This is a genomic window from Mesorhizobium shangrilense (assembly GCF_028826155.1).
Lineage (GTDB): Bacteria > Pseudomonadota > Alphaproteobacteria > Rhizobiales > Rhizobiaceae > Arvimicrobium > Arvimicrobium flavum.
Genome location: NZ_JAQGPN010000001.1, coordinates 1385165 through 1498599 on the forward strand (window position 1 = coordinate 1385165; position 113435 = coordinate 1498599).

Consider the following 113435-nt stretch of genomic DNA (forward strand, 5'->3'; position numbering starts at 1 on the left):
GTACGGCGCGGGGCGCGCATCCTCGGCATGCCGCTTGGCGACGACGGCGCCACCGAGATCGCGCGCCGGGCGCGCGGCACGCCGCGCATTGCCGGGCGCCTGCTCAGACGGGTACGCGACTTCGCGACGGTGGCCGGCGCCGACAGCGTGTCGCGGAAGGTGGCCGACGAGGCGCTGTCCAGGCTGGAGGTGGATTCGCTCGGGCTCGATCAACTCGACCGCCGCTATCTCTCGATGATCGCGCAGAATTTCGGCGGTGGTCCGGTGGGTGTCGAAACCATCTCGGCGGCGCTGTCGGAGCCGCGCGACGCCATTGAGGACATCATCGAGCCCTATCTCATCCAGCAGGGCTTTATCCAGCGCACGCCGCGCGGGCGGGTGCTGACCGCGAACGCCTGGCGGCATCTCGGGCTGGAGGCGCCGCGCGACCTGGCGCAGCAGCAGTTCGGGCTGTTCCAGGAGGAGTGAGTTTTAGAGCCAGCGGCGGGTCCGGCTCGCATAGGCGTCGTAGGCGGCGCCGAATTTCTGGCGCATCGCATTCTCCTCGAAGCGCACGTACCAGCGGTCGGCGATGACCGCGAAGGCGGCGGCGAGGAGGAGCGGAAGCAGCGTGCCGACCAGGATCGCCAGGCCCAGGAGCAGGACGCACATGCCGAGATACATCGGGTTGCGCGTCCAACGGAACATGCCATCGGTGACCATCACGGTCGGCTCGTTGAATGTCTTGATGTTGGTCCTGACCCGTTCGAAATGCCGGGCGGCAGGGATGCCGATGCCCAGACCGGCGATCATCAGGACGATGCCGAGAAGGTTGTAGGGCGGCGGCGCGAAGGTCGGTCCCCCGGCCACCGCGTCGACGATCACCATCGCCACGATGAAGATGAGCAGAAGTATCGGAGGCAGGATTCTCATATTGGATCTCCGTTCCAGACCCTCCACCTTCAATGCCGGCCGTTCGATGGCGGCGACCGGCGCCCCGCGCCTGTTGCGAGCATAGCCCGGATACCGGCCCGAACGAAAAGAAAGCAACGGGCGGCGGGACGGGTCGGCTCAGGGGGCTATCGCGAACTGCCCGCGAGTTCCCGCACCATCTCGATGACGTCCGGCTCGGCGGGGCGCTGGTCGAACTCCTCGACGACGCCGAACGCACCGCCGTAGCTCCAGATCGACCAGGCGAAGCCATGCTGCTCGGCGATTTCGATCATGTCCTTCACATACAAGGCGCGCCATTTCGGATTCATGAGGAAGGGGCTTCCGTAGTCCTGCCGGATCATGCCGAATTCGCCGAGGAAGATTTTTTCGGGCGCAATGCCGTGCTGCTTCGCCCAGGCATCGACCGTCTTGAAGGGTGCTGCCATCGCCGTGCGCAGCTTATCGGGCGTGTCTATCTCGGCGAACTGCTCGCCGAGATAGGCGACCATGCCTTCGCGCCTCAGCATCGGCGCCTCGTCGCGCATCCTCTCTCGGATCGATTGCAGGATACGCTCCATCTCTTCCGCAGACACGCTGTCGGGCGGATAGGGGATGCCGGCGACGTAGGGGATGAAATCACCGGCCCAGCTCGCGCCCTGATGCGTCAACAGGAAAGGCGAATAGGAGTGGAAGGTCCAGACCAGATTGTCGTCGGGGAATTCGGACGGGTTGATTGCGGCGAGGCCTTCGGCGGAGCCCCAGCAGGCGCCCGGCAGCACGAGCGTGAGCCGCGTCGCGGAGGCGCGGGCGGCGGCAAAAAGGCGCTTCAGCCGGTCGGGCCAGATGGGGTCGCCTCCTTCGCAGCCGGCGGTCGGCTCGTTCATCACCTCGAGCGCGACGCGCGACGGATCTTCGTCGGCGAGCAATCGCGCCACGCTGCGCACCATCTCGACATAGTCCTCGAAGAGGGCGTCGTCCTCCATCAGCTTGCCGGTGCTGACCGAACGGCCGTCGCCCCAGGGGATCGCATGAAGGTCGACGACCGCCTTGAGGCCGGCGGCGTTGACCAACCTGACCGATTCCAGAACGTTCTCGAAAAGCTCCTCACGCAGGCCGGCTGCGGCCGGCGACAGCAGCGGGGCGGGATCGACCGGCATGCGGACGAAGTCGAAGCCAGCCTCGCGCAGCGTCTTCAGTTCGCGCTCGCCGACGGTGCGGCGCCATTCCGGAAAGGGCAGCAGAACAGAGGGATCGCTCCAGCGGTCTTCGCCGGGCCAGGTGGACCACGCGTCGAGGTTGATGCCGCGCTTCATATCGAAGCTGGTCGCCGACGCGGGCAACGTGCAGGCGGCGAGGAGCGCCAGCAAAAGGAGCGCGCGCTTGATCGCGGCGGTCAATAGTGCCATGCCGTCGGCCCTCCGAACATCCCGGTTCCAAGTGTCAGGCAACCCGATAAAAGGAAAGCGCAATGGCGGATCATGGTGAATCTGCGCGGCTGCTCACGGGCATCGCCGGAGAACTCACGCCGTTCGGCCATCGCATCATGGCGCGGGTCTACTATGCCGACACGGATTTTTCCGGCGTCGTCTACCACGCGCGCTATCTCGAATTCTTCGAGCGCGGACGTTCGGATTTCCTGCGGCTGGCCGGCGTGCACCACACCGAACTGGCCGACGGCAAGCATGGCGAGAAGCTTGTCTGGGTGGTGCGGCGCATGGAGATCGACTTTCGCGGCCCGGCAAGGATCGACGACATCCTGACCGTCGACACGCATGCAGAGGATATCTCCGGAGCCCGCATCGTCATGGCGCAGCAGCTCAAGCGCGGCCACGAGGTGCTGGTGGAGGCGCGAGTCGAGGCGGCGATCATCGGCGCAAACGGCCGCCCCCGGCGGTTTCCGAAGGAATGGATCGCGGCGTTCATGCCCAAAGGATGAAGGCCGCCAGCCGAGCCTGGTTGCGCTACGCGTCAGTCGCGGCCTGCCGGCACCGACCTGATGCACCTGTACACGCGGCAAGATCTGGTGTCGGAGGTCGGAATGCTCCTTGACTGCATCGCCTCGCCCAGGTCGCAGTACGACTGGTTGCGCACGGCCTTGCCGTAGATCGGCACGCCTGCCGATCCGGTGAAGCGCACGATCGCCGCGCCGTCGCGCTTGATGACGGCCTGCAGCCTGGCGCAGGTCATGCTGGTCGAGGTGTAGCGCTCGATGGCCGATGCTTCAGATGAAACAACGACCAGAACGAGCGTCGTGAAAGCGGCCTTGGTGAGCATGTCTCCCTCCGCAAGCCGAACTGCGCCATGATAGACCCTTCAGCGCAACAACGACTAGTGCCGCGGCGCTATTCCCGTTCGACGTCCGGGAACGCATACTTGTCCTTGAGGATCGCCTCGCTCGGCACGTAGGCCCTGATGATCAGCGCGAATTGCCCTTCCGGGGCCGGTAGCCAGTTCGCCCGGGCGTCGGCCTCGGTGGGTTCGGCATGCGACATGACCAGCATCAGCGTCCCATCCGGGCCGAATTTCAGCTCGTCCGCATCGAGGCTGACCGTGCCGATGTTCGTCCGCCCGTTGGGCGAATTCGGCAGCATGAAGTATTCCTTGTCGTAGATGGTGAGCGACCAGAACCCACCCTTCGAACGGTCGACCGGCGGCAGGGCATCCTTGGCGAAGGTCATGGTGTAGGCGTGCTTGCCGTCGAGCAGCCCGCCCTTGGCGTCCGTCCCCCGGATCAGGTAGACGGCCTCGTGATAGTCGTTGACGAGAATGTAGGCGACCGCGGCCTGCGCCCGGCCGAACCAGTCGGCCCCCCACAGGCCGCCATTCAGCTGGCGCTGCCATCCATTGCCCACGTCGACGCCGATCTGCTCGTACCGGGCCGACGCGTGCAGGTCCGCGTCGGCCTTGGCCACGGCCTTGTCGAGCAGGGTCTTCCATGCGGGATCTGATTTGCCGAGGGCGACCAGAACCTTCGCCTGCTTGGCCATCGCCTCGTCGTCCGGCCCGACCATCGGGTTTGCCGCCAGCACATGCTCGAGGTCCTGCCAGAAGCGGGACGGGACCACCCATTGGGTGCGCGCGACGTCGGGGTCGGCCGCGATCAGCTCGGCGGTGACGCCGCCGACGAAGATGTGGTTCCTGCTGTAGGCCTCGCAGTCGAACTGCTTGCGGCCGCTCTCGTTCTTGCTGAGCGGATAGACGCCCATCTGGTTCTGCACGGCGATGGCGCGGGCCGTCGCCTCGGGCGTGCGGGCGGCGAAACTGCGCGGGAAGACGCCGCCGACATTCGTGCTGAGCCGGATGACGTCGATGAAGCCGTCCGGCTTTTCGCCCAGCCAGTCGGGTCCGACCAGCAGGAACTTCCCGCCGGGCGTGCCCCAGGCCGAGCCCAGCGTGCGCACGACGTTGGTGAAGACGTCGGTGACCTGCATCACCCAGTAGTGTCCCTCCGGCACGTCCGTCGGCGTCTGGATCACCACCGGCTCGCGGCCGAGATCGAGGAAGGCTTCGCCGTAGAAGGTGTCGTTGTTGGGCGTAACGACGATGCGCTGCGACGGCGGCAGATATCCGGCGATGCAGCCGCTCTCGTTGACCGGCGAACCGGGCCCCACCCCGAACATCAGGCCAGGTCCGTCCTTCATGAGCTCCCACATGCTGGTTCGCGAGGTGACGTCGATGGCCGGATAGGCCCAGTAGTAGACGAGGCGCGCGAGCGCCTCGACATACTGCTCGTTGGCGAGCTGCGCCGGCATGCCGGCCGACCTTGCCAGGTCGGCATGGGCCGCGTTGAAGGCGCGGGAGAGATAGTCCGCGTCCTCGGCCGAGGCAGGCATCGCGAAGGCACTCACGAAGGCGAGAGCGGCAAGAGCGCGTTTCATGATCTTCTCCCTTCGGATCACCCGGCACGCTCGACGTCGGGCAGGGTCCAGGTCTTTTCGAAGAGGGCCTTGGTCGGGGCGTAGAGGCGGAACATCAGCTCGAACCGACGGTCCGGGTCGGTCGGGACCCAGTTGCCCTCCTTGCCTTCGGGCGCCTTCGGCCCGAACCAGATGTCGACTGAGCCGTCGCCGTTCTTCTGCAGGTCGGCGGCGTTGGAGGCGCGACTGGCGCGGTCGACGCCCTTGATCAGGGCGTGCGTCTCGCGGTCGTAGGCGGTGACGGACCAGTACTGCTCCACCGGCACGTCGGGGGGCACGCGCAGATGATAGGTGCTGGCGCCGTCGTAGCCGGCGCCGTTCCTGTCCTTGATGTTGATCAGGTAGAACTGGCCGACGCCGAGGCGCTTGATGGAGATGTAGGCGTAGCTGTAGGCGATGCCGCGCGCATCGACGGCATATGTCTCCGGGTCGGCGTAGGTGGTCGACTGGCCTTCCACCGCATCGGGCAAGGAAGGCATGGTCCAGTGCGTCCCCTCGAAGAAGACGGGAAAGCCGGCGTCGTAGCGGGCCTCGAGCCACGCCCGCGCGTCGGCGATGCCGGCCTCGAGGGATTGCTTCGTCGCGTCGTCGGGCTCGAAGGGCTTGCCCCTCTCGATGCCGATCGACCGCAGCTGGTCGATCATCGCCCGGTCGCGGGCAAGCCACGGCTCGGCTTGCACGACGCGGTCGAGAAGCGTGAAGAAGCTGAGGTCGTACCTGATCGTGGAGTCGAACTCGCTGTCCTTGACGTCCTTGAAAACGGTTTCCGGCGGGCTGTCGATCTTCGCCAGCGGATAGAATTTCACCCGCTTGCCGTAGGCGAGCGACGCCTGGACGTCGGCATCGCCGTGGCTCTTGAGGTTCGAGCGGACCAGGAAATAGCCGGTGAAGGTGTCGGGCTGGAGCTGCTCGAACCCGTCGGGCACCTTGCCGTCGAAGCCGGGCGGCGTGATGACGAACTTGACGCCGGCGCCCTTGTCGACACCGTGCAGCCCGGCATCCTCGAGCGAGGTCTGCCAGAGCGTCACGAAATTGCCGTTGAGCGAGCCATCGTCCCCGGCCGGCGGGATCTCCACCACCATCGCCCCGTCGGCCTTGGTGTCGTAGAAACCCATGAAGTAGAGCGTGTCGGGGTTGGGGGTCAGCGTCTGGTTGCGCCAGTCGAGCGGCTTGCCCCAGTAGATGATCTCGCCGGGCTTGCCGCCAGCCTTCAGCATCTGGTCGTACATCAGGAGCATGTTGACCGCCGGCATGCCCCAGATCACCGCCTCGGCGGCCCGGCTGTGGACGAACCGCTGGCTGAGCTCGTCGGCGCTGCGGGCGTCCTGGGCGAGAGCTGTCCCCGCCGACATCAGGGCTACCGCAAACGCAAGCGCCATCCGGATCATCTCGCCCTCCAAGGTGCGGGCCAAGTTGCGCCTATTGTCGCGACAGGGAGAGGCGATGGAAGTACGTTACGGTAAACAGGGCATCTGGCGGTCACCCTTTGCCGATCCAAAGGGCGCATGGTTCCAGCGAGCCGGCGACGGCCCCCCGCCATGGCTCAGGGCGTCCGGACCGGTCGAAAGATCCACATGACCATTCAATTCGCCTGCGGCGAACCGGACCCCCGCCCCTTCACCCATCCTTAACCATAACGGTCCATGAACGAACTGATGAAAGACTGCATGGAATCCGGGTGCCTTCGTTTCACCAAATTTCGCCCCGACAAGGCCGGCAAACATGCGTTTCGGGGACGGATCGGGTGCCGCTGAGGAACCTGGTTACGACGGGATAGACGCGCGAGGGCTAGCCGCAAGCCATGCCCGTTGATCTTTAAGGACCGCAAGAATGGAAAGTACCGCACTCGCCGAACCGGGCGTGCAACTGTCAATCTGGCACCTGTTCATGCAGGCAGGCTGGGTGGTGAAACTGGTGATGATCGGCTTGCTCGTGGCGTCGATCTGGACCTGGGCCATCATCATCGACAAGCTCATCGCTTTTCAGCGCATGCGCGCTTCGCTCAGCAGGTTTGAACAGATCTTCTGGTCTGGTCAGTCGCTGGAGGAACTCTACCGGACGCTCGCCGACCGTGCGACGACCGGCATGGGTTCGATCTTCGTCGCCGCCATGCGCGAGTGGAAGAAGAGTTTCGAGAAGGGCGCAAAATCGCCGCTCGGCCTCCAGACCCGCATCGACAAGGCGATGGACTTGGCGCTGACGCGCGAGATGGAACGTCTCGAGGGCCGTCTGGGCTTCCTGGCCACCATCGGCTCGGCCGGTCCGTTCATCGGCCTGTTCGGCACGGTGGTGGGCATCATGACGTCGTTCCAGGCGATCGCCGGATCGAAGTCGACCAGCCTCGCCGTCGTCGCGCCAGGCATCGCCGAAGCGCTGCTGGCTACCGCAATCGGCCTGCTCGCCGCCATTCCCGCGGTCGTGGCCTACAACAAGCTGTCATCGGACGCCGGCAAGCTGGCGGTGCGCATGGAAGGGTTCGCGGACGAGTTCTCCGCCATACTGTCGCGCCAAATCGATGAAAAGGTCGCCCAGAAGGGCTGAGGTCAAGAGATGGGGATGTCGGTTAGTTCAGGCGGCCGCGGCGGGCGCGGCCACAGGCGGCGCGGGCGGCATCACGGCCTGATGTCGGAAATCAACGTGACGCCGTTCGTCGACGTCATGCTGGTGCTGCTCATCATCTTCATGGTGGCGGCGCCGCTGTTGACGGTCGGCGTGCCGATCGAGCTCCCGGAGACGCGGGCCAAGGAAATGAACGCGGAAACGCAGCCCATCACGGTGTCGATCAATCGCGACGGTCAGATCCATCTGCAGGAGACCGAGATCCCGATCGACGAGGTGGTGCCGAAGCTGCAGGCGATTTCGAAGACCGGCTATGAAGAGCGCATTTTCGTACGCGGCGACAAGGACGCCGACTACGGTACCGTCATGCAGGTGATGGCGCGCGTCTCGGCGGCGGGATTCAAGAATCTCGGCCTCGTCACCCTCCAGGAACAGAACACCCAGTAGTCCCGCCCGATGAAAGCTGGCCTGACGACATCGGTGATATTGCACGTGGCGGTGCTGGGCTTCGGCCTGGTGTCGCTGTCGGCGCCGCGCCCGTTCGAACTGCAGCAGGAATCGCTGCCGGTCGACATCATCCCGGTCGAGGAATTCAGCCAGGCGACGCAGGGTGACGAGAAGGCGCCGATGGCCGAACGCTCGGCTCCGCTGCCGACGCGACGTCCCGACATCGTGGCCGACGCACAGAAGGTCGGCGAGAATTCGGTCGATACCGAAGCGCCGGTGACGCCGGATGCCAAGCCGCGGCCGGTCGAAACGGCGGCCGCGCCTGCGCCGCAGCCCAAGCCGGTCGAGAAGCCGAAGGACGAAGAGACGCCGAAGCCCGCCGAGGAGCCGACGCCGGTGCCAGCCACCGAGGCGGCGCCGACGCCAGCGCCCAAGCAGGAGGTCAAGCCCGATCCGGTGAAAGAAACGCCGAAGCCCGAACCGGTCAAGCAGCCTGAGCCCGCGCCCGCGCCTGAACCGGAGCAGACGGCAGCCATCGAGCCGACCCCGGAGGATTCCATCGCCGAGGCGATCGAGGCCGAGCAGCCGCCGAAGGAAGAGGCCGCGCAGCTTCCCGACTCCGCGCCGACGCCGGAATCGCGGCCGCGCCCGGCCGAAGCGCAGACCGCCAAGGCGCCTGACCGCAAGGCGGCAGAGAAGCCGGTGAAGGAAGCTGCGTCGAAGCCGAAGTCGGACGAGCAGGAATTCAGCGAGGACAAGGTCGCCGCGCTGCTCAACAAGCAGAAAGCCTCGGGCGGCGGCGCCAAGCGTTCGACCGAGACGGCCGCACTCGGCGGCAAGAAGAAGACGGGCGAAAAGCTGTCCAACAGCGAGATGGGCGCCTTGTCCGACCAGTTGAGCAATTGCTGGGCGATTCCGGCCGGCGCAGAAGGCGGCGACGGCCTGCGTGTGTCCGTGAAGTTCCGCGTCGATTCGTCCGGCAAGCTCGACGGCCGGCCAGAGATCGCGTCGTCAAGCGGCAATCGTCCGTTCGACGAAAGCGCGGTGCGCGCGGTGCAGAAATGCGACCGCGACGGCCTGATCCTGCCCGCGGGCAAAGAAGAAATCTGGGCTGAGGTGGTCGTGAATTTCGATCCCACCGAGATGGGGATGTGACGCCGCCCGGCCACAGCACACAAGGAATAGCGATGAAGAACCTTCTCAAGGCCATTCTGCTCGTTGGCACGGTTGTCGTTGGCGGTACGCTTGGCATGATGCCCTCCGCCCACGCGCTGGTGGAGATCGACGTCAACCGCGGCAACATCGAACCGCTTCCGATCGCGATCACGGACTTTTTGTCCTCCGGCGGCATCGGCACCGAGATCTCGGACATTGTTTCGGCAGACCTGAAGCGGTCGGGCCTGTTCGCGCCGATCGACAAGGGAGCCTTCATCGAGAAGATCTCCAACACCGACCAGGCGCCGCGCTTCGAGGACTGGAAGGTGATCAACGCCCAGGCGCTGGTGACCGGTCGCGTCAGCCAGGAGGCGGATGGCCGGCTGCGCGCTGAGTTTCGCCTGTGGGACACGTTCGGCGGCCAGCAGATGATCGGCGAGCAGTTTTTCGCGAACCCGCAGAATTCGCGCCGTATTGCGCACCTGATCGCCGATGCGATCTACGAACGGCTGACCGGCGAGAAGGGGTATTTCGACACCCGCGTCGTCTACATCGACGAATCCGGACCCAGGAACGATCGGAAGAAGCGGTTGGCGATCATGGACCAGGACGGCGCCAACACGCGCTACCTGTCCGATGGCCGCGCCATCGTGCTGACGCCGCGCTTCTCGCCGACCCGGCAGGAAATCACCTACATGTCCTACGAGAGCGGTGAGCCGCAGGTCTACCTGCTGCAGATCGAGACTGGACAGCGCGAACTGGTCGGCAAGTTTCCTGGCATGACCTTTGCGCCGCGCTTCTCGCCCGATGGCCAGAAGGTGATCATGAGCCTGATGCGGGACGACGGTAACTCCAACATCTTCGCCATGGACCTGCGTAGCCGCAACACGAGTCGGCTGACAAATTCCAACGCGATCGACACCTCCCCCTCTTATTCGCCCGACGGCAGCCAGGTGGTGTTCACATCGGACCGCGGCGGACAGCCTCAAATCTACGTGATGGGCGCCGACGGCTCGGGCCAGACCCGCATCTCCTTCGGCGGTGGTTCCTACTCGACGCCGGTGTGGTCGCCGCGCGGCGATCTGATCGCCTTCACCAAGCAGTCGGGCGGCCAGTTCTCCATCGGCGTCATGAAGACGGACGGGTCGGGCGAACGCATCCTGTCGACCGGCTTTTCCCAGGAAGGACCGACCTGGGCCCCGAACGGCCGCGTGCTGATGTTCTTCAACCAGGAGGCCGGTACGGGCGGACCGCGGCTGAAGACAATCGACCTGACGGGCCGCAACGAACAGTCGATCCCGAGCAAGAATTTTGCGTCGGATCCCGCCTGGTCGCCGTTGCTCGAATAGCGGCAAAGCGACTCGGTCCGGCAGAAATTGGCGCAAACGCCGTGTTTGCGCCGCATTTCGGCCTAGGCATCCATACTTCGAATCGACCGTGGACGGCGGTCAGAAACCAAACCTTAACCATGTTCCTTGAAAGCCAGTTAACCGAAACGTGGTTACTGGTTGCTCAACGAAACCTTTAAAATGCGAAGGAGAGGCGGGATGCGCCGCATCGCGAAACTGGCAACTAACCCTGTGGCAATCGCGCTGATGGCCGGCCTGGCCCTGGCGGGCTGCGCCTCGAAGAAGACCCCGAACAGCGCTGCCGACCTTGGCCTCAATGGCGCCGGCGCGGCGACGCCCGGCTCGGCGCAGGACTTCACGGTCAATGTCGGCGACCGCATCTTCTTCGACCTCGACTCCTCCGCGATCCGGGCAGATGCCCAGGCGACGCTGGCCAAGCAGGCCCGCTGGCTGAACCAGTATCGCAACTACGCCATCACCATCGAAGGCCACGCCGACGAGCGCGGCACGCGCGAATACAACATCGCGCTCGGCGCCCGCCGCGCCGCCGCCACCCGCGACTTCCTGGTCGGCCAGGGCGTGGCGAGCAACCGTCTGCGCACGATCTCCTACGGCAAGGAGCGCCCGGTGGCCGTCTGCGACGACATCTCGTGCTGGTCGCAGAACCGCCGCGCCGTCACCGTGCTCGGCGGCGCCGGCAGCTAAGCCGGCCTTCAATGACGCAGGTTTTGCAACGGCGGCCCTCGGGCCGCCGTTTTGCTTTGCGGAGGATGCCGCCCCTGGCGGATTGTGTTGCTCCCGCGCACTGTGGTAACAATGCAACATGAACGACGAGCCCGAGAGCCTGATCCTGCGCATGCTGCGCGAGATGCGCGCCGAGATGGGCGACATCCGTACCGAGATGGCGACGAAGACGGATCTCTCCGGGTTGCGGGCAGATCTCGCATCCGAGATACGTTCGCTGCGGGCAGATGTAGCGTCGGACATCGCCAGGTTGCAGGTCGAGGACAAGAAGACCCGCAAGGAACTGGGCGAGCAAATCGTGGGCCTCCGTCGCGCAGTGATGGAATACCACACCTCGGTGGTCGGGCACGGCATAATCCTCAGCGACCTCGAGGCGCGGGTGCGGCGGGTCGAGCAGCACCTGAACCTGCCTTCGGTGGACCCGAACTGAAGCTGCAGCCTTCGGACCGCTGAAACCGTCACGTCTCCGGAACGATGTGTTGCAGATGCGGCGCACCGCCACGCGTTTTGCATGTCCAGCGACGGTGAAACAAAATTTGGCCGAAGTCTCGGGCCCTGCTATCTGGGAAATGCGTCGCTCCGCTCGCGGTCCGGCGTCGTACATGGGATTCACGCAATTGGCGGTGAGACACGAATGCACTTTCGATCAATCCTGAGCGGCACGCTTGCGCTGCTGCTCGTTTCCGGCGCAGCGGTCGCTGCGCAGCACGACGGCGGCCTGCTTGAGCGGATGCCTGGCGCCGGTCTGCCCGGCGTCTTCGAGACTCGGACAGACGAAATCCGGGTCGCGCAAGTCAGCGATCCGCGCGTTATGCAGCTCGAGGAACAGATCCGCTCGCTCAACGGCAAGCTGGAGGAATTGAACTTCCAGATCCTGCAGATGCAGGAGCAGATGCGCAAGATGCAGGAAGACAACGAGTTCCGACTGCAGGAACTGGAGAAGAAGGCCGGCAACGCAGGCGGTTCCAAGAACCGCAATGTGGCGGAGTCGCCTTCGGCGAAGCCGGCCGACAGGGCAGGCGCAACAGCCGGCGGCGCGCCGGCGACGACAACCAACGACACCTCGCTGGCGGAACTTCCGCCAGCCGATGCCGGCGGAAGTTCGGCTTCCGGCGGTGCCAGCGGAACCGTGAAGACCGGCGAAGCCCCGCGCAACTTCGGCACCATCACGGTGGACAAGGACGGCAACGTCACCTCCAGCACCACCGATCCGGTCGATCTGCTGCCGCAGGCCAACGGCAACAATCCGTCCGCGGGCGTCGATGTCGCCGCGCTGCCCAAGACGGACGATCCGGAGGAGCTTTACCGCAACTCCTACCAGTTCGTGCTGTCGGGTGACTATGCGAATGCCGAAGCGGGTTTCCGCGATCACATCGCGCACTTCCCGTCAGATGCCAAGGCTGCTGATTCCAACTACTGGCTCGGCGAGTCCCTGCTTGGGCAGCAAAAGTACAGCCAGGCGGCTGAGGTCTTCCTGGCCGCAGGCAAGAACTACCCGAAGGCCAAGAAGGCCCCGGACATGCTGCTCAAGCTCGGCGTGTCGCTGGCAGGCATGAACCAGAAGGACGTCGCCTGCGCCACCTTCGCCGAGGTCGGCAAGCGCTTTCCCAACGCTCCCGATGCACTGAAGCAGCGCGTCAAGCAGGAACAGGCGCTCGCCGCGTGCTGAGCCACCGGTCGGACTTCGATCCGGACCAGATTTTTTCCCCCTTCGACCTGACGCGCCGCCCGGCGCTGATCGCCGCCGTATCAGGCGGCAGCGACTCGCTCGCCATGCTGCTGCTCCTGCAACGATGGCTGGAGCGTCGCGAAGCTACCCCGCGGCTTATCGCCGTCACCATCGATCACCAACTGCGTCCGGAATCCCGCCTCGAAGCCGAGACGGTCGGCCGGATCTGCGCGGCGCGCGGCATTGCCCACAGGACGCTGAACTGGACCGGCGACAAGCCGTCCCGGGGCGTCTCTGCAGCGGCACGGCTGGCGCGCTACGGTCTGCTGTCGGACGCAGCGCGTAGCGAGAACTCGGATATCGTCGTCACCGGGCATACGGCCGACGACCAGGCGGAAACGGTCGCCATGCGCCAGGCGCGAGGCGACGGCCGCGGACTGGCGGGGATGGCTCCCGCGACGCTGTTCGACGGCCAGACCTGGCTCGTGCGGCCGCTGCTGGCTACGCGGCGCGATGCGCTGCGGCGATTTCTGACCCAGAATGAGGTGGCCTGGATCGACGATCCGACCAACCTCGACACGACCTATGAACGGGCGCGGATGCGGCGCGACCTGCTATGCGACCCCGCCGGGCACCGGGTGGGCGCCCTGCTCGAGGCCGCGACGCGCGCCGGAGTCGCGCGAGAGGCGCTCGGCGGCCGTGCCGCGGCATTGATCGAGGCCCATGCCGATCGCCCGATGCAAGGCCTGGTACGCCTTGCATCCGATTTTGCCGGGGGAGGGGATGAAGAGGGGGCGCTGCTTGCCCTTCGTGCTCTGATGGCGGTCGTCGGCGGCGTCGAGCATCTGCCCGACGCCGGGAGGGTGGCGGACATGCTGCGCCGGCTGCGCGAGGGTGCGTTCCGGGCAACGCTTTCCCGGACGGTGATCGACGCTCGAAAGACGGGCGTGTTCCTCTACCGGGAGCGTAGAGGGGCGCCGGCGGGACCTGCGCTGCCCGGGACGATCTGGGACGGGCGTTATGCCGTCCTCGAGGAAGACAGTGCGCCGAACGCGCGGGTACATGGAGCGCCGGCCGATCAGGAGGTCGCCGGGCCATCGCCAACGCTCCCCCCCAGCATCGTCAAGGCCGCGCGCGCCACCATGCCGCAGAGCGAGGGGCCGAATGTGCGGGCGCTCCCGGTGCTCGCACCCTGGCGAAGGTTCCTGCCCTCGTTTGATGTGGAACTCGCGCAGACATTGGCCCGGCTAATCGATGCGGCGAATTTTCCGAACCCGCCATTTGCGGGCCACAATGGGGAAGAAGCTTAACCGCTACCGTGGTCTAGTTCTTGGCAAGGGGGCGACCCCCACCTATGTTAGACCCATCCAAACTCATGCAGCAGGGGCGCACATCCGGCGCCCGCGGGACACCTGATGAATCCGAACTATCGCAACCTGGCGCTGTGGGCGATCATAGCCGTTCTCTTGATCGCTCTGTTCAATCTGTTCCAGACGCCGCAGCAGCGGGGCGCCTCGCGCGAGATCGCCTATTCGGAGTTCCTCACCGAGCTTGACGCCGGACGCATCAAGTCCGTGACGATCGCAGGCGACCGCATCTCGGGCACCTACGCCGACAACGCCAGCGGCTTCCAGACCTATTCGCCGGGCGACAACACGCTGGTTTCGCGCCTCGAGGAGAAGAACGTCACCATCAACGCCCGGCCGGAGACCGACGGCTCCAACACGCTGTTCGGCTACCTGATCTCGTGGCTGCCGATGATCCTGATCCTCGGCGTCTGGATATTCTTCATGCGCCAGATGCAGTCCGGGTCGGGCCGCGCGATGGGCTTCGGCAAGTCCAAGGCCAAGCTGCTCACGGAAGCGCATGGCCGTGTCACCTTCCAGGACGTCGCCGGCGTCGATGAGGCCAAGGAAGACCTGGAGGAGATCGTCGAGTTCCTGCGCGATCCTCAAAAATTCCAGCGGCTGGGCGGCAAGATTCCGCGCGGTGTCCTTCTCGTAGGCCCTCCCGGCACCGGTAAGACGCTGATCGCGCGCGCCGTCGCAGGCGAAGCCAACGTGCCGTTCTTCACGATTTCCGGTTCCGACTTCGTCGAGATGTTCGTCGGCGTGGGCGCGAGCCGCGTCCGCGACATGTTCGAGCAGGCCAAGAAGAACGCGCCCTGCATCATCTTCATCGACGAGATCGACGCGGTCGGCCGCCATCGCGGCGCCGGCCTCGGCGGCGGCAACGACGAGCGCGAGCAGACGCTGAACCAGTTGCTGGTCGAGATGGACGGTTTCGAGCCGAACGAATCCATCATCCTGATCGCCGCGACCAACCGTCCGGACGTTCTCGACCCGGCTCTGCTGCGTCCCGGCCGCTTCGACCGTCAGGTCGTGGTGCCCAATCCGGACATCATCGGCCGCGAGAAGATACTCAAGGTGCACGTCCGCAACGTGCCGCTGGCGCCGAACGTCGACCTCAAGGTCATCGCGCGTGGGACGCCGGGCTTCTCGGGCGCCGACCTGATGAACCTCGTCAACGAGGCCGCGCTGATGGCGGCGCGCCGCAACAAGCGGCTGGTCACCATGGCAGAGTTCGAGGACGCCAAGGACAAGATCATGATGGGCGCGGAGCGCCGCTCCTCTGCCATGACCCAGGCGGAGAAGGAACTGACCGCCTATCACGAGGCCGGTCATGCCATCCTGGCGCTGAACGTGCCGTCGGCCGATCCGCTCCACAAGGCGACCATCATCCCGCGCGGCCGTGCGCTGGGCATGGTCATGCAGCTCCCCGAGGGCGACCGCTACTCGATGAGCTACAAGTACATGATCTCGCGCCTGGCGATCATGATGGGCGGCCGCGTCGCCGAGGAGATCAAGTTCGGCAAGGAGAACATCACCTCCGGCGCCTCCTCCGACATCGAGCAGGCCACCAAGCTGGCGCGCGCCATGGTCACGCGCTGGGGCTTCTCCGACAAGCTCGGCCAGGTGGCCTATGGCGAGAACCAGGAAGAGGTGTTCCTCGGCCACTCGGTGGCTCGCACTCAGAATGTCTCGGAAGAAACCGCGCAGATCATCGACGCCGAGGTGCGCCGCCTGATCGACGAGGCCTACAACACCGCCAAGTCCGTTCTGACCAAGAAGAAGAAGGAATGGATCGCGCTCGCCGAAGGGCTGCTCGAATACGAGACGCTCTCGGGCGAGGAGATCAAGCAGCTGATCGCCGGCAACAAGCCGGCGCGCGACATGGGCGACGACACGCCGCCGAGCCGCGGCTCGGCCGTGCCGAAGGCCGGCGCCTCCGGCGGCCGCCGCAAGAAGGGCGGCGAAGAGCCGGAAGGCGGCATGGAGCCCCAGCCGCAAGGCTGAGGACCAGGCCGGTCCAGGCGAGCGGGCTCGCCACAGGTAAATGTTTGTGCGCCGCGCGGGAGACCGCGCGGCGTTTTCCTTTCGCGCGGCGCTGTCGGGGCTGTTTCGCGAGCTGGTCCACTCGATCGAGACGAGCGATGCCGGTCCGGCAGCTGGCCGGGAAGAGAGGAAGAGGCCTGCCCGCGGTGAGATAGCGGCCCGGCGTTCTGCGGGCTTCATTGACATGCCGAACACGTGGTGTTCATCCTCGCCGCAGGGGGAGGAACTAAAATGCACTTCAAGCGGGATGGGAAGGGTTTCGTCCGGCAGGCAGCGGACCGGCTGGCGCGCATCGGCGCGATCGGCCTGTCCGTTATGACGATCTATGGCGCGCTGTCGGGCGCAGCCCAGGCCGCCGAGCGCCTCGTCGAAGCCGGCGAAGGGGCGGCCGAGCGTCTGGTCGAGACGTTGATCATGGCCGAGCCGGGAGACATTGTGCGCATCGGGGAGGGTCGCATCGAGCTCACCGAGGGGCTGTCGCTGGACGTCGACGACGTGACCGTGAAGGGGGTGGGGAACGACAAGACGATCCTGTCCTTCAAGGGCCAGAGCGGATCGGGGGAGGGGCTGCTGGTGACCTCCGACCGGGTCGTGCTGGAGGATTTCGCGGTCGAGGACACCAGGGGCGACGGCGTCAAGGCGAAGGGGTCGGACCAGATCACCTTCCGCAATCTCCGCGTCGAGTGGACAAACGGTCCCGACGCGAACAACGGCGCTTACGGCGTCTATCCGGTGTCGTCGAGGAACGTGCTGGTCGAAGGCGTAATCGTGAAGGGCGCGGCAGACGCCGGCATCTATGTCGGCCAGAGCGAGGACATCGTCGTGCGCAACAGCCGCGCCGAGTTCAACGTCGCCGGCATCGAGATCGAGAATTCCATGCGCGCCGACGTCTATGGCAATGTCGCGACGCGCAACACAGGCGGCATCCTGGTGTTCGACCTGCCGAACCTTCCGGTGCAGGGCGGCCGCGACGTACGTGTGTTCGACAATGACGTCCACGACAACGACACGCCGAATTTCGCGCCGAGGGGCAATACGGTGGCGATGGTGCCGAAGGGCATGGGCATCATGGTGATGGCCAACCGCAACGTGCACGTGTTCGGCAACCGGCTCGCCGGCAACGGTACGACGCATGTGCTCATCGCGGCCTACCCGAACGAGTATGACGACGACAGTTACATGTTCGTGCCGCGCGGGGTCTACGTGCACGACAACGTCTACGGCGAGGGCGGCGGCGCACCCGACGGCGAGGTCGGCAGCATCATCAGCGAAATCTCCGGGACACCGGTTCCGGACATCGTGTGGGATGGTGCGACGAAGCTGACCGAGTATGCATCCTGGGTCGCGGCGGAGGACCGCATCTATGTCGCGGAGCCGGAAGGCACGACTTTCGCCAACCTGAAGATCATCTCGAACATGCTCCTGCCCTGGGGCTGGTGGCCCGACAAGGATATCTCGGCCTATGCGGGCAGTCTGCCGGAGCCCGCGCCGGTCAAGCTTCCGCAGGACGGCGGGGCGTAGGCGCACGATGCGCTGGTTGGCGGAAGGCTTCGCGGCCGGCGCAGCGGCCGCCCTCTTGTGCATCGCCGCGGCCATGAGCGCGGATGCGGCACCGGCTGACGATCTCATTCTCGCCAAATCGCCGCCAAAGTCGCTGTCGGAGTTCGGCTTCTTCGGCGACCTGCGGGGCCAGGCGCCCGCCGCCGGCGTCGTCCCCTTCGATCTCAACACGCCGCTCTTTTCCGACGGCGCGATGAAAACTCGATTTGTCTATGTGCCAGCCGGCAAGCAGGCCATCTACGACGAGGTCGAGGCGTTCGCGTTTCCGGTCGGGTCGGCGTTGATCAAGACCTTTGCCTTCCCTGCGGACTACCGGCAGCCCGACCAGAACCTGCGGCTGGTGGAGACGAGGGTGCTGCTGCGTCAGCAAACGGGGTGGCAGGCCTGGGCCTATCTCTGGAACGACGCGCAGACGGACGCGGTGCTGAAGATCGCCGGGGCGAAGGTGGACATTGCGACAACGACCGCCGACGGAACGCCGCTTCAGTTCAGCTATTCGGTGCCGAACAAGAACCAGTGCAAGGGGTGCCACGCCTTGGGCGGGGAGATCGTGCCGCTGGGGCCGAAGGCGCGCAACCTGAACCGGAACCATTCATATGCCGGCGTGGAAGAGAACCAGCTCGGGCACTGGGCGGCCGCGGGCGTTCTCGTGGGCGCGCCGGAGCCTGCCGCCGCGCCGGCCGTGCCGGACTGGCGCGATGCGGCCGCATCGCTCGATCTGCGGGCGCGGGCCTGGCTCGACGTCAATTGCGCGCATTGCCATCGCCGCGAGGGCCCGGCCAGCAATTCGGGTCTTTTCCTGACATGGGGCGAACAGGACCCTGTGGCCTACGGCATCCGCAAACGGCCGGTGGCGGCAGGCAAGGGCTCGGGCGGCCGCGACTTCGACATCGCGCCGGGCGAGCCGGAGAGGTCGATCCTACTCTATCGCGTGGAGAGCACGGAAGCCGGCGTCATGATGCCGGAGCTCGGCCGCCATCTCGCCGATCCCGATGCCGTGGCGCTGCTGAGCGCGTGGATTTCATCCCTCAAGTAGGGATTAACCCTGTTGCAAATGCACGCTTTTCTAAGGTTTCGTAATAAATAATCACACAAAGTGATGCCTGACGGCGCGGCCGATATGGCATATGCGCTGACTGAGATTCGGTGGGACGCCCATAGATGTCAAAGCGCTATTTCGGAACCGACGGCATTCGCGGACAAGCGAACAAGTTTCCGATGACCGCGGAAGTTGCGATGAAGGTCGGCATGGCCGCGGGGATGTCGTTCCATCGCGGCAAGCATCGCCATCGCGTCGTGCTGGGCAAGGACACGCGCCTTTCGGGCTACATGATCGAGAACGCGATGGTCGCGGGCTTCTGTGCGGCGGGCATGGACGTGTTCCTGCTCGGCCCGGTGCCGACGCCAGCCGTCGCTATGCTCGCGCGCTCGCTGCGCGCCGACATCGGCGTGATGATCTCGGCCTCGCACAACCCCTACCACGACAACGGCATCAAGCTCTTCGGCCCCGACGGCTACAAGCTCTCCGACGAGATCGAGGGGCGCATCGAGGCGATGCTAGACGAGGAGATCGAGATCAAGCTCGCCGACACGGATTCGCTCGGCCGCGCCAAGCGCGTCGACGGCGTGCATGACCGCTACATCGAGTTCGCCAAGCGCACCCTGCCGCGCTCCATGTCGCTGTCGGGTCTTCGCATCGTGATCGATTGTGCCAACGGCGCCGGCTACAAGGTGGCGCCGGCGGCGCTGTGGGAACTCGGCGCGGACGTCGTGACGATCAACGACGAGCCGAACGGCTTCAACATCAACCAGGAATGCGGATCGACCCATCCGGAAAGCCTGCAGAAGAAGGTCCACGAGGTGCGCGCCGACGTCGGCATCGCGCTCGACGGCGACGCCGACCGCATGCTGATCGTCGATGAGAACGGCAGCGTGGTCGACGGCGACCAGATCATGGCGATGATCGCCGAATCCTGGAACCAGAGCGGTCGCCTCGCCGGGGGCGGCATCGTCGCGACGGTGATGTCCAACCTCGGCCTCGAGCGCTTCCTCGGCGACATCGGCCTGTCGCTCCAGCGCACCAAGGTCGGCGACCGCTACGTGGTCGAGCACATGCGCGCGCACGGCTTCAACGTCGGTGGCGAGCAGTCCGGCCACATCGTGCTGTCCGATTTCTCGACCACCGGCGACGGCCTGGTGTCGGCCCTGCAGGTGCTGGCCTGCGTGAAGCGCGCAGGCAAGCCGGTGAGCGAGGTCGCCAAGAAGTTCGAGCCGGTGCCGCAGGTGCTCAAGAACGTACGGTTCTCGGGTGACAAGCCGCTCGAGAATGCCTTGGTGAAGTCGGCGATCGAGGATGCGCGCTCGCGCCTCGGCTCCAGCGGCCGCCTCGTCATCCGCCCTTCCGGCACCGAGCCGGTGATCCGCGTCATGGCCGAGGCGGACGACCCTACGCTGGTCGAGACCGTGGTGGATGACATCGTCGGCGTGATCGCGGAACTCAAGTCGGCTGCCTGACCAGCGTTCCTCCGGGAACTCCAAGCCCTGATCGCGACGCCGGCGGCAGCGCCGCGCGGTTGCGCGGCGCGTCCACAGCAGTGTCGCGCAAGAATCAGGTGCGCGGGACCGCCTGCCTTTTGCCGCTGATGTGGAACAGCGCCATCAGTGTGAGCGCCGACATGGTTGCGACATTGGCGATCAGCGGCCACACGGTATCGCCGCCAAGGGCGACGACGAACGCCGTCCCCACCACACCGACAATGATGCTCTGGATGCAGAAGTGCAGGCCGACCGCCGAGCCCGCGATGTCGCCGAACTCGGCCAGCGCTCCGTTCGCGGTGACGGACGTCGTCACGACGATGCCGACGGCAACCAGCCACATGGGGGCGACGAACGTCCAGAGCGAAGGCCCGCCCGCCAGCGCGCCAGCAAGCAGCAGGCCAGCGCCGGCGAGCAGCAGCGCGGCGCCCCGCATGGCGCTGCCGGCCGTTCCCCAGCGATCGATCATGCGCCTCGCGAAGCGCGTGGTCGCTATCATGGCGACCGCTACCGTCGCAAAGCCAAGGCTGAAGGTGATTTCCGACCAGCCGGCCTTCTCGATCAAGACGCGCGGCGCGGTGGAAAAGAACACGAAGAACGAGCCCATGGCTGTACCGAACGTGAAGGTATAGGCCCAGAAGGACGCGCTGCGCAGAACCTTGCCGAATGCCATCCTGCGTGGCCCTGCGCTCACCGCCCGTGTCTCATGCCAGGCGGGAAGCACCAGCACGAGCATCGCCAGCGCAGGAATGCCGAGCGCGACGAAGACGCCGCGCCAGCCGAACCATTCGGCGATCAGCGCGCCGGCTATCGGTCCGAGCGCCGGTACGAAGGCCAGCATGGCGTTCATCAGGCTGTAGATGGTGGCGCCTTCCGGCTGTTCCGCGTAGACGTCCCGGATTGTGGCGAAGAGCGCCACAAGCATCGCCGAAGCGCCGATTGCCTGGAAGAGCCGAAGGCCGAGGAACAGGCCTGCGGAGGATGTCGCCGCGAGGCCGAGCGAGGCTGCCGCAAAGACAAGTGCGCCGCCGATCAGCACGGGCCGGCGGCCCAGCCGGTCCGAGATCGGCCCGAACAGAAGCTGCCCTACGCCGAGCAAGACCATGTAGAGGGTCAGGGTCATCTGGATCATCGCCGGCGTGGCGCCGAGAATTCCCGGCATCGCCGGCACGACCGGCAGGTAGATGTCCATGCCTAGAGAGGCGAGAAGGTTGAAGGGGGCCAGAAGCGCCAGCGCGCAGGGAAGCGTGTAGGTCCAAGGACGGACCGGAAAAGTGGGCATGACGAAGCATCCGCTCAAATGAATGACATTCGACGGCGGTCTACTCCGCTCTCCCGGGACGGAACCGGACAGACTGCCGCAACAACGTGGAAGGTTGCTGCGGCCTAGCGATCTGCTTTCTTGGAACCCATGGCGCGTGTCCGATTTCATTGCCGGCCGGGCCGGCGAGACGGTTCCGATACCAGCCGCCCCAGCAACGCACAACCCTCGGGCACAGCAACCGGCAGTCGATGTCCGAACGTCGGCGTTTGCGGCGGTAAACAAGTGTGGTTAAGCGTTAGGGTTAAGTGCGATTTAACTTTTCCCCTCAATACTCGCCCGCGAGTACAACTATCCCGGGGGGGCTCCTGCCGGGTCGGCAGAGGGTGACGTTCATGCAGAAATTTGCGAAGCGGCTCGCATATGCCGCATTGATGGCGGGCATCGCCGCGCCGGCATACGCTGCCGACGCTTTCGAACCCGCTCCGTACGAGCCGGCCCCCGTGGTCGTCGAGCAGCCGGCCTACAACGGCTGGTACATCCGCGGCGACATCGGATACGCATGGTCCGACCTGCGCGGCGTCGACTACATCACCTACGGTGGCGGCATTCCGGGGGAGAAGTCGTTCGACTCTTACGACCTGAAGGGCGCGATGACGCTCGGCGCGGGCGTGGGCTACCAGGTCACCAACTACTTCCGCACCGACCTTACCGCAGACTACTTCTTCGATTCCGACTTCGACGGGCAGACGTCGGATCCGTTCTCGGTGTCGGTGGACACGTCGTCCTACTCGGCGTTCCTGCTGCTCGCCAACGCTTATGTGGATCTCGGCACCTATGCCGGCTTCACGCCCTATGTGGGCGCCGGCATCGGCGGCGCCTACGTGAAGTGGGACGACCTGCGCAACACGATCGATCCCGGCATCGACAACCTGCACAAGGGCGCGGCGGGCTGGCGCTTTGCCTGGTCGCTGATGGCCGGCGCTTCCTACTGCCTGACGGATCGTCTCGCGCTGGACGGCGGCTATCGCTACACCAATGTCGAGGGTGGCCGCATGTTCGAGGAATACTCGTCGTCGGGCGTCTCGCTCGGCGCGGGTCCGGGTTTCGACGACGGCTTCAACATCCACGAAGTGCGCGCCGGCCTGCGCTACAGCTTCGGCGGCAACAGCAACTGCTACGTGCCGCAGACGGTCGCCTACGAACCGCCGCCGGAGCCGGTGGTCTACAAATAGACCTGCCTCACACCGAGATTGCGGACCGCCCGGCCTGTGCCGGGCGGTTTTCGTTTGGGCGACGCTCCCTTTCGCACTTCCCTAGACAACCCTTGGTTATCCTTAACCCGGGCTTAACTACTATGGTTAACAATGCTCAGGACAAGCGATCCCGCAACAGGATCGCCGCTTCCGGGGAGCTGGGCGAAATGAATTTCGGAAAGCGCATTGCTGTTTCGCTGCTGGGCGCAGCATTGATGCCCTTTGGCGTCGCGATGGCGGCCGACTACGAGCCGCCGATCATCATCGACGAGGCTCCCGAAGTGGTGCCGGTCGAGGTGGGCTCGGGATGGTATCTGCGCGGCGACATCGGCTATGTCTTCTCGCAAAAGACGGACAGCTATACGTACCGGACCTTTGATGCAGGCACCGGCACCTATGGCTCGGCGCGTTTCGACGAGGTCGACCTGAAGGAGCCGTTCACCTTCGGCGCGGGTTTCGGCTACCATTTCAACGACCTCCTGCGGGCCGACTTCACCGTCGACGGCATGCGGACGCGCATGAACGGCCAGACCTTCAGCGCGCTGCCGTGCACGCCGATGCTGGCCGGGACCGGCTGCCGCTCGGAGGACCGGGCGGACGTTTCGGCCATCAGCTTCATGGCGAACGGCTATGTCGATCTCGGTACGGTTGCGGGCTTCACGCCCTATGTCGGCGCCGGCGCTGGCTACACCTATGTCAGCTGGAGCGAGCTCGACAGCAAGTTCTACTGCGTCGGCGGCAACTGCCCCGGAAGCTATCTCGGCCTGTCGGAAAACGGCGGGGCCAAGGAGTGGCGGTTCACGTGGCAGGCGATGGCCGGCGTCGCCTACGCAATCAACAAGAACCTGAAGGTCGACCTGGGCTACCGTTACCGCCAGATCGAGAAGGGCGACATGTTCGACTGGGATGCGGGCTCGGCGGCTGTCGGGGCCACCGGCATCCAGGGGCGCGACGGCGACCTGGAGCAGCATGAGGTGCGGATCGGCTTGCGTTACGACCTCTGGTAGGCTGGATAGACATTCTGTTATCGAAAGGGCGGGCTTCGGTCCGCCCTTTTCCGTTGTGGCCCTGCCGCCACGCGACGCTTTTGTCCCAGTGGCAGCCGCATAATTTTCTTGACGTGAGCGGGCTGCCCGCATATCGCCGTCCGTGGGACACCCCTCCCCAACGAGGGGCTTTCTATCTGGAAGGATAGCCACGATGACGAGTACTACGAAGCCCGGACTCCGTCCGGCAAACCCCAATTTCTCTTCTGGACCTTGCGCGAAGCGACCCGGCTGGTCGCTCGAGGGGCTCGCTGATGCCCCGCTCGGCCGTTCGCACCGCGCCAAGATCGGCAAGGACAAGCTCGCGCTTGCGATCGACCTGACCCGCGAGGTTCTTCAAGTTCCCGCTGACTACCGGATCGGCATCGTGCCGGCCTCGGACACCGGCGCGGTCGAGATGGCGCTTTGGTCGCTGCTCGGCGAGCACGGCGTCGACATGGTCGCCTGGGAAAGCTTTGGCGCCGGCTGGGTGACCGATGTGGTCAAGCAGCTGAAGCTGGCCGACGTGCGCACGTTCGAAGCGCCCTATGGCGAGCTGCCGGACCTCTCCAAGATCGACTTCGACCGCGATGTCGTGTTCACCTGGAATGGAACCACCTCCGGCGTGCGCGTCGCCGATGCCGATTTCATCCCGGCCGACCGCAAGGGCCTCACCATCTGCGACGCCACCTCCGCGGCGTTCGCCCAGCGGCTCGATTTCGCCAAGCTCGACGTGGTGACCTACTCCTGGCAGAAGGCGCTGGGCGGCGAGGGGGCGCATGGCGTGCTGATCCTCAGCCCGCGTGCCGTCGAGCGGCTGCTGACCTACAAGCCGGCCTGGCCGCTGCCCAAAATCTTCCGGCTGACCTCGGGCGGCAAGCTGATCGAGGGCATCTTCAAGGGCGAGACCATCAACACGCCTTCGATGCTTTGCGTCGAGGACTATATCGATGCGCTCAACTGGGCGAAATCCATCGGCGGCCTGGACACGCTGATCGCACGGGCTGACGCGAATGCGGCCGTTGTCGAGAAGCATGTCGCGCAGAGCGACTGGCTGGGCAACCTCGCCATCGATCCGGCGACCCGGTCGAATACCTCGGTGTGCCTGTCCATCGTCGATCCTGCGGTGACGTCGCTTGGCGCGGAAGCGTTGGCGGCCTTCGCCAAGGCCATGGTCTCGGCGCTGGACAAGGAAGGGGTTGCCTATGACATTGGCGCCTATCGCGATGCGCCTCCCGGCCTGCGCATCTGGTGCGGAGCGACCGTCGAGACGTCCGATCTCGAAGCGCTGATGCCCTGGCTCGACTGGGCCTTCGAGACCCAGAAAGCCGCGCTGAAGGCAGCGGCCTGATTTTATCGTGGGTGTTCCATGGAACACCCCCCATCCGACCTCGCTTCGCTCGGCCACCTTCTCCCGTAGGGGAGAGGGGACGGCGCCCTCCCTTCTCCCCTTGTGGCAGAAGGTGTCGCCGACGGCGACGGGTGAGGGGTCTGCAAACTTGATAGGATTGAAGAAATGCCTCGCGTTCTCGTTTCCGACAAACTCTCCCCCACCGCCGTTCAGATCTTCAAGGATCGCGGCGTCGACGTCGACTACCTGCCGGATCTGGGCAAGGACAAGGACAAGCTGCTCGAGGTGATCGGCCAGTACGACGGCCTGGCCATCCGCTCGGCCACCAAGGTCACCGAGAAGCTGATCAACGCAGCGACGAACCTCAAGGTGATCGGACGCGCCGGCATCGGCGTCGACAATGTCGACATCCCGGCAGCCAGCCGCAAGGGCATCATCGTGATGAACACGCCCTTCGGCAACTCGATCACGACGGCGGAGCACGCCGTCGCCATGATCTTCGCGCTCGCCCGCCAGATCCCCGAGGCGAACGCCTCGACCCATGCCGGCAAATGGGAGAAGAACCGCTTCATGGGCGTCGAGATCACCAGCAAGACGCTCGGCGTGATCGGCTGCGGCAACATCGGCTCGATCGTGGCCACCCGGGCCGTCGGCCTGAAGATGCACGTCGTCGCCTTCGACCCCTTCCTCTCGGAGGACAGAGCCGAGGAACTGGGCGTGCAGAAGGTGGAGCTGGACGAGCTCCTCGCCCGGGCCGATTTCATCACGCTTCACACGCCGCTGACCGACAAGACCCGCAACATCATCAACGCCGATTCCATCGCCAAGATGAAGGACGGCGTGCGCATCATCAACTGCGCGCGCGGCGGACTGATCGTCGAAGCCGACCTGCTGGCCGCCCTGAAGAGCGGAAAGGTGGCGGGAGCCGGCATCGACGTCTTCGAGACGGAGCCGGCGACGGAAAGCCCGTTCTTTGGCCTGGAGAATGTCGTGGCGACGCCGCATCTCGGCGCCTCCACCACGGAGGCGCAGGAGAATGTCGCGTTGCAGGTCGCCGAGCAGATGTCGGACTACCTGATCAAGGGCGCGGTCACCAACGCCATCAACATGCCCTCGATCACTGCCGAGGAAGCGCCGCGCCTGAAGCCGTTCGTCAAGCTGGCCGAGGTGCTGGGCGCGTTCGTCGGACAGGTGACGGAGGACCCGATCAAGGAGGTCGAGATCCTGTTCGACGGCTCGACCGCCCAAATGAACACGCGGGCGCTGATCAGCGCGGCGCTCGCCGGACTGATCCGTCCCCAGGTTTCCGACGTCAACATGGTGTCGGCGCCGATCATGGTGAAGGAGCGCGGTATCATCGTCGCCGAGATCAAGCGCGACAAGTCGGGCGTGTTCGACGGCTACATCAAGCTGACGGTCAAGACCGAGCACATGACGCGCTCGATCGCCGGCACGTGTTTCTCCGACCACAAGCCGCGCTTCATCCAGATCAAGGGCATCAACCTCGATGCCGAGGTCGGCGAGCACATGCTCTACACGACGAACCCCGACGCGCCGGGCATCATCGGCCTGCTTGGCTCGATCTGCGGCACCCACGGCGTCAACATCGCCAACTTCCAGCTTGGACGTGACCGGCCTGGCGGCGACGCGATCGCGCTGCTCTATCTCGACGCACCGTTCCCCGAGAACGTGCTGGCCGAACTCCAGGCGCATGCCAAGATCGACTCAGCAAAGCGGCTGCGCTTCGACGTGGCGACTGCTTGACGCGCCGATGGGGTCGTCGCAGCGAGCGGCGGCCCGGATGTTGGACGGTTTTTCCTTGAAGGAGGCGCGGTTGCGGGAACGGAGCCGCGCTTTCCTGTTAACGAACAACTGGTATTTACAGCGCACGGCCAGATGTAGGGCTCCATCGCTCCGCCAAAGTGCTAATGGCGAGGCGTAGTGCATTGCTTTGGAAGACGCTCGAATGGATGATCGAATTGCGTCGCCCTCGCTCCCGCAGGAGCCGGCGAAGCCCAATCCGCACGCGAATCGCGACAGCCTCGAATTCGGCTTCCGTTCCAAGCGCTTCGTCGCCGTGCAGCGCCTGATCCAGAAGGTGCTGGACGAACGCGGGTCGTGCGACATCGTCGACCTGGGCGGCACCGAACTCTACTGGCTGATCGGCGACGAGTTCCTGCAGCGCAATCGCGGCCGGATCAACATAACGCTCGTGAACCTGGAACTGGAGGCGGTGGACGATCAAGCCATGTTCGCCTCGATGGTTGGGAACGCCACCGATCTCAGCCTCATGGCCGGCAGGACCTTCGACCTCGTTCATTCGAACTCGACGATCGAGCATGTCGGCAACCTCGACGACATGGCGCGCTTCGCGTCCAATGTCAGGCGGCTTGCGCCGCGCTATTACGTGCAGACGCCCAACTTCTGGTTCCCCTACGAACCGCATTTCCGCTTTCCCGGCTTCCAATACCTGCCCGAGTTCGTGCGCGTGGCGTTGTTGCGCCGCTTCTCGCTGGGCTTCTTCCACAAGGTGCCCGATCGCGCGGAAGCGACGGATATCATCCAGCACCATCGGCTGATCGGCGCCGGCCAGATGCGCTCGCTTTTCCCCGACGCAACTGTGACGTTCGAGAAGGTGATGACGCTCAACAAGTCGATCATCGCCATCCGCGGATAGTGACTGGCCAGCCCGAACCGGCGTTGCCGCGGACCCGACGCGGCAAGGTCGAGCGTGGTTGGAGGAGGAGCGTCGAAAGACGCATCCCGGTTCAATGTTTCGTCGTGGACGCCTCGAAGATCTGGTCGATCGAGCGCGCCAGCGCCGCCTGGAACTCGGCATCGGACATGCTTGCCCGCAGATCCTCCACGAGCGCGCGGGAGAAACTGGCGATCATGCCGCGGTTCCGGGCGAGCAGGCGGGACGCCTCGTCGCGGGAATAGCCGCCGGAAAGCGCCACGACGCGGGCGACACGGTCGTGATCGACGAGCGGCCCATAGAAGTTCGCCTCGCTGGGAATCGTCAGCTTCAGCATCACCTTGCGGTCGCCTGGGACCTTTTCAAGCCGGCGCAGGATCTCGTCGCGCATGATGGCTTCGGCAGCCGCCTTGTCGGGGCTCTTGATCGATACCTCGGGCTCGATGATCGGAACGAGGCCATGGTCCCCGATCTGCCCGGCTACGTCGAACTGCTGGTCGACGACGGCCGCGATGCCCTTCCTGTCGGCCAGGTTGATGACCGAGCGCATCTTGGTGCCGACCACACCGAGTGAAGAGGCCCGCCTCAGCAGGCTGTCCAGATCCGGCATCGGCTTCATCAGGCTGACGCCGTCCGCTTCGGGCAGCAGCCCCTTGTCAACCTTGAGGATGGGAAGAACGCCGCGATCTTCCCGGAGATAGGTCGGGACCGGCTTGCCGTTGGCCAGGCCGTCCATGGTGCGCTCGAACAGGATCGCGGCGAGGATCTTGTCTCCGGTGAAGGAGGGCGCGCCCATGATGCGCAGGCGCATCTCGTGAACAAGGCGGAACATCTCGTCCTCGCCGCTGTAGGCGTCTTCCTTGACGCCGTACTGGCGCAGAGCGCCGGGCGTCGAGCCGCCGCTCTGGTCGAGTGCGGCGATGAACCCCGGCTTCGAGGACAATTGCGTGATCACGGCGGCGTCGACCATCTGTCTTCCTCCTTGTCAGCGTGTGACGGGAATAGTGTCACGGGGGTCCGCCCTCGCACAACTGCCCTGCAGTCGCAGGCCTGCTCAGGCTCGCGGGCGGCCGTGCTCTGCCAGCCATATGCCGCCAAGAACCATGACGAGGGCGGCCGCATGATAGAGATGGAACTCCTCTCCGAGGATCACGATGGACAGCAGGGTCCCGAAGATCGGCACGAGATTCACGAAGACGCCGGCGCGATTGCTGCCGATGAGCTCGACGCCGCGGATGTAGAACACCTGCGCGAGAATCGACGGAAAGATGACCGTGTAGGCGACGATGAGCCAGCCGGATGCATCGGGGAGCTTCGCAGTTCCATAGGTTGCTTCGGCGATCACGAAGGGCAGCGAGGTCACGAAGGCCGCGAAGGTGAGCGAGATCATCAGACTTTTCCAATGGATTTCGGGCCTGAATCGCAGCGCCACCGTGTAGGCGCCATAGACGAGAACCGCGACCAGCATCAGTGCGTCACCGAAATTGAGGTCGAGTTCGAGCAGGCGGGCCGGGTTGCCGTGACTCGCTGTGAGCGCAACGCCGACGATCGAGATAAGGAAACCGAGCACCTGCGCGCCGGTCACGCGCATGCCGAATAGCAGGAAGTTGGCGACGAAGATCACCAGCGGCATGCCGGCCTGCTCGATGCTGGTGTTGATGGCCGTCGTGAAGAGCAGTGCGGTATAGAGCGCAACGTTGAATATGGTGAAGCCGAGCGCGCCCAGAATGGCGAGCAGCAGCCATTGCGACCGGATCTTCGGCCAATCCTGGCGCAGCTTGGGCCAGCCGATCGCCAGCAGGACGAGGAAGGCAAACCCCCAGCGGGCTGCAGTGAGCACCATCGGCGATATGTGGCCGATGGCGAGCTTGCCGGCGACGGCATTGCCGCCCCAGAAGAGCGCGGTGAGCAGCAGGAGGATGTAGGCGTTTCGGCTGGGCAATAGATCGGTCCGGTATGTAATGGATCATGCCTAGGACGACGACGCTCGGCTGTAAATGCACGCAGGCGGCAATCCCGTGTCGCTCGGGGCGACCGGCTTGTCTCCTGCACCAGGATGGCGGGGTTTCGACGAGCCTTCAGGGCGGCGGCAAGATGGCCGCCGATGGGGCGCAGCGCGACGGCAGCCGACAGGGAATTGCGCGATCCGCTCAATCCGCCTGCGCTTCCAGCCAGCCACCGCGAAAACCGGCAGCCGCGAGGCCGCGTTTGACGATCGGCGAAGCGCGCATCAGACGCCAGCAGAGGCCGCTGCGGAAGTTCTCGATCGACATCACGAGCAGGCCCTGGTCGATGCCGGTGCAGCGGCGCGCAACCCAGCCTTCGGGGCCGTCGCCGCGTATGCTCGGATTGAAGCTGTCGGGAAAGCGGTCGTCGCTCAACACAGCCGGATAGGCGGCGAGGAGGTGGCGAAGCGCTCGCGCCGCCTCCGCGGGCGCGAAGGGCAGGCAGGACAGTGTCGCCCACGGCGCCAGCGTCCCGTCGTCGGGGCCGAAGGGAGCGCCGCGCGCCGCGTATCCCGCTATCGAGACACGACGGCCGTTCCTCAAAGTGAGCCGCGCCTTGGCGCCGTTGCAGGCGGTCAGCCCCCAGAGGTCGTCGCAGTAGCCGCTGAAGCGATGGGGGTTGTCGGCCGCATAGACCCGATGCGTGCGGATCGCTGTCCGGGTGTTCTCGCAATAGTCGGTCGCGTGGCGTCTGGTCAGGCGATCAGCAATGCCGCGGAAGTCGATCCACGCGTGTGGGAAGAGATGAATGAACAAAGGGCCGGCATAGACATAGCCGCCTGCGGGGCCTTCGTACCAGTCGCATGTGTCGAGCCACGTCTCGTAGCTCGCCGGCGACAGCGGAGAGGTCTCGGAGCCCAGCCCGAGCACGAACATGAGCAAGGATTCGCTGAAGCCGGTCCACCTGTCGGGCAGGAAACCGCGGCGCGGCTTCCAGCCCATGTGGACCGCGTGTCCGCGTGTCTCGGTCCAGCGCCAGTCCACGCGGCCGAAGATGCGGGCTGCCCTCTCTCGGATCTCGGCTTCGACGGCATCCGGGCCGTCAAGAAAGGCGGAGGCCGAGAGAACGCCGGCCATCAGGATCGCGGTGTCCATGAACGACAGCTCGGAGTTCCAGACGCGCAGGCCGGTCGCCATATCCAGGAAATGGTAGAAGAAGCCGCGGTGGCTGGTCTCGCCAGCGGCGTCGGTCTGGGCGTCGTCGAGGAAACGCAGAGTCGCCGCCACGATGCAGCCCGCCTCCGCCCGATCAATCCAGCCGCGCGTCACCGCGACGGGATAGCAGGACAGGGCGAAACCGACTGCGGCGATGCTGCAGGGCCAGTCCGGCAGCGAGGTGTCGGCTACAAGTCCGTTCGCCTCGTTGGTGAACAGGCGGAAATAGCCGAAGGCGGCGCGCTGCAAGCGGTCGATCAGGCCTGCATCGATCGTTTCGTGTTCCGTGGCCCGTGCGTCCATCACAATTCGGCTTGGTCATCATGCGGTGTCATTGTAGTCAGAAAAAGCATCGCACCCTCCTCATAGTGCGGTGCGACCGCTCTGCAAGCCATTCGTCTCGAGGATCCTCCCAGATGTCAGCGTCCTTTGCCATCCAACGGACGCCGCGCGTCGCCGTGTCGGCATTCTTCCTGGCGGCGGGCGCAGGCATCGGCGCGTGGGCCGCCAGCCTGCCCGCGCTGAGCGCCAGGGCCGACCTCGACAAGGGCGAACTCGGCATCGTCCTGCTGTGCTTCGCGCTTGGCGCCATCGCGACGATGACGAGCGTCGGCCGGATCCTGCCCAGATATGGCACTGCGGCGATCTGTTTGCTGAGCGCGGTCGTCTTCGGCGGCGTGCTGATCGCGGTTCCCCACTCGGGCAACATGGCGCTGCTCGCCGTTCTCGTGTTCGTCGGGGGCGGCGGCTTCGGCGCGCTCGACGTGGCGATGAACACCGAGGCTTCGTTCCTCGAGAGGCAAAGCGGACGACACATCATGTCGTCCTTCCATGCGGTGTTCAGCGTCGGCAGCCTCGCCGGGGCCGGCATCTGCGGTCAGTTGCTGCGCATGGGGGGCGACCTCGCGCTGTGCCTTGGCGTGGCGGGCGCGGCGGCGATCGCGCTGGCGCTGATTGCGCGATTCTGGTCGGACCTGCCCGAGGAACCGGACGACGCGCAGGTTTCCGCGACGTCAGATCCGAGGCTCGGGGGGGCGCAGAAGCGGCATCTGTGGCTGCTGGGCGGGGTCGCGTTCCTCGCCCTGTTCACCGAGGGCGCGCTGATGGACTGGAGCGCCATCTATCTCGTCGGCACGGTCGGCGCATCCGAGAGCACCGGCGCTTTCGGCTTCGCCGTCTTTGCAGCCACGATGGCGATCGGGCGGGCGGTCGGCGACATGATCATGCGCGTGCTCGGACCAGCGCTGGCGCTGCGCCTTGGAGCCGGTCTCGTCGCCGGTTCCCTGGCGTTCGCGCTGACCTTCAGCAATGTTCCCGTGGTCTTCGCCGCGCTGGCGCTCTGCGGGATCGGCATCGCCAACGTGGTGCCAGCGATCTTCTCGGCGGCGGGGCGCATCGGCGGAGACGCGGCGGGCGCGGCGATGTCGCGCGTCACGACCATGGGATACGCCGGCCTGCTGGTCGGCCCGCCCTTCATCGGCTTCCTCGCGGAAGGGACGACGCTGGCCGCCAGCCTGTTCGCCGTCGTGGTCGCAGCCGTCATCGTCGCTGCGGGCGCGAGCCTGGTCAGCGTGCGGGGCAAATAGCCGTTCCGGTGGCCGGGCATGAAGTCGGCCACTATAGTATCTCCCGGGAGTATCGCCGGCCGCGCGCAAGCGGAGCATCAGCTCGCTGCGCGGCAAGGGCGGTACAAGGAGAAAGGCGACATGAGCAGCGTCGAACCCTTCGTGTTTGCCGGGCTGCGGGCGCGCGTGATCTTCGGTCATGGGACGATTTCCCAGACGGCAGCCGAGATCGAAAAACTGGGGCGCAAGCGGGCGCTGGTGCTCTGCACGCCGAACCAGGCAAAGGCGGGCGAGAGGCTGGCGGCCGAGCTGGGAGCGCTGTCGGCCGGCGTTTTTGCCGAAGCAGCCATGCACACGCCAGTCGAGGTGACGGAAAGGGCGCTGAGGGTGTTCGAGGCCAGCGGCGCCGATTGCGTCGTCTCGCGGGGCGGTGGCTCCACGATCGGGCTGGGCAAGGCGATCGCAACCCGCACGGGAGCCGATCAGGTGGCGATTCCCACCACCTATGCCGGCTCCGAGATGACCGACGTGCTGGGAGAGACCTTTGGGGGCGAGAAGACGACCCGGCGCGACGCCTCGATCCTGCCGGAGACGGTCATCTACGACGTCGACCTGACGCGTCGTCTGCCCGTCGCGCTGACGGTCGCCTCCGGCCTCAACGCGATGGCGCATGCGGCCGAAGCACTCTATGCGCGCGACCGGAACCCCGTCATCTCGCTGCTGGCGAGCGAGGCGCTGCGGGCGCTTTGCGAAGCCCTGCCGGCGCTCGTCAGCAACCCGGACGATCGCGAAGCGCGTGCGGCTGCGCTCTACGGGGCCTGGTTGTGCGGAGCGTCGCTCGGCGGCGCATCCATGGCGCTGCACCACAAACTCTGCCACACGCTGGGCGGCAGCTTTGGCACGCCGCATGCGCATACCCACGCGATCCTGCTGCCGCATACGATAGGCTTCAACGCCGCGGCGGTCCCTGAACTGCTCGCCCCGGTCTCGCGCGTGCTGAATGGCGCGCCGGGGGGCGCATTGTTCGACTTCGCCTCTTCGCTCGGCGCGCCGACGAGGCTCAAGGAGCTCGACTTGAGCGAAGCGGATCTCGACAGGGCCGCGGGCATCGCCGTGACGAAACCCTACTGGAATCCGCGGCCCTTCGACCGCGACGCAATCCGCGCGCTGCTCCAGGATGCCTGGGAAGGGCGTCGCCCGCAGCAATGATGGCGATGCTGGCTGCGGAGAGCCGGCGAAACACGCGCTGCATCCCGCTGCGCCTTCGCAAAAGCGGGGCACGAGCCTTTTTCGTCGGCCGCGCTATTATTTGGAGCGAGAGGATGAGCAAGCAAGGTCTCGCGACGTCTGGAGGTCCGATGCCCCGCGTTTTTCTCGCGCTGTTTATGCTGGCGGCTTCCCTGTGCTGGGCTGCCGGGGATGAGGGTGTTCTTGACCGGGGACGCGAGCAGTCCGAATCATTTCTTCGCGGGAGCATGACCGGGATCTGGGAAAACATGACGCCGGAAATGCAGGAAAGTCTTGGCGATGAGGACGCTCTTGCCCGGCTACGCAACGACCTTCGCCGCAGCGCTGGTTCCGAGACGGAAATCCTTGAGGAGACGACCGAAAGCCGGGGTGGGCAGACGCTTTATCTCCGGACGTCGCGTTGGACCGGGATCGACGCGCCTATACTGATGCGGTGGGCCTTCAACGAGGATGGGCAGATCTCAGGCTTCTTCGTCCAGCCTAAGCCTGCGCTCGCCGAATCCCGCTTCCTCGACTACCAGACGAAGGCCACGCTGCGGCTGCCCTTCGACGGCGAGTGGCTGGTTTTCTGGGGCGGCCGGACGCTCGAGCAGAACTACCACGCGGCCGACAGGGCGCAGCGCTTCGCGACCGATTTCGTGGTGCGCGAGAACGGCGTCACCTTCCGGGGCGACGGCACGATCCTCGGAAACTACTATTGCTGGGACCGGCCAATTCTTGCGCCGGCGGCCGGCAAGGTGGTCTCCGCGGTGAGGGACCTGCCCGACCAGCCGATCGGTCAAGCCGACCGCGACAACCCGGCGGGCAACCACGTCGTGCTCGACCTCGGCAACAACGAGTTCGCCTTCCTCGCCCATTTCAGGCAGGGCAGCGTGCCCGTTTCGGCGGGCGACACGGTGACGGCCGGACAGATGCTCGGTCGTTGCGGCAACAGCGGAAACTCCTCCGAGCCCCACTTGCATTTCCATCTGCAGAACACGCCGGACCTGAAGGACGGCGAGGGGCTGCCCGCCTTCTTCGAGGATTTTCTCGCCGACGGCGTCGCCATCGGGCGCGGCGAGCCGGTCAAGGGCCAGGTGGTGGCGCCGGACGGCGCCGGTTGAGGCCGGGCGCCAGTGGCGACAGTCCTGCCCGTGACTGGGGTCAGCGGTCCTCGACGATGCGCAGGTAGGCCGCGGTGACCAGAAGCACGATCGCGCCGAACAGCATACGCCGCGCGCCTTCGGGCATCTGCAGGATGGTCAGCAGCGTGGTCAGCACGGTGAGGATGAGGGCGCCGATGATGGTGCCGGTGTAGCCGCCGCGGCCGCCGAAGATCGATGTGCCACCGATGACGGCCGCCGCCACCGAGGGCAGTACCAGCGGCTCGACCAGGGACAGCGACGGCGCCTTGATCAGGCCGACATAGAGCAGCCCGGTGATGCCCGCGAGCAGGCCGGAAAGCCCATAGAGCGCGACGATGACCTGCCAGTAGGACACGCCGGAGAGCCGCGCCGCGTGCTCGTTGTCGCCGACGGCGTAGAGCAGCCGCCCGAAGCCGGTCCGCCGCAGGGTGAAGATGATGAGCGCGGCAAGCGGCACGAAGAGCAGCAGCGCGTTGGGAACGCCGTAGGTGAGCCCTGTGCCGAGCCACGCCAAAAACTCCGGAACCTTGGTGCCCGACGCGATCACCGTGCGCTGGTAGACCTGCAGGCAGCCGATGCCGATGAGGCTGGTGCCGAGCGTCATGATGAGCGGATGCACGCGAAAGACACCGACGCCGATGCCGTTGGCGAGGCCGATGAGCAGCGGCGGCGCCATGGCGATCAGGAAGGCCACCGCCGGGTCCTGGTTGACCCACTGCGTCGAGATGATGAAGGCGCTCATGGTGGCGGCGGTGCCGACAGAGAGGTCGATGCCGCCGGTCAGCATCGTCATCGTCTGGCAGCCCGCCAGAATCGCCAACGGAATCGCGAACTTGATGGTGTTGGCGATCCAGCGCTCGTTGACGATGCCGGGCCGCAGGATCTGCAGGGCCACGACCAGCGCGATCAGCAGGATGATCAGCGGCACGAGCGGATAGTCGCTCATGAAGCGCCTGATGCGGCGGCCGAGGGGGACCGGCTGAGGGATGGTCGCAGTGCTGCTCATGACTTGCGCCCCCGCATGACGATGAAGGCTCCGAGCATCACGACGGCGACCATGATGACGCCCTCGATGATGGTGGTGACGTTGGGATCGACGGCCAGAAGCGTCAGATCCGTGCGCACGAGGCGCAGCACAAAGACGGCGATGATCGGGCCGAGCAGTCCGCCGCGGCCGCCGCCGAGCGCGACGCCGCCGAGCACGACCGCCGCCACGCTGGCCAGAAGGTAGGGACCAGGAATGGGCGCGCCGATGCCGGTGCTCATGGTGAGCGCGAGCCCGCCCATCGCGCCGAACAGGCCGGCGATGGCGTAGGCGAGGATCTTGGTGCGCGCCACCGGAACGCCGCTGCGGAACGCCGCCAGCTCGCTGCTGCCGATCGCATAGATGGACAGTCCGAGCCGCGAGCGCTTCAGCGGTATCCAAACGATGCAGAGGCAGACGACCAGCACGACGAGCGCCTTCGGGATCCAGGAGGTCACGGCCTCCGGCAGGCCGGGAATGGGCACGGTTCCCACCAGCAGCCCCTTCAGCCACTCGGCGGCAGCGCCGCCGGGCGCGCCCAGCACGAGCAGGGCCGCGCCCTGGAAGACGAACAGCATGGCCAGCGTGACCACGATGTCGGGCACGCGGGTGACCACGATGAGGATGCCGTTCAGCGCGCCGAGCGCCATGCCCATGGCAAGCACGAAGGGCACGACGAACAGCGCATACTGCTCGGTCGCACCGTTCATCATGGCCGCTGCTGTCACGCTGGTGAGGGCCATCATGGAGGCGACCGACAGGTCGATGCCGCCGGCGATGACCACCACAGTCTGTGCGGCGACGGCGAAGGCGTAAGGCAACACCGCCCGGACCAGCGAGCCGAAGTCGCCGGCGCCGTAGCTCGGCTGAATGATCTTGGTGGCGACCAGCAGGACAGCGAAGAGCGCCACGAGGCCGAGGGTCCAGCCATTCTGTCGGACGAGGCGCATCATGAAGTACTCGCCGGTTGGCTGGGCAGTTCTGCGAGCACGCCCGCATTCTCGGCGTCGCGCGGGAGCCCGTAGGCGGCGCGCGTCAATGCGGCTTCGTCGGCGATCTCGACGGGCAGAACGTCGACCACCCGCCCGCCGAAGATGACGATGGCGCGGTCACACACTTGCTGCACCTCCTCGAGTTCAGATGTGTAGAAAAGTACGGACTTGCCCTGCGCGGCGAGCTCGCGCAGCAGCTTGTAGATCTCCTGCTTGGTGCGCACGTCGATGCCGCGCGTCGGGTCGAAGCAGAGGATGGTCTGCGCATCGGCGGCGATCCAGCGGGCGATGGTCACCTTCTGCTGGTTGCCGCCCGAAAGTCGCTGCACCTCGCGCTGGGCGCGCGTGTCGATCTGCAGGCGCTCGATGGCGCTGACGACCCGGTTGCGCTCCCGCTTCACGTCGATCGGCCCCCAGCTGCGCGGTCGCGCGCTGAATGGAAGGGCGATGTTCTCGCGAACAGAGCGCTGCATCAGCAACGCCTCGGTGCGGTCGCCTGGCACATAGGCGATGCCGGCGGCGATGGCGTCGGCGGGGTGGCCGAAGCGGGTCTGCTCGCCATCCACCTCGATGGTCCCGCCCGCGGGGGGGATGGCGCCGGACAGCGCGGCGAAGAGTTCGTCCTGGCCCTGACCCTCGAGCGCCACGACGCCCGCGACCTCGCCGTTGCCAAGATCGAACGAGACGTCCTGCAGCTTGGTCCCGACCGCAAGGTTGCGGACACGCAGCCGCGCCGGACCAGCTTCAACGGCCGCGTCGCTGGCGCGGGCGGCGGCGACGCGCGTCTTCACGATACGGGCGCCGAGCATCAGCTCGACGATACGTTCCTCGACGCCGGGGGCGATGTCGACGACGCCGACCGTCTCGCCGTCCCGCAGCACGGTCGCGCGATCGCACAGGGCGGAGATCTCGACAAAGCGATGCGAGATGAAGATGACGGAGCGGCCGGCCCTGCTCTGGCGCTTGACGACGTCGAGCACGCGCTCGGCGAGGTTCGCCGGCAGCGCGGCCGTCATCTCGTCGAGCAGCAGCACGTCGGGCTCGATGGCCAGCGCGCGCGCAAGGTCGAGCACGCGCAGGATGGCAAGGGGGATGTCACGGGCGAGGTCGCGGATGTCCAGATCGGGGACGCCGAGTTCACGGACCCATTCGCGGAACGGTTCGACCGGGGTCTGCGTCAGGCGGAGATTGGACGCGACGTCGAGGTCGGGGATAAGCGCGGGCTCCTGGTAGACCGAGACCAGTCCGGCGCGGCGGGCTTCAGCCGGGGAATGGATAGGGCGCGTTTCGCCGCGGATCAGGATGCGTCCGGCATCGTGCTTGACGGCGCCGGTGAGGATCTTCACAAGCGTGGATTTGCCGGCGCCGTTCGCGCCCATGAGCGCATGCACCTCGCCGGGCAAGACGGACAGGGACGCGTTCCGCAGTGCGGCTACGGCGCCGTAGTTCTTGGCGACGCCCGAGGCGTCAAGTAGGGGTTTCGTCGTCACGGGCAGGATGCGTCCGGATTGAAGTTCGGGCGGGGATGCCGCGAACCGACGCCCCCGCCCGCATGACTGCCTGTGGTTACTCGCCCGGGCCCTTGCAGGCGACGATCTGTTCCTTGGTGTAGGTGGTCCAGTCCGGGATCGAGATCGAAACCGGCCACTCGGGGCTCAGCGACGGATCGGCGGCCGTCTTCAGCTTGGCCTTGCCGTCGTCGCTGGCGTTCTCCCAGAGCTCGGGATTGACCAGCACGGTCTGCTCGGCCGGCTTCTTCCCCTCGAGGATCTGCAGGGCGAGCGTCACGCCGGCGCCGCCGATCGAACCGGGATTGGTGACCGCCGCGCCCTTCAGCCCCTCGACCGAGTTGAGCTGGCCGACGAAGCCAGCGTTGTCGGCGCCGACGACCGGCACCAGCGGGGTCTGCGACTCGACCAGCGCGTCGACGATCACGTTGTCGATGCCGGAGGTCCAGATGCCGTTGAACGGCGTCCCGGTGGCGATGAAGTCGAGGATCTGCTGCTTGCCCTGGTCCTGCTGCCAGCCGGTGAACACCTCATGCGCGACCTTGATGTCGGGGAACTCGGCAAGCGCCTTCTTGAAGCCCTTGTCGCGGTCGCTGTCGGCGGACGCGCCGGCTGCGCCGCGCATGTAGACGACGTCGCCCTTGCCGCCCAATGTCTCGAAGAGCCACTTGGCGCCGAGATAGGCGTACTGCTCCTGGTTGTTGGAGATGATGTAGGCCGACGGCTCGGTCACCGCCTGGTCGACGGCGACGACGACGATGCCGGCCTTGGTCGCCTCGGCCAGAGCCGCCTGGATGCCGGCCGGGTCGGCCGGATTGACGACGATGGCGTTGACCTTGGCGCTGATCAGGTTGCGGATATCCTCCAGCTGACCGGCAGCATCGGTGTTGCGGTGGGCGATGTTGAGCTTGGCGACCTTGCCCGAGGCGAGCGCCTGCGCCTTGATCGCGCAGATCATCTCCTCGCGCCAGCCGTTGCCCTGCACGGTGTTGGACACGCCGATGGTGTAGCTGCCCTGCGCGCCCGCAGTGAGAGCCGACGCCATGAAGGCGGCGCCCGCCAGCAGCGGAAGCATTGCCAGTTGCCTTACCTTACGCATGAGAACTTCCTTTCCTCCCAGATGATGAAGCCTGTGTCAGTCGAGGGCGTTTTGCGCCCTCATTTCACGAAGGGGCGCAAAACGTCGCGCGCCAGCAGGAAGCCGCGCTTGACCAGTTCGTCGGCCCCTTCGAATTTCCGGTCCTCGTGCTCGATGATGACCGGGCCGTCATAGCCCGCCCGGTAGAGCGCCGAGAACGTCGCGCCCCAATCGACCTCGCCGAGGCCCGGCATGCGCGGAACCTGCCAGCCCATGCCCGCCGACATGATGCCCCGCTCGTAGAGGCCGTCGCGGTCGATCATCAGATCCTTGGCGTGGACGTGCAGCATGTGCGGCCCGAACTCGCGGATGAAGCGGCCCTGGTCGATCATCTGCCAGACCAGATGCGAGGGATCGTAGTTCATCCCGACATAGCCGTCCCACGCCTCGAGGATGCGACGCCAGACATAGGGCGAGTAGGCGATGTTGTGCCCGCCCGGCCACTCGTCGTAGCTGAAGATCATCGGGCAGTTCTCGAAGGCGAGGCGCACACCGTTGTCGCGCGCGTGGGCGACGATGTCGGGCCAGACCTTCAGCGCCTCCTCCCAGTTGGCGTCGACATGCTTCGACGCGTCGCCGCCGCAGAAGGTGTTGACGAGCGGCACGCCCATGCGGCCGGCCGCGACGATCACCTTCTTCAGGTGCTCGATGACGGCCTGGCGGTGGGCAGCGTCCGGATGGAGGGGGTTCGGGTAGTAACCGAGCGCCGAAATCGTCTGGTTTTTCTCGGCGAGCGCGGCGACGATCTCCTTGCCCTCCGAGGCCGAAAGGCTGGCGACGTCGATGTGGCTGGTTCCGGCATAGCGACGCGTCGGTCCCGTCGCCCTGGGCCAGCAGGCGATCTCCAGCGCCTCGAAGCCGACCGAATTCGCCCACTCCGCGACCTGCGCGAGCGGCGTTTCAGGAAACGGCGCTGTCAGAATTCCGAGCCTCATACATCCTCCCCCAGTCCGTACTATGCCGTATGCGTCGCGTGATTCAACTGCGCAGCTAGCGGCAGGCCGCAGACATGCCTCAGATGGCCCATGGGATCCTCCAGCAATCCCTCAAGATGGGCAACCACAGCCTGCCTGAACGCGGCGTTCGCGGAAAGCTCGCGATCGAAGATCGCGTCGATTGACAGTATCTCCCTAACCAGCGCCGGCGCGTCGCTGCCGACACGGTCGGCAATCGCCGCTATGCGCGCCGCATGCGGATCGTCGACCGTCCACTGCCGGCCGAAACGGTCGGACGCCTTGACGAGATAGACCATCCAGGCGGCGACGGGCAGCGTCAGCAGCCTGACTGCCTCTCCGCGGCGCAGGCGCTCCAGGATCGGATTGAGCAGGCGCTGCACGATCTTCTGCGAGCCGTCGGTCGCGATCTGATGGTTGCGGTGGCGGATCGCGGTGTTGCGCAGCCGCTCCAGGCTCTGCTCGACATAGGCCTCGGGCGATATCCCCGGAACCGGGCCGAGCGTGGGTAGGCTCTCTTCCAGCAGCATGCGGCGCACGAAGCCGACCAGAAGCGGATCCTTCATGTCGTCGCAGGTGTGCTCGTGGCCGGCGAGGACACCGAGATAGGACAGCGTCGTCTGGGCGCCGTTGAGAACCCGCATTTTCAGGTGCTCGAATGGCGTGACGTCGTCGACGAACGTCACCCCGACCTCATCCCAGCGCGGAAACCTTCCGGCGAAACGGTTCTCCAGCACCCACTGGCGGAAGGGTTCGCCGGTCACGACGGCGCGGTCGCGGTAGCCGAAGCCCCGCTCGACCGTCTCGAAATCCGCCTGTGACGTTGCCGGTGCGATGCGATCCACCATCGTTGAAGGGAAGGCTGCGTTGGCCGCGATCCAGTCCTCCAGACCGTTGCCGCGCCTATGTGTAATCGATTGCACAACGTTTTGCAAAAGGGCGCCGTTACCCGGAATATTGTCGCAACTGACGAGCGTCAGCGGGCGCCCGTGCGTGCTCATGCGAAGCTCCAGGGCACGTGCGATGAGGCCCGGCACGCTGCGCGGCGCATGGGGGTTGGAGAGGTCGTGGACGATGTCGGGGTGCGCGGTATCGAGGTCGCCGCTCGCCGGCCGATGGCAATAGCCCTTCTCGGTGATCGTCAGCGTCACGACGTCGATGTCGGACGAGGCCAGCACCTCCAGCGCCGGCTCGGGGCTCGCCTGGCTGTCGACCACCGACACGATGCTGCCGATGACGCGCGCCTCGGCGCGGTCGTTCTCGCGGATCAGGCGCGTGTACAAGCCTGCCTGGCGACCGAGCGTGCCGGCGAGGTCCGGGCTGCGAATGTTGATGCCGACCACGCCCCAGCGATCGAAGTGCTTCGCGAGGAGATCGTCCGTGTATTCGGCCTGGTGGCAGCGGTGGAATGCGCCGACGCCGATGTGAGCCATGCCGACGCGCAGGCGCGTGCGATCATAGGCCGGCCTCTGCACGGCCTCGGGAAGGCGATTGAGCGACACGGGGCCGAGCAGCGGGTTGCGGGCGACGGCGGACATCAGCGCTTCGCCCCGATGACGACCTGCTCCTGGTCGATGACCGCTCCGGTCATCGGAACGGACGCATCGCTCAGCAGGAAAACGGCCAGGTTCGCGACGTCCTGCGGCGCGAGCAGGCGGCCGAACGGTTGCGCGGCATTCGCCTCGTCGAGCCAGCCGGGGCCGAGTCCCAGCGTCTCGGATTGCATGATCCTTTCCGCAGGCGTGTCGGCCCAGCCGACGTTGATGCCATTGACGCGGATGCGATCGAAGCCGTGCGCGTTGGCGGCGTTCTTCGTCAGCACTGCAAGCGCCGCCTTGGTCGCCGAATAGACGGCAAGCTCCGGCGCGCCGCAGTGCACGTTGATGGACAGGATGTTGACGATCGCTCCGCCTTGCCCGCGCTGCCGCATCGCCCGGATCGCGCCCTGCATGAGGAAGAAGGGCGCGCGTGCGTTGACGTCGAACAGCCTGGTCCAGTCGTCAGGCGTGGCGTCGACCAGGGAGGCGCGGTCGGTGAGTGCGCCGGCGTTCACCAGGGCGTCGATGCGGCCGAAACGCGCCAGGCATTCCGCGACGAGGCGGTCCGGCGTTGCGGGGTCGCCAAGATCGGCGGCCACAAACTGGGTGGGGACGCCTTGCTCCGACAGCTCGTCGGCGACAGCCTTGCCGCGGCTGGCATTGCGGCCGGTAATCAGGAGGCCTGCGGCGCCGCTTGCCGCGAGCGTCGCGGCGATGGCGCGGCCGATGCCCTGCGTCGCGCCGGTGACCAGCGCCACTTTCCCGTCGACCCGCGCTTCCACGTCCCCTCCCGGAACAGGGTTTCTATTTTTCCAAATATGGAATGAAAATTCTGCGCAGTCAATCGACCGGACGCCGCCTGCTGGCGGCGCGCCGCGCGACGACGCCATGGACGACGGCCATCGCAATCGCCAGCGACGCCGAGAGAGAACGAAATCCTGCGAAGTCCGATTCAACGACTTCCAGCGAGATTTCAGAGAGGGCGATCAGCGGACTGAAGGTGCTGTCGGTGATCGAGGCCACCCGCGCGCCGCGTTCGAGCGCGACCGCCACGAGGTCCGGGGTGATGGAGTTATAGGGGCTGAAGCTGACCGCCAGCACGGCGTCGCCCTCGCCGACGCAACCCACCTGGTCGAATGCGGTGGACCCGACGTTGTCGACCAGGATGTTGCGCACGCCCTGCTGCGAGAGGGTGAGCGAGACATAGGCGGTCACGGGAAAGGCGCGCTTGCTGCCGATGACGTAGACGAGGTCGGCGTGGGCCAGGAGATCGACCACCCGCTCGAAGCCCTCGATGTCGAAGCTCTCGCCGACGCGATTGAGCGAGGTCTGCGAGGCGGCAATCAACCCGTGCATGAACTGGAGGCTGGCTTTGGCTTCATCCGCCCCGACGCCATCGGGCTCGTCCCGCGCACGCCCCTCGGGCCAGGCGCCCTTCATATGTTCCTTGAACAGTGCCTGGAGATCTGAGAACCCCGAGTAGCCGAAGATCTGGGCGAAGCGGACCAGGGTCGAGGGTTGTACGTCCGCCTTCTCGGCGACCTGCACAATGGTGCCGAGTGCGACCTCGCCCGGGTGCTGCCACAGGAAGATGGCCGCCTGTCGCAGACGCTTGGGGAAATGGATCGTGCCCGAAGAGAGTACGGCTCGCAGTTCCTCGTATGTCCTCGGCTTGGTGTATCCGAGCGCGGCGGCGCGGCCGCGCGCGTTGCCTTGCTTGTCGGGCGCCACCTTGGCGGGCGTCTTCCTCCTTGCGCCCGTCCGGGCGGCGCCTGTGGCGTCGAGCTTGCTCATGACACCAATGGCACCGTGCGTTTGCTGGCGGCGGACAGCACCGCACTGTCGATGATCCTCTGGCCGACAAGGCTGAGTTCAGGATCGAGCGGCCCGGTGATCGGCCCATCATCGGCAATGCGCGCGAGCACATAGTCGACCGCGCCGCGGCGGCCGGGCGGCAGGGTGTCGACGGGTATCTGGGCGGGGAGGGGCGCGCTGCGCGTCTGCAGCGTCACGTACGGCTCGTAGTCGTAGCACGAGACCGTGCCCTTTGTTCCGGCCAGCACGAAGCCGCATTTCGGCTGCGTCTGCTGCGTCCATGGATCGGTGAGCGTGCCCCAGCGCGTCTCGAATTTGGAGAGCCCGCGCCGATACCGGCAGACGGTGATGGAATGCTGGTCGACCTCGATGCCGGGCGTCTCATCGACGATGCATGTCACCTCGACCGGCGCCTCGCCGCCCATGAACCATGTGCCGAGGGTGGCGCCATAGCCAAGATAGTCGAGAAGGCTGCCGCCGCCGCTGGCCTTCCGGTACCACCAGGAATGCGGTTTCTGGGCTTCGACCTCCTCGGGCGAAACCTCGACCTTGTCGGCGAGGTGGAAGAGGGGGCCGCGATTGCCGCCGTAGTAATGGATCTCGACCAGGTCGCCGATGCAGCCCTCATCGACCAGGCGCTTGGCCGTGTTGTGGGGGCGCGACCATGCGGCCGGCCAGTTGATCGCAAGCTTCCGACCGCTCCCACTCATGGCGTCGATCATGCGACGCGCGTCGGCAAGGTTGGCTGCGAACGGCTTCTCCACCATGACATGCAGCCGATGCGGCGCGATCCTCTCGACAATGCTTGCATGCTCGGAGGTCGCCGCACAGACGATGGCAAGGTCGGCCGCGGTTGAGGCAAGACAGGCCTCGAGCTCGGTGAACACGCGCTTATCGGGGATGCCGAACCGGCTGATCGCGGCCTCCATGCGCGCCCGGTCGGGGTCGAACACGCCGGCAATCTCGGCTTGCGGATGCTCGGCCACCTCGCGCAGGAGGTCGCCCATGTGCATGTGGTCGAAGCTGATGCCGAGGACGCCGTATTTCGCCACCCGATCCCCCTGGTCAACGTCACGCTTCGGTGCGCGCATCCACGCTAGCGCGGCACGAAAATTTCACAATCTAAAAAATGGAAATCTGCTTCGAAAACGAACGAGGGCAGGCTAAGCTCCGACATACACCGAGGTGGTGTGGTCTTGACGGAGGAGTTTCGGGACATGGTTTACGCGACAGCCGATGGTTCCGCGCGCGCCCGTCTGCGGGTCGGCATGGTCGGCGGCGGGCGAAACGCGTTCATCGGGGCCGTCCACCGCTTCGCGATGCGTCTCGACGACCAGATCGAACTGGTTGCCGGCGCTCTCTCGTCCGATCCCGCCAATGCAGCCGCTTCCGCAGCCGAGATCGACATTGCGCCCGACCGCAGCTATGCCGACTACCGCGAGATGGCGCGCGCCGAAGCGGCAAGGCCCGATGGCATCGAGGCCGTCGTCATCGTGACGCCCAATCACCTGCACGCCCCGATCGCGACCGCCTTCCTCGAGGCAGGCATCGACGTTATCTGCGACAAGCCGCTTTCGACGACGCTTGCCGAGGCGGAGGCGCTTGTAGCGCTGGCGCGCGCCAGGCAGCGCAGGTTCGTCGTCACGCTCAACAACACCGGCTACGCCATGGTGCGGCAGGCGCGGGAGATGGTGGAGGCGGGCGATCTGGGCAGGATCGTCGCCGTTCATGCGTCCTACATACAGGACTGGCTGACGTTGCCGATCGACGCCGAGGGACAGAAGCAGGCCGAGTGGCGCACGGATCCGGCGCGCGCTGGCCAGTCGGCGGTTCTGGCCGACATCGGCGTGCACGCCTTCAATCTCGCCTGCTTCATCTCAGGTTGCCAGGCCGAGGCGGTCGCGGCAGACCTGTTCACCGCTGTACCCGGGAGGCGTCTCGACGACAATGCGCATGTGCTGGTGCGCTGGTCGGGCGGGGCGCGCGGCACAATCGTCGCCAGCCAGACCTCGCCGGGCCACTACAACGACCTGTCGGTCCGTATCTACGGCGACAAGGCGGGCCTGGAATGGCACGGAACGCGCCCCGAAGAGCTGCGCTTCACGCCCTATGGCGAGGAGACGCGCACCATCATCCGCGGCGGGCCGGGCTCGTCGCCCGAGAGCCGGCGCGTCTCGCGCATGCCCGCAGCGCACCCGGAAGGCTACATCGAAGCGTTCGGAAATTTCTATCGGGACGCGGCGGACATCATCCGCGTCCATCGAAGCGGCGCGGCGGTCGATCCCGCACGCGCCTTGCTGGTTCCCGACGTGGTCGATGGCGCGCGCGGCGTGAAGTTCGTTGCGGCGGCCGTCGCCTCGCAGGCGGCGGGCGGTGCGTGGACGCCTGCGCTGCTCGACTGACGGGACGGCTTCAGAAGCGGCAGCGCTGATACCCGAAGGCGAAATCCGGGAAGTTCGGGTCGAACCGCTCGAAGTGGTCCTCGTCGATCACGCGGAAGGAGACCGGGATAGTGTCGAACAGGATGGTGTCGGAGCAACTGAGCAGTGCGGTCATGCGATCGCCGTCGGCCTTGGTGCGCTGTGCTGTGCAGGATGCGTTCGGACCGCTGATCTTGTTGCCGGCGATGATGATGCCCGTTGTAACCGAGCCTCCCTTGTCGACGAACTCCACGCCGTTGCCGGTCTTGCGGAAGGTCTGGTCGCACTCGGTGCCTTCCATGGTCCACGCGCCCTGCAGTTCGTCGAGCGTCGCGGCGAGCACCGGATAGACGGCCGCGCCCGCCATCACTGCAACAACGGCCGCAACAATTCTTCGAGGTAGCATCGACATCCTCTTCGGAAACCGGCGCTTGCTGGCCGGGAACACAACAACAGCAGACTATCGCCAATACGCGCCCGGAAGAAGCTACGATACGGTTACGAGGCGCATCGATCATGCGTGGAGATCGCCTTTCTATCGATCCCTGCGATGCGAGGTCGGGCGCGGAGTACGGGCGAACAGCTGGCGCAACGTCCGCACCAACTCCATGGCGGCAATGTAACCGTTACGTACTGTGATTTCGGCCGCCCTGGGACGAACGTGGGCGCAGCAGGCAGCCATCCTGTCGCTCCACAGTCGAGGTGTTGCATGAGTTCGGCGACCGAGGACGCATCCACCAGGTTGATCGTCGCCTCGCGAGGCTGGTCATGAACAAGCCGATGCGAAACCCAGTCGGCCACGCCGCGGAGCATGACGGGCCGACTGGGCTGGCGTTCATTCCGGGCGGCGACTTCACCATGGGCTCGGACGCGCACTATCGCGAGGAAGCGCCTGCCCACAGGGTCCACGTCGACGATTTCCTGATCGACATAGCGCCGGTGACCAACCGCAAGTTCAAGGAGTTCGTCAAGGACACCGGCTATGTGACCCTAGCCGAGCGCACACCCGACGCGAAGGATTATCCCGGAGCGCTTCCGGAGATGCTGTTCGCCGGTTCCATGGTGTTCCAGAAATCATCGGGACCGGTCGATCTGGGCAACCCCAACAACTGGTGGGATTTTGTCCGGGGCGCCAATTGGCGGCATCCGGCTGGCGCGAACAGCGGGCTGTTCAAGCGCGACGCCCACCCGGTCGTGCATGTCGCCTACGAGGATGCGCTGGCCTATGCCCAGTGGGCCGGCAAGGACCTGCCGACCGAGGCCGAATGGGAATACGCGGCGCGCGGTGGGCTCGACGCCGCCGAATACGCCTGGGGCGACGAGTTCGCGCCCGGCGGCCGGCAGATGGCCAACACCTGGCAGGGAGCGTTCCCCCACGAGAACCTGCTGGCCGACGGCTTCGAGCGGACTTCGCCGGCCGGGACGTTTCCGCCGAACGGTTACGGCCTCCACGACATGATCGGCAATGTCTGGGAATGGACCTCCGACTGGTGGAGCGACGGCCACACGGCCGACCCTGCCAGCCCGTGCTGCATTCCGCGCAACCCGCGGGGGGCGGACGAGGCGGGGAGCCATGATCCGCGCCTGCCCGGAATCCGCATACCCCGCAAGGTGATCAAGGGCGGTTCGCATCTCTGCGCGCCGAACTATTGCCGGCGCTACCGCCCGGCGGCGCGCCATGCGCATCCCGTCGACACGTCGACCAGCCATCTCGGATTCCGCTGCGTCATGAGGAAACGGTCGGGAATATGAACGAAGAGCGACCATGCCGCATCGCACACGCGATGAACCCGGTTGGCCGGGGCTTTGGCGGCGCTGCTGCTCCGGGTCGGTGTTTCCACGCACGGCCTCTCGTTCGAAGTCCAGCAGCGCTTGTGGGACGACATTCTTGGCCGGCTTCACGGGCCGATGACGTCCCGCCTCTTCCTGCAGCCCGGCCTGGCGTTTCTCGTCGCCCTGTTCAAGGAATACCCGCCGGCCCAGCATACGGGCAGCTTCACCGTAGAGGATGTGCACGCGTCGATCAGCTCCGCGGCGAGCGGCGCAAACCAGTGACCGGGCGGTTGCGGGCGGGTGGAAGTTGCCGTCCGCTCACACTCTAAGAGAGGCAGGAGAGATTCTCATGGCAAACACTGAAACAATCCGTCCCCCGCTTGACGGGCGTCCAATGCTTCATGCCCTGGCGAGGAACTGGTGGCTCCTCATGCTGCGAGGCATCTGCGCCGTGCTGTTTGGCGTCCTGACCTTCGTCTGGCCGGGGATTACGCTCATCACTCTGGTGCTGCTCTACGGTGCCTATGCTTTCGCCGACGGCGTGTTCTCGCTGTTCGCCGCGATCACGGGCGGAACACCGGCGCCGCGCTGGTGGCTGGCTGTGGTCGGCTTGCTCGGCATCGGGGCGGGGCTGGTGACGCTGTTTTGGCCGGGCATGACGGCGCTGCTGCTGCTGTTCTTCATCGCCTTCTGGTCGATCGCCATCGGTGTCATGGAGATCATTGGCGCGATCCGCCTGCGCAAGGAGATCGACAATGAATGGTGGCTGGTCGCGAGCGGCGCCCTGTCCGTGATCTTCGGCGCCATCCTGCTGTTCCGCCCCGGGGCCGGGGCGCTTGGACTGATCCTCGTCATCGGCGTCTTTGCGTTGATCCACGGCGTCATGCTGATCTCGTTCGCGCTACGCCTGCGGGGCCACAAGCATGCCGAGGCCTGACCCGGCAGGCGGCGCGCTTTTCCCGGGGAAGGCCGGGCCGGCAAAGTGCTTTGCCTTCCATCCCACCGATGCCCCCGGGAAGAGAGGAAGGAACGGCTCGTCCTTGCAACGGATCACGCCGTCTTCGTCATCGCGCTGATGGCGCTGGTCGTCATCGCGGCCGGAACCCGGAAGCGTGACCTCGCGGACGTGCGCGAGCGACAGCGCGCGGGGACGGAACAGCCGCCTGCCGTGCCGTAGTGTCGCCTCCGGCGAGCAGCTTGCCGAGCAATTCCACATTAGGCGGTGAACGTGGGCCAGCAGTCAATCGTGGGGCGGCCGAAGCCTGCCTTGCCCGATTTCCGGCCGCTCATCAGCCGGGAAACACGGATCTCCAATCCTGCTTCATGTCGACGAGAACCCAGCCCTTGGCCTTCGCCTCGTTAAGCGCCTTGTCAAGCCTGCCCACCGACGAGTCGCGGTCATAGGCATACTCGCGCTCCGCGTCAGTATGATGGACGATGCCCGCAAAGCGCGCTCCCTCACCGGCCGCGGTCCACTGCAGCATCTCCAGATCGCCATCCGAATTGCCGAAGGCGAAGATCGGACGCCGTCCGATGAAGCGGTTGATGCCAACCGGCTTTCCGGGCCCGTCGTCCACGAACTCGACCTTTGCCTCCTTGATCAGACGAGGCGTTCCATCGGGACCCGTTTCGAACCTGACCACGCCGGACGACCCGATCACCTGTTCGGGCGGGATCCCGTATGTCTTCTCCGCGAACACGCGCATGAACTCGACGCCCCCGCCCGACACGATGAACGTCTTGAACGCGTTCGCCCGCAGATACGCCAAAAGCTCCAGCATCGGCTGGTAGACCAGTTCGGTGTAGGGGCGATTGAAGCGCTTGTCGCGAGCGGTCGCCAACCAGTCGGTCACGGCATCGGCGAACGCATCCGTCGTCATGCCGGCGTGCGTGGCCGCCATGATCTCCATCAACCCCTTCTGGCCGCTCGCCAGGAGCGCCTCGTTGTCGCCCTTCATCACCGCCTCGAAGGGCTCCTTGCCCCTCCACTCGGGATGCTCGGGGGCCAGCGCCTTCACACGGTCAAGAGCGAACACCAGTTGCGTATAGGCCGGCTTTTCGAGCCAGAGCGTCCCATCGTTGTCGAAGACGGCGATGCGTTCGGCGGGCGCGACATGGTCAGGCGACCCGTCGCGAACGACACGTTCGACAAACTCGAGGATGGATTGCCTGGCCGTACCCTCGTTCCAGGAGGGCAGGGGGTCCGATTGGGCCTGGGCCCGCCGATCGAGACGGAACACAACGCCGGTAGCCAAGAGGGATTTGAGGAACTGTCGCCGACCAAGTCGCAGGAGCATCTCGCACCTCGTTCGCGGACTTCGATTGCTTGTGCAATCTTGGTGCGAAGGCGAGCCCGTCGAAGTACGTAACTGTAACAATTGCGCAGGTCGCAGCTTCGGAATGCCGAAACCGGGCCCTCGAGGGGCTCACCCGCGCGTCTGACCTCGGCAAGCCAGTCCGGATGCGGTCAGATGCCGATGCCTGCCTTGGCGAGGCCGGCCGCCAACATCGAAACGAGAGAAGGCGTATACTGTCGCTGGTTGAGGTCTTTGCGCGCCCTTGACTGGAAGTTGGGCTGCTCCCGCTCTATGACCTCGATTTCACGCAAGGCATCCGGCACGCGATCAAGTTGAGCCAGCGTGGCGGCCTTGAGAATATGGCGGACATAGCAATCTCTGGGCTCCGACTGCTCGAGCCGCAGAAGCGCTTCCGTGAAAGAGCCCAGGCGATAGGCATTGAAGGCCAGCGTGCCTTGAACTGCCGCGGTAGGCGGATAGCCCGACTGCTCTGCGCTCATCACAAGCGCGATGCCCTCGTCCCACCGTCCGAGTATGAAGAGAATGCGACCCAATTCCGCCTTGGCGACCGGATTGTAGGGGTTCAACTCGAGCGCACGCCGGCCGGCAGCGATCGCAGCTTCGTGATGCCCGATACGAAACTGCGCCAACATCTGGGCAATCTGGCTGCGGTCCACGTCGGGCGCGAGGGCCATCGCCCGGGCGGCGCTCTCGCCCGCGCTCTCGGCGAGGTAGGCGGATCTCTCCCGTGGCTCCTGCTTCAACAGGACGATAGCCAGCATGGCATGCGCGTCGGCGTCGGCCGGCCTCAGCTGCAGTGTCTTCCGGAGGCAAGTCTGCGCCTCGTTCAACAATTCGGCCGATCCAGAGTCCACTGCCTGCAAGCTGCGCACAGTGCAGCCGTTGCCCAGGGAGGGGTGGGTGCGTTCCTCTTGCGCCTCCAACTGGTTGATCACGCCTTGCGCAGAGGCCAACCTTGCCGCAAGCCTCGTCCCGAGTTCGTTGGGCGTTGCACCCGCGTCGGGCAGCGTCGCTGCATGCTCCTCGCCCGCCTGCATCACCGTTCCGCGGCCGCGGTTCACGATCTGCCAGTAGACCGATCTGTGCCCGTCCATGACACGGTACTTCAGGGAAAGCGCATACCGGCTTCTCGTCGTCATTGGCAGAGCCGCTGTGGCGGAACCGGTGGCCAGCTGCGGGGGAACGTCTCGCAGAGCCTCGATCTGGACGGTGCGGAAGCGTGACAGAGCGATGGTGAGGGTGTCGCGAAACTGCCCGGCTTCGTCGCTGAGGGGAGCGGCAACGTCTTCCATCTCGATCGCCAGGCTCGGCCTTTCGCGAATGGCAGCCCTCTCATCGGGACCGGAAGGCCAGTTCACCCATGCCAACAGGGCCATCAGAAACCCTGCGGCGAAAGACCAGAGAGCGAGCCGACGTTGCGGTCGCTGCGGGCCGGCCAACTGCGCCGCGGAGTTCGGGGCAGATGCAGCGCGTTCCGACTGCTCCGTCGCCTCCGGTGCGTGGAAAACGGGTATGTAGTGGCCCTTCGGAAGCTCGATCCGGATCCGTCCCTCCTTGTCCTGACGGGCATAGTACTGACTGAGGGCTGCACGAAGACGGGTCGCCTCTATCCGAACGATGGGGTCGGTGACAGGGTCGAAGCTGCTGGCGCGGCCGAACACGTCGACGGCGATGGCATAAGCCTTGATGGATCTTTGACGCCCTTCGAGCGTCGCTTCGGCGACAAAGCGCAGGAAACGCTTGTTGCGATCGGTGCAGGCAAAGTCGGGATCAGCAATCAGGCGGTCGAGCTCCGCCCTGGCTTCCTGCTCGGAAACCGCTTCCGCGGGAGACGCAACTTCCTTCGACCACCCCTCAGAATGCATGGCAAGCCCTCAACTTGCCTCCACGCCCCAAACGCTGCTCGCGTAAGGGTAGCACGCCCCGCCCGCCACTTCTAGGGCGAGGCGATCGGGCGAGCGCGGCCCTACCGTGTGTTCATGCACAGCGCGATGATGTCATCCTCAATCTCCCGGCACAGAACCTCATACTCGACTATGGATTCCGGCGGCGCTGTCCCGGCAGACTTCCTCAAACTCTCCAGGGTGGAGCTCGCTTCTTCGAAGGCGCCACACAGGCTGCGCAGATCTTCGCTTCGTGCACTGAGCAATTGCAGCTCGCCGCGCAGGGCAGGCATCTTGAGCATGAGCCTGATCAGCCCTCGGCGGCTTGTTCCTGCGTCAGTTGACATTGTTTGCTCGCGGCGGACTGAGAGCAACGAGTGGCCGAGGGTTGTTACCCTTCGGCGGTGCCTGGCCCATGCGCTGGCTTTTCAGCGCCAGATATTCGCTTCATTTTTGGCTTAGGCCAGCACGTTACGGTTACATGCCTCATCGGCGTCGCGGCCGACCCGCGATCGCCCTCGGCTGCATACGGACGCGCTGGGCTATCGAACGCCCTGCGCCTTCAGCGCGCCAAGCTTCGCATCGAGGCTCTCGCGCGAAATCTCGCCCAGATGAACGTTGGAGAGCATCCCGTCGCCATCGATGAACAGCGTCGCGGGAAGTCCCGGAACGTTGTAATGCCGACCCAGTTCGCCCAGCCGGTCGAGAAGGGCTACCGGCAGGTCCAGCCCCTCCTTGTCGAGATAGGCAGTGACCCGGCCGGCGTCCTCGCCCTGATTGGCGAAGATGAACGAGACGTCCCGGACCTCGTGCGAGTAGGCCTCCAGCATGGGCATTTCGCGACGGCACGGGGGGCACCAGGATGCCCAGAGGTTGATGATCATGGGCCGGCCGATGCTGTCGGTCAGTTTGATCGGGTCTGCCGACAGGGCCTGGAACCGAGTGTCCGGGAGCGCAACCGGTTCGACCGCAGAGGTCAGCTGATCGGCGACGTTCCAGATGAACAAACCTGCAGCGACAGGCGCCAGCGCCGCCAGCCTCGCCTGCGCGCCGCGCAGGAAAAGCGGTATCGCGGCGAGCGCGACCAGCAGGCCGAATGGCCAGAAGAAGCCGCCCTGCCAGACTGCGAAGGCGCGCAGGGGCTCATCCTTGAAGCTGTCCCAATGGATCGCGACATGGCCGACGCGGGCCGCCACTATCCCCGCCACAAGCGCCCAGAACGACCATCGCCTGATGTCGGGGTCGACGCGGCGCGCCAGCATCCCCGCCACGAGCGTGAACGCGAAGATGCCGATCAGCGCGGCGGCGCGATCCGCCGCGAGCATCAGGGGGCCTACGGATATCGCGTTCATGTCACCCACCCTTGGCCGCGGACGTCACCAGTGAATCGACGTCGATCGTGCCGATGAGACGCGTGCCCTCGATCTCGCGCTTGTCGCCATGGAAGAACACCATTGACGGGGGCCCCGCCACGCGCAGCGCCTTCATCAGCTCCTCACGCCTGGGGTCGAGCTCCGTGATGTCGACTTTGACGAGGCGGTACGACGCGAGGGCCTCTTCGATACGCGGATCGGGCAGGACGGAACGCTCTATCTTCCGGCAGATGACGCACCAATCGGCCGTGAAGTACACCATCAGGGGCCGCTTCTGGCCATCGGGATCGTCGAAGCGGGCCAGGAGGTCGGGCAGGGTGGCGACCTCTTCGAAGGCGAGCGCGGATTTGCTCTGGGGAGGGGACTTCAGCACGATCCGCGCCTGCGCCTGAAAGGGCCGGTCGCCTCCGGATGCCGCAGTCAGCCCCATGACGGCGGCGTAGACGGAAAACACGCCGGCCGTCGCGCGCAAGGCGCGCCGACGCCAGCCCTTCGCCGCGCGGCCGAGAAGCCAGCCGGCGGCGGCGATCAGGAGCAACGCCCAGAGCACGGATAGGACGACATCGGACAGGAGCGGGGATGCGAGCCAGATCGCGACGCCCAGAAAGGCGAAGCCGAACGCCTTCTTGACGCTCTCCATCCACGCTCCGGCGCGCGGCAGAAGATGACCGCCGAAGCCGGCCAGTGCGATCAGCGGTAGGCCCTTGCCCAATCCGAGAGCGAAAAGCGCGGCCGCGCCGAGCTTCCAGTCGCCTCCCTGCGCGACATAGATGAGCGCTCCGGCAAGCGGTGCGGTGACGCAGGGCCCGACGATCAGTGCCGAGGAAAAGCCGAGGGCCGCGGCCGAGGTGATCGAGCCGCGCCCGGCGTTCCTGCCGGCGAAACGGGATGTCCAGGCGGACGGCAGCTGGAGCTCGAACAGGCCGAACATGGAGAGCGCCAGCAGGACCAGGATGGCTGCGCTGGCGGCGGTCGTCCATGGCGACTGGAGCGCGATCTGCATGTTGTGGCCGCTCCATGCCACGATGGCGCCGACCAGCGCGAAGGCGAAGGCGAGGGCGACGACATAGACGGAGGCCAGCGTGAAGCCCCGCGCCGCGGTCAGGCTCTCGCCCTGACGGCCAAGCATGCCGGCGACGATCGGATACATCGGCAGCACGCATGGCGTGAACGCCAGCAGCAGCCCGAAACCGAGAAAGCCTGCGATCACCCACGGATAGGCGCCGTCGGCGAGCAGCCTGGCAGCGCCGCCCTGATCCTCGGCAAGTATCAGCCCGGAATCGGCGGCTTCAACGGGCGGCGGCGCGTCCTGCGCCGGCGTCGACCACGCCACCGTCGGTCCGGCGTCCGAAATCGCAAGCGTCGCCGGATCGACCTGGCGCGTCTCCGGCCGATAGCAGATGCCGTCTTCCTGGCATCCCTGATAGGTGACCTTCAGGGGCTGCGCGACCGGACCGGCGATCGCGACGCGTGCTTGCCTGTAGATGACCTCGACCGATCCGAAACTCGGATCGTCCTTCACCTCGCCTCGTGACGAGGTAAAGGGAACCGGCTCTGCGGCGTGCACCTCGAAGTGATCGCGATAGAGGTAGTAGCCGTCGGCGATCTCCCATCTGAGTTCGATGCCGTCGCCGCCGCGCACCGCCGTCATGCGGAATGCGTCGTCGGCGGCAAGCGGCTCGGCGCTGGACGCCACCGAGAGAGCCATCAGCGCCAGAAGCGCGGAAACGAACCCGACTATCGCCTTCATTGTGTTGATTACCTCTTCAGCGCGTTGTCGGAGCCGGGGTCGACCGCATTCCTTAAGGCAGCCTTAAGCCTGCGGGCCAAGAGCTGGAGCCGGAAAAGATGTTGAACTGCCGATGCGTGTACTGATTGTCGAGGACGACCCCATCTTGCGCGACGGATTGTCGGTGGGCCTGAAACTCGCCGGCTTCATTCCGGACGCGGTGGCGACGTGCGGCGATGCCGATGCGGCCCTGCGGGCGAGCGAGTACGACGCGGTGGTCCTCGACGTCATGCTCCCCGACGGCTCGGGTCTCGACCTGCTGGCGGAGCGACGACGCCTGAAAGACCCGACGCCGATCCTCCTGCTCACCGCACGCGACCAGATCGCGGATCGGATCGCGGGCCTCGATGCCGGCGCGGACGACTATCTGGGCAAGCCCTTCGACCTCGACGAGCTGGCCGCGCGCGTGCGGGCGATCCTTCGGCGGGGCTCCGGCCGGGCCTCCTCCGTCCTGCAATGGGCCGACGTGACGCTCGATCCGGCCACATTGACGGTTCGCCGCGACGGGCGGACGGTTCCGCTGACGCGGCGCGAGTTCACTTTGTTGAGAGCATTGATGGAGCGGCCCGGGACCGTCCTCGGCAAGTCGGCGCTCGAAGAGGCCCTTTACGGCTGGCAGGAAGGCGTCGAGAGCAATGCGGTGGAAGTCCACATCCACCACCTGCGCAGCAAGATCGGGCCGGGCGTCGTGGAGACGGTGCGCGGCGTGGGCTACCGGGTCGGGACCGAGATCTGATGAAGTCGATACGCGCACGGCTCCTCGCCATCCTGCTTGCGACGACCGGCGCGGTCTGGCTCTCCGCCGCCGTGTGGATCTACACGAACACGCAGGCCGAGGTGGAGAGGGTGCTGGACGCGCGGCTGAAGGAGGCGGCGCGGATGGTCAACTCGCTGATCACCGATCATCGGGTCGAGGTGGCGATGGCCGCTGCAACGGCCTCGCCTCCGTTCAAGCCGGCTCCGCTTGCCGACGACCCCTCCTACAACCACCAGCTGTCCTGCCAGATCTGGTCGCTTTCGGGCGCTCTCGTGGGGCGGTCGGAAAGCGCACCTGAGCAACGGCTGTCCCAGACACCAAACGGCTTCTCGGACACGGTCATCGACGGGGAGACATGGCGCGTCTACGCGGTCGAGAACGCCGCGCTCGGCGTCCAGGTTCTGGTGGGCGACAATCTCCAGATCCGCGACGGGCTGGTCAACGACGTCATCAAGGGCCTGCTGCTGCCGCTCGCCCTCATAGTTCCGTTTGCCGGAGCGCTCATCTGGTTCAGTGTCCGCCGCGGGCTGTCTCCCCTGGATCGCATGGCGGAGGCGCTGTCGGGGCGGTCCGCGGACGACCTGCGGCCCATCGTGGCCGCCGATGCGCCCACCGAGATTGCGCCCGCGCTCCACGCGCTCAATGGCCTGTTCCGGCGCGTGGACGACGCGCGGCAGCGCGAGCGGAGTTTTACGGCCTTCGCCGCCCATGAGCTGAAGACGCCGCTTGCCGGCATCAAGACGCAGGCCCAGATCGCCCTTGCCAGCGACGATGCGGACACCAAGGCCCACGCGCTGGCCCAGATCGCCAGCGGCGTCGACCGGTCGGCGCGGCTGGCGCGCCAACTCCTCGACCTCGCCTCGGTGGATGCGGCGGACACATGGCCGGAAAGGAAGGAAGTCGACCTGCACGGCGTCCTTGCGGGTGCGGCGTCCGGCCTGAAAGCGCTTGCCGATGTCCGCGCTGTCTCGATCGATCTGGCGAATTGTGATCGGCCGAGGATCGTGGCTGAGCCGGTCTTCGTCGGAATGGCCGTGCGCAACGTGGTCGAGAACGCCATCCACCATGCGCCCCCCGGCACGACGGTAAGGATTTGCCTCGCGCGAAACGAGGAGACGGTTGCCGTCATCATCGAAGACGAAGGCCCGGGCATGAGCGACGAGGAACTCGCGCACGCGACCGAACGCTTCTATCGCGGCCGCAGCCGGCTGGAGACCGGCAGCGGCCTGGGGCTGGCCATCGTCGAAACCGTCATGAAGCGCTGCGGCGGCAATCTCGCCATCGCCAACCGCACGCCCCAAGGCCTGCGCGTCCGGCTCACATTCGACGCCGCTGCCGCATAGGGGCAGGGCGTCGAAGCCTCACTTGACGATGACCTTCGCGCCCTTGCCGACGCGGTCGTAGAGGTCGATCACATCCTGGTTCAGCATGCGGATGCAGCCAGCCGACACCGCCTTGCCGATGCTCGACGGTTCGTTCGTGCCGTGGATGCGGTAGAGCGTGTCGACGCCGTCCTGGAACAGATAGAGCGCGCGCGCGCCCATCGGGTTGCCGGGGCCGCCGTCGACGCCGCCGGCGTGCTTGCCGTAGCGCTCGGGATTGCGCTTGATCATGTTCGGCGTGGGGGTCCAGCGCGGCCATTCGCGCTTGTAGGCGAGGTCGGCCGTGCCCGAGAAGGCGCGTCCGGCTGCGCCCACGCCCACACCGTAGCGCAGAGCCTTGCCGCCCGGCTGGACGAGATAGAGAAACCGGCTGCCTGGATCGACGATGACCGTGCCGACCGGCTCGGCGGTCGGATAGTCGACGGTCTGCTTGTGAAACTGCTTCGGTATGCGGCCCATGTCGACGTCGGGAACCGGAAACTTCTCCTGGCGGGGCGGTGTCTTGCGTTTTTCGACAAGCGCCAACGCAGGCGCGCTTGCGCCTGCATTGGCTGAGTTGGGCGGCGGGCCGGACGTGGCGCAGCCCGCGATCGTGAGGCAGACGAGGGAGGTCGCGAGAAGACGCGCGAGGGGGCCGGTCTCGGGCCGGGACATTGGCATCGGAGTCTCGATTTCGGAGGAGAATTACTGCTGGACGCTTTCGCGGGCGTCCTTGACGACCTGGCGGAAGCCCATTTCATCGAGCGCGGAGGCGACCATGAAGGGTCCGATGAGATAGACGGGCGTGCCCTGCAGACCAAGCGCATCGGCCTGCGCGCCGTTGCGGCGGATCAGCGCCGTGATCTCCGCGTCGTGCTTCTTGGCGTCGCCCTCGAGCCGGGTCATGTCGACGCCCGAGGCCTCGATGGCTTGACGCATCCGCTCCTCGCCAACGCGTCGACCCTCGATGCTCATGAGGGCTTCGTGGACCGCCTCGTACTTGCCCTGGTAGTGGGCCGCCAACGCGGCCTTCGCGCCGTAGACCGAGGCCTCGGTGAGGATCGGCCAGTCCTTATAGACGAGCCGGATGTTCCCGTCCGACTTCATGACACTGGCAAGCGGCGCCATGGCCTGCTTGCAGAAGGGGCAGTTGTAATCGAAGAAGCTGACGATGGTGACGTCGCCCTTGGGGTTACCGCTGGTCGGCGCAGCCGGATCGTTGAGGATCATCTCGCGGCTCACATCGTCGGCGCTCGCCGACGGCGCGAGGCCGACCAGCGCTCCGGCCATGACGCCTCCGATCAGGGCGCGCCGTGTCACGATTCCGCAGGCGTGCGCGGGCGCAGCCTCGCGGAGCGCGTTTCCTTCGGCCGGTCTCTCGATGAACATTCGTACCCCTTCGATGACGATGAGTTGAAGGCATCGGCCCCGGCGACCTTAAGCCAGCCTTAAGGTCGAGTGGTGTTTTGGGCCGCATGCCTGAAAGCCTGGAAAGATTCATGTCCGACGCCAGCCACAATCATCAGACCGCAACGACCGGTGGCGGCGTCAGCCGCCGGGGATTGCTCCTTGGAGCAGCCGCTCTCGCCCTGTCCGGGTGCACGACGGCCCGCCAGGCCATGCCGACCGCGCCGGCACCCTCCAAAAGGCCCCCGGTTCCCGAGACGCCGCCAATGTACTACGCCATGCCGAACGAGCGTTTCCCCATCCCGGAGGTCGACGTCTCGAAGGTGGACCAGAAATTCTGGCGCCAGGAGGTCGACTATCCGACGTCCGAGGCGCCCGGCACGCTGATCGTCGATACGCCCAACAAACACCTCTACCATGTGCAGCCCGGGCAACGGGCGGTGCGCTACGGCATCGGCGTCGGCAGGGACGGCTTTTCCTGGTCCGGTCGCGCCATCGTCGCCTACAAGCGCGAGTGGCCGGTATGGACGCCGCCGGACGAGATGGTCGCGCGCCAGCCGCAGCTGGAGCCCTATTCGATACTCAACGGGGGCATGCCGCCCGGCCTCAACAATCCGCTCGGTGCAAGGTCCCTCTACATTCACAAGGATGGACGCGACACGCTCTATCGCGTGCACGGTTCTCCAGAGGCGCATTCGATCGGCAAGGCGGTGTCCTCAGGCTGCATCCGCCTGCTCAATCAGGACATCATTCATCTTCACGGAGCGGTTCGCGACGGAAGCACCATCATCGTGATTCCCGATCCGCTGATGGGGCAGCAGCAGTCCTTCGCATGACGCGGCAGCCGACCGGTCGAATTCCTTGCTGGAAATCGCCCGACAACTGAAACCCTGTGACGGGCCCAGATCGTATCTTGGGTGAAGGCCCGACCGACACACCCGGATCGCCGGGCTCGCTCGGGCGAAAATACCACACTACGTCCCGGATGCTCTTTCGCTGATCGTTTTCGAGCGGGCGTGATGGTCGTGGTGTGGTATGTTTCGAATCACCCTCATGGAAAGTGAGGGTTGGAGACTGATCACCGGAGGTTGGCTTCGCGTGGGAGGTTGGAGGCGAGGCTATGTTCTCCGGGATGTGAAGGAACCACTACGCCGTTCACTAAGTTGAAGACACACCGGCACATGCCGGATCGACTAGGGCGCGAGGGTATCATGCCTGAGAAAGCATCCGACGTCTTTGGCCTGTTTTCGGAGATATATACCGATACGGCCCACGAGGAGATGAGCCTCCAGCAATATCTGCTAGCCTGCGCCGAGGACAAGTCGATGTATGCATCGGCGCCCGAGCGCATGGTGGCTGCGATCGGCGAGCCTACGCTGATCGACACAAGCAAGGACGAGCGATTCGGCCGCATCTTTGCGAACAGGACGATCAAGACATACGCCTCCTTTGCCGACTTCTATGGCATGGAAGACACGATCGAGCGCATCGTCGGCTATTTCCGCTATGCCTCGCAGGGCCTCGAGGAGCGCAAGCAGATCCTCTATCTCCTCGGCCCGGTCGGCGGCGGCAAGTCGTCGCTCGCCGAACGGCTGAAGAAGCTGATGGAGAAGCGGCCGATCTACACGCTGAAGGTCGGGAAGGAGATAAGCCCGGTCTTCGAGTCCCCGCTGGGGCTCTTCCATCCCGACCGCATGGGGGACCTGCTGGAGGAGAAATACGGCATCGCCCGCCGCCGGCTGAACGGCCTGATATCGCCATGGGCCGCGAAACGGCTCGACGAATTGTCCGGCGACATCTCAAAATTCAGCGTCGTCAGGCTGATGCCGTCGAGACTGCGCCAGATCGCCATCGCCAAGACCGAGCCCGGCGACGAGAACAATCAGGACGTTTCCGCGCTGGTCGGCAAGGTCGACATCCGCAAGCTCGAGAACTTCAGCCAGAACGATCCGGACGCCTACTCCTACAGCGGAGGACTGAACCGGACGACCCAGGGCCTGCTGGAGTTCGTCGAGATGTTCAAGGCCCCGATCAAGGTGCTGCATCCCCTGCTCACGGCCACCCAGGAAGGCAGCTACAACGGTACCGAGAGCTTTGGAGCGTTCCCCTACCAGGGCATCATCGTGGCCCATTCCAACGAGTCGGAATGGCTACAGTTCAAGAACAACAAGAACAACGAGGCGTTCCTCGACCGCATCCTGGTGGTCAAGGTGCCGTATTGCCTGCGGGTCACCGAGGAACGGCAGATCTACGAGAAACTGTTGCGGGAAAGCGAACTGGCCGACAGCCCGTGCGCTCCGGAGGTGCTGGACATCCTCAGCCGCTTCACCGTGTCGACCCGCCTCCACGAGCACGACAACTCGCCGCTCTACACCAAGATGCGGGCCTATGACGGCGAGAACCTGAAGGACGTCGACCCCAAGGCGAAGTCGGTCCAGGAGTACCGCGACGCCGCAGGCGTGGACGAAGGCATGACCGGGGTCAGCACCCGCTTCGCCTTCAAGATCCTGTCGCAGACGTTCAACTACGACACCAATGAGGTGGCCGCCGATCCGGTGCACCTGATGTACATCCTTGAGGAGGCGATCAAGCGCGAGCAGTTTCCGAAGGAAACCGAGGCGGCCTATCTCAACTTCATCAAGTCGGAGCTGGCTTCCCGATACGCGGAGTTCATCGGCCACGAGATCCAGAAGGCCTATCTGGAATCCTACAGCGAGTACGGCCAGAACCTGTTCGACCGCTACATCGCCTATGCCGACGCCTGGATCGAGGATCAGGACTACAAGGATCCCGACACCGGCCAGATCCTGAACCGCTCGGTTCTCGACACGGAACTGTCGCAGATCGAGAAGCCGGCCGGAATCGCCAACCCGAAGGATTTCCGCAACGAGGTGGTCAAGTTCACGCTGCGGGCGCGCGCCAAGAATCACGGTCGCAACCCGTCCTGGACGAGCTACGAGAAGCTGCGTGAGGTGATCGAGAAGCGGATGTTCGGCCAGGTCGAGGACCTGCTGCCCGTCATCAGCTTCGGCTCCAAGCAGGATAGCGTGACGGAAAAGCGTCACACGGAATTCGTGCAGCGCATGGTGAAACGCGGCTACACCGAGCGGCAGGTGCGGCGGCTGGTGGACTGGTACATGCGGGTGAACAAGGCTGGCTGAGGCCGGAATCGGGGCCGCCATGCCGACATTCATCGATCGCAGACTGAATCCGAAGGACAAGAGCCTCGACAACCGTCAGCGCTTTCTGCGGCGCGCGCGCGAGGAGCTGAAGCGGACCATCCGGGACCAGATCCGCACCGGCAAGATCGCCGATGTGGACGCCGAGCACTCCGTTTCGATGCCCCGGCGCGGCACCAGCGAGCCGAGCTTCGATGCGGCCCGGGACAGCGGTCGACGACAGCACATCCTTCCGGGCAACAAGCAATTCGGAACCGGAGACCGCATCCCCAAGCCAGGGGAAGGGGAGGCTGGCCGCGGCGGCCCCTCTCGCCAGCCCTCGGAGGACGATTTCCGCTTCGTGCTTTCGCGGGAGGAGGTGCTCGACCTCTTCTTCGAGGATCTCGAGTTGCCCGACATGGTCAAGCTCAATCTCAAGGAGATTCTTGCCTTCAAGCCGCGCCGGGCGGGATTCACCGCGACGGGCACGCCGACCAACATCAATGTCGGCCGCACCATGCGCAACAGCTTCGGCCGCCGCATCGCGCTGCGGCGTCCCAAGCGGGAGGAGGTGGAAGCGCTCGAACGGGAAATTGCCGAGCTCGAGGCGGCTCCGCCCGGTCCCGCGGCGCCAGAGCGCCTCACCGTGTTGCGCGAAGAGGTCGAGCGGCTGAAGCGACGCCGCAGGGTGATCGCCTATGTCGATCCGGTGGACATCCGCTTCAACCGCTTCGAAGCCCAGCCAATCCCCAATGCCAATGCCGTGATGTTCTGCCTGATGGACGTCTCCGGCTCCATGGGCGAGCGCGAGAAGGACATGGCGAAGCGGTTCTTCGTACTGCTCCACCTGTTTCTCAAGCGTCGGTATGACCGCACCGAGATCGTCTTCATCCGCCACACCCACGAGGCGCAGGAGGTGGACGAGGACACGTTCTTCTACAGCACGCAGAGCGGCGGAACGATCGTCTCCACCGCGCTGGAAGAGATGCAGCGCATAATCAACGAGCGGTATCCAAGCCGGGAATGGAACATCTACGCGGCCCAGGCCTCCGATGGCGACAACTTCGCCAACGATTCGGAGCGCTGCATTGCCCTTCTCGACGGCGAGATCATGCGCATGTGCCAGTACTTCGCCTATGTCGAGATCATCGACGAGCGCGAGAGCCATATCTTCGGATCGACCGAGAACGGGACCTCACTCTGGCGGGCCTACAGCGCCGTCGACGTGAAATGGTCGAATTTCCAGATGGCGCGCATCGCCAAGGCGGGCGACATCTATCCGGTCTTTCGCCAGCTTTTCACCAAGCAGGCGTCCGTGCAGAAGAGCGGCTGAGGGCGATCCGGATGGCTGGTCAAGCGAGCAAATCCGGCCTGCTGTTTTCCGGCTCCGACTGGAATTTCGGCACCCTGTCGCGCATCTACGAAGCCGTCGAGGCGGTCGGCAGGGAGGAACTGCACCTCGACATCTATCCCGTGCAGATGGAGATCATCTCGTCCGAGCAGATGCTCGACGCCTATTCCTCCGTCGGCATGCCGCTGATGTACAATCACTGGTCGTTCGGCAAGCATTTCGTCTATCACGAGTTGATGTACCGCAAAGGCGGCCGCGGGCTCGCCTACGAGATCGTCATCAATTCCAATCCGTGCATCGTCTACCTGATGGAGGAGAACACCGCGGCCCTGCAGGCTCTGGTGACCGCGCACGCGGCTCTCGGCCACAACCATTTCTTCAAGAACAACTATCTGTTCCGGCAGTGGACGGATGCCGGCGCAATCCTCGGCTATCTCGACTTCGCAAAGCGCTACATCGCGCGCTGCGAGGAGCAGCACGGCGTCGCCGCGGTGGAGTCCATCCTCGACGCGGCGCACGCGCTGATGGAGCAGGGCGTCTTCAAGTACCGCCGTCCGCCGCGGCTCAGCCCAGAGAGGCAACGCGAAATCGTCCGCGAGCGCCTGGAATACGAGGGGCGTTCCTATAATGATCTGTGGCGAACACTGCCGCGTTTGAAGGAGGCGGAAAAATCCGGCCAGCTCGACCGCGAGGCGGCAGAGCGCAAGAAGACGCTCAACCTGCCCGAGGAGAACCTCCTCTACTTCCTGGAGAAGAACAGCCTTATCCTGGAGCCGTGGCAGCGCGAGATCCTCCGGATCGTCCGCGTGGTCGCCCAGTATTTCTACCCGCAGCGGCAGACCCAGGTGATGAACGAGGGCTGCGCCACCTTCGTGCACTACACCATCGTCAACGCGCTCTACGACCGGGGCAAGCTCGATGAAGGCGCGATGCTCCAGATCCTGCAGAACCATTCGAACGTCATCTTCCAGCCGGGTTTCGACGATCCGCGCTATTCCGGCATCAACCCCTACGCGCTGGGCCTGGACATGATGCAGGACATCCAGCGCATCTCGACGAACCCGACGGCGGAGGACCGCGACTGGTTTCCCGACATCGCGGGCAACGGCAACTGGCGGGAAACGCTGCTCGACGCCTGGGCCAACCACCGTGACGAGTCTTTCGTCCGCCAGTTCCTCAGCCCGGCGCTGATCCGGAAGTGGCGGCTGTTCGTCCTGGCTGACGCAGCCAACGAGCCGCACTACGAGGTTGCGTCGATCCACAATGAGCGCGGCTACGAGAAGATCCGGTCGGCGCTGGCCGACAGCTACGACGTTGGAGCGAGCCGGCTGGACATCCAGGTGGTGGATCTGGATCTTCTGGGCGACCGCCAGCTCCGGCTGCAGCACACCGTCAAGAACGGCATCGTGCTGCAGGAGGAGAGCCGCGACGCGACACTGCGCCACATCCGCAAGCTGTGGGGCTACGAGGTCAGCCTGCTGGGGGTGGATGCGGAGACGGGCGCCAGGGTCTACGAACGCTCGACCAGCCAGATCGAAGCCTGAACGAGGCGGACCGGCCAAGGGGAGGGCGCGACCCTGAACAGTCGCGCTCCGGAATGCGCGTCAGCCGCGCGGCTCGACCTTCTCGACGTCGCCACCGGCATTGCGCCACGCGGTGAAGCCACCGGCGACGTGGGCGACGGGAGCGAGTCCCATGTCCTGCGCAGTCTTCGCCGCCAGTGCCGAGCGCCAGCCAGACGCGCAGTAGAACACGAAGGTCTTGTCCTCCTGGAAGATCGGCTTGGCATAGGGGCTTTCGGGATCGATCCAGAATTCGAGCATGCCGCGCGTGCAGTGGAACGCCCCGGGGATCTTGCCCTCGCGCGTCAGCTCGCGGGGGTCGCGCAGGTCGACGAAGACAACATCGTCGCGGCCCTTCAGCGCCACAGCCTCTTCGGGCGCCAGCCCGCGGACGGCGGCGTTGGCCGCTTCGAGCATCGCCTTGTAACCCTGTGTGATCTTCGAAGGCATTCAGGTCTCTCCTTGTCTTCCATCATGCATCGCGCCGGGCGACATATCCCAATTAGCGCTTCTTGACCGACGAACGCCATCCGGTCCACAGGATGAGCTTGCAGCCGGGACGCGGTATTGCGACGGCACATGGCTTGCTGGCCGAGGCTGACGCCGCCGCCGTGCGGCGACAATACGACCTCGCTTCGGAGCTGGCTTGCCGATGCCGGATCCGGAACGGGGCAGGCGCAGGCTGAAGATGACCGATCGCAGTTCATTGATTGGAGACTGGCCGCGACGATGAGCAAGGTTCTGTGGCGTCTGCTCGGCGCCATCCCGACGCTTTTCGGCGTGGTGCTGGCGACCTTCTTGCTGACCAGGGTGCTGCCCGGCGACCCGGCGGTCTTTTTCGCCTCCAACCCGTCGATGACGGCCGCCGACATCGAACAGGTCCGCCAGTCGCTGGGGCTGGACAAGTCGTTGCCCGAGCAGTTCCTGATCTATCTCGGCTCCCTGCTTCACGGCGATCTGGGCAAGTCCATCTCGACGGGCCTGCCGGTATCGACCGAATTGATGAACCGGCTTCCGGCCTCCGCAGAACTGACCATCTTCGCCTTCATCCTTGCAATCGCGGTGGCCATTCCGCTCGGCGTGCTCGCCGCGCTGCGTCCGGGCTCGGCCATCGACCATGCCTGCCGTCTCATCGCGACGCTCGGCGTGTCGATGCCGACCTTCGTGACCGGCCTGCTGCTCATCTACCTGTTCTATTACCTGCTTGGCGTCGCTCCCGAGCCGATCGGCAGGCTGGACCCGTTCCTCGTCAATCCGCCCGCAATCACGCGGCTGATCACCGTCGATGCGCTGATCGCGAGCGACCTCGAAACTTTCTGGGCGGCGCTGCGCCAGCTCGTCCTGCCGGGCGTCACCATGGCGCTGTTCGCACTGGCGCCGCTGGCGCGCATGACGCGCGCCGCCATGCTGGGGGCGCTGTCGAGCGAGTTCGTGCGGACGGCGCGGGCGAACGGCCTCAGGCGGCGCACGGTGATCTTCACCTACGCCTTCCGCAACGCCATGCTGCCGCTGGTGACGACACTCGCCATGACCTTTTCCTACATGCTCGGCGCCAACGTGCTGGTCGAGCGCGTGTTCGCCTGGCCGGGCATCGGCGCTTTCGCGCTCGACAGCCTGATCTCGCTCGACTACGCGCCGCTGCAGGGTTTCATGCTCCTGATGGCGGGCATCTTCCTCCTGGTGAACCTCGTCGCGGATCTCGCCATTGCGGCGATCGACCCGCGGGCAGGGCTGAAATGACATCCGGCGTCCTGTCCTTGACGATGCGCGAGCGGCTGCGCGCGATGCGCTATGCGCTTGCCGAAAACCCCGTGAATCTGCTGGCTTTCGCCCTGTTCGGCCTGCTGGTGCTCGCGGCCTTGTTCGGGCCGTTGCTGGCGCCGCACGACCCGCTGGCCACGAATGCCTCCGACGCCCTCCAGGCGCCGTCGGCCCGCTACTGGTTCGGCACTGATCAACTGGGCCGCGACGTGTTTTCGCGAGTGCTGGTTGCGACTCGGCTCGATCTAGGAATCGCGCTTGGCGCGGTGCTGATCTCCTGTGCCGTCGGCTCGGCGATCGGCGCCGTTATCGGCTATTTCGGCGGCGCGCTCGACGCCACGGCGAGCCGGGTCGTGGACGTGCTGATGGCGTTCCCGCTGTTCGTGCTGGCAATGGCGCTGGTGGCCGCACTCGGCAACACGGTGATGAACGTCATCTACGCCACGGCCATCGTCAACCTGCCCTTCTACATCCGGCTGGCGCGCGCCGAGGTGAACGTGCGCCGCAATCTCGGCTATGTGGAAGCGGCCCGGGTCGGCGGTTCCAGCCATGCGCGGATCCTGTTGGTGTTCCTCCTGCCCAACATCCTTTCGCCCCTGGTCATCCAGGCGTCGGTCAACCTCGGCTGGGCGGTGCTGAACGCCGCCGGGCTTTCCTTCCTCGGGCTCGGCGTGCGGCCGCCGACGCCGGAATGGGGGATCATGGTCGCGGACGGCGCCCGCTTCATCGCTTCGGGGGAATGGTGGATCGCGCTGTTCCCCGGCCTCACCCTGATGACCGCGGTTTTCGCCTTCAATCTGCTCGGCGACGCACTACGGGACATGCTGGACCCGAGGATGCGCACATGAGCGCCGCGCCATTGCTCTCCGTCAAAGACCTGTCGGTCGATTTCCGCACCCGCAGTGGCGCCGTGGCGGTGCTCGACCGCGTGTCCTTCGACGTCGAGCCCGGCGAGATCGTCGGCGTGGTCGGCGAGTCCGGCTCCGGCAAGTCGGTCACCGCCTCCGCCATCATGGGCATCCTCGACAAGGCGGCCGAGATCACATCGGGGGAGATCCTCTTCGAGGGGCGCAACCTGCTCGCCATGGGCGAACGCGAGCGCGATGGCTGGCGCGGCGGCGAAGCATCGATCATCTTCCAGAATCCGCGCACGGCGCTCAACCCCATCCGCACGGCCGGCGAACAGATCGGCGACGTCATCGCCCGCCATGTTCCCGCTGCCGCGGCCGCCATCCGCGCCAGGGTGCTCGACGCGCTACGGCAGGTGCGCATCCCCGACCCCGAGACACGCGCCAGGGCCTATCCGTTCGAGCTGTCCAGCGGCATGTGCCAGCGCATCGGCATCGCAATGGCGCTCTCCTGCTCCCCAAAGCTGTTGATCGCCGACGAGCCGACCACCAGCCTCGATGTCACCACGCAGGCGGTCATCATGGACCTGATCCGCGACCTGGCGCGCGAACGCAACCTGGGCGCCCTGATCATCACCCACGACCTCGCGCTCGCCGCGGAATATTGCGACAGGATCGTGGTGATGCATGCCGGGCATGTCGTCGAAACGGCGGGGGTGGCCGAGCTTTTCGCACATCCAAGGCACCCCTACACGACGAAGCTGATGAGAAGCGTGCCGTCGATGGCGGATGACCTCTGTGAACTGCAGGCAATCGCAGGCTCCATGCCCGATCTCAGCCGCAACGATCTGCCGCCGTGTCGCTTTGCCGAGCGCTGCGAGCGGCGACTGCCGGCCTGCGACGCCGCACCGCTGACGCTCGAACCCGCCGGCCCCTTCCATCTTGTAGCTTGCCGAAACCCGCTATGAACGAGACGCCGGTCATCGAGGTGGAGAATGTCGAAAAGCGCTTCGAACTGACGACGCGCGGGCCGTTTTGGCGGCGGCTGGCGCAGGCGCTGCACGCGGTGGACGATGTCAGCCTCGAGATCCATCCCGGGGAGGCCGTGGGTCTCGTCGGCGAATCGGGCTGCGGGAAGTCGACGCTCGCGCGCGTCGTTTCGCGGCTGGTCGATCCGACCGCCGGTCGCATCCGGATGAACGGGCGCGACGTGACAGGTCTGAAGACCTCCAGCTTCACCAAGTCGCCGCTGCGGCGCGAGATCCAGATGGTGTTCCAGGATCCGACGGAGAGCCTGAACCCGCGCTTCACGGCCTTCGACCTGATTGCCGATCCGATTCGCCAGCTGATGCCTCCAGCCGGTCGCGGGGAGCTGCAGGCCAGGGTCGAGGCGGCGGCTGATGCGGTCCGTCTGCCGCTGGCGCTGCTCACGCGGTATCCCCACCAGCTCTCCGCGGGCCAGAAGGCGCGCGTCGGCATCGCCCGCGCGATGGCGGTCGAGCCGAAACTGCTTGTGCTGGACGAGCCGACCTCGGCGCTGGACGTTTCTCTGCAGGCGACCGTGCTGCAACTGCTCGACCGGCTGCGCCGCGAGGCCGGGGTGGCGCTGTTGTTCGTCAGCCACGACCTCAACGTGGTGCGGCTGCTTTGCGAGCGCATCCTCGTCATGTATCTCGGGCAGATCGTGGAAAGCGGGACGACCAAGCAGCTCTTCGGTGATCCCCGCCATCCCTACACGCGGGCGCTCATCTCCGCCATTCCCACGCTGCGGGAGGGAAAGCGCGAACGCATAAAACTCCCCGGCGAGCCGCAAAGCCCGGTCAATCCGTCGCCCACCATGTGCCGCTTCTATGGCCGCTGCGGGCGCCAGCAGGACCGCTGCCGGCAGGTGGCGCCGCTGCTCGTCGACGAGGCGGACGGGCGCGAGCTTCGCTGCCATTTCCCGCACGGTTGAGACGGCCGCGCCGAACCTCGCTCGCCCGGCGCCGAAAAGCGCGGAACCCCGCCTGGTCGAGGCGGGGTGTGTTGTTGCGTGCGGCGACTAAGTCGCCGGCGGCCCAGATTCAGGTCCGAGACAGCGTCTTCATTTCGAGCTGGCGATGGAAGGCGAAGCTGTAGCCTTCGATGTTCTTCTGCATTCCCGTGTCGAGCGCCGGATGCCACAGCAGGATGATCGGGATGTCCTGCTTGACCAGCGTGATCATGCGGCTGACATCGGCGTCATAGACGGCCTGATCTGTCTCGTAGCGGGTCTTTTCGACGAGGGAGGCAAACTCGGGGTTCTTGTAGGAGCCGAAGTTCCAGCGCGTGTCGCCGTGATAGAAGATGCGGAAGAAATAGTCCGGGTCGGCGAGATAGGAGATCGAACCCTCGAAATAGAAGGGAACCTTCTTGTCCTGGAGGAGGGTTCCAAGCTGACCGGCCGGAACCTTCTCGATCTCCACCTTGATGCCGACTTTGCCGAGCGCCTCCTGCAGCAGCAGCGCGACCGGCTCGGCGATCGAGGCGAGGGACAGTTCGTAGGAGAAGGTGGTCGCGAAACCCTCTGCGTGGCCCGCCTCCGCCAGCAGCGCCTTCGCCTTCTCCAGGTTGGTAGAGTAGCCCAGTGGCTGCGGGAAGCGGGTGGTGGTCGGCTCGCCCGGCTGGCCTCCGAAGAGGGGTTCGCCACGGCCGAAGAGCGCCGCCTTGAACATATCGTCATAGGGCAGCGCATAGGCGATCGCCTGGCGCACGCGCACGTCGTCGAAGGGCGCAATATCGCCGTTCATGCCGATGAACTGGAAGCTCGAGGTCGGCACGCCGACGACCTTGATGTCAGGATTGGCGTCCAGCGCGACGGCGTCTTTCGGCGGGATGTCCTGGACGATGTCGGCGTCCTTGCGGACCAGCGACGCGATGCGCGATTCCGCCGCCGGCACGGTCTGCCAGAGCACCCGCCTGATCTGCGGCAGCGGGCCGCTCTTCCACTCGTCGAAACGCGAGAACAGGATGCGCTCGCCCATCGCCGCGTTCTCGATCCTGAAGGCCCCGCCGCCGGCGGCGTTGGTCTTCAGCCACTCCATGGCGAACGGATCGGCCTCGGTTGCGTGCTGCTTGGCGAGCCTGGAGTTGACGATTATCGGATAGGTCAGCGCGAAGTTGGGCAGCGCGAAGCGGTCGGGCTGGGGTAGGTCGATGCGCACGGTCTGGGCGTCGACGACGACGAATTGGGCGGGATCGGTCATCGAGCCGGTCTGGAACTGCGCCTTGCCGACGGGGCTCGCCACGACGCGGTCGAGCGACCACTTGACGTCCTCGGCCGTCACCGGCGAGCCGTCATGGAACACGGCGTCCTTGCGCAAGTGGAAGGTAATGGACTTCTTGTCGTCGGCGACCTCGTAGCTCTCGGCCAACTGCCCCTGAATGTCGAAATAGTCGTAGTAGGGCGTGCCATCCTCGCGCGGCTTGTAGGCGAAGGTGACCAGGCGGTCGTAGACGTTCCAGCTGACCTGGATCGAGTTGCGATTGACGCCGACTGAGAAGGAATCGAAGGAGTTGGCGGCGCCCTCGCTGAGCACGCGGATGCTCTCCTCTCGCGACTGAGCGCGGGCCCAGCTTGCGGGCAGGGCGGACGCTGCCGTCAGAGCCGCGAAGCCGGCAAGAAGATCACGTCTGTTCATGTCGAGCTTTTTCCTTCTGGAATTTTCGTGTGTGGTCCCCGGACCGCCATTCAGGTGTCTTCGCGCCGCGCGAAGGCAGGAGGTTCCACGCCCAGATCATGGAAAGTCCATCCAATCAAGGCGCAAGTTTGAAGGGTTCCCCGGCGCTTTCCCGCCGATCTCTGATGGAACCTCGCGTTCGTTCTTCTCGACGCAAAGAGTGTCTTTTTGGTAGCGAGGCGGGCAATGAGGAGAGCGCCCGGTATGCACACGGCGCGCGGACAGCGATGATCCGACGAGACGTCAGGCGCGATCAAACTCTTCTCGACCAGTTCGCGTCCGCCAGCTGTGGCTAAACGAACGCGAACAGATCCTGTCCCAGCATCATCGATTGTCCATCGGGATAGACGTCTGCGAGCAGTTCATCGATCGCTTCTGCATAGGGGCCAAGACCGCTTTTGACGGCTTCGTTCAGGACCGAGCCGATGGCGACGATCTTGGTTGCATCGTCAAGGTCGACGCCGGGCCGAACAACGCGTTGCTCCGCGACATCCTCATAGAAGCCATGAGCGTTCATGAAGAAGTTGTAGGCTCCGCCGGTCAGCGGCTTTCCCATGATCTCTTCATAGGCGAGCGCTACGGCCTGCTCGAAGCTCAACGAGCCGAATTCGGCATCGAACCACGACTTTCCATCGCCGGCCGTCCCGAGATTGCTCGCGAAGTTGATATAGCGGTTCTCGGTGTTGAAGTGCGCATAGTAGGCGTCGGAGAGATCAGCCTGGTTGTCCGGGGAGGAGATGAGGTAGGCAAATCCGCCTGAATTCGGGACCCAGCCGAGGAAGAACTGATAGGTCGCGGCGACAATCTCGACGTTGGAGGACAGCTGATGCCATGCCGGCCTTGGCGCAAAATCCGACAAGAGCACGGAAGTTCCGTTTGCAAAGTGGAGAGCCTCGACGTCGTAGAGGATGTCATATCCTTCGCTGCCGTTGGACAGGTTCACGTCGACAACATGAAAAACGCCCGGGGCGGCCGGGGTGATCTGATAGTCGCCAAGGCTGCCGCTGAGATAGACCGTATCGAAGCCGGCTCCGCCGTAAACATCATCGTCGCCCGACCATGGATCAAACCAGTCATCCCCCGCATAGCCAGCGAGCCGGTCGCTGTAGGCGGACCCGTAGATGTCATCGTTGCCGGCCAGGGCATAGGAGAACAGGCCGACCGGATCTCTGGTGAGGATTTCCTCCGCCACGATCGGCGCGTGGGCATTGAAACCGTGGCCTTCGAACGCGACGGCTCCGCCATAGGTAACAACGTAGCTCGTCACGATGCCGCCGGTAACGTAGCTTCCGGCGTAGGTGAACCCATGGCCGCGGATAGAGGTCTCCGCGTTGCCGTCCGAGATGACGACTTCGGACGAGGTTGCTCTCGTGACGTAACCGCTCGGCAGCTGCCCATGGATCATGTCCGTGGGTGCGTATGCTCTGATGACCGCCATTGTTCCCTCCCCAAGCCGCGGCCAGGAGAGCAGTTGCCCGTGCACGTGTCAAACGTGGGGAGTGTGCGCGGGCGCAGGCGCCATTGGCGCCAATTGGCCCCGTCAATTTTGCACGATGCGAGGCACGCCGCATCAGTTGCGATCGCAGCAGGGAACAACAAACGTCCGGAAAAATGCAGAGATTACAATTCTCTACGAGAGCCGACTGGCGGAGAGGGAGGGATTCGAACCCCCGATACCCTTGCGAGTATGCCGCATTTCGAGTGCGGTGCATTCAACCACTCTGCCACCTCTCCGCGGGGCGTGGTCGCCTGGCCGGCGCGGCGCAGTACATAACGGTTGATCTGTCGACCGACAAGGCCATTCTCGGGAAAATTCAACAGCAGAATCCAAGTCGCATGCGCCGCATCGCCGCGGTGCGGTTTGCTGCGGGTCGCGCAGCACGCCGTCTGTTTCATCCGATCGACGTGATCCGGTCGGCGAGGGCTGGCATGCATGGGGCAGCCGGGGTGGACATGCTTCGTGCGCAACCGCTGCTCGACATTGTAGCGGTGACAAGTTTCCGCTACCGCTGGGCGATCCTTGCCTTGACTGGCTTTGCGGCTTCGGGTAGTGACCCGCACCACGGCGTGGAGGAATCCGCGCCGCTTTGATTTTTGTAGAAACCCGTACGACTGACAAAAAGACGGCCCGGACCGCCCAGTGCGTTCCAACAAGGCCGACCGAACAGCGAAAGGTAAAAAATGTTCGCAGTCATCAAAACGGGCGGCAAGCAGTATCGCGTCGCCGCCAACGACCTCCTGAAGGTCGAGAAGGTCGCCGGCAATGTCGGCGACATCGTGGAATTCGGCCAGGTTCTCGCTTTCGGCGAGGGCGACCAGGCAACCGTCGGCGTTCCGTTCGTCGATGGCGCGCTGGTCACCGCGGAAGTGGTGGAGCAGGGCCGTGGCGAGAAGGTCATCGCCTTCAAGAAGCGCCGCCGGCAGAATTCGCGCCGCAAGCGCGGCCACCGGCAGCTGCTGACGACCGTCAGGATCACCGAGATCCTCACGGGCGGCGCCAAGCCTTCGAAGAAGGCGGCGACGAAGGCCGTGAAGGCGGATGTCGTCGACGACATCGCGCTGATCGGCGGCATCGGCGAGGTGCTGAAGGAAAAGATGACGGAAGCGGGCTTCGGCACGCTGAAGGCGATCTCGAAGCTGAAGAAGGCCGACATCGCCAAGCTTGATGAGGAACTGAGCCTCGGCGGCCGCATCGAGCGCGAAGAGTGGGTCGAGCAGGCCAAGGAACTCCTGGCCGGTAAGCCGCCGCGCGCCAAGGTTGACCAGGAAGCCGCTGCGGCGGATAAAGAGTAACGTTCGAGGACTGAAGGAGTAATCCTATGGCACACAAGAAAGCTGGCGGTTCATCGCGCAACGGTCGTGATTCCGAATCCAAGCGCCTCGGCGTGAAGAAGTTCGGCGGCGAGAAGGTTCTCGCGGGCAACATCCTTATCCGTCAACGCGGCACCAAGTGGCACCCCGGCGTCAATGTCGGCATGGGCAAGGACCATACGCTTTTTGCGCTCGAGCACGGCGCAGTCGCATTCAGCAAGAAAGCCAACGGCCGAACCTACGTATCGGTCAATCCGATCATGGACGCAGCGGAGTAGCCGGTATCCGCACTTCAACACCGGCGCCCCATCTCGGGAACCGGTGTCTGGAGCGAAGAATCCAGGAAAGGATCAGGGGAGATGGGTCGCCATCTCCCCTTTTTATTTTTCTTTGACTGGAGGATCACATGGTTGCCGAAACGGAAGACACCGAAGACGAAAGTCTGCGGATCGAACGTCCGATCCTGAAGACGGAGCGCATGGTCATGCGCCCGCCGCACGAGGGCGACGTCGCGGCGCTGGCCGAACTGGCGGACAATCGCGCGATCGCCGAGATGGTGGCCCGCATGCCGCATCCCTATGGCGAGGCGGAAGCCCGTGCGTTCGTCGCCATGGCGTCGCGCCCGAGCCAGGCCGGCGCGGTCTACGCGCTTACCCTGGCGGGCTCGGGCGAACTGGTCGGTTGCGCCGGGCTGAGCGCTACCGAGCGCGGCCTCGAACTGGGCTACTGGGTCGGCGAACCATACTGGAACAAGGGCTACGCCACCGAGGCGGCGCACGCGCTGGTCGATCTCGCCTTCCGGGCGACCTCGATCCATGTGCTGCACGTCGCCTGCCGGGTCATCAATCCGGCATCGCGGCGCGTCGTCCACAAGTGCGGGTTCCAGTATGCCGGGCAGGGGATGATCGATTCGATCGTCGCCGGCCGGGTTCCGGTCGAGCGCTACCGGCTCGACCGCAAGGCCTGGACCAGCCTGCGCAACTGGGCGCGGCTATAGCTGCGGCTGAAGGCCGGCGGCAGGTGGACATGCCCATCAGCCGCCGCCCTTCCATGGCGTGAGGCGCGGCACCCAGCCGGGCACCGCCATGCGGTAGGCCTCGTATTCGGCGCCGTATCGCGCAGCCAGGACGGGCTCCTCATAGAAGCGCACGAAGGCGGCCATCGCCGTCCCGACCGCCGCAGCGTAGGCTGCCAGCGGCCACCACGCGAAGATCAGCGCCTGCCCGAGGATGATACCGACAACGGCGACGTACATCGGATTGCGCACGTGGCGGTAGACGCCGCCGACCACCAGCTTGTCGGTGGGGGCGACGGGTGCCGGCGTTCCCCTGCCTTCCAGCGCGAAGCGTGCGAAGGCGTGCAGCAGGAAGGCGAGCCCCGCGGCGACAAGCAGCGCGCCGGGCGCGGCCAATGCGGACCCCGCCAGCGGCCGCTCGTAGCCGCCGGTCATCAGCCAGGGGACGAGGCCCGCGACGACGCCCGGGGCGGCAAGGAAGAAGGCGGCGCTGCCCAGGATGGCGGAAGGCGTCTTCATGCGGGACCTCAAGGGAGTGGATCGCGCGGGTGGCCGGCCGGCCATGCGCGATATTATCCGGCAGGCGATCGGAAGCCACGCATTTCCTTCGCCACCGCGCAGCTGCCCCGCGGCGGCCACGGCCGAAGCGAGGCAATTCAACACTCGCGCTTGCGTCGCCCTTGCGGTAGAGCAGGCAGCAATCAGATCAAAGTCAGACCGTCCAGCCGCCATGAAATTCCTCGACCAGGCCAAAGTCTACATCCGCTCCGGTGACGGGGGCGCCGGCTCGGTGTCGTTCCGCCGCGAAAAGTTCATCGAGTTCGGCGGGCCGGACGGCGGCGACGGCGGCCGCGGCGGAGACGTGTTCGCCGAGGCGGTCGACGGGCTGAACACGCTGATCGACTATCGCTACCAGCAGCATTTCCGCGCCAAGACCGGCGTTCACGGCATGGGCCGCAACAAGACCGGCGCCAAGGGCGCGGACATCACGCTCAAGGTGCCGGCGGGAACGCAGATCTATGAGGAAGACAACGAGACGCTGATCGCCGACCTGACGGAAGTCGGGCAGAAAGTCCGGCTGGCGGCCGGCGGCAATGGCGGCTTCGGCAACCAGCATTTCAAGAGCTCGACCAACCAGGCGCCGCGGCGGGCCAATCCGGGGCTTCCGGGTGTAGACAAGGCGATCTGGCTGCGCCTCAAGCTGATCGCCGACGCCGGGCTGGTGGGGCTGCCCAATGCAGGCAAGTCGACTTTCCTTGCTGCGGTGACCGCGGCCAAGCCGAAGATCGCCGACTATCCCTTCACGACGCTGTATCCGGGTCTCGGAGTCGCTCGCGTCGATGCGCGCGAGTTCGTGCTGGCGGACATCCCGGGCCTGATCGAAGGCGCCCACGAGGGCGTCGGCATCGGCGACCGCTTCCTCGGCCATGTCGAGCGCACGCGGGTGCTGCTGCATCTGGTCTCGGCGCAGGAGGAAAATCCAGGCAAGGCGTACAAGACGGTGCGGGCCGAGCTTGCCGCCTATGGCAACGGACTGGCGGAAAAGCCGGAGATCGTCGCGCTGAGCCAGGTCGATACGCTGGACCCCGAGACGCGCAAGAAGAAGGTCGCTTCGCTGAAGCGCGCCGCCGGACGGGCGCCGATCCTGTTGTCCGCGGTGACGCGGGAAGGCGTCGAGGAAGCGCTCAGGGCGCTCATCGGCGTGGTCGAGGAGGCGCGGGGGGCGGAAGCCCCTGCCCATGAGGACGAGCGGTGGCGGATCTGATCGCGATGGCCGCATCGACTGCGACCCCCCTCTGGCCTTTTTGCGAGATCGCATTCGCATGACAACTCTATCGCTCCAGAAATATCGCCGCATCACCGTGAAAATCGGGTCGGCGCTGCTGGTCGACCGTGGTTCCGGGCTGAAGCGCGACTGGCTGACCGCATTGGTGGACGACGTGGCCGACCTGATCGAGGGCGGGGCCGAGGTGCTGGTCGTTTCCTCCGGGGCGATTGCGCTTGGCCGAACGATCCTCGGGCTTAAGCAGCGCGCCCTGAAGCTCGAGGAGAGCCAGGCGGCGGCGGCGGTCGGGCAGATCGCGCTGTCCAGCGCCTGGTCGGACGAACTCAACCGCAAGGGACTCCGCTCGGGGCAGATCCTGGTGACGCTCGGCGACACTGAGGAGCGCCGCCGCTATCTCAATGCGCGCGCCACCATCTCGACGCTGCTCAAGATGGACGCCGTGCCGATCATCAACGAAAACGATACGGTGGCGACCACGGAAATCCGCTACGGCGACAACGACCGGCTGGCGGCCCGGGTCGCCACAATGATGGGCTCGGACCTCCTGGTGCTGCTGTCGGACATCGACGGGCTCTACACGGCCTCGCCTGCCGTCGATCCGAACGCGAAATTCATCCCGGTCGTGGACCGCATTACGCCTGAGATCGAGGCGATGGGCGGCGGCGCCGCGTCGGAACTGTCGCGCGGCGGCATGCGCACGAAACTCGACGCGGGCAAGATCGCCACGCTGGCGGGGACCGCGATGATCATCGCATCCGGCACCCGGCTGAACCCGCTTTCCGCAATCGAGCGGGGCGAGCGCGCGACCTTCTTCAAGCCGAGCGCGCGGCCGGTGAAGGGGTACAAGACCTGGATCGCCGGCAATCTGGAGCCGGCCGGGCGGCTCACCGTCGATGCCGGCGCGGTCGGCGCGCTGATGTCGGGCAAGTCGCTGCTGCCGGCCGGGGTGAAGCTCGTCAGCGGGACGTTTTCGCGCGGCGACACGGTTGCGGTGCTGACGCCGGACGGCCATGAGGTCGCCCGCGGGCTGATCGGCTACGACTCGGCGGATGCCGTGCGGATCGCCGGGTTGAAGACGGCTGAGATCGAAGCGGTGCTGGGCTACCAGTCGCGCTCCGCGATGATCCACCGGGACGATCTGGTGCTGGGAGCGGTTGCGGCCGAATTGCCTGCCGCCGGTTGAGTTGCCGTTGCGTCCTTTGCGGTGTAAGCGGGCAGTCGATCGAATGCCTGCGAGGCGCATATGCTGACTGCCAATGAGAATTCCCGCGAAGACACTGCCGCGCTGATGGCCGCCATCGGCCGCAAGGCGAAGGCTGCCGCGCGACCATTGGCGGTGGCTTCCGCGGAACGCAAGCACGCCGCCCTGGTGGCGATGGCCGACGCCGTCATCCGCAACCAGGACGCCATTCTCGACGCCAATGCGCTCGACATGAGGAACGGCGAGGAGAGCGGCCTGTCGTCCGCATCGATGGACCGGCTGAACCTGACGCCCGCCCGCATCCGCGACATGGCGAACGGCATCCGCGCCATCGCCGACCTGCGCGATCCCGTCGGCGAGGTGATCGCCGAATGGGATCGGCCCAACGGCCTTCGCATCGAGCGCGTGCGCACGCCGCTCGGCGTCATCGGCGTCATCTACGAGAGCCGGCCCAACGTCACGGCGGATGCCGGAGCGCTCTGCCTTAAGGCCGGCAATCCGGTCATCCTGCGCGGCGGCTCGGACTCGATCAATTCATCGCTCGCCATCCACGCCTGCCTGGTCGAAGGGTTGAAGGCCGCAAAACTGCCCGCGGAAGCGATCCAGCTGGTGCCGACCACGGACCGCGCCGCCGTCGGCGAGATGCTGAAGGGGCTTTCGGGCAATCTCGACGTGATCGTGCCGCGCGGCGGCCGCAGCCTGGTCGAGCGCGTCCAGAACGAGGCGCGCGTGCCGGTCTTCGCTCATCTGGAAGGGCTGTGCCACGTCTACATCGACCGTTCGGCCGATCTCGACATGGCGGTGAAGGTCGTCGTCAACGCCAAGATGCGGCGCACCGGAATCTGCGGCGCGGCCGAGACGCTGCTGATCGACCGCGCCGTGGCCGGGACGCACCTCGTGCCGATCCTCGATGCGCTCGCCAAGGCGGGCTGCGAAATCCGCGCCACCGATGAGGTGCGCTCGGCGTTCCCCACGGCAAAGCCGGCGAAGGAGCAGGATTGGGCGACGGAGTATCTCGACGCCATCATCTCGGTGAAGCTGGTCGACGGCATCGGCGAGGCGATCGAGCACATCGAGACGCACTCTTCGCACCATACCGAAGCGATTATCGCCGACGACGCGTCGGCCGTGGAACGCTTCTTCAGCGAGATCGACTCGGCCATCCTGCTGCACAACGCCTCCACCCAGTTTGCCGATGGCGGCGAGTTCGGCATGGGGGCGGAGATCGGCATCGCGACCGGCAGGATGCATGCGCGCGGACCCGTCGGGGTGGAGCAGCTCACCTCGTTCAAGTATCGCGTGCGCGGGGCAGGGCAGGTGCGGCCATAGCCGAACGCCCGCTCCACCAGGGGGAGATGTCCGGCAGCATGCACGGGGCTGATCGGAGTGATGCATCGGCGGGGGGCGCGACCCTCCTGTCCCGCTACCTTCACATGCCGCACGCCGAGAAGGGCATGCAGGTCGGCCTGTTCGGCGGATCGTTCAACCCGCCGCATGCCGGCCACGCGCTGGTCGCGGAGATCGCGCTGAGACGCCTGGCGCTCGACCAGCTCTGGTGGATGGTCACGCCCGGCAATCCGCTCAAGAGCACGCGGGAACTCGCGCCGCTCGCCGAACGGTTGAGGCTGTCCGAGGTCATCGCGGAGGATCCGCGCATCAAGGTGACAGCCTTCGAGGCGAGCTACAGCGTGCGCTTCACGGCCGACACGCTGGCCCTGGTCAAGAAACGCAACCCCGGCGTGGATTTCGTCTGGATCATGGGTGCCGATAATCTCAGCGATTTCCACCGCTGGCAGCGGTGGCGCAAGATCGCGACGACCTTTCCGATCGCCGTGATCGACAGGCCGGGGTCGACGCTCTCGTTTCTGTCCTCGGTGATGGCCAAGACCTTCGACCATGCGCGGATCGACGAAGCCGACGCGCCGCGGCTCGCCCACATGAAGGCCCCGGCCTGGACCTTCATCCATGGCCCGCGCTCCTCGTTGTCGTCGACCGCACTGAGGGAGAAGGCGAAAGGAGAGATGGATTCCGCATCCGAGACGCCGTCGTCTCCGTTACGAAAGGCCAGATGATGCGGCTTGTCCGAAGCGCGGCCTCTACTGACGCACGGGTTCCGGCGCATCTCGGTGGCGATGCTGCGCCGGGCTGGGCCGTTCTGGCGCGTCGTCCTGCTGCGCCGGAACGTTGGCAGCTGGCGAGAAGGGCGTGCCGGCCTGCTTTAGCCGCGTCAGCGCGCGCCGCATCAGGTCGATCTTCACCCCCCAAAAGTCCTTGTTCGAAGTCCAGTAGCGCAGGCTGATCGCCATTGAGGCGTCAGTCAGATTGCTGATGAAGGCGCTGGGCGCAGGCAGCCTGCTGACGCGCGGATCCGTTGTTGCCAGGTCAACGAGCAGTTTCATGGTGGCGTCGAGGTCGGCGGCGTAGGACAGGTTGAACGTGATGTCGCTGCGACGCGTGCCGTTGCGGCTCGCGTTTCGCACCGGCTCCTTCCAGAGCTTCGAATTGGGCGCCAGGATATAGCTGCCGTCCGCCGCGCGCAGCCGCGTGGCGAACAGTCCGATTTCCTCGACATCGCCGGCAATGGCGCCAACCTCGATGGACTCCCCGATCCGGAAGGGCCGCAGGATCAGCAGCATGATGCCCGCCGCGATGTTCTGCAGCGTGCCCTGGAGCGCAAGACCTATCGCCAGGCCGACCGCGCCGATGGCGGCGATGATGGACGCCGTCTGCACGCCGAATTGCCCCAGCACCATCACCAGGACCAGGGCGAGGACGACGTAGCGCGCGAGCTGCGAGAAGAAGTTGCGCAGGGTGGCGTCGAAACCGTGGATGTTGCCGAGTCCGGCCCTTATCCCCCTCTCGACGAGACCTGCGGCCAGATAACCTCCGATGATTAGCACGATCGCGCCTATCACCGAGAAGGAGTATGCCACCGCGAGCGCCGAGAGTGCTCCCCAACTGCTCTGGAGGCTCGCCCACGCTGCGTCCAATTCCATGAAGCTTTCCTCGTTTTCTTGGAGGTTGCTAAACCGATCGGGCACAAAAGGGTTCCGGAACACCCTTCGGACGTCTTGAAACTGGCAGGGAACTCTGCCTATGTTCGTTGTGCATCGCGGGAAGCGATGATTTGGTTGTCCGGATCGAAAGGAAAGACGCTGAGAACAGCACTACGGAAGAAGGCGGATTCTCTGCCTTCGCCGGCTGGGATGAGCCGCGAACTGGATGCGTCCCAAGCCATTGAAACGGTCCTGGCCAGTCTTGAAGACTCGAAGGCCGAAGATATCGTCTCCATCGACATCAGACGCAAATCGTCCCTGGGCGACTACATGGTCGTGGCCTCCGGGCGATCCCATCGTCATGTCGCGGCCGTGGCCGAGCACCTGATCAAGGCTCTCAAGGATGAGGGTTTTGGGCAGGCGCGGGTCGAGGGGCTGCCGAGCGCCGACTGGGTTCTGATCGATTCGGGCGATGTCATCGTGCATGTTTTCCGACCCGAAGTGCGGGAGTTCTACAACATCGAAAAGATGTGGCAGGCGCCCGACCTCGAGGACGAAACGGTCCACTGATCGGGATGCCGCGCGGCTGACGTCGCCGGAGCGCGAATGAAGATTCATGTCCACGCCGTGGGCCGCATGAAGGCTGGCCCCGAGAAGGAGCTTGCCGAGCGCTATCTCGACCGGTTCGCCAAAGCGGGTCTGCAGCTCGGCTTCGATTTCGCTGGCGTGGCGGAGCTGATGGAAAGCCGGGCGGCGTCGCCTGCGGAACGCCAGCGCGAGGAGGCGGAACGGCTGAATTCGCAGTTTCCCGCGGGTTCGGCGATCATACTCCTCGACGAGCGCGGCAAGAACGTCTCTTCGCAGCAGTTTGCCGATCGGCTGGCGGGCTTCCGGGACGCCGGTCACAAGGCGCTGGCCCTGGCCATCGGCGGCCCCGACGGACATGCCGCCGGCCTGCGCGACAGGGCGGACTTCGTCCTGTCCTTCGGCGCACTCACCTGGCCGCACCAGCTGGTGAGAATCATGCTGGCGGAACAGCTCTACCGGGCCGTCACGATTCTGTCCGGCCACCCCTATCACCGGGCCTGACAAGCAAGCCGAATTCAGACACATTGCGTTGCGATGCTTTTGCCTCGCGGAACCGCTTCGGTATGGTTGACAGTTCGTTAACGAAGGGGCCGCTAGGATCGTACGCCGCTCAATTCCGAGACGCATTCGCTTGATGACGAGACAGAAGCCGAGGCTGGTTCTGCCGATCGTCCTGGCGCTGGCATTGCCAGCGGCGGGAGGGGTGGATGTCGTGCGGGCCGAACAACCCGATCTGACCGCCTCCCCCGATCTGACCGCCTCCATCGAAACCCGCCGTCAGGTGGGACTGGCGGAGTACGAGCGGGTGTCTCGCGAGATAACACTATCCAGCGAGAAGCTGGCCGAGCTTGCCGCCGACATCGCAACCGTCAAGAAGGAAAGCGTCGCGCTGACGGCGGCGCTGATCCAATCGGCCAAGACCGAGAAGAAGTTCTCAGAGGATATCGAGGAGATCGAGGCGCGCCTGTTCACCCTCAAGGAGCAGCAGGCGCAGGCCCAGCAGTCATTGGCCGCGCAGCGCGACGTGATGGCCGACGTGCTCGGCGCGCTGGAGCGGATGGGACTCAATCCGCCGCCCGCCATCCTGGTCCGGCCGGAGGACGCCCTCTCCTCTGTGCGTAGCGCCATCCTGCTAGGGGCGGTGGTGCCGGAGCTGCGGGAACAGACCGACGTGCTGCTGGCCGATCTCCAGAAGGTATCGCGGCTCGCCGCATCGATCGCGGCGGAACGCGACGGGCTCAAGGAGGCGGTCTCCGCCCAGCTCGTGGAGAAGCGCAAGCTGGAGATCCTGATCGAGGAGAAGCGGCGCCTGCGGCACGAGAGCGAGGCTTCGCTTGCGGAGGAACGCAAGAGAGCCGCCGAGCTGGCCCTCCAGGCCGGCAGCCTGAAAGAGCTGGTCGAAACGCTGGAAGCGGAAGCCAAGAAGGCGCAAAAGCAGACGCCTGCGCCCGCCCCCGACGCCCAGACCGAGCAGGTGGCGATGCCGCTGCCCGACGCCAATCTGCTACTCGGACCGGCGCCCTTCGATACGCTGCGGGGGCAGGTCGCAACCCCGGTTTCCGGCCGCTTCGTCAAGCGTTTCGGCAAGGCCGACGATAACGGCGGCGTGATGCTTGGCGACACGGTTGCGACACAATCCGACGCGATAGTCACCGCTCCGGCGGACGGTAGCGTACTTTATGCGGGGCCTTTCCGGTCTTATGGTCAACTCTTGATCCTGAACGTGGGCAGCGGCTATCATGTCGTGCTTGCCGGGATGAGCAGAATCAATGTTGCTCCGGGCCAGTCCGTCTTGGCGGGTGAGCCGGTCGGAGCAATGGGAGATGCCAGGGTGGCCAGCGCGGACGGGAGCGCGATTGGAAATGCCGGCCCGGAACTCTATATCGAGTTCCGGAAAAACGGGAAGCCAGTCGATCCGGCGCCTTGGTGGGCAAGTCGTCTTTCTGGAAGGACAGGAAATGATACGTAAGTTGTCGCTTCTGTTTGCGGGCGCGCTCATGGGCGCCACGGCCATGGGTCTCGTCTATGGAGCGGCCGGCATTCCTGCGAATGCGGCGGGATCCGAGACGTATCGCCAGCTTGCCATCTTCGGCGACATATTCGAGCGCGTGCGCGCCCAGTATGTGACGCCGCCTGACGAGAAGACGCTGGTCGAAAACGCGATCAACGGCATGCTGACGTCGCTCGATCCGCATTCGTCCTACCTCAACCAGGAAGCCGCGAAGGATATGCGGGTCCAGACCAAGGGCGAGTTCGGCGGCCTCGGCATCGAGGTCACCATGGAAAACGAGCTGGTCAAGGTGATCACCCCGATCGACGACACGCCGGCCGCCAAGGCCGGGGTGCTGGCCGGCGACTACATCTCCAAGATCGACGGCGAGGAGGTTCGCGGCCTGACGCTGAACGACGCTGTCGAGAAGATGCGCGGTCTCGTCAACACGCCGATCAAGCTGGAGATCCTGCGCGAGGGCGCGGACAAGCCGATCGAGCTGACCATCGTGCGCGACATCATCAAGGTGAAGGCGGTGAAGTACCGGGTCGAGGAAGACATCGGATACATGAAGATCACCTCGTTCACCGAAAAGACCTATGACGACCTGCAGGACGCGATCACCAAGATCAAGACCGAGATTCCGGCGGACAAGCTGAAGGGCTATGTGCTCGACCTTCGCCTCAATCCGGGCGGGCTGCTCGATCAGGCGGTCAGCGTTTCGGACACCTTCCTCGATCGCGGCGAGATCGTTTCGACGCGTGGCCGCGATCCGAAGGACATTTCGCGCTTCGATGCCCGCTCGGGCGACATGATCGACGGCAAGCCGCTGATCGTGCTGGTCAACGGCGGCTCGGCGAGCGCCTCCGAAATTGTCGCGGGCGCGCTGCAGGACCATCGCCGGGCGACGGTCGTCGGCACGCAATCCTTCGGCAAGGGATCGGTGCAGACCATCATCCCGCTGCCGGAGAACGGCGCGCTGCGGCTCACCACGGCGCTCTATTACACGCCCGCGGGCAAATCGATCCAGGGCAAGGGCATCACGCCCGACATCAAGGTCGACCAGCCGCTGCCTGACGAGCTGAAGGGCCGCGACGTCAGCCGTGGCGAATCCGATCTCAAGGGTCACATCAAGGGCGTCGAAGAGAGCGATGACGGCTCCGGCTCGGCAGCCTACGTGCCGCCGGACCCGAAAGACGACCTGCAGTTGATCCACGCCGAGGAGCTGCTGCGGGGTCTGAAGACCGATCCGGCCTTCCCGCCGAATCCTGAGAAGGCGGTTTTCAACCAGTAAGCTCGAGGCGGCCGGAACGGGGCGGCCGCCGGTTCGAAGCGCGTATCCGCCGCGGCCGGTGCTTCGGCGGGCTCTCGCAAGAGTCTGTTCCGCCGAAAGAGGGGGCGGTTTGTCGCTCGCGAACAAGGACCTCGATCGTCCGCTCGGCCAGCCGACATCACCCCGGCCGCCGCGTTCCCCACGCTTTTCCTTGCGGATGCGGCCCGTTCTGATGGCGGTGGCGGCGCTGGCGATTGTCGGCATCTCCGGCGTCATTGCCGTGCAGGACCGCGGCTTTCGCAATCCGTCGGTCGTCGCGATCGCCACGCCGGAGGCCAAGGAACCCTCCGCAGCGCCGGGCGCAGCTGCGGCTCCTCCCAAAAAAGCGGGTGAAGCTGCAGCCGGTCGCGTCACCAGGGAGGACGTCCAAGACGGTCCCTCTATCATCAGGGTATCGCCTCCCGACGCGGCCGAGAGTAGCGGGCAAGGAGTCATTGTCATCCGCGATCCATCCGCCATGGGGCAGGATCTGCGGGTCGCCCACCTGCCGGACCGGGCGCTCTTGTCACAGTCCGAGGCTGGCGCGCTCCCGGTGCGCGCCGCCGACGGACGGCGTCCGTTCGACGTCTATGCGCGTGCCTGGTCAGGCGCGCGAGGCGCCCGGGTGGCGATCGTCATCGGCGGGCTGGGATTGTCGCAGACAGGGACGCAGGCTGCCATCGAGCAACTGCCGGGGGAGGTGACGCTGGCGTTCGCTCCGCAAGGCAACAGCCTCGACCGATGGATGCAGGCGGCGCGTAGGAAGGGGCATGAACTCGTGATGCAGGTGCCGCTGGAGCCCTTCGACTATCCGAATGTCGATCCGGGCCGCAACACGCTGACCGTGGCGGCAGACGCGGACGAGAACGCCCGCAAACTTCACGCGTCGCTGGCGCGGACCACCAATTATACTGGCATCATGAACTATATGGGCGCACGCTTCGTCGCCGATCAGAGCGCCATGGAGCCGCTGATGGAGGAGCTTGGCGAGCGTGGGCTTCTCTACCTCGACGACGGCACCTCGGCGCGCAGCACGGCGGCTGACCTCGCACTCAAGAACCGCGTTCCATTTGCCGCCGCCGATACGACGATCGACGGCGCGCGCGACCGCGGCTCGATCCTGAAAAAACTCGATGAACTGGAGCGGATCGCCCGTGCGCAAGGCTTTGCCCTTGGCGTCGGCTCCGCATTCGAGGACACTGTCGCTGCGGTGACGTCCTGGGTTGCCGAGGCAAAGAAGCGCGGGATCGAGATCGTCCCCGTTTCCGCGGTGGCGACCGACCCCGAGCAAGGCTGATTCCGCCATGACAAAGTCCCGGAAGAGGATCGATCCCGAGAGCCTGCCCTATCGCCCCTGCGTCGGCATCATGGTGCTGAACAGCCAGGGACTGGTCTGGTGCGGGCGGCGCATCGCCGAACCGGACAGCGAGTTCGAAAACACCGAGATGCGATGGCAGATGCCCCAGGGCGGCATCGATGACGGTGAGGATCCGCTCGAGGCGGCACGGCGCGAGCTATACGAGGAAACCGGCATGCGCTCGGTCGCGCTGATCGGCGAGGCTGCGCGATGGATAAATTACGACCTTCCGGCGCATCTCGTGGGTGTGGCGTTCAAGGGCAGGTATCGCGGACAGACCCAGAAGTGGTTCGCGTTCCGCTTCGAGGGCGACGAGGGCGAGATCCAGATCGATCCGCCGCCCGGTGGACACAAGCCGGAATTCGACAACTGGGCCTGGACCGAAATGAACGATCTTCCCGGCTTGATCGTACCTTTCAAGCGCGCGGTGTATGAGCAGGTCGTCGCCGAATTTGTTCATCTGACTGCTGGGACGCCGCGCTGACGCACGGTCCGGGACTACACGATCTCGTAGTTGGCCTCCGGAACGAAAAGCCGGTAGGAAACGCGGCCGCTCGCCAGGTCGAGCGTTGCGCTGCCGTCAAGGGCAGCCGGGACGACGCGCTCGAGCGCCACGCTTCCGAAGCGCTTTTCATCTGCCGGCCGGGCCGGCGAAATTCGTTCCTTCCAGATGATCTCGAGGCCGGAGCGTTCGCCCTTGTGGGCGAGGACGACCTCGATGTCGATATGGCCGTCGAGATGCGCCAGGGCGCCGTAGCTGACGGAATTGACGGCCAGCTCATGCAAGGCAAGGCCGATATAAAGCGTCGCATTGGGGTTGAGGTAGGGGCTTTCGCCCTTCATCCGGATGTTCTGCCGCGGATCCGTGCAGTAGCGACCGACCTGATTCTTGGCGAGTTGCTGGAGGTCGGCGCCCCGCCAGTTCGACAACGTCACAAGATCCTGCGACGAGGCGAGCGATTGAATTCGACCGCGGAAGCGAGCCACGAAGGTGTCGATCGTCTCTGAATAGCGGCTTGTCTGGCTGGCAATGCTGAGGATGATCGCAAGCAGGTTCTTCGACCGGTGGCTCACTTCGCGCAGCAGCGCCCGCAGGGTCTGCTCGCGGCGCCTCTGGTCGGTGGTTTCTACCGAAGTGGTGACCAGCCCGACCGTGCGGTTCTGCTCGTCACGGTCTGCGTCGATCCAGACAACGAAGCAACGTACTCCATCGTTCGTCCGCAGTTGCAGTTCGACGGCCTGCTGTTCGCCGGTCGTCAGGACTCCCGTTCGGGCGTCAGCCAGCTGCCGACGGCCTTCCGGCCCGAGCAGCTTGCTGTCCTCGGTCCCCGAGAAGGGATTTCGCGACCACGGTGAGGGGACGTTGAGCGACCACATCTCGTTGCCGGCGACGTCCTGGTAAAGCACCGAAACGTCAGCGTTGGAGATTGCCCGCCTTAGGCTCCTGGAGAATGCAGGCCCGCGCCGGAGTCCGGCGCCGGGATTCTGGACTGATGTGCGCGATCGTTCGTCCGTCATCTCTGACCACTCTGAACTTCTGCGGCTGAACGTCGACGGAGGGCGCCCGTTCCTCCCATTGGCAAAAAGGCTCACCCTGAAAAAGTTCCGCCGGGCGACGGATTCCGAAGAATCACGAGCCCGGCGGCCACCGAAAGCCGGTTGAGGGGTGCGGCTCCCGGTTTCGAAGCCCGGCCTTTCGGCCGGGACTGTTACGAAGCCCGCCTGAAAAGTCCGGCGATGAGAGAAATCACCAGGAAGGCCAGGAAGATGAAGAACAGTATCTGGGCGATACCGGCCGAGGTCCCCGCAATACCGCCGAAGCCAAGTGCGCCGGCGATGACCGCAATCACCAAGAAAACAAGGGTCCAATACAGCATCACAGCTCTCCTTCGCGTTTCCAAATGAACGCGAGAACTCTCCCTGTAGTTCCATGCGATGTCTTGGTATTTACATGAAAAAACATGGATTGGCTCAAGCTGCTGCCGCACGGGCCTGGCGGTCGAAGAACAGCGCCTGGCTGATCAACGCCTTGACCATGTCGGGATTGAACGGCTTGGTGACGAGGAAAGCCGGCTCCGGCCGCTCGCCGGTGAGCAGGCGCTCAGGAAACGCGGTGATGAAGATCACCGGCACCGAGGCCGTAGCCAGGATCTCGTTGACGGCATCGATCCCCGAGCTGCCGTCGGCCAGCTGGATGTCGGCCAAGACGAGCTTCGGGTTGGTCTTCTCGAACAGCGCCGTCGCCTCCTTGTGGGTGCGCGCGGTGCCCACGACCCGGTGCCCCAGGCTCTCGACCATCTCCTCGATGTCCATCGCGATCAGGGGTTCGTCCTCGATGATCATGACATCGGTCGCGACCTGGCGCGAAATTTCGACGCTGGCCTGCGACAGAAGTTGCGCAAATTCGTCGGGGTCGGCGTCCAGGATCTCGGCCGCCTCGTCATCGCTAAAGCCTTCGACGGCGATCAGCAGGAAAGCCTGGCGCTGGCGCGGTGCGAGCGAGGACAGGTTCGCCGCGGCGCGTCGCTCCCACAGAGCCGCAGGCGTCTCGTGGGGTATTCGCAGGGCCACCGATGTGAAGAGCTTGGCGTAGAGCTTATAGAGCGCCACCCGCTCATTGGATGCGTCCGGAAAAACCGACGTATCGGCAATGATTGCTTCAAGGGTGGCTGCAACCAGTGCGTCTCCGCTCGTCTGGGAACCCGATACTGCTCGCGAGAAGCGTCGCAGAAACGGCAGATGCGGCGCAATTCGTGCTGACAAATTCATTGGAAAGCGTCTCCCTCACAGGACGTTCAAGGCTGATACTAGAGTAGACATACGTCCGCTACCCAACGATTCCAGCCAAAAAAAGTTCCCGACGCGGCGGAACTAAATTAGGAAACCGGCGTTCTTGGCCTGGTCGGACCACGGGCCGAACAAGAAGCACGCGAACGGATGGTCCAGAAATTGATCGGTTTGCAGGGCGTTGGGATAGGGCGGATGGATAGAATGACAAAACCAGTGGGCGCTGGCCCGAATTCACTACGGAGGGACAGGCGCGCCGAGCCATTGGGGGCCAACAGCGAGATAGCCCGGAAACTAAAGCAATATTACGACGATCTTGTCAGCGACGACATTCCCGATCGCTTTGCGGAACTGCTTGCTCAGCTCGAGCAGGCTGAACGGCCCCAAGGCAAGGATTGAAGCGATGGCGGTGTCTCCCGGGTTTAAAGCGGATCTGATCGCCGCGATACCAAGCTTGCGCGCGTTCGCAGTCTCGCTCTCGCAGAATGCCGACAAGGCCGACGACCTCGTCCAGGAGACCCTGGTCAAGGCGTGGGACAAGCACCAGAGCTTTCAGATGGGCACGAACATGAAAGCCTGGCTCTTCACCATCCTGCGCAACGAATTCTACTCCCAGATGCGCAAGCGGGGCAGGGAGGTCCAGGACACTGATGGCGCGATGACGGCGAGGCTGGCGGTGCATCCCAGTCAGCAGGGCAAACTCGACCTGCAGGATTTCCGCGGGGCGCTGGAGCAACTCCCGGAAGATCAGCGCGAAGCGATCATCCTCATCGGCGCCTCGGGCTTCTCCTATGAGGAGGCGGCCGAGATTTGCGGATGCGCGGTCGGCACGATCAAGAGCAGGGTGAGCCGCGCGCGCACCCGGCTGCAGGATATCCTCAAGGTGTCAGGCGAGGCCGAGTACGGACCAGATGCGATATCTGCCCAGGTGATGGGGTCGTCAGTTGTTGCCTGAGCTCAGCCCTATGGCGGCGGTGAGCGCATCAATGAGGTCCTGTCCGCTGTAGGGCTTTCCGACAATGGCAATGTCGGGGAATGCGGCCGCTATGTCGTCTCTGTCGGTATAGCCGGAGGCGAAGATGAAGGGGACGCCGTTCTGACGGAGGCTGTCCGCGAAGGACAGCGTGCTCTCCCCACCCAGCATCACATCGATGATCGCGGCGTCGTAGTTGGCGCCGCCGTCGAGCGCCTCGATCAGATTTTTACAGATGACGACATCGGTTGCGCCGTGGTCGCGGCAAAGCTGTTCCACATCCATCGCAATCAAGAACTCGTCTTCCAGAACCAGCAGGCGCGCACCCGCCAAGCGAAGATGGGACAATGTAGACTCCGGAGCAATTGACAGACACTTGTTGCCTCGGACAACCGCTTCGTCATTTAAAAAAGACACAGGCTGCGCGCAACAACCAATCTATGAATTGGTCTGAACCAGGCGAACAGAGCCTCTGAGGGGATGCTCACGATGAGAGACCGGCGCGACAGACCCAGGAACGTCAAGCAGGTGCCCTGCGAGAAGTGCCCGCTCCGTCCGTTGCCGATATTCAGGGAGTTCGAACGGTCCGAACTCGACTTCGTCAGCACCTTCAAACGGGGCGAGCTTTTCGTTGAGCGGGGCGCGACAGTGCTGCTGGAGGGAAGCCACAGCGCTCACCTCTACACGGTGCTCTCGGGCTGGGGCTTCCGCTACAAGCTTCTGCCCGACGGTCGCCGGCAGATCCTGAACTATCTGGTGCCGGGCGACCTGATCGGCCTCCAATCCAGCCTGCTGGGCGTCATGGAGCACTCGGTGGAGGCGCTTTCGGCCATGGTGCTGTGCGTGTTCGAACGGGAAAGGCTGAGCGAGCTCTACGAGAACTTTCCAGGCCTGGCGTTCGACGTCACCTGGATTGCATCGCGTGAAGAGCAGATGCTTGACGAAAACCTGCTGAGCGTCGGGCGCCGCAGCGCGGTCGAGCGCGCCGCATATGTGCTCGCTTTCCTCGGCGCGCGCGTCCGTTCGCTCGGCCCCGAAGCGGCGGGACCCATCACGATTCCGATCACCCAGCAGCACATTGCCGACACGCTCGGCCTGTCGCTTGTCCATACCAACCGGACGCTCAAGAAGCTTGCCGATCGCCGCCTCATTTCCTGGCGGGACGGGGCATGCGAAGTCAGGGATCCTGATGCCCTGGCGGCTATCGCGCGCTGGAGCGGGCTCGGCGAGAGCCGTCGTCCACTGATCTGAAGCCCGTTATGCGGGCCCTGATGGTGCGGTGTGCAGGTAGTGAGAGCCAGTCGACGCCCGGCAGGATGTTGCGGACGACAGCGTAGAGGATGAGAAGCGCCGGGATGGCGATGAAGCCGCCCAACGCGCCCCACGCCCAGATCCAGAAAGCCAGCCCCAGAAGGACGATGAACGGATTCATCGTCATCGTCCGGCCGATCACCAGGGGGGTGACGAACTGTCCCTCGATCGTATTGATGACGAGGTAGATCGCGGCCGGCAGGAGGCTGCCGCCCACCGTGTCGAATTGGGTCAAACCGATGACGAAGAGAAGCACCGTCACGAAGGCGGGGCCTATGAAAACGATGAAGTTCGCGATGGCTGCCACCGCCCCCCAGAGGATCGCCGAGGGGACGCCGATCAGCCAGAGCCCCAGCGCGAGGCTGGCACCTTCCGCCAGATTGATCAGCGCGATCGACAGCAAGTAGCGCGATACCATGGACTCGACGTCCCTGAAGATGTGCGCGACACGCCAGCGCAACCGGCGGCTGAAGCACAGCGACAGGATCGCGGCGCGGGTTTCATGGCGTGTCGCAACGAAGAAGTACAGGCTGGCGAAGAACAGCAGGATCTGTCCCAGAAGCGCCGGCGCCAGCGTGGCGAAGCTCTCCACCGGCACGCCCTCGTCGACGGTGACCTTGAGACCGGCGCTCCCGGTTACCTCTCGCAGTTCGTCGCGGATGCCGCCCAGCGCGTCCAGGGGCCCTTTCAGGTTGGACAGTTGCTGCTGGAGTTGCGCCCAGAGCTGGGGCAAGCGGTCGATCCAGAACGACAAGGGCGCGGCCACCACCGCCGCAAACGCGCAAACGATCGCGATGAACAGCACCGCGACGAGAAGGGCTGAGAGACCGCAGGGGACACCCCTCCGTTCCAACGCGGCCGCGATCGGCCCCAGCATCAGACCGACGACAATGCCGAGCGTGATCGGGGCCAGTATGTATTCACCCGCCTTGAGAGCGAACACGAAACCTATGATGCCGAGGAAAACGGTCGCCACCTGCGCTGAGCGCGTCAGCAGAACTTCGGCGTTTGATTTCAGCGGAAGCCGGACGACCGGCGCCTTCTTAGCAGTCCTGTCGGACATTTCGATCCCCTGCGGCACGCGATTTAAACGATTTGCGTCGGCCACGGTTCCAGGGATCTCAGGGTTGGCGAGCGGGTCGTCGGTCCGATAGGCCCAAGGCTGGCCTCAGGCAGCGGGCGATTCCAGCGGCAGCGAGATTTCCGCGCGGACGCCGTCCGGCAGGAACTCGTGCTTCACCTTGCTGGCGAGGATCTTGTCGAGGCTGCGGCGGATGAGAATCGAGCCAAACCCGCTGCGGTCCGGCTCCGATACCTGGGGGCCCCCGCTTTCAACCCAGGACAGCACGATACGCCGGTCGTGGGCGGGGCCACGCAACTGCCAGGCGACGTCGACGCTGCCTTCGGGAACCGACAAGGCGCCGTATCGCATTGCATTGCTTGCCAGTTCGTGGAGGATCAATCCCAGCCCGACCGCCGCATCCGGCATAAGCCAGACCGCCGTTCCCGTCAGGTGGATCCGCGACGCGCGGGCGTCATCGAAGGGTTGCACCTGCTGCAGAATGAGTTCGTGCAGATCTATTCCGCGCCACTCATAGTCGGACAGGAGACCATGGGCGCGACCCAACCCTTGAAGTCTCGCGCTGAAGGCATCGAGGAAGTCGCGCGGCTGGCGCGCGTGGCGGACGGTCTGCGATGCCAGAGCCTGCACAGTAGCCAGCGTGTTCTTGACCCGGTGGTTGAGCTCCCGCAGCAGTCGGCGTTGGCTCTCCTCGGTGCTCTTGCGCCCGCTGATGTCATAGCTCACTCCGATGACGAGCCGGGGCTTGCCGTCGGCGTCTCGTTCGATGACGCGGCCTCGCGTTGCCAGCCAGCGTGCGGGGCACACGCCCCTGACACGGTACTCGCCGGCATAGTCGTCGTCGACTTCGATCGCCTTCATCAGTTCCCGGTCGCTCTGCCGCAGGTCGCGCCGGTCTATCGAGAAGAAAAGGTGGCGCGCCTTTACCCGGGTGGCCGGCTGAAGATTGAAAAGCTGCGGTAGCAGCGCGTCGCAATCGACCATGCCCGACCGCACGTCCCATACCCAACTGGCGATGGTGGCGGCTTCGAGCGCGAGCTTGTGGCGCTTTTCGGCGCGAACCAAGGCGGCCGCGGCGATGCTGCCCTTGCGGGCGTTGTCCTTCAGGACGAAGAGACTTGCAGCCAGCGCGGCAAGTTGCTCCAACTGCACGACCGCGGCAGGATCCGGCAGCGGATGCGGGTCCTCGTTGATGACGCACAAGGTGCCGATCTTCTGCCCGTGCACGATGATGGGCGCCCCCGCATAGAAGCGGACGCCGCCTTCTCCGGACGGGGTTGCGGAGTCCGGGAAACGTGGGTCGCCCAGCGCGTCCGCCACCACCAGAATCTGCCCCTCCGCCGTGATCGCGTGGGCACAGAACGAGAAGCAGGTGGGGTGTTCGCGCCCTTCGAGCCCATGGCTGGACTTGAACCACTGCTTGTCCACGTCGATGAGGCTGATCAACGAGACAGGGGCGTTGAACCCGGCGGCGGCCAGTGCCGTGAGCCGGTCGAAATCCGGATCGCTGCCACCGTTCAGCAGGCTGATGCGGCTGAGGACCTCCCTGCGCGCAGGATCGGCGATCCGCTGCGCGACGTGCGGCGGAAGCGCGGCGAAGGGTGATGCGCCCAGCTGTCTCAGTGTACCCAGACCCATTTCACACTCGTTACCCCAAAACCTCTCTCCTGCCGAATCCTGGTGCGGGAGGAACCATCACCTGCGAGACGCATTGTCCGCAATCGGGGGCTTCAGCCGACACATGTGAGGATGACCATGGACCAGAAAACGATTCCGCCGGAGAAAGCGCGGCAGGGCAGGCGGGGCTGGCACGTTCTCGCGATTCTGGTGGTTGGGTTGGCGCTCGCGCTGGTCGCCTGGTATGCGGCGGAATGGAGCGCCCCTCCGGTAACGCCGCCCGCGGAGGGAACGGCGAACTGACCACGTGGTGGGCGGGCGTCGACGCCGCAGCGCGCTGCGTGCTTCCGGCTCCTGCAGGCGAAGCCGTATCTAAAATCTTCCCGATGGCAGGATTGCTGCGCGGATGTCGCGCCGACCGCATCGATTGAGACGCCATGTCCCTCTTTGCTGAGCTTTACCGTGGAATGACGCCAGGCCCGCTCAGCCCTCTCCAATTACCCTCTCAAGGGCAGCACCACGTCGGCGGAACGTCCCAATCCGCGAAATGTTCCATCGGTCGCGTGGAAGATTTTGAACGGCAGACGCGGGACATCAACCCGCCCTGATCCTTTCCCCCGAGCGGAACAACACGGGCATGTCGACGTTGTCAAAGGGTCGAAGCCGCGCCCGGCCTTCGCTTGGATGGTTCGGGTCGGGCGCGGCATGCACGAAGTTTACAAGGAGTAGGTTATCATGATCCGCAATCTCTTGGCCACCACGGCTGTCGCGACCCTTCTGGCCACCGGCGCGATGGCTCAGGAAAGCACGCAGCCCGCGCCCGCCATGCCGGCGCAGAACGAGACCATGCCTGCCGACACCATGAAGGCGCCGGCCGCGGTCCAGCCTGCGTCCGGACATCTGGCGACGAACCTGATCGGTGAGAACGTCTACAACGGAACCGGCGACCAGGCGCAGAACATTGGCGACGTCAATGACATCGTGATCAGCAACGAAGGCATGGTCGAAGCCGTCGTCGTCGGCGTCGGCGGATTCCTCGGCATCGGCGAAAAGAACGTCGCCGTCGACTACAAGCAGATGAACTGGGCCGAGCAGAACGGCGACCGCTGGCTGGTGATGGAGACCACGAAGGAGGCGCTGGAGTCGCTCCCGAACTTCGATCGCAGCGCCTATGAGCCGGCAGCCCCTGCCACGGCGACCGACACAACAACCCCGGCGCCTGCCGACCAGACCGCGACCGCTCCGGCCACGCCTGTCGCGCCGGCTGACCAGGCTGCCCAGGCGCCTGCGCCTGCCGACCAGACGGCCCAGGCTCCGGCCCCGGCCGACCAGAATGCCACCGAAACCGACACCATGAAGACGGGCGCCATCGACAAGTCGACGCTCAACCCGTTCGATACGTCGAACGTGCGCGCCGAGGACCTCATCGGTACCACCGTCTACGGCGCTGAAGACGCGAATGTCGGCGAGATCGGCGACGTCGTCATGACGCCGGACGGCAAGGTCGACGCCATCATCATCGACGTTGGCGGGTTCCTTGGCGTCGGCGAGAAAGAGGTCGCCGTCGGCATGGACAAGCTGGCCTTCCTGACCGACAAGGACGGTAACAAGTACCTGTACACGGCGTTCACCAAGGAGCAGCTCGATGCGGCTGCGGCCTATGACAAGAGTTCCTGGGCCGAGAAGCGCGACGAGCAGCGTCTGATGGTTCAGTAAATCGCTGTCTGACAGTACGTCGAAAGGAAGAGCCCGCGCATCGCGCGGGCTCTTCTGCTTTGATCAGGACTCGGTTCGCTCGCTGGCCGAGTTCACTCCTTGCGGGGCGATCCGCTCAGCCGCGCGAGCATGCCGCCGTCGACCCGCACCACCTCGCCAGTGACGAAGGAGGCCGCGTCGGATGCCAGAAACGCCACCACCTCGGCGATCTCTTCCGGACTCCCGATGCGGCCGAGCGGATGCATGTGATTCAGCGTGTCCCAGATGGCGTCCGGATTTTCATTGAGCGCTACGGAGGCGCGAAGCATGGGCGTGTTTATGGCCCCCGGGGCCACCGCGTTCACGCGCACGCCGAATGGCGCGTAGTCGACCGCCATGGAGCGGGCCATGCCGATCAGCCCGTGCTTGGCCACCGAATAGGCCAGCACGCCTTCCTGGCTGGCGAGGCCCTGGACCGACGCCATCAGAACGATCGATCCGCGGCTCTCGCGCAGCATCGGCATGACCGCCTGGGACAGCAGGTAGGCAGCCTTGAGGTTAACGTCCATCACCTCGTCCCAGCCCTCCTCGGTCGTCGTCTCGACGGTGCCGTAGCGCTGGATGCCGGCGTTGTGGGAGAGGATGTCGAGCCCGCCGAATTTTTCCTTCGCAAGGTCTGCGGCCGCGACGCAGGCCTTCCGGTCGGCGACGGAGCCGACGACGGTATGGACCTGTGCGCCCTGCTCGGCGAGCGAAGAGGCGACGTCATTCAGTGCGTCCTCGGCTAGGTCGAGGAGGGCGAGCGATGTCCCATCCTGCGCCAGGCGTTCTGCGACCGCCCGGCCGATGCCCATCGCCGCACCCGTCACCAGGGCGCGCTTTGCTGTGCCGTTAGCCATTTCCGTCCCTCCGGATCACGTCGACCTCCCACTTTGTCCGCTGCGCGCGCGGCGCGGCGGATGCGCCCTCACATCTCGTAGCCGCGCTGGCGCGCCAGCGTCGTCATCACGCCGCGCAGTTCCGCCAGTCCGCGCAGGCGTCCGATCACCGTATAGCCCGGATGGGTCTGCCGCGCCCCGTCGTCGATCAACTCATGGCCGTGATCGGGCCGGAAGGGCAGCAGCGAGCGCGGCAGGCCCTCCTTGCGGCGGCGCTGCTCTTCCTCGACCAGCACGTCGATAAGGGAAACCATGTCCACGTCGCCACCGAGGTGGTCGGCCTCCATGAATGAGCCGTCCGGGTCCTTGGTCACGTTGCGCAGGTGCGCGAAGAAGATTCTTGGAGCGAAGCAGCGGGCGATGGCGGGAACGTCGTTTTCCGGATTGGCCCCGAGCGAGCCGGAGCAGAGCGTCAGTCCGCTGTTGGGCGAGGGGACCGCATCGAGGATGAAGTCGATGTCCTTGGCGTTCCTGACAATGCGCGACAGGCCCATAAGGTCACGCGGCGGATCGTCCGGATGGATGCACATGGAGACGCCGGCCTCTTCGGCGGCGGGAAGCACGTTCTCCAGGAACTGCACCAGGTTGGCGCGCAGCCGTTCATGCGTCATCGTCGCCTGCGCGGCGACCACCTCGCGCAGCTCCTCGATGCCGTAGCGCTTGAACGCGCCCGGCAGGCCGGCCATGATGTTGGCGAGCAGCCTGTCCTTCGCCGCGTCCGGCGTCTCGTCCATCCACCGGCTCGCCCGTTGCAGCACGTCCGGCGTGTAGTCGCGTTCGGAGCCCGGTCGCTGCAGGATGTGGCAGTCGAAGGCCGCCAGCTCGTGCACGTTCAGCTTCAGCGCGCGGCCGCCGCCCGGAAGCCCCACGGCCAGGTCGGTGCGCGTCCAGTCGAGCACCAGCATGAAGTTGTAGCAGACAGTGCGGATGCCGCAGGCGCCGAGGTTGCGCAGCGTCTGGCTGAAGTTTGCATAGAGCTGCTTGAGGTCGTCGCCCTTGCCGTACTTGATGTGGTCGTGGACGGGCACGCTCTCGACGACGCTCCAGCGCAGCCCGAGCGACGGATCGGCCTCGATCTCGGCCTTGCGCTGCCGGATGGCCTCGATCGGCCACACCTCGCCATAGGGTATGTCGTGCAGGGCGGTGACGATTCCGGTCGCGCCGGCCTGCCTGGCGTGCGCCAGCGTCGCCGCGTCCCTTGGCCCGAACCAGCGCCAGGTCTGTTCCATGCGATCCTCCCGCCGCGGGCCGACGTCGAGCGGTTTGACCCACGGAACCAGCGAGGTGTACGTAGACAGCGCTACCATAGTCAACAGCGACGGTCGGGAGAGTTGATGGCGGGCGCGAGGCTGGTGCGGGACTGCCGCAACATCGTGGGCGAAAGCCTGATCTGGGTCGCGGAGGAGGGAGCGCTCTACTGGGTCGACATCGGCGGCAGGTCGATCTCGATGCTGCGCCCTGCCGACGGCGGTTTCGAGAGCTGGGCGACTCCCGATTTCCCCACCTCCATCGGCTTGCGCAAGGATGGCGGGTTCATCGTCGGGCTGACGCGCGACATCTGCTTCTGGCGGCCGGGCGAAGAGTTCCAGATTGTGGCGCGTCCCGAGCCGGAGCTTACGGGCAATCGGCTGAACGAAGGCGTGGTGGCGCCCGACGGCTCGTTCTGGGTCGGCTCCATGGACAACAATTTGAACCCGGATGGCTCGCCGAAAAAACAGACCTCCGCCAGCGGCGGCTACTACAGGCTTGCCCCAGACCTTTCCCTGCGGCAGCTGACCCCAAACGAGTACGGAATCACCAACACGATGGGCTGGCTCGCCGGCCAGCGCTTCGTCACCGCTGACACGCTCGCGAACACGCTGTACCAGTTCGATGTCGAGCCCGATGGTTGCATCGGCAATCGCCGGGTCTTCGCAGCCGGCTTCGAGCGCGGGTTCCCGGACGGGTCCTGCGTCGATGGCGAGGGGTATCTATGGAACTGCCGTGTCGCCGGCGGTTCCTGCGTGGTGCGGTTTTCTCCGTCGGGCAGCGTCGACCGGGTTGTGGAGCTGCCATGCTCGTGGCCGACGAGCTGCGCATTCGGTGGTCCCGAACTCGCAACGCTCTACGTGACATCAGCCCGCTTCACCATGAGCGCGGAACACCTCGCCGCCAATCCGCAGGAAGGGGGGCTGTTCGCAGTCGACGTCGCGGTCCGCGGCGTCCTGCCCAACAGGTTCGGCTGAACATCACCGCAATTGGCGTCCAGGTCGCGCCCGCGACCTAGAGTCTCCGCAAGATTAAGGGGTCGCGCGAACAGACTCTTGGGGCTATAGAGGCCTGTCATTTCGGGGAGCGCCGAGACTTGCGCTCCAATGCTGGGAAGATTTCATGGCAAATGTGGTGGTTGTCGGCTCGCAGTGGGGCGACGAAGGCAAGGGTAAGATCGTCGACTGGCTGTCCGAGCGCGCCGACGTGGTGGTGCGGTTCCAGGGCGGTCACAATGCCGGCCACACGCTGGTCGTCGACGGCAAGGTCTACAAGCTGTCGCTCCTCCCGTCGGGCGTGGTGCGCGAAGGCAAGCTTTCCATCATCGGCAACGGCGTGGTGTTCGATCCGCATGCATTCGTCGCCGAGGTGGAGAAGCTGAAGGCGCAGGGTGTGGATGTCGGGCCTGACCGCCTGAAAATTGCCGAAAACACAGCGCTTATCCTGTCACTGCATCGGGAGCTGGACGGTTTCCGCGAGGACGCGGCCTCGAATTCCGGCACCAAGATTGGGACGACCCGCCGTGGAATCGGCCCGGCCTATGAGGACAAGGTTGGCCGGCGCGCAGTGCGGGTCATGGATTTGGCTGATTTGGAAACCCTGCCCGCCAAGGTCGACAGGCTGCTCACCCATCACAACGCCTTGCGCAAGGGCCTCGGGCACCCCGAGGTGACGCACGAGGCGATCATGGCCGAGCTTACGTCGGTGGCGGACAAGGTGCTGCCCTATATGGATCGCGTCTGGAAGATACTCGACGACGCGCGCCGGGCGGGCGAGCGCATCCTGTTCGAGGGTGCACAGGGCACGCTGCTCGACATCGACCACGGCACCTATCCCTTTGTCACCTCGTCCAACACGGTGGCAGGGCAGGCGGCTTCCGGCTCCGGCGTCGGACCCGGAGCGATCAGCTACGTGCTCGGGATCACCAAGGCCTACACGACACGGGTGGGCGAGGGGCCGTTCCCCACAGAGCAGGACAATGAGATCGGCGAGTTCCTCGGCACGCGCGGCCATGAATTTGGCACAGTTACAGGGCGAAAGCGTCGCTGCGGGTGGTTCGATGCCGTGCTGGTCCGCCAGGCGGTCGCCGTCAACGGCATCAAGGGCATCGCGCTGACCAAGCTCGACGTTCTCGACGGGCTGGACGAGATCAAGGTCTGCACCGGCTACCGTCTCGACGGCGAGGTCATCGACTATCTGCCCGCGAGCCAGGGAGCGCAGGCGCGTGTCGAACCGATCTACGAGACGCTGGAAGGCTGGAAGGGCAGCACTGCCGGCGCACGCAGCTGGAATGATCTTCCGGCGCAGGCGGTCAAGTATGTCCGCTATATCGAGGAGCTGATCGGCGCGCCGGTGGCGCTGTTGTCGACCAGCCCGGAGCGGGACGACACGATACTTGTGACGGATCCGTTTCAAGACTAATTTTTCGCACCCCGCCGCGAGCTGCTTCGTGCGGCGTTTCGGGGAATCACAGGTCAGGCAGGAATGGCGGATTTCGTAGCGGTTCTGAGGAAGACACTGGATGGTCTGGGCGAGCCCACGCCGGAGATGCGCGAGCGCGTCTACGACAAGGCGCGCGCGACCGTTTCGGCCAAGCTTGCGGCGATCAATCCGGCTCCGCCGCCCGCCGTCGCCGAGCGCCAGACCAAGGCGCTTGAAGACGCCATTGCGATGGTGGAATCGGAATACGCCCCGGCCAAGCCGGCTTTCGATGATCCTCTGGAGGAACTCGAGAACGTCTTTGCGGCGCTGAAGGAAGGCAAGCCGATCGCGCCCGCGAAGGCTCCAGCAAGAACCTTGGCGACCCCGACGGTACCCAAGGCTGCGGCCCTCGAAGAGGCGCCAGCCGCGGCGGAGCCTGTTCCGGTCGACGCGAAACCTGAGGAAGACATGGCCTCTCCGCAACTGCGGGGACCATCAACTGACTTCCAGATTCGGGAGGAGCCGCCGCTCGTTGACGACGAGCCGCCGTTGCGGATGGAGGCGCCGCCTGCGATCAACGACGATGCGGATGTCTTCTTGGCTGACGATCGTCCCTTCGAGGACGACGTTTCGATTCCGCCGCACAAGCGCAGCTATCGCGGTGCGATAGCTGCCGTCGTCGCCCTCCTGATCGCCGCTGGCGCTGGATACGGCATCTGGTCGAACCGCGACGGATTGAGCGACATGCTCGGCTTCAACGGTGCGCCGTCCAGTCCCGAAGTACCGGCCGCGGATCAGCCGGAAACGCCTGCGTCGCAGGAGACGGATGTCGCCGAGGCGCCTCCTGCCGAGGCGCCGCAGCCGAATGGCCAGCCGGCGTCGCAGGACGAGCCTAAATTCACGCAGCGCCTCAACGCCGATGGGACCGAGATCGACGGCGGTCCGGCCGGCGGCGAGCAGACCTATGGCGAGGGAACCTCGGTTGCCGCGCTGACGGCGCCGGTCGCCGCAGATCAGCAGGCTACGACGCCTGCGGTCGGGGTGAGCGATGAGACCGCTCCGACGCAGCCGGTCGATAGTCCGGCGCCTGGCGCCGTTCCGCCGTCAGCCGACGGCGCAACCCCCGGCGCTGTCGCCGGCATGCCGGCCACCGGCACGACGCCTCCTTCCGGCGACACGGCCTCCTCGTCACTGGCGGTAGGGCAGCGAGCGATCTTCTACGAGGAGCGCACCAATGTCGCGCAGGGCTCTGCCGAGCCCGGCACGATCGTGTGGTCGGAGGTGCAGGAATCGCCGGGCGGAGACCTGCCGCCCGAGCCGGCAATCCGCGCCGAGGCCACCATCCCGGGCAAGGAGATCCAGCTGCGGATGACGATCCGCCGCAACGGCGACAAAACGCTGCCGGCCAGCCACATCATCGAGATGATCTTCCTCACGCCTGACAATTTCGAGGGCGGCGGCATCGACAACGTTCTGCGCATCGCGCTCAAGGGCTCGGAACAGGACGCCGGCAGCCCGCTGATCGGCATTCCCGCCAAGATCGCGGACGGCTTCTTCCTGGTCGCGCTGAACGACAACAAGAACGAGATGGCAACCAACCTGGGCCTGCTTCAGCGGCAGAGCTGGATCGACATACCGATCGTCTACAAGAACGGCCGCCGCGCGCTCTTCACTATGGAAAAGGGCATCCCGGGCGAGAAGGTGTTCGACGCGACGCTGAAGGCCTGGGAACCGAAGACGGCCGGATAGCAGCCCGCACCCAGTCCCGAAAGCAAAACCGCCGCCCAATGGGCGGCGGACTTGTTTCATGCGCGTGCAGTCATTTCTGCTTACTGAGGGCGAGCCTCGATGGTGCGCAGCGCCGAAGCCTGACGCTTGGCGGCGGCCTTCACCGCATCCTGCACCTTCTCGAAGGCGCGCACCTCGATCTGGCGCACGCGCTCGCGGCTGATGTCGAACTCCGTGGACAGCTCTTCCAGCGTCAACGGATCCTCGGACAGCCTGCGCGCCTCGAAGATGCGGCGTTCGCGGTCGTTGAGCACCGACAGGGCGCCCGCAAGCATGCCGCGCCGGTTCTCGAGCTCGTCCTGCTCGATCAGCATCTCTTCCTGGCTCTCGCTGTCATCGACCAGCCAGTCCTGCCATTCGCCTGATTCGCCTTCGGTGGCGCGGATCGGAGCGTTCAACGACGCGTCGCCCGACAGGCGGCGGTTCATCGAGACGACTTCCTCTTCGCTTACGTTGAGGCGGGTGGCGATCTCGGTGATCTGCTCGGGCTTCAGGTCGCCGTCGTCCAGCGCCTGGATCTTGCCCTTCACCTTGCGCAGATTGAAGAACAGCCGCTTCTGGTTGGCGGTCGTTCCCATCTTCACCAGGCTCCACGAGCGCAGGATGTATTCCTGAATCGAGGCCTTGATCCACCACATGGCGTAGGTCGCCAGGCGGAAGCCGCGCTCCGGTTCGAACTTCTTCACGGCCTGCATGAGGCCGACATTGCCTTCCGAGATCACCTCGCCGATGGGCAGGCCATAGCCGCGATAGCCCATCGCGATCTTGGCGACGAGACGCAGATGGCTGGTGACGAGCTTGTGCGCCGCGTTGGTGTCCTGATGCTCCGCGTACCGCTTGGCGAGCATGTACTCTTCCTGCGGCTGGAGCATCGGAAAGCGGCGGATTTCTTCCAGGTAGCGGCTGAGGCCGCCTTCGCCGGAAACGATACTGGGTAGTGACTGGGCCATAAAGCACCCTCCTCTCTCTATTCATGCCCCCTGAATGAGGCGGGCATATGCCGTCGCACCCCAACGTGGCTGCGAGCTTGAACGGCAACCTGCTTATATGGGAACAAAACAGGAAAATCAAGCAAATTGTTCAAGCCGGAACAGATTGCACGCCGACCCGAACAAGCGCCAGTCAAACTATTTTGACGTCGGATCAAGTTTCCGAAAGCTGTCGACCAGTAGCGCCATGTCTGCGGGCAGGGGGGATTCGAACCGCATGACCTGATCCTGCGTCGGATGGCGGAAGGCCAGCAGGCGGGCATGAAGCGCCTGACGGGGAAACGCCCTGGTCAGCGTCTGCAGCGGCTCGGGCAGCCGGTTGGCCTTGGTCCTGAACCCGACGCCATATTCGGGGTCGCCGATCAGAGGATGCCCAATATGCGTCAAGTGCACCCGGATCTGATGCGTCCGCCCCGTTTCCAGCCGGCACTCCAGCAGCGACGCCGTCACCTGGTCTACCGCGCCGAACCTTTCCTTCACGACAAAGTGTGTGACGGCATGCCTAGCGTCCTCGCGGCTCGCACTCACCACAGCTCGCTGGGTGCGGTCACGCGTGCCGCGGCCAAGGGGCGCGTCGATGACGCCCTTGTCCCGGTTCGGCGTGCCCCAGACGAGCGCTGTGTAGGCGCGCTCGAGTTCTCCCTCGCGGCCATGATCGGCGAAGGCGTCGGCCAGGGCGCGATGCGCAGTGTCCGTCTTGGCCACGACCATGACGCCGCTGGTGTCCTTGTCGAGCCGGTGCACGATGCCCGGCCGTCGAACGCCGCCGATGCCGGACAGGCTGTCGCCGCAATGATGGATCAACGCGTTGACCAGCGTGCCGGTCCAGTTGCCTGCTCCCGGGTGCACGACCAGTCCGGCAGGCTTGTCGAGGACGATCAATTGATCGTCCTCGTAGATGACGGCGAGGGGGATGTCCTCGCCCAGCGGTTCGGCGGGCTCCGGCTCCGGCAGCGCCACCTCCGCGCGCTCGCCTGCCTGCACGCGACGCTTGGTCTCGGCTACCACCTCGCCGTCCACCCGCACCGCCCCCTGGCGGATCAACTGCTGGACACGGTTGCGCGAGAAATCGTCGCCGAGCGCCGACGCTAGCCATTGGTCGAGACGCTGGCCGGCGGCGGTCGGTTCGGCCGTGACCACTTTCATTGGGCTTGCGCCTTCGCTATCAGGATCGTCCATGGGAATGCAGATGTGAGTTCAGGAATGTCAGGGCCGGTCATCGACGACAACCAGGAAAAGCCGCTCGACCCGGCGACCGAACGCGTGCGCCGCAAGCTTGTGCGCTTCGTCGCGATCAATCTGGGCCTCTTGTTCGCGGCTGTTATCGTCGTGATGGGCGCCGTTGTCTACAAGTCGATGAAGGAGAGTGCGCCGCCGCCCGTCGCCGCTTCGGATGTTGCCGTTCCCACGGGCGAGATGATCGAGGCCACCATCTCGGTTCCCGCAGGGGCGCGCATTGTGTCGCAGTCCCTCTTCGGCAACCGCGTGTCGCTCGAACTCGAACTGCCCAATGCCGCGCGTGAGATCCTGGTCTACGATTTTGGCGAGCGGCGCATCATCGCTCGCCTGCACGTGGAACCGGAGTGAGCCAGTCGCGTCGCGAAACCGGCGATCGCCGCCGCATCGCGACGCTCGCAGTCGTCGTCGCCGACTATGACGAGGCGATCGCGTGGTACACCGGCAAGCTCGGCTTCAGCCTCCTGGAAGACGTGCCGCTCGGCGAGGACAAGCGGTGGGTGACGGTGTCTCCCGGCAAGGGCGGCGCCCGGCTGCTGCTCGCCAAGGCCGCCGACGCGAATCAGCGGGCCGCGGTCGGCAAGCAGGCCGGCGGCCGTGTGTTCCTGTTCCTGGAGACCGACGACTTCGCGCGCGATCACGCGGCGATGCTCGCGGCGGGCGTGGACTTCCGCGAGGAACCACGGCGCGAGGCGTATGGCACGGTTGCGGTGTTCGGCGATCTCTACGGAAATCTGTGGGACCTGATCGAACCTGTGAAAACAACCGAAGAATGACGGTTGCAATTTCCCGAACCGCAGACTATGTGAGCGCATCGGCTGCGCCCATCGTCTAGCGGTCAGGACGGCGCCCTCTCACGGCGCAAACAGGGGTTCGATTCCCCTTGGGCGTACCAATATTTTCAAGTACTTAGCCTTACTACCTTCTCCCCGTCGAATATCCATCAAATAAACAACTGCGAACGCTTGCGCCAAACGGTGAACCGGCGCTCGGCTTATCGCGCAGCAACGAACACCGCTGGCCTGTTGTTTGGCCGGGTGTGTTCTCTGTGCCACAACCGGCAACATTGTTGTGCCAGACAGAGTGTTCGCGGTTGTTCACAGCCGCACGAGAAAGTTCGAGACGGTAAATTTACTCAATAAGATCAAATAGTTATTAGGTTGAACGGCTCTCCTCTCCAGCTTATGACCGATGCGGACAACTTGGAGATGGACTGCATGACCGACGAACCTGCCCTCAAGCCTGAAGCCCGCATCGTTTCCTCGAAGCCGCGCTCGATGACCGTCGCGCTGGATCACCCTGTCGAATTCGACGGCACGCTCTACGAAAGCGTGACCATCCGTCGTGTCACCGGCAAGGAGGTCGATGAGTTCATCCGCGCCAGTGCCGGGCTAAAGGAAGGCGAGCGCCAGCCGCAGCTTCCGGTCCTCGATTTTCCCCGCGAAGTGTACGACGAGATGGACGATGACGACCGCCTGCGGGTGGAGGAGGCCCTCCTCCCTTTTTTGCCCCGTCGGTTGACGCTGGGGGCCGCGTTAGTCCGCGAGACGTCCGCCACTACGTCCGAACAGTAGCCCGCCGCTATAGCACGCCGATTCCGGACGTCCTGGAAATGGACTGGCTGGAAATCATCGAACACGCGCTCGCGGCGCAGCACGAGGAGTACCTGGAAACGGTGTTCCGCGTGAGGCTGGCCGGCGCCAAACTCATCGGGTGAATGAATGGCCAGGACGCTTGTAGGCCAATTAGTCATAAAGCTTCGCTCCGAGGGACTGGGCGAAGCCGACAAGGTGACGCGCACAATGCGCGACATCGAAACTGCTGCGAGCGCCCTCGGAAAGATGCGTTCCGGTGATTGGGGAGCGGCTTTCGGCAAGCAGTTGGCTCAGTTGAAGGCGACGCCTGCCGAGCTCGAAGCGATCCGGCGCTCCTGGGGCGCGCTGCACGCTGATTTCGACAGCAAGAATGTCGCTGCAGCGCTGCGCAAGCAAAGCATCTCCACGTGGAAGGCAGCCACTGTCTCACACCTGGCGACAGTACGGGCCGAGGCGCAGGAGACCGAAAAGCGCATTCTGGCCATGAACCGCAGCATTGGCATGGGGCTCAAACCCTTCATGGTGATGGGAGGCGCCTACACAGGCGCGTACATGAGCGGCGTCCTGGGTCGTGAGGCGCTGATTTCCGCTTCGAATGAACGCCGGGTGGAAGCGGAAGCAAAATACGCCGGCCTGTCGTCCGATGAACGCGGCAAGATCGATACACGGGCTGATGATCTGTCCGGCCGCTTTCGGCTCTCCAAATCCCAAATCTACGAGGTGATGAAAGAGGCATCGCTGTCGATGCCTTCAACAGATGCGGCCCTGGCCGTCTCCGAAGAGATGGCGAAGGCCTATCTGGTCCTGTCCAACGTGATGGGACCGGAGGGCGCGATTGCCGGTCTCCGGCAGTTCAACAAAGCGCTCGACAATATCGAACGCGTTACACCCGACGAGTATCGGTTTGGCATCGAGAACTACCTGAAAGCCCAGCAGGTCGTTGGGAAGGATATGGACCCGACCGCCTTCGCGGAGGCCATCAAATTTGCCCGGGCGGGCGGCAAGGTCTTCGGCGACGATTTTCTATTCAAATGGCTGCCCATGCTCATCGCCGAAAGCGGCGGCTCTGATAGCGGCACCCAACTGCGGGCTGCGTTCGATCAGTTCATTGTCGGACGTGCGTCCAAGAAGGCCCTCGGCGAGCAGAAGGCCTTGGGTCTCCGCGACGATGCTGGGCGGCTCCTCAACCAGGAAAAGTTCACGGAAAATCCCCTGACGTGGATTTGGGACACAATGTTGCCCAAGCTGCGCGAGCGGGGCGTCGACACTGAAAATGAGACCGAGCTGGCGCGCGTCGTTGGCCAGCTCACGAACAACCGTTTGTCCTCCGACCTCATCCTTCGGGCAATCCTCTCCATGCAGCAGTATCGCCGCCTGGTCGAGGGGCGCTTACCGAACGCGCTCGGGCTCGATGCGGCCGACAAGATCCAGATCGACAATCCCTTCGCGGCTTGGGAGGGCTTCAAATCCAGCCTCGAAAACCTGTCGGCAGCGGTGTTGCCGATGTCATCCATCACCAGCGGGCTCAACAGCCTCGCCGATGGCATCAACGCCTTCCAGAAACGCATTCGGGAAGGCGACCCTACCATCACCTATGGCGCTGCTGCCGCGGCTGGGGCTGGAGGCCTCTGGACCACCTACAAGGTCACTACGGCGATAACGGGCCTCATATCCGCCGGCACAAACCTCAATCTGGCGGCAACCGCGTTGCAGCGTGCAGCAGTCCTGCAGGCCGGCGGGGACATCGCAGACGTCGGAGGGACCGGGAAGAAGAAAGGGCTGTTCGGCTTCATCACCGACCCACGCGTAATGGCGGCCGTGGCCGCGGCCTTGTCCGCTCAGAAGATCGTCACCGACTTCTCGGCGTCCAATGCCAAGGATCAGAAAGGACCGCCTCCGAACTACTACGAGCACCCCGAAGCCGCTGTGAACGCCGCGAACGCACACCGCTTTCACGGGGTTGCTTTCGAAGGCGGTATGCACCGCGCCGGACTTGGCGCCGGCCCGATGCCAGGCATTGAGAGCGCTCTCACGGATCTCGACAATCTCCGCGCTAAGGCGGCCCAGACAGGCAGCGATGTAGAGACCTCGCTCGGCGTTACCGTGCGGCCGGACATCGACAGCTCAGCGATCGACACCTTGATTTCTAAGGTGCGCACGGCCCTGTCGGAGTTGCAACGGCTCGGATCTGCAATTTCAGACGCGAACGACAACACCGACCGCCAGCTACGCCGCGCCATGGTGGACTACGGAGTGTCGCCATGATCGGCGCCCTGGACATCCTTGCCACCGTCATCGGCGCCGCCCTGCTCTACGGCACATTCAGCCGCGGAAAATGGGACCGTGCGAACGCGCTGGCCTACAGCCTCTGCGCCCTCGGCGTGACGTGGCTGCTCATCCGCCTTTGGGCGCCGCAAATCCCTCTTTGATCGAACTGGAGAATTCGATGGAAGTGAAAGAACTCAACGTTGGCCCGCCGACCCCGACGATCTTTTACGATCTCAATATGGGCAGCGCCTGGGCGCTCGCCGAAAATGCGCTCGACAGCCTCATGAGCGCCGGGGAAACCGCCTTTGAGCGTTTTGCACGAGGTGAGTTCCTCGAGCCGGAAGCGCTCGAAGCATATCGCGCAACACACCTGCCGGGAACGCGGCGCATCGGTGTGCGTGGTCGCGACACCGCAATTGTCTACCTGGAAGGGACGCTCGTGAAGCGCGAAAGTTGGCTGTCCCAGCTGCTCGGGCTCCCCACGTACGAAACCGTATTCCGGGATCTGCACGTCGTCGCCAACAACGACAACATCAAATCGATCGTCCTCTACATCGACTCGCCCGGCGGTGAAGTACACGGCTGCGGTGCTCTCGCCGAGGCCGTGTATGCACTGCGTGGCAAGAAGCCCGTCACCGCCTACGTCAGCGGCCAGGCCTGCTCAGCCGCATATTGGATCGCCAGCGCTGCGGAACGTGTCGTTGTCAGCGACTCCGCCATGTTGGGCAGCATCGGCGTATCGATGACGCTAACCGACACGTCGAAGGCGGACGAAAAGCGAGGCATCAAGAGGTTCGAGTTCGTTTCTTCCAACGCGCCCAACAAGCGGCCGAAGCTCGATACGGAAGCCGGCAGGTCCGTCGTCCAGAAGATCGTGGACGATCTCGCGGATGTTTTCATCAAGAGCGTCGCGAAACACCGCCGCGTCAGCACTCAGACTGTGGTCGACAAATTCGGCCAAGGCGGAGTTGAGGTTGGCGCCAATGCCGTCAAGGCAGGAATGGCGGACAACGTCGACCAATTCGAGAATGTCCTGGCAAGCGCACAGCGGCGGGCTGCGCCTCCAAGGGCGGCCGGCAGCAGCGGCCGCCAATCGCACCAATCGACGGACGCCAACGAGCCGACAGCAGCCGCGTCAGCCGTTCCTCACCGCTCCCCTGAAGAGGTCGCGAAGATGATTGCCGATCACAAGGCGGCTCAGGCGGCCGAAGCTGCCCGGATTGAGGCGGAGAAGAAGACGAGGATCGACGCGCTTTGGAAGGCGGCAGTTGATCGCGTGAACGAAGGAATGGGGCCGCACGCAGTGAAATCCGATCACTAACAACACAATCCATACGGAGAACGAAATGAACCACCTCGAGAAGTACCTGCCGAAGCCGAAAAACCCGTCGGCTCAAGCTGTCCAGCGCGACCGCGATCTCTGGGACAAGGCCGTCTCCAGGGTGAACGGAACTCCCCGTGACACTGCCAAGGATGAAGCCCGGAATGACGACGGCACCGGCCGTCTCAACAACCGCTAATCGCCAATAGGACAAAGGAGAGCTCCCAAAATGTCCCTCATCGATAATCTCATCCCAAAGCGCCGTGGCCGTCCGTCGAAGGCGGTCGCAGATGCCAATGCCGCCGTCGAGCGGCTGAGCAAGGATCTCGACAGGCTACAGGCCAAGCGCGAGGAACTGGCGTCTCGCTATGACGAGGCGCGGGCGTCCCTCGACAGGGCGAAAGAGCAACGGCGTGCCGCACTGGCGTCAGAGCCGACCGCCGACGTCACCTCGCTCTCGCGGACGGTGCGTGACGCCGAGGATCAGACCCAAATGTACGCGGATGCGCTTAGCGACGTCGAGAACCAGATCTCAGCCGTGACCGCCGAGCGCGAGGCGCAAGATCTGGCCGGGAAGCGCGAGCAGGTCGCGAACCACTTCGAGGGTATCGCCGACGCGGTGGACGAAGCCGCGGCAGAACTCGAGAAGGCGGTCACCGGCCTCGCCAAGGCTTTCGACAAACTCAAGGAGGCGATCCCCGAAGACTACGCGTTGATCGAGATCGAGTGGCCGGAGTATGGGCGCCCCGGAGGGCCAGCGCGTCCGCACGAGCTGGCGACAGTCATCTTGGCCGAGAGCCTCTACCGCCACAAGCCGGAGATGTTCATCGAGGACAGGTCCAGGTTCAGCGTGCACCGGTTCTTTGAAATCGATCAGACACCGACGACCAAGCTTTGGGGCGAACTTCCAATGGGCGCTGACGCGTCCGCCGCCGCGGCCACGCTCATCGGCGATCGCAACCGGGCACACGCTGACGCCATTCGCGGCGGTGATGTCGATCTCGCGTCGGGACGGCGCATTGAGCACGCGCCGGAAGTGGAACCCGAACCGAAGCGGCCGGAGCATTCCGAGGTGGAGGTATTCGTCACGAAGGACTTCCGCTACGTGAAAAACGACTCCGACTTCAGCTGCTGGGAAACCTGCTCACGGCGTGTGAAGCGCTGGTTGCCTGAGCCGGTGGCCAACGCTGCGGTCGAAGCCGGTTTCGTTCTGCGCATCGACACGCCGGAAGGCCGTGACGCTTACGAGGCAGACCAGAACTACCGCAAGACCGCCATGGCGTCTTGGGAGGGCCCGAAGCACTTCCTCGATTTCGAGGATCTCGGCGACCCGCTGGGCTTCTTCGAGGGCAAGGAGATCCCGATGCCGAAGATGCTGCACGCGACGCACCAGGCCGCGTGACGAGGTTGCGGCGGGGTACTCCGACCGCCGCTACACGCTGAGCCGGCCGGCTTGTCCCCGGAGGGTTTCCGAGCTCAGCAACTTCCGCTGCCATGGCCACCGACGTGGCGCGGACAGGCCGCCCTCGATGTGTGAGCGTCGGGGGCGGCCATGTGACAGACCATATCCTCTTGGGGTATCGGTCTGCTCAAGAGGCAGGCTTATAGCAAAAATCGTTTCCACTCTCGATGTTTAGAAGGCAGGTTCCATACTGCGATTTTGGCTGCAATGCTGTGATCACGCCGTTCAAACGGACATTTCCATTCGATACGGTAACAATAGTTTTGCCGCCCGATGGCCAGACGAACGATGTAACCTGCTTGCCCTCGTCAACGCTCAGGGAGATATCGCAGGGCTCCCTATCCGTGACGACATCCTTCTTAAGGACGAAGCACGTCCCTTTCGTGCCTGCGACCGCGGCCAGATCCACAATCTTTGTCCCTGGGCTAAATATCGCGATGGGTGGGATGCGATAGCTGCGCTTCTCTCTGAAGTTCGTTTCGTCACAAGACCCATCGCCGAGGATGGTGGATGTATATTCATCCTCTCCGCAGGCGAGTAACGAATCTTGGTCGGTCGAGACTATGCATCCCTCGGCGGCATAGCCGTCTGCCAATCCTCGGACCTCATACGCTTGTCCGCCAGGTGTTGAGTCAACGATTCTGACTTGTGGCGTGGCGCCCTGGCTCAAGAATTCAAACTCGATCTCGCCATCAGTCACGCCCGTTTGCCATTGAAGTCCATTCTCACAAGCATAAAAAGCTTGCGCAGGCGTCAGGAGACTAGGGGAAGCAAACCCAAAGAGTTCGATGTCCCAGCGGCCCGCCTTGTCGACAGTGTCGATCATGTACAAATCGTCGCCGATGTGTTTCAGCATGTTGTGAAGCAGATCCGACTTCATCATTGCGGCGTTGGACCAAGGCGATTTGCTGTTGGCAACGGTGAGCAAATTGAGGGCCGACTGGAACGCAGCATCATATGCTGCAGCGAGAAACTCGGTCTGCACGTAGCCCTCGTTACGAACGTCAAGGTACGGACGGTGAAATCCGAGAAACCCACGGATGTGTAGTTTTCTGTTGATGAAACTAACTTCTGGGCCGGAGGCTATCCCCATCATGAACATGACGGCACAGACGGAATAGCAGTGATCCCCATCGCCAACGACCGTTCCAATTCCCTTCTCATAGAAGTGCTTCGCGAACAGGACACCCTCTGAAAGGCTTCCTCCAGGGCTGTTGAGACACACAACGTCTCTCGACGTCGACTCACCATCGAGACCACGAAGGGCCGATCGCGCAGCGTCGAGAAACCTCTGATAGTCGCCGGGCCCTATCTCGCCATCTAAGCGAAGTCGGCATTCGTTGGATGCTGACGCAGTGATGTTTGCGGCAGCCGAGGGCGCAGCATAGGCAAGGAGCGCCAAGATCAAAGCTACGAATCGCATTGGCCGCCCCTTTTCTGCTTCCCCGTCACATGATTGCTGCCATCGACAAACTCTTCAAGTTGTGATCCCGTCTTCTGGGGGAAAGATGGGGATTGGATCAAGACTTGGATGGGCTGTCGCGGCAGGCTTGGCCGTGGCATTGATTTACAAGGATGACGGCGATCGCGAACCGCCACCGAAGGCCGCGCAACTAAGTGCATCGGGGCATTCCAAGCCGCTGACACAGTGGCCGGCAAAGACGATCATCCCTAATGCTATCACTGATCCCTCAAGGCCAGTCGTTGACGTCGCTGTCGCCAAGCCTGACGAGCCACTGCCCGTGGCCGAAGTGCGTGAGATGTTCACGACGGCGCGGGTGCGCGTTCGTGCAGAGCCCAACACCAAATCTGTTCCGCTGCTTACACTCGAAAAGGGTGCGAGATTAACGTCGAGCGGAGTTCGCGACGGCTGGCATCGAATATCGTACGAAAACAGCGAAGGATGGGTGCGCGGCGGCCAGGGGGCCGCCAGCCGGTGTGCTTCGAGGGAGAGTAGGGTGGCGGAAATGCAGCAATCGCTTAGCCGAGAAGAGCTTTATCAGCTGGTTTGGGCAAGGCCCGTTCGCGACATTGCCTCAGAGCACGGCGTTTCTGACGTGGGTTTCGCGAAAATGTGTCGAAAGCACAGCATCCCACTTCCGCCGAGGGGTTACTGGGCGAAGGTAGGATCTGGAGCGAAGGCTTCGGTTGAGCCTTTGCCGGTTCGGGGGTTTGGAATGCCTGAAATCGTCCGATCCGGTCGAGCGCGTTGGGATCGATACTCTATCCCAAAAAATCTTGAGGAGATGGACATCCCTCCGCCACCGGAATTTACAGAGAGCGAAGAGCAGCTA

The 113435-nt window shown here is 65.0% G+C and carries 109 protein-coding genes and 2 tRNA genes (2 of these 111 running past the window's edge); 68 read left to right on the top strand and 43 right to left on the bottom strand.

What is annotated here, in order from left to right; translation table 11 throughout:
• Positions 1-468, top strand: partial view of a Holliday junction branch migration DNA helicase RuvB gene (gene ruvB, locus PD284_RS06870; protein ID WP_274627470.1) — the 3' portion only. 570 nt of this gene lie to the left of the window's left edge; only the last 468 of its 1038 coding nucleotides appear in the window; its start codon lies beyond the left edge, outside the window; the stop codon is at positions 466-468.
• Positions 469-471: 3 nt separating this feature from the next.
• Here ruvB and PD284_RS06875 read toward each other — a convergent pair whose 3' ends face one another.
• Both PD284_RS06875 and PD284_RS06880 read right to left on the bottom strand, forming a co-directional pair.
• A complete protein-coding gene (locus PD284_RS06875; protein ID WP_274627471.1) occupies positions 472-912 on the bottom strand; it encodes a methyltransferase family protein in 441 nt (146 codons plus the stop codon).
• Positions 913-1058: 146 nt separating this feature from the next.
• The gene (locus PD284_RS06880; RefSeq protein WP_274627472.1) at positions 1059-2318 is read right to left on the bottom strand and encodes a glycoside hydrolase family 5 protein; all 1260 of its coding nucleotides are present in this window, start codon (positions 2316-2318) and stop codon (positions 1059-1061) included.
• A 62-nt stretch (positions 2319-2380) separates the two neighbouring features.
• Here PD284_RS06880 and ybgC point away from each other — a divergent pair, with 62 nt between their 5' ends.
• Positions 2381-2848 carry a tol-pal system-associated acyl-CoA thioesterase gene (ybgC, locus tag PD284_RS06885; RefSeq protein ID WP_274627473.1) on the top strand — a complete coding sequence of 156 codons (468 nt, stop codon included), beginning with the start codon at positions 2381-2383 and terminating at the stop codon, positions 2846-2848.
• A 32-nt stretch (positions 2849-2880) separates the two neighbouring features.
• Here the strand turns inward: ybgC and PD284_RS06890 are convergent, their stop codons facing one another.
• The 3 genes from PD284_RS06890 to PD284_RS06900 all read right to left on the bottom strand — a co-directional run bounded on the left by PD284_RS06890 (position 2881) and on the right by PD284_RS06900 (position 6217).
• Complete coding sequence (locus PD284_RS06890) at positions 2881-3186, bottom strand: hypothetical protein (protein WP_274627474.1); 306 nt, start codon at positions 3184-3186, stop codon at positions 2881-2883.
• Between the two features lie 68 nt (positions 3187-3254).
• Positions 3255-4790: a DUF1254 domain-containing protein gene (locus PD284_RS06895; RefSeq protein ID WP_274627475.1), complete on the bottom strand. Its 1536-nt coding sequence runs from the start codon at positions 4788-4790 to the stop codon at positions 3255-3257.
• A 17-nt stretch (positions 4791-4807) separates the two neighbouring features.
• Complete coding sequence (locus PD284_RS06900) at positions 4808-6217, bottom strand: DUF1254 domain-containing protein (RefSeq protein WP_274627476.1); 1410 nt, start codon at positions 6215-6217, stop codon at positions 4808-4810.
• A gap of 442 nt (positions 6218-6659) precedes the next feature.
• Between PD284_RS06900 and tolQ the strand changes: the two genes are divergently transcribed.
• The 12 genes from tolQ (at position 6660) to glmM (ending at position 20221) form a co-directional block, all read left to right on the top strand.
• Entirely contained in the window at positions 6660-7370 is a 711-nt protein-coding gene (gene tolQ / locus PD284_RS06905; protein WP_274627477.1) for a protein TolQ, read from the top strand.
• 9 nt (positions 7371-7379) lie between these two features.
• On the top strand, positions 7380-7835 hold the full coding sequence (tolR, locus tag PD284_RS06910; protein ID WP_274627478.1) for a protein TolR: 456 nt from the start codon (positions 7380-7382) through the stop codon (positions 7833-7835).
• Positions 7836-7844: 9 nt separating this feature from the next.
• Positions 7845-8990 carry an energy transducer TonB family protein gene (locus PD284_RS06915; protein WP_274627479.1) on the top strand — a complete coding sequence of 382 codons (1146 nt, stop codon included), beginning with the start codon at positions 7845-7847 and terminating at the stop codon, positions 8988-8990.
• Between the two features lie 95 nt (positions 8991-9085).
• Complete coding sequence (gene tolB / locus PD284_RS06920; RefSeq protein WP_411956254.1) at positions 9086-10339, top strand: Tol-Pal system beta propeller repeat protein TolB; 1254 nt, start codon at positions 9086-9088, stop codon at positions 10337-10339.
• A gap of 198 nt (positions 10340-10537) precedes the next feature.
• Entirely contained in the window at positions 10538-11044 is a 507-nt protein-coding gene (gene pal, locus PD284_RS06925) for a peptidoglycan-associated lipoprotein Pal (protein WP_274627481.1), read from the top strand.
• A 118-nt stretch (positions 11045-11162) separates the two neighbouring features.
• Positions 11163-11513, top strand: a complete 351-nt coding sequence (locus PD284_RS06930; RefSeq protein WP_274627482.1) for a hypothetical protein — start codon at positions 11163-11165, stop codon at positions 11511-11513.
• Between the two features lie 204 nt (positions 11514-11717).
• The gene (gene ybgF, locus PD284_RS06935; RefSeq protein ID WP_274627483.1) at positions 11718-12752 is read left to right on the top strand and encodes a tol-pal system protein YbgF; all 1035 of its coding nucleotides are present in this window, start codon (positions 11718-11720) and stop codon (positions 12750-12752) included.
• Positions 12746-14062, top strand: coding sequence for a tRNA lysidine(34) synthetase TilS (gene tilS, locus PD284_RS06940; RefSeq protein ID WP_274627484.1), 1317 nt, complete (start codon positions 12746-12748; stop codon positions 14060-14062). The genes ybgF and tilS overlap by 7 nt, the downstream gene beginning before the upstream one ends.
• A 105-nt stretch (positions 14063-14167) precedes the next feature.
• The gene (ftsH, locus tag PD284_RS06945; RefSeq protein WP_274627485.1) at positions 14168-16108 is read left to right on the top strand and encodes an ATP-dependent zinc metalloprotease FtsH; all 1941 of its coding nucleotides are present in this window, start codon (positions 14168-14170) and stop codon (positions 16106-16108) included.
• A 270-nt stretch (positions 16109-16378) separates the two neighbouring features.
• The gene (locus PD284_RS06950; RefSeq protein WP_274627486.1) at positions 16379-17668 is read left to right on the top strand and encodes a parallel beta-helix domain-containing protein; all 1290 of its coding nucleotides are present in this window, start codon (positions 16379-16381) and stop codon (positions 17666-17668) included.
• A gap of 7 nt (positions 17669-17675) precedes the next feature.
• Complete coding sequence (locus PD284_RS06955) at positions 17676-18743, top strand: SO2930 family diheme c-type cytochrome (RefSeq protein ID WP_274627487.1); 1068 nt, start codon at positions 17676-17678, stop codon at positions 18741-18743.
• A gap of 125 nt (positions 18744-18868) precedes the next feature.
• Positions 18869-20221 carry a phosphoglucosamine mutase gene (gene glmM / locus PD284_RS06960; RefSeq protein WP_274627488.1) on the top strand — a complete coding sequence of 451 codons (1353 nt, stop codon included), beginning with the start codon at positions 18869-18871 and terminating at the stop codon, positions 20219-20221.
• Between the two features lie 94 nt (positions 20222-20315).
• Here glmM and cml read toward each other — a convergent pair whose 3' ends face one another.
• Positions 20316-21524, bottom strand: a complete 1209-nt coding sequence (cml, locus tag PD284_RS06965; protein ID WP_274627489.1) for a CmlA/FloR family chloramphenicol efflux MFS transporter — start codon at positions 21522-21524, stop codon at positions 20316-20318.
• A 374-nt stretch (positions 21525-21898) separates the two neighbouring features.
• Between cml and PD284_RS06970 the strand changes: the two genes are divergently transcribed.
• From PD284_RS06970 to PD284_RS06990, 5 genes are all read left to right on the top strand, one after another.
• Positions 21899-22738, top strand: coding sequence for an outer membrane protein (locus PD284_RS06970; protein WP_274627490.1), 840 nt, complete (start codon positions 21899-21901; stop codon positions 22736-22738).
• A gap of 188 nt (positions 22739-22926) precedes the next feature.
• Complete coding sequence (locus PD284_RS06975) at positions 22927-23766, top strand: outer membrane protein (protein WP_274627491.1); 840 nt, start codon at positions 22927-22929, stop codon at positions 23764-23766.
• Between the two features lie 193 nt (positions 23767-23959).
• Positions 23960-25135 carry a phosphoserine transaminase gene (locus PD284_RS06980; RefSeq protein ID WP_274627492.1) on the top strand — a complete coding sequence of 392 codons (1176 nt, stop codon included), beginning with the start codon at positions 23960-23962 and terminating at the stop codon, positions 25133-25135.
• A gap of 165 nt (positions 25136-25300) precedes the next feature.
• Positions 25301-26899: a phosphoglycerate dehydrogenase gene (gene serA / locus PD284_RS06985; RefSeq protein WP_274627493.1), complete on the top strand. Its 1599-nt coding sequence runs from the start codon at positions 25301-25303 to the stop codon at positions 26897-26899.
• Positions 26900-27101: 202 nt separating this feature from the next.
• A complete protein-coding gene (locus PD284_RS06990) occupies positions 27102-27812 on the top strand; it encodes a class I SAM-dependent methyltransferase (RefSeq protein ID WP_274627494.1) in 711 nt (236 codons plus the stop codon).
• Positions 27813-27903: 91 nt separating this feature from the next.
• Here PD284_RS06990 and PD284_RS06995 read toward each other — a convergent pair whose 3' ends face one another.
• The 3 genes from PD284_RS06995 to PD284_RS07005 form a co-directional block, all read right to left on the bottom strand.
• Positions 27904-28800 carry a fructose bisphosphate aldolase gene (locus tag PD284_RS06995; protein ID WP_274627495.1) on the bottom strand — a complete coding sequence of 299 codons (897 nt, stop codon included), beginning with the start codon at positions 28798-28800 and terminating at the stop codon, positions 27904-27906.
• Between the two features lie 84 nt (positions 28801-28884).
• Positions 28885-29772, bottom strand: coding sequence for a DMT family transporter (locus PD284_RS07000; protein ID WP_274627496.1), 888 nt, complete (start codon positions 29770-29772; stop codon positions 28885-28887).
• Positions 29773-29980: 208 nt separating this feature from the next.
• The gene (locus PD284_RS07005) at positions 29981-31294 is read right to left on the bottom strand and encodes a glucoamylase family protein (protein ID WP_274627497.1); all 1314 of its coding nucleotides are present in this window, start codon (positions 31292-31294) and stop codon (positions 29981-29983) included.
• 113 nt (positions 31295-31407) lie between these two features.
• Between PD284_RS07005 and PD284_RS07010 the strand changes: the two genes are divergently transcribed.
• The 3 genes from PD284_RS07010 to PD284_RS07020 all read left to right on the top strand — a co-directional run bounded on the left by PD284_RS07010 (position 31408) and on the right by PD284_RS07020 (position 34907).
• A complete protein-coding gene (locus PD284_RS07010) occupies positions 31408-32577 on the top strand; it encodes an MFS transporter (protein ID WP_274627498.1) in 1170 nt (389 codons plus the stop codon).
• Between the two features lie 120 nt (positions 32578-32697).
• The gene (locus PD284_RS07015; protein ID WP_274627499.1) at positions 32698-33765 is read left to right on the top strand and encodes a maleylacetate reductase; all 1068 of its coding nucleotides are present in this window, start codon (positions 32698-32700) and stop codon (positions 33763-33765) included.
• A gap of 266 nt (positions 33766-34031) precedes the next feature.
• On the top strand, positions 34032-34907 hold the full coding sequence (locus tag PD284_RS07020; RefSeq protein WP_274627500.1) for a M23 family metallopeptidase: 876 nt from the start codon (positions 34032-34034) through the stop codon (positions 34905-34907).
• 40 nt (positions 34908-34947) lie between these two features.
• On the opposite strand, the gene PD284_RS07025 is transcribed toward PD284_RS07020, so the two are convergent.
• The 9 genes from PD284_RS07025 to PD284_RS07065 form a co-directional block, all read right to left on the bottom strand.
• Entirely contained in the window at positions 34948-35934 is a 987-nt protein-coding gene (locus PD284_RS07025) for an ABC transporter permease (RefSeq protein ID WP_274627501.1), read from the bottom strand.
• The gene (locus tag PD284_RS07030) at positions 35931-36905 is read right to left on the bottom strand and encodes an ABC transporter permease (RefSeq protein ID WP_274627502.1); all 975 of its coding nucleotides are present in this window, start codon (positions 36903-36905) and stop codon (positions 35931-35933) included. The genes PD284_RS07025 and PD284_RS07030 overlap by 4 nt, the downstream gene beginning before the upstream one ends.
• Complete coding sequence (locus tag PD284_RS07035) at positions 36902-38434, bottom strand: sugar ABC transporter ATP-binding protein (protein WP_274627503.1); 1533 nt, start codon at positions 38432-38434, stop codon at positions 36902-36904. The genes PD284_RS07030 and PD284_RS07035 overlap by 4 nt, the downstream gene beginning before the upstream one ends.
• 76 nt (positions 38435-38510) lie before the next feature.
• Positions 38511-39551 (bottom strand): ABC transporter substrate-binding protein, encoded by a 1041-nt coding sequence (locus tag PD284_RS07040; protein ID WP_274627504.1) that lies wholly within the window; start codon positions 39549-39551, stop codon positions 38511-38513.
• Between the two features lie 59 nt (positions 39552-39610).
• Positions 39611-40525: a sugar phosphate isomerase/epimerase family protein gene (locus PD284_RS07045; RefSeq protein WP_274627505.1), complete on the bottom strand. Its 915-nt coding sequence runs from the start codon at positions 40523-40525 to the stop codon at positions 39611-39613.
• Positions 40526-40545: 20 nt separating this feature from the next.
• Positions 40546-42081 (bottom strand): mannitol dehydrogenase family protein, encoded by a 1536-nt coding sequence (locus tag PD284_RS07050; RefSeq protein WP_274627506.1) that lies wholly within the window; start codon positions 42079-42081, stop codon positions 40546-40548.
• Positions 42081-42863: an SDR family oxidoreductase gene (locus PD284_RS07055; RefSeq protein ID WP_274627507.1), complete on the bottom strand. Its 783-nt coding sequence runs from the start codon at positions 42861-42863 to the stop codon at positions 42081-42083. Before PD284_RS07055 ends, PD284_RS07050 begins: the two co-directional genes overlap by 1 nt.
• A gap of 58 nt (positions 42864-42921) precedes the next feature.
• Complete coding sequence (locus PD284_RS07060) at positions 42922-43875, bottom strand: MurR/RpiR family transcriptional regulator (RefSeq protein WP_274627508.1); 954 nt, start codon at positions 43873-43875, stop codon at positions 42922-42924.
• Positions 43872-44948 carry a Gfo/Idh/MocA family protein gene (locus PD284_RS07065; protein ID WP_274627509.1) on the bottom strand — a complete coding sequence of 359 codons (1077 nt, stop codon included), beginning with the start codon at positions 44946-44948 and terminating at the stop codon, positions 43872-43874. Before PD284_RS07065 ends, PD284_RS07060 begins: the two co-directional genes overlap by 4 nt.
• 165 nt (positions 44949-45113) lie before the next feature.
• Here PD284_RS07065 and PD284_RS07070 point away from each other — a divergent pair, with 165 nt between their 5' ends.
• Entirely contained in the window at positions 45114-46298 is a 1185-nt protein-coding gene (locus tag PD284_RS07070; RefSeq protein WP_274627510.1) for a Gfo/Idh/MocA family protein, read from the top strand.
• Positions 46299-46308: 10 nt separating this feature from the next.
• Here the strand turns inward: PD284_RS07070 and PD284_RS07075 are convergent, their stop codons facing one another.
• On the bottom strand, positions 46309-46722 hold the full coding sequence (locus PD284_RS07075) for a hypothetical protein (protein WP_274627511.1): 414 nt from the start codon (positions 46720-46722) through the stop codon (positions 46309-46311).
• Positions 46723-47084: 362 nt separating this feature from the next.
• On the opposite strand from PD284_RS07075, the gene PD284_RS07080 reads away from it, so the two are divergent.
• From PD284_RS07080 to PD284_RS07090, 3 genes are all read left to right on the top strand, one after another.
• Complete coding sequence (locus PD284_RS07080) at positions 47085-48068, top strand: formylglycine-generating enzyme family protein (RefSeq protein ID WP_274627512.1); 984 nt, start codon at positions 47085-47087, stop codon at positions 48066-48068.
• Positions 48069-48122: 54 nt separating this feature from the next.
• Positions 48123-48371, top strand: a complete 249-nt coding sequence (locus PD284_RS07085) for a hypothetical protein (RefSeq protein ID WP_274627513.1) — start codon at positions 48123-48125, stop codon at positions 48369-48371.
• A 67-nt stretch (positions 48372-48438) separates the two neighbouring features.
• A complete protein-coding gene (locus PD284_RS07090) occupies positions 48439-49026 on the top strand; it encodes an HdeD family acid-resistance protein (protein ID WP_274627514.1) in 588 nt (195 codons plus the stop codon).
• A gap of 352 nt (positions 49027-49378) precedes the next feature.
• Here the strand turns inward: PD284_RS07090 and PD284_RS07095 are convergent, their stop codons facing one another.
• From PD284_RS07095 to dsbD, 5 genes are all read right to left on the bottom strand, one after another.
• Entirely contained in the window at positions 49379-50386 is a 1008-nt protein-coding gene (locus PD284_RS07095; RefSeq protein WP_274627515.1) for an HAD family hydrolase, read from the bottom strand.
• Between the two features lie 170 nt (positions 50387-50556).
• Entirely contained in the window at positions 50557-52272 is a 1716-nt protein-coding gene (locus tag PD284_RS07100) for a tetratricopeptide repeat protein (RefSeq protein ID WP_274627516.1), read from the bottom strand.
• A 101-nt stretch (positions 52273-52373) separates the two neighbouring features.
• On the bottom strand, positions 52374-52637 hold the full coding sequence (locus tag PD284_RS07105) for a hypothetical protein (RefSeq protein ID WP_274627517.1): 264 nt from the start codon (positions 52635-52637) through the stop codon (positions 52374-52376).
• 195 nt (positions 52638-52832) lie between these two features.
• The gene (locus PD284_RS07110; protein ID WP_274627518.1) at positions 52833-53642 is read right to left on the bottom strand and encodes a TlpA disulfide reductase family protein; all 810 of its coding nucleotides are present in this window, start codon (positions 53640-53642) and stop codon (positions 52833-52835) included.
• A 1-nt stretch (position 53643) separates the two neighbouring features.
• Positions 53644-55413, bottom strand: coding sequence for a protein-disulfide reductase DsbD (dsbD, locus tag PD284_RS07115; protein WP_274627519.1), 1770 nt, complete (start codon positions 55411-55413; stop codon positions 53644-53646).
• Positions 55414-55525: 112 nt separating this feature from the next.
• Between dsbD and PD284_RS07120 the strand changes: the two genes are divergently transcribed.
• Positions 55526-56188, top strand: a complete 663-nt coding sequence (locus PD284_RS07120; RefSeq protein ID WP_274627520.1) for a response regulator — start codon at positions 55526-55528, stop codon at positions 56186-56188.
• On the top strand, positions 56188-57552 hold the full coding sequence (locus tag PD284_RS07125; protein WP_274627521.1) for an ATP-binding protein: 1365 nt from the start codon (positions 56188-56190) through the stop codon (positions 57550-57552). The genes PD284_RS07120 and PD284_RS07125 overlap by 1 nt, the downstream gene beginning before the upstream one ends.
• A gap of 18 nt (positions 57553-57570) precedes the next feature.
• On the opposite strand, the gene PD284_RS07130 is transcribed toward PD284_RS07125, so the two are convergent.
• Together PD284_RS07130 and PD284_RS07135 are read right to left on the bottom strand one after the other, a co-directional pair.
• The gene (locus tag PD284_RS07130; protein WP_274627522.1) at positions 57571-58251 is read right to left on the bottom strand and encodes a L,D-transpeptidase; all 681 of its coding nucleotides are present in this window, start codon (positions 58249-58251) and stop codon (positions 57571-57573) included.
• 24 nt (positions 58252-58275) lie between these two features.
• The gene (locus PD284_RS07135) at positions 58276-58890 is read right to left on the bottom strand and encodes a DsbA family protein (RefSeq protein ID WP_411956255.1); all 615 of its coding nucleotides are present in this window, start codon (positions 58888-58890) and stop codon (positions 58276-58278) included.
• Between the two features lie 179 nt (positions 58891-59069).
• Between PD284_RS07135 and PD284_RS07140 the strand changes: the two genes are divergently transcribed.
• From PD284_RS07140 to PD284_RS07155, 4 genes are all read left to right on the top strand, one after another.
• Positions 59070-59813 carry a L,D-transpeptidase gene (locus PD284_RS07140; RefSeq protein WP_274627524.1) on the top strand — a complete coding sequence of 248 codons (744 nt, stop codon included), beginning with the start codon at positions 59070-59072 and terminating at the stop codon, positions 59811-59813.
• 375 nt (positions 59814-60188) lie between these two features.
• Entirely contained in the window at positions 60189-62138 is a 1950-nt protein-coding gene (locus PD284_RS07145; protein WP_274627525.1) for a PrkA family serine protein kinase, read from the top strand.
• 19 nt (positions 62139-62157) lie between these two features.
• Entirely contained in the window at positions 62158-63468 is a 1311-nt protein-coding gene (locus tag PD284_RS07150; RefSeq protein WP_274627526.1) for a YeaH/YhbH family protein, read from the top strand.
• An 11-nt stretch (positions 63469-63479) separates the two neighbouring features.
• Positions 63480-65030, top strand: coding sequence for a SpoVR family protein (locus tag PD284_RS07155; protein WP_274627527.1), 1551 nt, complete (start codon positions 63480-63482; stop codon positions 65028-65030).
• Positions 65031-65090: 60 nt separating this feature from the next.
• On the opposite strand, the gene PD284_RS07160 is transcribed toward PD284_RS07155, so the two are convergent.
• Positions 65091-65498, bottom strand: a complete 408-nt coding sequence (locus PD284_RS07160; protein ID WP_274627528.1) for a rhodanese-like domain-containing protein — start codon at positions 65496-65498, stop codon at positions 65091-65093.
• 279 nt (positions 65499-65777) lie between these two features.
• Between PD284_RS07160 and PD284_RS07165 the strand changes: the two genes are divergently transcribed.
• Genes PD284_RS07165 through PD284_RS26875 form a run of 4 tightly spaced genes read left to right on the top strand, consistent with a single transcriptional unit; the run spans position 65778 to position 69611 of the window.
• Complete coding sequence (locus PD284_RS07165) at positions 65778-66788, top strand: ABC transporter permease (RefSeq protein ID WP_274627529.1); 1011 nt, start codon at positions 65778-65780, stop codon at positions 66786-66788.
• Positions 66785-67657 (top strand): ABC transporter permease, encoded by an 873-nt coding sequence (locus tag PD284_RS07170; protein WP_411956183.1) that lies wholly within the window; start codon positions 66785-66787, stop codon positions 67655-67657. The genes PD284_RS07165 and PD284_RS07170 overlap by 4 nt, the downstream gene beginning before the upstream one ends.
• Positions 67654-68625, top strand: coding sequence for an ABC transporter ATP-binding protein (locus tag PD284_RS26870; RefSeq protein ID WP_338036637.1), 972 nt, complete (start codon positions 67654-67656; stop codon positions 68623-68625). The genes PD284_RS07170 and PD284_RS26870 overlap by 4 nt, the downstream gene beginning before the upstream one ends.
• Positions 68622-69611 (top strand): ABC transporter ATP-binding protein, encoded by a 990-nt coding sequence (locus PD284_RS26875; RefSeq protein WP_338036638.1) that lies wholly within the window; start codon positions 68622-68624, stop codon positions 69609-69611. Before PD284_RS26870 ends, PD284_RS26875 begins: the two co-directional genes overlap by 4 nt.
• Positions 69612-69720: 109 nt before the next feature.
• Here PD284_RS26875 and PD284_RS07180 read toward each other — a convergent pair whose 3' ends face one another.
• The 3 genes from PD284_RS07180 to PD284_RS07190 all read right to left on the bottom strand — a co-directional run bounded on the left by PD284_RS07180 (position 69721) and on the right by PD284_RS07190 (position 73089).
• Positions 69721-71316, bottom strand: coding sequence for an ABC transporter substrate-binding protein (locus PD284_RS07180; RefSeq protein ID WP_274627530.1), 1596 nt, complete (start codon positions 71314-71316; stop codon positions 69721-69723).
• Between the two features lie 331 nt (positions 71317-71647).
• Positions 71648-72793: a hypothetical protein gene (locus tag PD284_RS07185; RefSeq protein ID WP_274627531.1), complete on the bottom strand. Its 1146-nt coding sequence runs from the start codon at positions 72791-72793 to the stop codon at positions 71648-71650.
• Positions 72794-72999: 206 nt separating this feature from the next.
• Positions 73000-73089 (bottom strand) — tRNA-Ser (locus tag PD284_RS07190).
• Between the two features lie 102 nt (positions 73090-73191).
• On the opposite strand from PD284_RS07190, the gene PD284_RS07195 reads away from it, so the two are divergent.
• The 4 genes from PD284_RS07195 (at position 73192) to PD284_RS07210 (ending at position 75163) form a co-directional block, all read left to right on the top strand.
• A complete protein-coding gene (locus tag PD284_RS07195; RefSeq protein WP_274627532.1) occupies positions 73192-73446 on the top strand; it encodes a hypothetical protein in 255 nt (84 codons plus the stop codon).
• A 90-nt stretch (positions 73447-73536) separates the two neighbouring features.
• Positions 73537-74148 carry a 50S ribosomal protein L21 gene (rplU, locus tag PD284_RS07200; RefSeq protein ID WP_274627533.1) on the top strand — a complete coding sequence of 204 codons (612 nt, stop codon included), beginning with the start codon at positions 73537-73539 and terminating at the stop codon, positions 74146-74148.
• A gap of 26 nt (positions 74149-74174) precedes the next feature.
• Complete coding sequence (gene rpmA, locus PD284_RS07205) at positions 74175-74444, top strand: 50S ribosomal protein L27 (RefSeq protein ID WP_274627534.1); 270 nt, start codon at positions 74175-74177, stop codon at positions 74442-74444.
• Between the two features lie 128 nt (positions 74445-74572).
• Complete coding sequence (locus tag PD284_RS07210) at positions 74573-75163, top strand: GNAT family N-acetyltransferase (RefSeq protein WP_274627535.1); 591 nt, start codon at positions 74573-74575, stop codon at positions 75161-75163.
• Between the two features lie 36 nt (positions 75164-75199).
• On the opposite strand, the gene PD284_RS07215 is transcribed toward PD284_RS07210, so the two are convergent.
• Entirely contained in the window at positions 75200-75700 is a 501-nt protein-coding gene (locus PD284_RS07215) for a methyltransferase family protein (protein ID WP_274627536.1), read from the bottom strand.
• A 211-nt stretch (positions 75701-75911) separates the two neighbouring features.
• Between PD284_RS07215 and obgE the strand changes: the two genes are divergently transcribed.
• From obgE to PD284_RS07235, 4 genes are all read left to right on the top strand, one after another.
• Positions 75912-76946, top strand: coding sequence for a GTPase ObgE (obgE, locus tag PD284_RS07220; RefSeq protein ID WP_274627537.1), 1035 nt, complete (start codon positions 75912-75914; stop codon positions 76944-76946).
• A 58-nt stretch (positions 76947-77004) separates the two neighbouring features.
• The gene (gene proB, locus PD284_RS07225) at positions 77005-78150 is read left to right on the top strand and encodes a glutamate 5-kinase (RefSeq protein WP_274627538.1); all 1146 of its coding nucleotides are present in this window, start codon (positions 77005-77007) and stop codon (positions 78148-78150) included.
• Positions 78151-78210: 60 nt separating this feature from the next.
• On the top strand, positions 78211-79497 hold the full coding sequence (locus tag PD284_RS07230) for a glutamate-5-semialdehyde dehydrogenase (RefSeq protein ID WP_274627539.1): 1287 nt from the start codon (positions 78211-78213) through the stop codon (positions 79495-79497).
• 104 nt (positions 79498-79601) lie between these two features.
• Complete coding sequence (locus tag PD284_RS07235; RefSeq protein ID WP_274630562.1) at positions 79602-80240, top strand: nicotinate-nucleotide adenylyltransferase; 639 nt, start codon at positions 79602-79604, stop codon at positions 80238-80240.
• Between the two features lie 24 nt (positions 80241-80264).
• On the opposite strand, the gene PD284_RS07240 is transcribed toward PD284_RS07235, so the two are convergent.
• Positions 80265-81164, bottom strand: coding sequence for a mechanosensitive ion channel family protein (locus PD284_RS07240; protein ID WP_274627540.1), 900 nt, complete (start codon positions 81162-81164; stop codon positions 80265-80267).
• Positions 81165-81356: 192 nt separating this feature from the next.
• Here PD284_RS07240 and rsfS point away from each other — a divergent pair, with 192 nt between their 5' ends.
• The 6 genes from rsfS (at position 81357) to PD284_RS07270 (ending at position 86895) form a co-directional block, all read left to right on the top strand.
• Positions 81357-81734, top strand: a complete 378-nt coding sequence (gene rsfS, locus PD284_RS07245) for a ribosome silencing factor (protein WP_274630563.1) — start codon at positions 81357-81359, stop codon at positions 81732-81734.
• A 36-nt stretch (positions 81735-81770) separates the two neighbouring features.
• Positions 81771-82253, top strand: coding sequence for a 23S rRNA (pseudouridine(1915)-N(3))-methyltransferase RlmH (gene rlmH, locus PD284_RS07250; protein ID WP_274627541.1), 483 nt, complete (start codon positions 81771-81773; stop codon positions 82251-82253).
• A gap of 133 nt (positions 82254-82386) precedes the next feature.
• Positions 82387-83721 carry a murein hydrolase activator EnvC family protein gene (locus PD284_RS07255; protein WP_274627542.1) on the top strand — a complete coding sequence of 445 codons (1335 nt, stop codon included), beginning with the start codon at positions 82387-82389 and terminating at the stop codon, positions 83719-83721.
• Positions 83711-85036 (top strand): S41 family peptidase, encoded by a 1326-nt coding sequence (locus tag PD284_RS07260; RefSeq protein ID WP_274627543.1) that lies wholly within the window; start codon positions 83711-83713, stop codon positions 85034-85036. The genes PD284_RS07255 and PD284_RS07260 overlap by 11 nt, the downstream gene beginning before the upstream one ends.
• Positions 85037-85145: 109 nt before the next feature.
• Complete coding sequence (locus PD284_RS07265; protein ID WP_274627544.1) at positions 85146-86351, top strand: divergent polysaccharide deacetylase family protein; 1206 nt, start codon at positions 85146-85148, stop codon at positions 86349-86351.
• A gap of 7 nt (positions 86352-86358) precedes the next feature.
• On the top strand, positions 86359-86895 hold the full coding sequence (locus PD284_RS07270) for an RNA pyrophosphohydrolase (RefSeq protein ID WP_274627545.1): 537 nt from the start codon (positions 86359-86361) through the stop codon (positions 86893-86895).
• Positions 86896-86909: 14 nt separating this feature from the next.
• Here PD284_RS07270 and PD284_RS07275 read toward each other — a convergent pair whose 3' ends face one another.
• The 3 genes from PD284_RS07275 to PD284_RS07285 all read right to left on the bottom strand — a co-directional run bounded on the left by PD284_RS07275 (position 86910) and on the right by PD284_RS07285 (position 89180).
• Positions 86910-87818: a sensor histidine kinase gene (locus PD284_RS07275; RefSeq protein ID WP_274627546.1), complete on the bottom strand. Its 909-nt coding sequence runs from the start codon at positions 87816-87818 to the stop codon at positions 86910-86912.
• Between the two features lie 302 nt (positions 87819-88120).
• Positions 88121-88288, bottom strand: coding sequence for a DUF1328 domain-containing protein (locus PD284_RS07280; protein WP_274627547.1), 168 nt, complete (start codon positions 88286-88288; stop codon positions 88121-88123).
• Between the two features lie 94 nt (positions 88289-88382).
• Positions 88383-89180: a response regulator gene (locus tag PD284_RS07285; RefSeq protein WP_274627548.1), complete on the bottom strand. Its 798-nt coding sequence runs from the start codon at positions 89178-89180 to the stop codon at positions 88383-88385.
• Positions 89181-89402: 222 nt separating this feature from the next.
• Between PD284_RS07285 and PD284_RS07290 the strand changes: the two genes are divergently transcribed.
• Together PD284_RS07290 and PD284_RS07295 are read left to right on the top strand one after the other, a co-directional pair.
• A complete protein-coding gene (locus PD284_RS07290; RefSeq protein WP_411956256.1) occupies positions 89403-89597 on the top strand; it encodes a NepR family anti-sigma factor in 195 nt (64 codons plus the stop codon).
• Between the two features lie 4 nt (positions 89598-89601).
• The gene (locus PD284_RS07295; protein WP_274627549.1) at positions 89602-90153 is read left to right on the top strand and encodes an RNA polymerase sigma factor; all 552 of its coding nucleotides are present in this window, start codon (positions 89602-89604) and stop codon (positions 90151-90153) included.
• Here PD284_RS07295 and PD284_RS07300 read toward each other — a convergent pair.
• Entirely contained in the window at positions 90139-90519 is a 381-nt protein-coding gene (locus PD284_RS07300) for a response regulator (RefSeq protein ID WP_274627550.1), read from the bottom strand. The genes PD284_RS07295 and PD284_RS07300 overlap by 15 nt on opposite strands.
• 141 nt (positions 90520-90660) lie before the next feature.
• On the opposite strand from PD284_RS07300, the gene PD284_RS07305 reads away from it, so the two are divergent.
• A complete protein-coding gene (locus tag PD284_RS07305) occupies positions 90661-91422 on the top strand; it encodes a Crp/Fnr family transcriptional regulator (RefSeq protein ID WP_274627551.1) in 762 nt (253 codons plus the stop codon).
• Here the strand turns inward: PD284_RS07305 and PD284_RS07310 are convergent.
• Entirely contained in the window at positions 91373-92545 is a 1173-nt protein-coding gene (locus tag PD284_RS07310) for an AI-2E family transporter (protein ID WP_274627552.1), read from the bottom strand. The genes PD284_RS07305 and PD284_RS07310 overlap by 50 nt on opposite strands.
• 105 nt (positions 92546-92650) lie before the next feature.
• Positions 92651-94201: a sensor histidine kinase gene (locus tag PD284_RS07315; protein ID WP_274627553.1), complete on the bottom strand. Its 1551-nt coding sequence runs from the start codon at positions 94199-94201 to the stop codon at positions 92651-92653.
• 117 nt (positions 94202-94318) lie between these two features.
• On the opposite strand from PD284_RS07315, the gene PD284_RS07320 reads away from it, so the two are divergent.
• Positions 94319-94483: a hypothetical protein gene (locus tag PD284_RS07320; protein WP_274627554.1), complete on the top strand. Its 165-nt coding sequence runs from the start codon at positions 94319-94321 to the stop codon at positions 94481-94483.
• A gap of 432 nt (positions 94484-94915) precedes the next feature.
• Entirely contained in the window at positions 94916-95896 is a 981-nt protein-coding gene (locus PD284_RS07325; protein ID WP_274627555.1) for a PRC-barrel domain-containing protein, read from the top strand.
• Between the two features lie 92 nt (positions 95897-95988).
• On the opposite strand, the gene PD284_RS07330 is transcribed toward PD284_RS07325, so the two are convergent.
• Positions 95989-96774 (bottom strand): SDR family NAD(P)-dependent oxidoreductase, encoded by a 786-nt coding sequence (locus tag PD284_RS07330; protein WP_274627556.1) that lies wholly within the window; start codon positions 96772-96774, stop codon positions 95989-95991.
• Between the two features lie 68 nt (positions 96775-96842).
• Entirely contained in the window at positions 96843-98042 is a 1200-nt protein-coding gene (gene uxuA / locus PD284_RS07335; RefSeq protein WP_274627557.1) for a mannonate dehydratase, read from the bottom strand.
• A gap of 102 nt (positions 98043-98144) precedes the next feature.
• Here uxuA and PD284_RS07340 point away from each other — a divergent pair, with 102 nt between their 5' ends.
• From PD284_RS07340 to PD284_RS07350, 3 genes are all read left to right on the top strand, one after another.
• Complete coding sequence (locus PD284_RS07340; RefSeq protein WP_411956184.1) at positions 98145-99038, top strand: SMP-30/gluconolactonase/LRE family protein; 894 nt, start codon at positions 98145-98147, stop codon at positions 99036-99038.
• A gap of 145 nt (positions 99039-99183) precedes the next feature.
• Complete coding sequence (locus tag PD284_RS07345) at positions 99184-100482, top strand: adenylosuccinate synthase (RefSeq protein ID WP_274627559.1); 1299 nt, start codon at positions 99184-99186, stop codon at positions 100480-100482.
• A gap of 63 nt (positions 100483-100545) precedes the next feature.
• Positions 100546-102231: a hypothetical protein gene (locus PD284_RS07350; protein WP_274627560.1), complete on the top strand. Its 1686-nt coding sequence runs from the start codon at positions 100546-100548 to the stop codon at positions 102229-102231.
• An 80-nt stretch (positions 102232-102311) separates the two neighbouring features.
• On the opposite strand, the gene rpoH is transcribed toward PD284_RS07350, so the two are convergent.
• Together rpoH and PD284_RS07365 are read right to left on the bottom strand one after the other, a co-directional pair.
• On the bottom strand, positions 102312-103220 hold the full coding sequence (rpoH, locus tag PD284_RS07355) for an RNA polymerase sigma factor RpoH (RefSeq protein ID WP_338036639.1): 909 nt from the start codon (positions 103218-103220) through the stop codon (positions 102312-102314).
• Between the two features lie 177 nt (positions 103221-103397).
• Complete coding sequence (locus PD284_RS07365; RefSeq protein WP_274627561.1) at positions 103398-104405, bottom strand: RluA family pseudouridine synthase; 1008 nt, start codon at positions 104403-104405, stop codon at positions 103398-103400.
• Positions 104406-104462: 57 nt separating this feature from the next.
• Between PD284_RS07365 and PD284_RS07370 the strand changes: the two genes are divergently transcribed.
• The 9 genes from PD284_RS07370 to PD284_RS07410 all read left to right on the top strand — a co-directional run bounded on the left by PD284_RS07370 (position 104463) and on the right by PD284_RS07410 (position 111081).
• Positions 104463-104846: a fimbrial protein gene (locus tag PD284_RS07370; RefSeq protein ID WP_274627562.1), complete on the top strand. Its 384-nt coding sequence runs from the start codon at positions 104463-104465 to the stop codon at positions 104844-104846.
• Complete coding sequence (locus PD284_RS07375; protein ID WP_274627563.1) at positions 104843-105271, top strand: VOC family protein; 429 nt, start codon at positions 104843-104845, stop codon at positions 105269-105271. Before PD284_RS07370 ends, PD284_RS07375 begins: the two co-directional genes overlap by 4 nt.
• A 44-nt stretch (positions 105272-105315) precedes the next feature.
• Positions 105316-105390 (top strand) — tRNA-Glu (locus PD284_RS07380).
• Between the two features lie 322 nt (positions 105391-105712).
• Complete coding sequence (locus PD284_RS07385; protein ID WP_274627564.1) at positions 105713-106069, top strand: phage tail assembly protein; 357 nt, start codon at positions 105713-105715, stop codon at positions 106067-106069.
• A 228-nt stretch (positions 106070-106297) separates the two neighbouring features.
• Positions 106298-108355: a hypothetical protein gene (locus tag PD284_RS07390; RefSeq protein ID WP_274627565.1), complete on the top strand. Its 2058-nt coding sequence runs from the start codon at positions 106298-106300 to the stop codon at positions 108353-108355.
• Positions 108352-108519: a hypothetical protein gene (locus PD284_RS07395; RefSeq protein ID WP_274627566.1), complete on the top strand. Its 168-nt coding sequence runs from the start codon at positions 108352-108354 to the stop codon at positions 108517-108519. Before PD284_RS07390 ends, PD284_RS07395 begins: the two co-directional genes overlap by 4 nt.
• A 17-nt stretch (positions 108520-108536) precedes the next feature.
• A complete protein-coding gene (locus tag PD284_RS07400) occupies positions 108537-109679 on the top strand; it encodes a S49 family peptidase (RefSeq protein ID WP_274627567.1) in 1143 nt (380 codons plus the stop codon).
• 25 nt (positions 109680-109704) lie between these two features.
• Entirely contained in the window at positions 109705-109878 is a 174-nt protein-coding gene (locus PD284_RS07405; protein WP_274627568.1) for a hypothetical protein, read from the top strand.
• Positions 109879-109908: 30 nt separating this feature from the next.
• Positions 109909-111081 (top strand): hypothetical protein, encoded by a 1173-nt coding sequence (locus PD284_RS07410; protein WP_274627569.1) that lies wholly within the window; start codon positions 109909-109911, stop codon positions 111079-111081.
• Between the two features lie 187 nt (positions 111082-111268).
• Here the strand turns inward: PD284_RS07410 and PD284_RS07415 are convergent, their stop codons facing one another.
• Positions 111269-112564 carry a hypothetical protein gene (locus PD284_RS07415; protein WP_274627570.1) on the bottom strand — a complete coding sequence of 432 codons (1296 nt, stop codon included), beginning with the start codon at positions 112562-112564 and terminating at the stop codon, positions 111269-111271.
• A gap of 133 nt (positions 112565-112697) precedes the next feature.
• Here PD284_RS07415 and PD284_RS07420 point away from each other — a divergent pair, with 133 nt between their 5' ends.
• On the top strand, positions 112698-113435 hold the 5' portion of the coding sequence (locus PD284_RS07420) for an SH3 domain-containing protein (RefSeq protein WP_274627571.1). 849 nt of this gene lie beyond the right edge of the window; the window shows 738 of its 1587 coding nt (coding positions 1-738); its start codon is at positions 112698-112700; the stop codon falls past the right edge of the window.

Coding starts and splice junctions, on each gene's coding strand:
- PD284_RS06875 (WP_274627471.1), bottom strand. CDS start 912: ATGAGAATCCTGCCTCCGATACTTCTGCTCATCTTCATCGTGGCGATG.
- PD284_RS06880 (WP_274627472.1), bottom strand. CDS start 2,318: ATGGCACTATTGACCGCCGCGATCAAGCGCGCGCTCCTTTTGCTGGCG.
- ybgC (WP_274627473.1), top strand. CDS start 2,381: ATGGCGGATCATGGTGAATCTGCGCGGCTGCTCACGGGCATCGCCGGA.
- PD284_RS06890 (WP_274627474.1), bottom strand. CDS start 3,186: ATGCTCACCAAGGCCGCTTTCACGACGCTCGTTCTGGTCGTTGTTTCA.
- PD284_RS06895 (WP_274627475.1), bottom strand. CDS start 4,790: ATGAAACGCGCTCTTGCCGCTCTCGCCTTCGTGAGTGCCTTCGCGATG.
- PD284_RS06900 (WP_274627476.1), bottom strand. CDS start 6,217: ATGATCCGGATGGCGCTTGCGTTTGCGGTAGCCCTGATGTCGGCGGGG.
- tolQ (WP_274627477.1), top strand. CDS start 6,660: ATGGAAAGTACCGCACTCGCCGAACCGGGCGTGCAACTGTCAATCTGG.
- tolR (WP_274627478.1), top strand. CDS start 7,380: ATGGGGATGTCGGTTAGTTCAGGCGGCCGCGGCGGGCGCGGCCACAGG.
- PD284_RS06915 (WP_274627479.1), top strand. CDS start 7,845: ATGAAAGCTGGCCTGACGACATCGGTGATATTGCACGTGGCGGTGCTG.
- tolB (WP_411956254.1), top strand. CDS start 9,086: ATGATGCCCTCCGCCCACGCGCTGGTGGAGATCGACGTCAACCGCGGC.
- pal (WP_274627481.1), top strand. CDS start 10,538: ATGCGCCGCATCGCGAAACTGGCAACTAACCCTGTGGCAATCGCGCTG.
- PD284_RS06930 (WP_274627482.1), top strand. CDS start 11,163: ATGAACGACGAGCCCGAGAGCCTGATCCTGCGCATGCTGCGCGAGATG.
- ybgF (WP_274627483.1), top strand. CDS start 11,718: ATGCACTTTCGATCAATCCTGAGCGGCACGCTTGCGCTGCTGCTCGTT.
- ftsH (WP_274627485.1), top strand. CDS start 14,168: ATGAATCCGAACTATCGCAACCTGGCGCTGTGGGCGATCATAGCCGTT.
- PD284_RS06950 (WP_274627486.1), top strand. CDS start 16,379: ATGCACTTCAAGCGGGATGGGAAGGGTTTCGTCCGGCAGGCAGCGGAC.
- PD284_RS06955 (WP_274627487.1), top strand. CDS start 17,676: ATGCGCTGGTTGGCGGAAGGCTTCGCGGCCGGCGCAGCGGCCGCCCTC.
- glmM (WP_274627488.1), top strand. CDS start 18,869: ATGTCAAAGCGCTATTTCGGAACCGACGGCATTCGCGGACAAGCGAAC.
- cml (WP_274627489.1), bottom strand. CDS start 21,524: ATGCCCACTTTTCCGGTCCGTCCTTGGACCTACACGCTTCCCTGCGCG.
- PD284_RS06970 (WP_274627490.1), top strand. CDS start 21,899: ATGCAGAAATTTGCGAAGCGGCTCGCATATGCCGCATTGATGGCGGGC.
- PD284_RS06975 (WP_274627491.1), top strand. CDS start 22,927: ATGAATTTCGGAAAGCGCATTGCTGTTTCGCTGCTGGGCGCAGCATTG.
- PD284_RS06980 (WP_274627492.1), top strand. CDS start 23,960: ATGACGAGTACTACGAAGCCCGGACTCCGTCCGGCAAACCCCAATTTC.
- serA (WP_274627493.1), top strand. CDS start 25,301: ATGCCTCGCGTTCTCGTTTCCGACAAACTCTCCCCCACCGCCGTTCAG.
- PD284_RS06990 (WP_274627494.1), top strand. CDS start 27,102: ATGGATGATCGAATTGCGTCGCCCTCGCTCCCGCAGGAGCCGGCGAAG.
- PD284_RS06995 (WP_274627495.1), bottom strand. CDS start 28,800: ATGGTCGACGCCGCCGTGATCACGCAATTGTCCTCGAAGCCGGGGTTC.
- PD284_RS07005 (WP_274627497.1), bottom strand. CDS start 31,294: ATGGACGCACGGGCCACGGAACACGAAACGATCGATGCAGGCCTGATC.
- PD284_RS07010 (WP_274627498.1), top strand. CDS start 31,408: ATGTCAGCGTCCTTTGCCATCCAACGGACGCCGCGCGTCGCCGTGTCG.
- PD284_RS07015 (WP_274627499.1), top strand. CDS start 32,698: ATGAGCAGCGTCGAACCCTTCGTGTTTGCCGGGCTGCGGGCGCGCGTG.
- PD284_RS07020 (WP_274627500.1), top strand. CDS start 34,032: ATGACCGGGATCTGGGAAAACATGACGCCGGAAATGCAGGAAAGTCTT.
- PD284_RS07025 (WP_274627501.1), bottom strand. CDS start 35,934: ATGAGCAGCACTGCGACCATCCCTCAGCCGGTCCCCCTCGGCCGCCGC.
- PD284_RS07030 (WP_274627502.1), bottom strand. CDS start 36,905: ATGATGCGCCTCGTCCGACAGAATGGCTGGACCCTCGGCCTCGTGGCG.
- PD284_RS07040 (WP_274627504.1), bottom strand. CDS start 39,551: ATGCGTAAGGTAAGGCAACTGGCAATGCTTCCGCTGCTGGCGGGCGCC.
- PD284_RS07045 (WP_274627505.1), bottom strand. CDS start 40,525: ATGAGGCTCGGAATTCTGACAGCGCCGTTTCCTGAAACGCCGCTCGCG.
- PD284_RS07050 (WP_274627506.1), bottom strand. CDS start 42,081: ATGTCCGCCGTCGCCCGCAACCCGCTGCTCGGCCCCGTGTCGCTCAAT.
- PD284_RS07060 (WP_274627508.1), bottom strand. CDS start 43,875: ATGAGCAAGCTCGACGCCACAGGCGCCGCCCGGACGGGCGCAAGGAGG.
- PD284_RS07070 (WP_274627510.1), top strand. CDS start 45,114: ATGGTTTACGCGACAGCCGATGGTTCCGCGCGCGCCCGTCTGCGGGTC.
- PD284_RS07075 (WP_274627511.1), bottom strand. CDS start 46,722: ATGCTACCTCGAAGAATTGTTGCGGCCGTTGTTGCAGTGATGGCGGGC.
- PD284_RS07080 (WP_274627512.1), top strand. CDS start 47,085: ATGAACAAGCCGATGCGAAACCCAGTCGGCCACGCCGCGGAGCATGAC.
- PD284_RS07090 (WP_274627514.1), top strand. CDS start 48,439: ATGGCAAACACTGAAACAATCCGTCCCCCGCTTGACGGGCGTCCAATG.
- PD284_RS07095 (WP_274627515.1), bottom strand. CDS start 50,386: ATGCTCCTGCGACTTGGTCGGCGACAGTTCCTCAAATCCCTCTTGGCT.
- PD284_RS07100 (WP_274627516.1), bottom strand. CDS start 52,272: ATGCATTCTGAGGGGTGGTCGAAGGAAGTTGCGTCTCCCGCGGAAGCG.
- PD284_RS07105 (WP_274627517.1), bottom strand. CDS start 52,637: ATGTCAACTGACGCAGGAACAAGCCGCCGAGGGCTGATCAGGCTCATG.
- PD284_RS07110 (WP_274627518.1), bottom strand. CDS start 53,642: ATGAACGCGATATCCGTAGGCCCCCTGATGCTCGCGGCGGATCGCGCC.
- dsbD (WP_274627519.1), bottom strand. CDS start 55,413: ATGAAGGCGATAGTCGGGTTCGTTTCCGCGCTTCTGGCGCTGATGGCT.
- PD284_RS07120 (WP_274627520.1), top strand. CDS start 55,526: ATGCGTGTACTGATTGTCGAGGACGACCCCATCTTGCGCGACGGATTG.
- PD284_RS07125 (WP_274627521.1), top strand. CDS start 56,188: ATGAAGTCGATACGCGCACGGCTCCTCGCCATCCTGCTTGCGACGACC.
- PD284_RS07130 (WP_274627522.1), bottom strand. CDS start 58,251: ATGCCAATGTCCCGGCCCGAGACCGGCCCCCTCGCGCGTCTTCTCGCG.
- PD284_RS07140 (WP_274627524.1), top strand. CDS start 59,070: ATGTCCGACGCCAGCCACAATCATCAGACCGCAACGACCGGTGGCGGC.
- PD284_RS07145 (WP_274627525.1), top strand. CDS start 60,189: ATGCCTGAGAAAGCATCCGACGTCTTTGGCCTGTTTTCGGAGATATAT.
- PD284_RS07150 (WP_274627526.1), top strand. CDS start 62,158: ATGCCGACATTCATCGATCGCAGACTGAATCCGAAGGACAAGAGCCTC.
- PD284_RS07155 (WP_274627527.1), top strand. CDS start 63,480: ATGGCTGGTCAAGCGAGCAAATCCGGCCTGCTGTTTTCCGGCTCCGAC.
- PD284_RS07160 (WP_274627528.1), bottom strand. CDS start 65,498: ATGCCTTCGAAGATCACACAGGGTTACAAGGCGATGCTCGAAGCGGCC.
- PD284_RS07165 (WP_274627529.1), top strand. CDS start 65,778: ATGAGCAAGGTTCTGTGGCGTCTGCTCGGCGCCATCCCGACGCTTTTC.
- PD284_RS07170 (WP_411956183.1), top strand. CDS start 66,785: ATGACATCCGGCGTCCTGTCCTTGACGATGCGCGAGCGGCTGCGCGCG.
- PD284_RS26870 (WP_338036637.1), top strand. CDS start 67,654: ATGAGCGCCGCGCCATTGCTCTCCGTCAAAGACCTGTCGGTCGATTTC.
- PD284_RS26875 (WP_338036638.1), top strand. CDS start 68,622: ATGAACGAGACGCCGGTCATCGAGGTGGAGAATGTCGAAAAGCGCTTC.
- PD284_RS07180 (WP_274627530.1), bottom strand. CDS start 71,316: ATGAACAGACGTGATCTTCTTGCCGGCTTCGCGGCTCTGACGGCAGCG.
- PD284_RS07185 (WP_274627531.1), bottom strand. CDS start 72,793: ATGGCGGTCATCAGAGCATACGCACCCACGGACATGATCCATGGGCAG.
- PD284_RS07195 (WP_274627532.1), top strand. CDS start 73,192: ATGCGCCGCATCGCCGCGGTGCGGTTTGCTGCGGGTCGCGCAGCACGC.
- rplU (WP_274627533.1), top strand. CDS start 73,537: ATGTTCGCAGTCATCAAAACGGGCGGCAAGCAGTATCGCGTCGCCGCC.
- rpmA (WP_274627534.1), top strand. CDS start 74,175: ATGGCACACAAGAAAGCTGGCGGTTCATCGCGCAACGGTCGTGATTCC.
- PD284_RS07210 (WP_274627535.1), top strand. CDS start 74,573: ATGGTTGCCGAAACGGAAGACACCGAAGACGAAAGTCTGCGGATCGAA.
- PD284_RS07215 (WP_274627536.1), bottom strand. CDS start 75,700: ATGAAGACGCCTTCCGCCATCCTGGGCAGCGCCGCCTTCTTCCTTGCC.
- obgE (WP_274627537.1), top strand. CDS start 75,912: ATGAAATTCCTCGACCAGGCCAAAGTCTACATCCGCTCCGGTGACGGG.
- proB (WP_274627538.1), top strand. CDS start 77,005: ATGACAACTCTATCGCTCCAGAAATATCGCCGCATCACCGTGAAAATC.
- PD284_RS07230 (WP_274627539.1), top strand. CDS start 78,211: ATGCTGACTGCCAATGAGAATTCCCGCGAAGACACTGCCGCGCTGATG.
- PD284_RS07235 (WP_274630562.1), top strand. CDS start 79,602: ATGCCGCACGCCGAGAAGGGCATGCAGGTCGGCCTGTTCGGCGGATCG.
- PD284_RS07240 (WP_274627540.1), bottom strand. CDS start 81,164: ATGGAATTGGACGCAGCGTGGGCGAGCCTCCAGAGCAGTTGGGGAGCA.
- rlmH (WP_274627541.1), top strand. CDS start 81,771: ATGAAGATTCATGTCCACGCCGTGGGCCGCATGAAGGCTGGCCCCGAG.
- PD284_RS07255 (WP_274627542.1), top strand. CDS start 82,387: ATGACGAGACAGAAGCCGAGGCTGGTTCTGCCGATCGTCCTGGCGCTG.
- PD284_RS07260 (WP_274627543.1), top strand. CDS start 83,711: ATGATACGTAAGTTGTCGCTTCTGTTTGCGGGCGCGCTCATGGGCGCC.
- PD284_RS07270 (WP_274627545.1), top strand. CDS start 86,359: ATGACAAAGTCCCGGAAGAGGATCGATCCCGAGAGCCTGCCCTATCGC.
- PD284_RS07280 (WP_274627547.1), bottom strand. CDS start 88,288: ATGCTGTATTGGACCCTTGTTTTCTTGGTGATTGCGGTCATCGCCGGC.
- PD284_RS07285 (WP_274627548.1), bottom strand. CDS start 89,180: ATGAATTTGTCAGCACGAATTGCGCCGCATCTGCCGTTTCTGCGACGC.
- PD284_RS07290 (WP_411956256.1), top strand. CDS start 89,403: ATGACAAAACCAGTGGGCGCTGGCCCGAATTCACTACGGAGGGACAGG.
- PD284_RS07295 (WP_274627549.1), top strand. CDS start 89,602: ATGGCGGTGTCTCCCGGGTTTAAAGCGGATCTGATCGCCGCGATACCA.
- PD284_RS07305 (WP_274627551.1), top strand. CDS start 90,661: ATGAGAGACCGGCGCGACAGACCCAGGAACGTCAAGCAGGTGCCCTGC.
- PD284_RS07310 (WP_274627552.1), bottom strand. CDS start 92,545: ATGTCCGACAGGACTGCTAAGAAGGCGCCGGTCGTCCGGCTTCCGCTG.
- PD284_RS07315 (WP_274627553.1), bottom strand. CDS start 94,201: ATGGGTCTGGGTACACTGAGACAGCTGGGCGCATCACCCTTCGCCGCG.
- PD284_RS07320 (WP_274627554.1), top strand. CDS start 94,319: ATGGACCAGAAAACGATTCCGCCGGAGAAAGCGCGGCAGGGCAGGCGG.
- PD284_RS07325 (WP_274627555.1), top strand. CDS start 94,916: ATGATCCGCAATCTCTTGGCCACCACGGCTGTCGCGACCCTTCTGGCC.
- PD284_RS07330 (WP_274627556.1), bottom strand. CDS start 96,774: ATGGCTAACGGCACAGCAAAGCGCGCCCTGGTGACGGGTGCGGCGATG.
- uxuA (WP_274627557.1), bottom strand. CDS start 98,042: ATGGAACAGACCTGGCGCTGGTTCGGGCCAAGGGACGCGGCGACGCTG.
- PD284_RS07345 (WP_274627559.1), top strand. CDS start 99,184: ATGGCAAATGTGGTGGTTGTCGGCTCGCAGTGGGGCGACGAAGGCAAG.
- PD284_RS07350 (WP_274627560.1), top strand. CDS start 100,546: ATGGCGGATTTCGTAGCGGTTCTGAGGAAGACACTGGATGGTCTGGGC.
- rpoH (WP_338036639.1), bottom strand. CDS start 103,220: ATGGCCCAGTCACTACCCAGTATCGTTTCCGGCGAAGGCGGCCTCAGC.
- PD284_RS07365 (WP_274627561.1), bottom strand. CDS start 104,405: ATGAAAGTGGTCACGGCCGAACCGACCGCCGCCGGCCAGCGTCTCGAC.
- PD284_RS07370 (WP_274627562.1), top strand. CDS start 104,463: ATGTCAGGGCCGGTCATCGACGACAACCAGGAAAAGCCGCTCGACCCG.
- PD284_RS07385 (WP_274627564.1), top strand. CDS start 105,713: ATGACCGACGAACCTGCCCTCAAGCCTGAAGCCCGCATCGTTTCCTCG.
- PD284_RS07390 (WP_274627565.1), top strand. CDS start 106,298: ATGCGCGACATCGAAACTGCTGCGAGCGCCCTCGGAAAGATGCGTTCC.
- PD284_RS07395 (WP_274627566.1), top strand. CDS start 108,352: ATGATCGGCGCCCTGGACATCCTTGCCACCGTCATCGGCGCCGCCCTG.
- PD284_RS07400 (WP_274627567.1), top strand. CDS start 108,537: ATGGAAGTGAAAGAACTCAACGTTGGCCCGCCGACCCCGACGATCTTT.
- PD284_RS07405 (WP_274627568.1), top strand. CDS start 109,705: ATGAACCACCTCGAGAAGTACCTGCCGAAGCCGAAAAACCCGTCGGCT.
- PD284_RS07410 (WP_274627569.1), top strand. CDS start 109,909: ATGTCCCTCATCGATAATCTCATCCCAAAGCGCCGTGGCCGTCCGTCG.
- PD284_RS07415 (WP_274627570.1), bottom strand. CDS start 112,564: ATGCGATTCGTAGCTTTGATCTTGGCGCTCCTTGCCTATGCTGCGCCC.